The sequence below is a fragment of the Amycolatopsis ponsaeliensis genome, from assembly GCF_030182635.1.
Classification (GTDB): domain Bacteria; phylum Actinomycetota; class Actinomycetes; order Mycobacteriales; family Pseudonocardiaceae; genus Amycolatopsis; species Amycolatopsis ponsaeliensis.
Genome location: NZ_JAPZLD010000002.1, coordinates 223,351 through 335,379, shown reverse-complemented (window position 1 = coordinate 335,379; position 112,029 = coordinate 223,351). Strand labels below are relative to the sequence as shown.

Below are 112,029 nucleotides of genomic sequence, written 5' to 3'. Positions count from 1 at the left end.
GCGATCGCACCGCAGGTGCGGCACACGACGTGGTGGTGGTTGTCCCCGACCCGGGACTCGTACCGGGCGGTGGCGCCGGCGGGCTGGATGCGCCGCACCAGGCCGGTGTCGGTGAGCGCCCGCAGGACGTCGTAGATCGTCTGGTGCGACACCGTCGGGTGCTCGGCCCGCACCAGCGCGATCACCGTCTCGGTGTCGACGTGCGGGTGGTCGTGCAGCGCGGTGAGCACGGCCAGCCTCGGCCGCGTCACCCGCAACGAGACCGCCCGCAGCTGCGCCTCGAAGTCGGTCATCACGACGGTCACCCTAGGGGGCTTCTCTGGAATGAGTCAAGTTACGACACGCCGAACGCGCAAGATCGAGTCACGCGCAGTCACGAATTCGACGACCTCCGTCACCGGGATGGCGCACTGTACCGCGAGCCCGTCGAGGGTGCACAACGGCGCCGGGGGCCGTGGGGGAATGGGGCAGACCCCGCTGTGCCGAGGGGCAACGCGCGCGCATTGCCCGAGGGGGTCGTCGTACTTTCGAGGAAGAAGATCACTTCCCATTCCATGAAAGGATTTCACAATGGCGCGGAATTGGACCAGAACTGTTCTGACGATGACGGCCGCGGCTTCGGCGGTGAGCCTGCTCGGCGCCGTTCCGGCGTCCGCGGCGGCGACGACCCGGCATTGCGTGCTGAATTCGGTGACCGGTGTGCAGCACTGTTCTTCGGGCACGCAGCGCTCGGCGGCCGTCGAGCAGGAAGCCGGTCAGGTCGTGCAGGGCACCTTCTTCGACGGTCCCGACTACACGGGGAACTCGCTGACGATCACCGGACCCGAACTGTGCAAGAAGGACGGCTGGGTCAACTGGCAGTTCGACCTCGGCGACGACTGGAAGAACAAGATCAGTTCCGTGCAGCCGTGGGGTGACTGCTGGGTCTGGCTCTACCCGGAGCCGAACCTCGGCGGCGATCGCGACGGCCCGTTCAAGGAGAACACCGGCAACGTCGGGTCCTTCATGAACGACCGCACCCAGTCCATCGGTTTCAGCTGAGCGAAGGAGTGACCACCATGACCAGCAAGCGCACCGCGTGGACGGCGGCGGGCCTTGGCCTGCTGACCGCCGCCGGCCTCGTCCTCACGGCGCCCGGCGCGTCGGCCGACGGCCAGCCCACCGCCCGGGAACTGCTCGACAAGTGCGACAACGGCACGGACTCGTGCGTGTTCCACCCGGCCGGCCCGCCGGAGGAGCACACCGGGGCCGGGCACCAGGTCGGCGAAGCGGCTTTCAACTGCACCGGCGACCTGCAGCGCAGCACGGTGAACTGGTCCGACACGACGGGCGAGTCGAACAGCTTCGGCGTTTCCCTTTCCGCGGAATACGGATTCTCGGAAGTGTTCAAGGTTTCGATCGAGACGTCCTACCAGCACACGTGGGAGTCGTCGCACACCGAAGGGCAGGCGACCAACGTCGACGTCCGGCCCGGGGAAAAGGGCTGGGTGGAACGCGCGCCGAAGATGCAGAAGGTGCACGGCACCTACGAAATGCATTTCCCGGACAAGTTCTACGACCACTACATCTGGTACCAGGACTTCGACGCGGACGGCCCGGTGCCCGGCTCGACCGGGGACATCACGCAGCACACCGCGCCGATGACCGACCAGGAGCGCTCAGAGCACTGCGGCTGAGCTCCGAGGCCGCCGCCGGGCGAGGGGTCCGGCGGCGGCTCCGCTCACACCGGGGAATCATTCCCGGCCGCCGGACGCTGGGAGGGGTGTGAAGAAGATTGGCTTCCTCTCGTTCGGCCACTGGTCGGCGAGCCCGCACTCCGAGACCCGGTCCGCCGCGGACTTCCTGCACCAGTCGATCGACCTGGCGGTCGCGGCCGAGGAGCTGGGCGTCGACGGCGCGTACTTCCGCGTGCACCACTTCGCGCGGCAGGCGGCGAGCCCGTTCCCGCTGCTCTCGGCGATCGGGGCGCGCACGTCGAAGATCGAGATCGGCACGGGCGTGATCGACATGCGCTACGAGAACCCGCTGTACATGGTCGAGGACGCGGGCGCCGCCGACCTCATCTCCGGCGGCCGGCTCCAGCTCGGCATCAGCCGGGGATCCCCCGAGCAGGTGATCGAGGGCTGGCGCTACTTCGGGTACGCCCCGGCCGACGGCGAGACCGACGCCGACATGGCCCGGCAGCACACCGAGGTCTTCCTCAAGCTGCTCGACGGCGAGGGCTTCGCCCAGCCGAACCCGCGGCCGATGTTCTCGAACCCGCCGGGGCTGCTGCGGCTCGAGCCGCACTCCGCGGGACTGCGCGACCGCATCTGGTGGGGTTCGAGCTCCAACGCGACGGCCGTCTGGGCCGCGAAGCTCGGCATGAACCTGCAGAGCTCCACGCTCAAGGACGACGAGACGGGCGAGCCGCTGCACGTCCAGCAGCGCAAGCAGATCGAGGCCTACCGGGAGGCGTGGCAGGAGGCCGGGCACACCCGCGAGCCGCGCGTGTCGGTCAGCCGCAGCATCTTCGCCCTGACGAACGACCAGGACCGCGCGTACTTCGGCGGCGACCGCAACTCCCGCGACCAGGTCGGCATGATCGACGAGAACACCCGCGCGATCTTCGGGCGCTCGTACGCCGCCGAGCCGGACGAGCTGGTGCGGGAGCTCAAGGAGGACGAGGCGGTCCAGGCCGCGGACACGCTCTTGCTGACCATTCCGAACCAGCTGGGCGTCGACTACAACGCGCACGGGCTGGAGAGCATCCTCACCCACGTGGCCCCGGAGCTCGGCTGGCGCTGAACCGGACGCCGGCCTGGTGGTGGCGGCCACCGGGCCGGACCGGTCAGCTGTGGGAGACGGTCAGGCCGTAGAACCCGACCCGCGCGCCCTTGGTCGTGCTGTCCGACGAGGACTGGTTGTACGAGCCCGCCTTGAAGTACTGCTTGTACGCCTTGAACGACGACGGGATCGAGTAGTGCGTGGTGCTGCCGTTGACCGTCAGGTCGATGGTGTTGCCGCCCGAGATGCCGATCGTGTAGGTCCAGGTCTTGCCGATCGACACGTGCCCGACCGTGTGCGGCGTCTGGCCGCCGTCGGGGGAGTTCTCCGTGCCCAGGACGATGTCGCCGTTCGAGTGGTAGTACAGCTCCAGCAACGGTTTCGTCGACGAGCCGCCCGTGCCGAGGTGGACCTGGCCCACGCAGACGTTCGACGTCGCCGACACCACCCGCAGCGTCGCGCTCAGCTTGTGCGACCCGCTCAGCGACCAGTTCGCGGCCGAGCCGTCGCGGTTCATCTCGCGCAGCTCGGACCGCGCGTAGTTCGAGTTCGGGGTGGTGACGCCCTTTTCCGGCGCCCAGAAGGTCATCGCGCCGTCGCGGGTGTCGGTGTAGAAGTAGCTGTCCTGGAAGCCGTTTGCGCCCTTCAGCCGGGACGAAGAGATCGTGGTCGGCGACCCGGGGGAGCCGACCGGCTCCTGCAGCTGCCAGATCCCCAGGTCGAAGTTGCCACCCGGGGCCACGGTCGGGTCGGCCGCCAGCGCGGGGAGGGCGGTGGCGGCGGCGAGGGCCGGGACCGCCAGCAGGACGAGCAGGGAACGCACGCGCATCGAGGTGTCCTTTCGCGAAATAAATGGTCTGGACAACCCGGCGGCGTGAAGGAACGTTAAGACGGCATTGGCATGATGTCAAGGATTGACAGCGGCTACCGCGTGTGCGGCCACTTCGCCACTCATGTCGGACAAAAACCAACCATCGTCGTCAAATGGTCAGGAAGCGACTTTCGTAGCTAACCGCGACCACGGCCGGTCTGGTCTGCTCCCGGGTACCACCTTCCAGGTCCCTGAAGGGAGATGTTCATGCAGGTAGACGGACGTTCCGTGGTCCGGCGGGCCGCGACGGTCCTCGCCGCGGCCGCCACGGCCGGAGCCCTCGCGGTCGTCGCCGCACCCGGTGCGTCGGCCGGTGATCCGCGGATCGTGGGCGGCACGCCGACCACGATCGACGAGTTCCCGGCCACCGTGATCTTCAACGTCAACGGCGCGCAGCACTGCGCCGGCACCCTGGTCGCGAAGAACAAGGTGCTGACCGCCGCGCACTGCACCGACGGCGTCGAGGCGTCGCAGATGGAGATCATCGGCGGCCAGACGAAGTTCTCCGACACCTCCGGCACGAAGGCCGGCGTGAGCGACGTCTGGCAGAACCCGGACTTCGACATGAGCGGGATGCAGCACGACAACTCCGTGCTGACGCTCGACAAGGACCTGCCGTACGAGCCGGCGACGCTGGTGCAGTCGGCCGGCGACGCCGCCTACCAGGCCGGCAAGGACGTCACGGTGGTCGGCTGGGGCACGACGTCCGAGGGCGGCGACGTCTCCGACACGCTGCTCAAGGTGTCGGTCCCGGTGGTGGACAACGACACCTGCGCGGAGAAGTACAGCACCGGCGGCGCGAAGTACGACAAGGCGTCGATGTTCTGCGCGGGCGTGCCCGAAGGCGGCAAGGACTCCTGCCAGGGCGACTCGGGTGGCCCGGCCTACGTCGACGGCAAGCTCGCCGGCATCGTCTCGTGGGGCGAAGGCTGTGCCCGCAAGGACTTCCCGGGCGTGTACACCAACGTCGGCAACGACTACTCGGTGATCAGCTCGCACCTGGGCTGAGCCCGGACCGGGCGGTGGTGGCTCAGGCGGGACAGCTGAAGTCGTGGTGGGGTGTCTTCAGCGTCAGCAGGTAGCCGTCCACCGCCGCCCGGGTGCACGCGGTGCGCCGGTAAGCGCCGTGCCCCGAGCCCTCGTAAGTCAGCAGCGTCGTGTTCGCCGGCGCCTGGCGGTGGGCGTTCACCGCCCAGGCGTACGGCGTCGCGGGGTCGTAGCGGCTGCTGAGCACCAGGATCCGCGGTGCTCGCGAGAGGTCCAGCCGATGCGGCGGGTTCGCCGGCGGGCCGGCGACGCCGAGGCACGCCGTTGCTTCGTCGTGGCCGATCGTGCTGCCACGCATGATCGGCGACCGGCGCAGCTCTTCGGCGTACAGTGCCGAATACTGCGTGAAAGTGCGCATGCGCAGGTCGAAGTCCTGGCAGACGACGGCCAGGCGGATCGACGGGTAGTTGGGCATGAACTCGGCCCGCACCGGGGAAAGGCCCGCCGCGGTGTCGGCGATCACCCGGCCCACGTCGTCCCAGTCCGGGACGCGCATGTCGTTGTACACCTGGTCGCGCAGCCAGTTGTGCGGGAACGGCATCGCGTCGGCGGCGGCCTGCGCCCGGCGCCAGGTCGCCAGGACGTCCCGGCCGTGCAGCGCGCAGGTCTCCGTCCGGTCGCACCACGCGGTGAACTGCCCGAACAGCTCGTCCACGGCGGCAGCCCGGTCGCCGACGAAGTGCGCGAGATCGACGCTGTGGTCGATGACGCCGTCCAGCACCATCGCGCGGACGTGGTCGCCGTACCGCTCGGCGTACTGCTGGCCGAGCAGCGTGCCGTAGGAAGCGCCGTGGAAGCTGATCTTGTCCTCGTCCAGCGCGCGGCGGACGGCGTCCAGGTCCCGGGCGTTGGCCGCGGTGTCGGCGTGGTCGAAGACCGGCAGGTTCCGGGCGCGGCAGTCCGTGACCACCTGCCGGTTGTACGCGCGCAGGGCCTCGAACTGCGCCCGACCGGCAGGCTCGTTGTCGGGCGCACCGGGCGGGATTTCGCAGTCGATGTAGCCGCTGTGGCCGGTCCCGCGCAGGTCGAAGCCCACGATGTCGAACCGGTCCCGGAGCTCCGGGCCGAAGTAACCGGGGGACAGCGCGATCTCCGCGCCGGACGAGCCGGGGCCGCCGGCGTCGGCCAGCAGCACGCCGAGGCGGTGGGCGGAGTCGGTGGCGCGGTGCCGGGCGACCGCGAGGCCGATCGAAGGCCCCCACGGCCGGTCCCAGTCGAGCGGCACCCGGAGCGTGCCGCATTCGCCGTCGGGAACGCCGGGGTTGTCCGGGTCGTCCGGACACGTCGTCCAGGCGATCGGGGACGGCGACCAGGCCGCGTCCGCGAGGGCGGGGGTCGCGCCGGTCACCAGGAAAGCGCTTGCCAGGACAGCTCCGAACGCCCGCACAGCGCCCCCTCCGCAGTCGGTCCGGAGTCGACCGTAGGACGCCCGGGGCCGGACCACAAGCGTTCGCGGGAAGGAAAAACCAACCGTTCGGCGGGCCGCGATCGTGCTTATGCTGACGGCCCTCGTCCTCTCGCGAAAGGGTCCCCGCCATGGAACAGCCCGAGAGCCACCCCGAGAACCACGCAGTCGCTTCGCCGTCCGCCGACGGCGTCAACCGGCGGAGCCTGCTCGCCGGAGTCGGCGGTCTCCTCGCCGCCGGGGGAGTCGCCACGGCGCTCGCCCCGCCGGCCGCCGCGGACGCCGCCGTCCAGCCGGAGCGCAACCCGCGGGTCGAAGACCTCCTCCGGCGGATGACCCTCGCCGAAAAACTGGGCCAGCTGCAGCTGGTCGGCACCGAAGACCTCGCGCGGACGTCGCTGGCGACCGGGCAGCTCGGCGGGGTGTTCTCCGTGGTGGGGGCCGCGAAGCTGAACGCCCTGCAGAAAATCGCCGTCGAGCAGACGCGGTTGCGGATCCCGCTGATCTTCGGCCTCGACGTGATCCACGGCTACACCACGAACTTCCCGATCCCGCTGGCCCAGGGGTCGAGCTTCGACCCGGGCGTGCCGGCCGCCGACGCGACGGTTTCGGCGAAGGAAGCCCGGCGCAGCGGTATCCACTGGACCTACGCGCCGATGATGGACGTCACCCACGAGCCGCGCTGGGGGCGCATCGCCGAGGGCTCGGGTGAAGATCCTTACCTGGCGTCGCAAATGGCCGTGGCCAAGGTCCGCGGCTACCAGGGCGGCGACTACTCGTCCCCGGACCGGCTCGCCGCGTGCGCCAAGCACTTCGTCGCCTACGGCGGCGCGGAAGGGGGCCGCGACTACAACACCGTCGACGTCTCGCTGCAGCGCCTGCACAACCTGTACCTGCCGCCGTTCAAGGCCGCCGTCGAGGCCGGCGTGGCGACCGTGATGGCCAGCTTCAACACCATCAGCGGCGTCCCCGCGCACGGCAACGGCTACGTCGTGCACGACGTCCTCAAGGGCGCCTACGGCTTCCGCGGGTTCGTCGTCAGCGACTACACCGGCATCGAAGAGCTGATCAACCACGGGCTCGCCGGCGACGGCGCGGACGCGGCGGCCGCCGCGCTGCCGGCCGGGGTGGACATGGAGATGGTCAGCACCAACTACGTCAAGTTCGGGGAGCAACTGCTCGCCCAGCGCCGGATCACCCGCGACCAGATCGACGACGCCGTCCGCCGCATCCTGCTGGTCAAGGTCAAGCTGGGCCTGTTCGAACGCCCGTACGTCGACGAGGCCGGCGAGGTGAAGGCGCCGTCCCCGGCCGCGCTCGCCGCGTCGCGGCAGGCCGCCGGGCGGTGCATGGTGCTGCTCAAGAACGACGGGCCGGTGCTGCCGCTGGCCAAGTCGGTCGGCAAGGTGGCCGTCGTCGGCCCGCTCGGCACGGCGACCTACGACCTCAACGGCACCTGGTCGGGCCTGGGCACCGGCGCGGGCACGACCCCGCCGGTAACGGTGGTCGACGGCATCAAGGCCGCGGCGCCCGGGGCCGCGGTGACCTACACCGCGGGCTGCACGGTCGACGGGACCGACACCAGCGGGTTCGCCGCCGCGCAGCAGGCCGCCCGCGCGGCCGACGTCACGGTCGTCGTGGTCGGCGAAACCGCCGCGATGAGCGGCGAAGCGGCCGCCCGCAGCAATATCGACCTCCCCGGCGTGCAGCAGCAGCTCGTCGCCGCGATCAAGGAGACCGGCAAGCCGTTCGTGGTGGTGCTGGTCAACGGCCGGCCGCTGACGATCCCGTACCTGCACGACAACGCGCCCGCGATCCTCGAGGCGTGGGCACCGGGAGTGCAGGGCGGGCACGCGGTCGCGGACGTCCTGTTCGGCACGGTCAACCCGGGCGGCAAGCTGCCGGTGAGCTTCCCGCGCGCGGTCGGCCAGGTCCCGATCTACTACAACCACGAGAACACCGGCCGGCCCGCCGATCCGAACAACAAGTACACGTCGAAGTACCTCGACCTGGAGACCGGGCCGCTGTATGAGTTCGGCTTCGGCCTGTCGTACACGACGTTCCGGGTCGACAGCCTGCGGCTTTCGGACACCCGGATGTCGATGCGCGGCGGCCGGATCCAGGTGAGCGCCCGGGTCACGAACACGGGCGGCCGCGCGGGCGACGAGGTCGTCCAGCTGTACCTGCGTGACCCGGTCGCGACGATCGTGCAGCCCGTCCGGCGGCTGCGCGGGTTCCAGCGGGTGACCCTGGACGCGGGTGCTTCGAAGACGGTGTCGTTCACCCTGACCCCGGACGACGTCGGCTTCTACGACAACGCCGCCAAGTTCCGCGTCGAGCCGGGCAAGATCGAGGTCTACGTGGGCACCAGCTCGGCGGCCACGCTGACCGCGAGCTTCACCGTCGGCTGAGCGCCGTTCCCGCGCGTTTCACCGTCTCGGTGATCGGTGCCGTCTCCACGGAGGTGAGGCCGGGCAGCCCCGCGACCGGGCCCGTCAGGTACCGGTGCAGGGCCGCGTTGTTCGGGCAGTTGACCGCGGCGTAGAGGTTCGCCGGGCCGGTGGTCGAGGCCGCGAACGACACCTCTGGGTGCGCGGCCAGCGCCCGGCCGGCCTCGTCCTGCGCGGCGGGGCCGACGCCGAGCCAGAGCATCGCGAGCTTGGTGCGGCCGAGGACGCGCGGGTCGTGGTCGAGGTCGAAGTAGAGCACGCCGTGGCGGCGCAGCTCCGTCAGCCGCCGCTGGGCCGTCGACACCGAGCACCCGGCCGCCCGGGCCAGCTCCGGGTAGCCGGCCCGCCCGTCCCGGGCGAGCACCGCTGCCAAGGCGTGGTCCGTCGCGGTGAGCGTCGCGGTGCCGGTGGCCGCGTGCGGACCGGGCCGCAGGGCCGCGACCTGGTCGTCGTCCAGCGGCCCGGTCTTGGTCACGATGCTGAGCTCGCCGCCGTAGTAGGTGTGGAGGAGGCAGTGCGCGCTGATCTCCTGCACCCGCGGCGTGTTCGGCAGTGCCTGGAGCAGCGTCGGCCCGGTGACGGCGCCGCTGCGGGCGACGCACATGATTTCCGTGCCGCCCGAAGCGATGTGCACCCAGGAGGTCTCGCTGTGGCGGGCCAGCGCCCGCGCGATCGTCCCGGTGCGGTCCGGGGCGCACCGGATCCGCAGGAGCCACTCCTCCTCGCCGACGGCCTCGGGCCGGAGCTGCCCGGTCACCCGCAGGCCGGCCGCCACGCGCAGCCGGCCGTAGCGGCGGTGGACGGTCTGGGCGGAGACACCCAGGACGTCGGCGACGCGCTGGACCGGGGCCCGGCCGTCGACCTGCAGTGCGTGGAGGATCTTCCGGTCCAGGGCATCGAACTCGGCAGAATCGGTCATGAAGTCCTCCTGTCCGGAGGATCTTCCCATCTCGGCGCGGTAGGTGGAGCCGTGGTGCGGCCGGGCCCGAGAGTGGGGGCCATGACGCAATCGCTGATCATCCGAGGTGCGCGGGTCCTCACGATGGACCCCGGCCTCGGCGACCTGGACCGCGCGGACATCCTCGTCACGGACGGCCGGATCGCGGAAGTCGGGAGGGACCTGACGGCCGCCGAGGCGGAGATCGACGCTTCGGGGTGCATCGCGATCCCGGGCTTCGTCGACACGCACCGGCACATGTGGCAGGCCGGCCTGCGCGGCAGCGCGCCGCACCACACGCTGGCCGAGTACTTCACGACCGTCCTCGAACGCGTCGGCCCGCTGCTGACGCCCGAGGACCTCTACCTCGGGAACCTGCTTTCCGCTTACGCGGCGCTGGACGCGGGCATCACGACGGTGCAGGACGTCTCCAACATCCAGGACAGCCCGGCCGCGTCCGACGCGCTCGTCCAGGCGCTGAAGGACAGCGGCATCCGCGCGGTCTTCGCCTACGGCAACAGCTTTCCCCGTGCCAAAAGCCACGGCGCCGCCCTCGACGCCGACGTGCGCCGGGTCCGCGAAGAGCTGCTGCCCGGCGACGACGGTCCGGTCACCCTCGCGCTCGTCACCGAGCCAGGCGACGAAGACGCCGAGCGCCACAACGCCCGGCTCGCGGACGAGCTGTGCGTCCGGACGGCCCGCCACGTCGTCCAGCGCCACCACGGCGAAGGGCCCGTCTCCCGGCTGCGTGCCCTCGGCGTCCTGAGGCCCGGCACCGTGTTCATCCACGGCACCGGCCTGGACGGGGACGAACTGGGCTTGATCGCCGACAGTGGCGGGTCGCTTTCGGTCGCCCCGGCGGTCGAGCTGGTGATGGGGCACGGGCACCCGCCGTTCGCCGCCGCCGCCCGGGCCGGGGTGCCGGTGAGCCTCAGCACGGACGTCGAGGTCACCGTGGCGGCGGACATGTTCACGCAGCTGCGTGCCGCGTACCAGGTGTCCCGCTACGACGGGCTGTCCGGGGCGACCGTGCACGCGATGCTGGCCCACGCCACTCGCGACGGAGCGCGGGCGCTGGGTCTGGAGACCGGTGTCCTCGCCCCGGGCCGCCCGGCGGACCTCGTGCTGCTGCGCGCCGACCGCGTCGGGGTCGCGCCGGTGTACGACCCGTACAGCACGGTGACCCAGCAGATGGATCGTGCGCACGTCGACACCGTGCTCGTCGCGGGCCGGGTGGTGAAGCGCCACGGGCGGCTGCTCGCCGACGTCGACGCTCACCTGGTGGCCGCGGATCGCCTGCGGGACCGGCTGCTCAGCCGGGGTTGACGCCGAGGACGCAGGCCACCGGCGGATCGAGGTCGAGGGTCTCCACCCGCAAGCCGGTGAACCCCGCCTTCGTGAGCAGGTCCCGGAGTTCGCCCGCTGCCCTGGTCGTGGTGTCCCGGTTCGCGCCGGGGCACCGCGGCTGGGACGCGAGCGCGATGCGGCCGCCCGGGCGCAGCAGGCTCCGGAGCTCGCGCAGCCGCTGTGGGGGATCGGGCCAGAAGCCCGACGAGTTCACGGCGAGGACGGCGTCGAGCGGTTCGCCGAACGACGGCAGCCGGTCCACCGAGGCGTGGATCAGCTCGATCCGGTCCGCCGCGGCCCGGGTGCGCCGGCTCGCGCGCTCGACCATGACCGCGGAGTGGTCGACGCCGTAGACGCGGCCGTGGGTGGCGCGGGCGGCCAGCTCGCCGATCGCGACCCCGGGGCCGAAGCCGACTTCGAGCACCCGCTCGGCCGGCCGGATGTCCAGGAGGGACACCACCCAGACGTTGCGCTGCCGGTTGGAGCCCCGGTGCGCCATCACCCACCCGGCCACGCGCCCGCCGAGGCCGTGCGGGTGGTGGAACTGCCCGATCATGCGCTGCTTGAGCGCGGTCATCGCCATGCCGCGAGTCAACGGCTTCAAGTACGCTCGAAGTCAAATGTCCGAGGACCTGCTGACGATCGGCGAGCTGGCCCACCGCACCGGTGTGGCCACTTCCGCGCTGCGGTACTGGGAGGAGCTGGGCCTGCTCCCGGCGCCCGAGCGGGTCGCGGGCCAGCGGCGTTACCCGCCTTCGGCCGTCGAGCTGGTCGGCGAGATCCTGATCTTCCGGGACGTCGGGTTCACCCTGCGCGAACTGAAGACCCTCATGGACCTGCGCACGTCGGCGGCGCCGGGCTGGCGCGAGCTGCACGAACGCAAGCTCGCGGAACTCGACCGCCGGATCGCCCGGGCCCAGGCCGCGCGCACGGCGATCGCGCACGGCCTGGCGTGTGAGCGTGAGGACGTCCACGACTGCCCGAACTTCCGCCGCGGAGTCGCGGCGCGCCTGGCGGGGGCCTCCTTGGAAGAGGCCCACTCGCACTGACGCTCAGCGGACCGTGGCCGGGGTGCCGGTGCCCAGGGCGCGGGCGAACGTCTCCGGGATCCGGACGTCGTCCCGGCTCAGGTCGTGGACGCTGCGGTGGCCGAGGGCCAGCAGCGTCGAGTCGATGCCGTTGCGCAGGACGTCGAGGACGTTCTCGACGCCTGCCTGGCCGTTGGCGGCGAGGCCCCAGAGGTACGCGCGTCCGATGAGGACGGCCCGGGCGCCGAGGGCGAGCGCCTTGACGACGTCGCTGCCGCGCCGGATGCCGCCGTCGAGCAGGACTTCCACCTGGTCGCCGACGGCGTCGGCGATCGCCGGGAGCGCCCGGATCGTGGCCGGCGTCCCGTCGAGGTTGTTGCCGCCGTGGTTCGACACGGAGATCGCGCTGACGCCCGCGTCGACCGCGCGCCGGGCCTCGTCGACGCGGATGACGCCCTTGAGCAGGAACGGCCCGTCCCACTGCGAGCGCAGCCAGGCCACGTCGTCCCACGACGGCGGGGGCGTCTGCATCCACTGACCGTACGCGCCGAAGAACGTCGGGACCGGCGAGCCGGGTTCGGCCATGTTCGGCACGCTGAGGTCGGGCAGGCGGCGGGTGCGCGCGTAGTCCAGCAGCCACCGCGGGCGGGCCAGGCCTTCGGGCGCGAAGCGCAACAGCTCGCGGAAAGTGAGTTTCTCGGGGATGTGCGGGCTGCCCCAGTCGCGACTGTGGGAGAAGGACCAGTCGAGCGTGAGGATGATCCCGGCGGCGCCGGCTCGCCGGGCGCGGTCGAGCCGGCCGAGGATGTCGTCGCGGCTGCCGGTCCAGTAGACCTGGAAGAACGTGTCCGGGTTGGCGGCGACGACCTCTTCGATCGGCTTGCTGGCGAAGGAACTCAGGCCGATCGCGGTGCCGCGCGCGGCGGCGGCGCGGGCGACGGCGACCTCGCCGTCCGGGTGCACCGCCTGAACGCCGGTGGGGGAGATGACCACCGGCAGCGCGATTTCCCGGCCGAGCACGGAGGTGGCGAGCGCGCGTTCGCCGGACTGCCCGGCGGTGCGCGGCGCGAACGTCAGCTCGTCGAACGCGTCGAGGTTGTCCTTGAGCGTCAAGCCTTTCTCGGACCCGGCGATCAGGGCCGAGTAGACGGACGCGGGCAGGCGCTTCTTCGCGCGCCGCTGGGCTTCGGCGATGGATTCGAACCAGGTGTCGCTCATCGTTTTTCCTTACGGTCGACGCGCAGCGGGCGCCAGGCGATTTCGGGCAGCGCCGGAGCGGGGGTCCGGTGGGTCAGGCACCCGGCCCAGACGCCGGCGCCGTAGGCGATGTCGTCGGCGAGAGCACCGGCGGTGTAGCGGACGGGGTCCAGGTCGGGCCGGTCGGCGAGCCACCGGGTCAGCGGCGGGCCGAGCAGCAGCGACGCGACGGCGGCGCGCCGTCCCCACCCGCGTCCGGCGAGGAGCGCGGCGAGGACCGGCGCGGCGAACTGCGTCCCGTAGCGGCCGGTGCCGAGCCAGGTCTGGTGGACGGCGGTCCCCATCGCGCGGACCACACCCTCGGTGGGAATGTCGTGGGATCGCAACGTCTTCAGCATGCTCAGGACGGCGCCGCCGAAGCCGGCGGACGCGAGCAGCGGCCGCCGCGCGAGCAGCGCGGCGACGGTCAGGGCCGGCCACGGGTGCAGCACGAGCGGCGCGAGGTTCCCGGGGTGGCGTTTCGCGAGCGGGGCGGCGGAGGTGCCGTACCGCGCGCGGCGGCCGAGGAGCTCGCGCCAGGTCGCGGGTTCCTGGTGGCCGACGTGGACATCGGGGGCGTACCGGACGCGGCGGCCGGCGGCGTGCAGCCGCCAGACGAGATCGACGTCCTCACCGACTCGCAGGCCGGGATCGAACCCGCCGATCTCCGTCAAGGCCGACCTTCGCGCGACCAGGGCGGCGGTCGGGACGTACGACATCCGGGTGCGGGGAGCGACGAGCGCGGGCCGGTCCCCGAGGTCGAGACTGCCGGTCGCTCGGGTGTACCGCCCGGCGGCGGTGTCGGAGGCGAGGGCGCGGACGCGGGGCGCGATGGCGCCGAGCAGGGGGTCGGCGAAGTGGGCGGCGAGGTGGTCGGCCCAGCTTCCGGTGGCGACGCAGTCACTGTCCACAAAGGCCACGAGTTCGGTGGAGACGTGGTCGAGAGCGGTGTTCCGCGCGGCCCCGGGCCCGCGGTTGACATCGTGGCGCACGAGTTTCGCCCCGTGCGCGGCAGCGACGGCGGCGATGGCGGCGGGGTCTTCCGACCCGTCGTCGACTACGAGCACGGGGTGGGTGCCCTCGAGCGAGGCCAGGCAGCGGGCGAGCGGGTCGGGCCGGTCGAGAACCGGGATGACGACGGTGAGGTCGGCGGGCGCGGCCGGTTCGGGCGGAACGGGATGGGCGAAGCCGGCGTCGGTGAGCCGGCGGGCGAGAGTGCCGGTGGCTGCGTCGTTGACGGGGCTGTGGGCGAGTTTTCGCCAGGCTCGTTGGCCGGCCGCGGTGAGGCGGAGGACGCGGGCCGGTGAGCCGCCGAACCAGAGGTCATCGCGGAGTTGCTTGGTGTCGGGGTCGAGGACGATCCGGAAACCGGCGGGCAGGGGAGTGGGTGCCGGGGTCATGGGGTCGGCCCTCCGACGAGGGAAGCGGCGCCGCTCGGCCGCCGGGTGCCTGGGTCGGGCTCGGCGCAGGATTCGGTTCGGGCGGCGGTGCTGAGCGCCAGGCCGCAGTTCGGGGGCCAGGGGCCTGGATCGGCTGCGGTGGCGCTGTTCGGCAGGTTGCTGTGCAGCGGGCGGGTGCTTGGGTCGTGCCTGGTCCGGAGGTTGCCGGGAGCGGCGGCGTTGGGCGGCAGGCCGCCGCCCGGGGACCGGGTGCCTGGATCGGGTGCGGTTGGGACAGTGGCTGTGTTGGGTGGCCGGCCGGCGCTCGGGGGCCGGGTGCCCGGGCGGGGCCCGGCTGTGGCGGCGCCGTTCGGCAGGCCGCCGTGCAGAGGGCGGGTACTTGGGTCGTGCCTGCTCCAGAAATTGCCGGGCCCAGCGGCGCCAGCCGGCAAGTCACGCACGGGAGTCACAGGGCCAGCCCTCCGTCCACCGGCACCACCGCGCCGGTCGTCGCTCCGCTGCCGGGCTCCGCCAGGAACGCCAACACCCGCGCGATCTCGGCCGGCTCCAGCAACCTCCCCACCGGTTGCTGCGCGGCGAAATCCTCTGCCCCAGACAACCCGTACAACCGCGCGCTCTCGGCGAGGATCGGAGTGTCGGTCGAGCCCGGGCTGACCGCGTTGGCCGTCACACCCGTCCCGCCCAGCTCCGCGCCCAGCGCGCGGACCAGGCCCGCCACCCCCGCCTTCGCCGCGCAGTACGCCGCGAGCATCGGCAACCCCCGCGTCGCCGCGGCTGAGGCGACCGCCAGGAACCGGCCCGTCCTCGGCTCCGGGCGCCGCAGCAACGCCGGGATCGCCGCCCTGGCCAGGTTGATCACCCCGCGCAAGTCCACGTCGAGCACCGCGTCCTCCTGGTCCGGCGGGACCGCCCACAACGGCACGCCCCCGGCGATCACCCCCGCGGCCGCGACCGCCACGTCGAGGCCGCCCCACCGCCGCTCGGCCTCCGCCACCGCGGCCGCCAGCGCCGCCGGATCGCGGACGTCGGCGACGAACGGCTCCGCGCCCGTCCGCGAGGCGACCGCCGCCAGCTCCGCCTTGCTCCCCAGCGCATACGGCAGCGCGGGGTCGTCCTCGGCGACGTCGACCGCGAGCACGGCGTAACCCTGCCCGGCCAGGTGCCGCACGGTCGCCGCCCCGATCCCGCGCGCCGCGCCGGTGACGAGCGCGGTCCTCATCGCCAACCGTCCACATGGGATACCAGCTGAGCGGTCAGCTCGTCCAGCAACGCATTCCCCTCCATTGAAGTCGCAGCGGTCGGGTCGCCGAGCACGCCGGTGCGGCTCACCGCGCGCACTCCGCCCTCCCGCAACAGCGGCAACACCTCGCCGAGCGGACGCCGATCGCCCGCCGCCGCCTGGTCCATCCGCACGACGGAGGGCCGCAAAGCCAGCTGCAGTGCGGTTTCCGGGCGCCCCGCGTGCGGATCGCCGTCCCAGCGAGGCTGGAACACCGACACGTCGCGCGACTCCGCCCGCAGCCGCGCGACGGCCCGGGCGACCGGCGCCGCGTTGCCACCGTGCGCGGAGACGAACAGCAGCCGCGCGAACGTCTCCGCCGCGGACCGGCCCAGCTCCAGCAGGAGCAGCTCGGTCGCGGCCTGGCCGATCGAGAGCGTCCCGGCGAACCCGGCGTGCTCGCCGCTGGACCCGAAGGCCACGGCGGGCGCCACCAGGACGTCCGGGCGCTTGTCCGAGAGCCGGTCGCACAGCGCGAGCGCGATGTCGGTGTCGGTCGACAGCGGCAGGTGCGGGCCGTGCTGCTCGGTCGCGCCGACCGGCACGGCGAGGATCGCGCCGGCCGCCGCGCGCTCGGCGACATCCGGCCAGGACAGGTCCGCGAGCCGCACGGTCAGCGCCTGAACCCGGCGAGGGGGTTCTCGTCGCAGGCCCGGTCCGGCGGACGGCGCATCCCGATGGTGACCGGGACCGGCCGCCGCCGGTGGGAGTGGTCGAGCGACGGCTTCGGGACGCTCGTGACGCCCGCGAGAGCCAGTTCGCCGTGGCCGCGCACGCATTCCGGGTCCGGGCCGTCGAGCGGCAACCCGGTGAAGAACTTCGCGGCCATGCATCCGCCGCGGCACGCGTCGAACGCCGAGCACGACTCGCACGCGCCACCACTCTGCGGCGAACGCAGCGAGGTGAACAGCTCGGACTCCCGCCAGACACTGGTGAACCCGCCCCGAGAACGGACATTGCCGGCGAGGAAGGTCTCGTGGATGGCGAACGGGCACGCGTAGACGTCGCCGACCGGGTCGACCAGGCACACGACGCGCCCGGCGCCGCACAGGTTCAACCCCGGCAGGTCGCCCTCGCCGTAGCCCGCGAGGTGGAAGAACGAGTCCCCGGTCAGCACGTTCTCGCCGCGGGCGACCAGCCAGTCGTACAGCTCGCGCTGCTGGGCGGCGGTCGGGTGCAGCTCGTCCCAGGTGTCGGCGCCGCGGCCGGACGGGCGCAGCCGCGTGATCCGCAGCTGGGCGCCGTAGCGGTCGGCGATGGCCTTGAAGTCGTCGAGCTGGCTCACGTTGTGGCGGGTCATCACCACGGAGATCTTGAAGTTCTCGAAGCCGGCGTCGGCGAGGTTGCGCATCGCGCGGATCGCGGTGTCGTACGAGCCGGGGCCGCGGACGTGGTCGTTGACCTCGGCGGTGGCGCCGTCGAGGGAGATCTGGACGTCGACGTAGTCGCTGGCGGCCAGGCGGCGCGCCACCTCGGGCGTGATCTTGACGCCGTTGGTGGAGAACTTGACCCCGACGTGGTGCTCGGTCGCGTAGTCGACGAGCTCCCAGAAGTCCGGGCGGACGGTGGGTTCGCCGCCGCCGATGTTGACGTAGAAGACCTGCATGCGTTCGAACTCGTCGATCAGCGCCTTGCATTCCGCTGTGGACAGTTCGCGCGGGTCACGCCGTCCCGAGGAGGAAAGGCAGTGCACGCAGGAAAGGTTGCAGGCGTAGGTCAGTTCCCAGGTGAGGCAGATGGGGGCGTCGAGCCCGTACTGGAATTCGTCCACAAGGGACATCAGAGACTCCTCGGCTGGATCATGCGCGACGCGGCGAGGGCGGCCAGTGCCGCGCGGTACCTCGGCAGCTCCCCGGCTCCGACGCCCGCTTCGGCGCAGGCCGTCCGCGCGTCGGGCTGCTCGGCGAGCCCGCGGACGACGGTCAGGAGCGTCGGGCTCTTCAGGAAGGAGAGCCGGCGGGTCCCGAAGTGGTACAGCAGGGCGCCGAACCGCTCGGGCCGGATCGAGACCCGGTCGTCGAGGCGCCACGCGCCGTCCAGGTCGAAGCCCGCCGGCGAGTCCTCAGTAGACACCGCACATGCCGTCGATCGAGACCTCTTCGACCAGCAGTTCCTCGGTGAGGACCTCGTCGGTCTCGGCGGGTTCGGCGGTGGTCGCGTTCTCGGTCATCCTGGCTCCTTCGGCAGTGATGATTTTCGGCACTCAGTGACGAATAGAGGGGAGAGTAGTGTCACCCCGTGTCAATAATCAAGGCTCTCGAGGGAACGGCACCCGGATGACCGATGACGTGCTCGCCCGGCCCGCGACCCGCCGGGGCCGCCCGCCGGGCACCAGCGCCCGGGAGCTCGAGGTCGCGGCGCTGCGGCTGTTCAGCGAACAGGGCTTCCACGAAACGACGGTCGACCAGATCGCCGCGGCGGCCGGCGTCAGCAGGCGGACGTTCTTCCGCTACTACGACGCCAAGGCCGACGTCCTCTGGAACGAGTTCGACACCGAGGTCGAGACGATCCGGTCCCTGCTCGCCGGGTCGCCCGCGGACCTGCCGGTGTTCGACGCCGTCCGCCGTGCGGTGCTCGAGGCCAACCACTACCGCGCGGACGACGTGCCGGAGCTGCGCCGGCGGATGACGCTGCTGAGCACGGTGCCGGACCTGGCCGCCAGCGCCGCGGTCCACTACGACGCGTGGGAGCGCGTGGTGAGCGCGTTCGTCGCCCGCCGGTCCGGGCAGCCGGAGGAGTCGCTCTACCCGCTGGTGGTGGGGCGCGCGGTGCTGGCGGCCTGCCGCGCGGCTTACGACCGGTGGTCCGCGCGGGCGGACGCCGACTTGACGGTGTACCTGGACGCGGCGCTGCGGGCGCTCGCGGCCGGGCTCACCGACGACGTGCTGGGGACGGAGCCCGACCCGGTGGCCGACTGAGGGTGGTCACCAGTCGCTCGCGGCGAGGACCTCGGGGAAGCCTTCGGTGAGCATCCGGCGGCGGACGCGGTGCAGCAGCCGGGCCATGAAGAACCCGCCCGGGCCGCGGAATCCCGTGTGGCGGTAGGTGAGGCGGGTGCCGGTCGCCGTCTCGGCGAGGTGGTACGTCACGGTGCTGGGCGGGTCGGTTTCCTGGTTGCGCCAGCTGAAGCTCAGGAGTTCGGGGGCGTCGGCCGCGAGGATTTCGCAGCGGACGATGCCGTCCCAGCCCGGGACCGGCCGCCCGACGAACCGGAACCGGGTGCCGACTTCCGGCGTGAAGCCTTCGGGTCTGCCGCCGCGGCCGGTCGACGTCCAGCGCGGGACCAGTGCCGGGTCGGTGAGGGCGCGCCAGACGCGGGGGCGGGGCTGCGGGTACTCGCGGACGATCTCGAACTCGCTCATGGGTCACTCCCGTTCGTTACAGTCACTGTAAACAGTACTCCCACTGTACGATGTAGTGGTGCTGAAACCCGAGACGCTGCGGGAGCGCCGGAAGCGCGAACTGCGGCAGCAGCTGTCCAACACGGCGACCGTGATGTTCCTGGAGCGCGGGTTCGACGCGGTCCGCGTCGCCGACGTCGCGCGCGCGTGCGGGGTCACGGAAAAGACGGTCTTCAACCACTTCGGCAGCAAGGAAGCGCTGCTGGCCGACCGCTGGGACGCCCACGTGGACGAGCTGAGTGCGCGCCTGGCCGACACCGCACCCCTGGAAGCGGCGCTCGGGGTGCTCGATCACGAGCTGGACTTCATGCTGACCTCGGCGCGCCGGCACGGCTGGGCGGAGGTCCGCCGGTTCGGCGAGCTGATCCGCGCGACCCCGGCCCTGGTGGCCCACCACCGCGCGGCCCGCGACCGGCTGACGGAGGCGGCGGTCGAGGCGCTGGCCACCCGAGCCGGGACGACGCCGGACGACCCGGTAGTCCGCATCACGGCGGCGGCGGTCACGGGGTTGTGGAACGTGTACGCGCTCAGCCTCCAGCGTCACCAGTCGAAGGGCGCGGCCCGAGCGGCCCGGGAGGTCCGCGCGGACTTGGCCCGGGCGGCGGAGGCACTGGGGAACGGCCTCTGACCGGCAGCCGAGGACCACGCCGCCAGGGGGGCGTGGCGCCGGACCCCGGCCCCGGAGAGGTGTACCCGTTGCGCTCCGAGGTGGCGAAGCTATACCGTGAGCAAACTAGAACAGGTTATAGTTTGTGGCGGGCTGGGACCGAGGAGCGGACATGGCGAAGAAGGCGCCGCGCGGCGACGAAGCCGACTACGTCGTCGTCGGGTCGGGGAGCTCGGGGGCGGCGATCGCGGGCCGGCTGGCGCAGGCCGGGGCCAGCGTGATCGTCCTCGAGGCCGGGAAGAGCGACGAGCAGCTGCTGATCAAGAAGCCCGGGCTGGTGGGCCCGATGCACGCCGTGCCGCAGCTCAAGAACCTCAACGACTGGGGTTACTACGGCGTACCGCAGAAACACGTTCTCGATCGCCGGATGCCGGTGCCGCGCGGCAAGGTCGTCGGCGGCTCCAGCTCCATCAACGGCATGGTCTACGTCCGCGGCAACCGCGCCAACTTCGACTCCTGGGCCGCCGAGGGCAACACCGGCTGGGACGCCGACAGCGTCAACGCCGCCTACAAGCGCATGGAGGACTTCGAGGACGGCGAGAACGCCTTCCGGGGCGCGGGCGGCCCGATCCGGGTCACCCGCACCAAGATCCCGCAGGAAGGCTCGCTGCAGTTCATCGACGCCACGTCCGACGCGCTCGGCTGCAAGATCCTCGACGACTACAACGCCGAGTCCCAAGAGGGCGTCAGCCGGATGCAGCAGAACGCCGCCGACGGCCTGCGCTACAGCGCCTCGCGCGGCTACATCCACCACCTCGCGCCGCCGACGCTCGAGCTCCAGTCCGGCGTGCTGGCGAAGAAGATCCTCTTCGAGAACGGCCGCGCGGTCGGGGTCGAGGTCGTCGACGGTGGCCGCGAGCGCACCATCCGCGCCGGCAAGGAGGTCATCCTCTCCGCCGGGTTCGTCGGCTCCGCGCAGCTGCTCATGCTGTCCGGGATCGGCCACGCCGAGCACCTCAAGGAACACGGCATCGACGTTCTCGCCGACCTGCCCGTCGGCGACAACATGCACGACCACATGTTCCACGCCCTGACGTTCCACGTGTCCACCAGCAAGAACAAGGGTTCGGCACCGTACTTCGCCCGCGGCCTGGCCCGTGAGCTGCTGAAGCCCGGCACGACGTTCCTCGCCAACTCCGTCTTCGAGGCGGTCGCGTTCCTCCGGACCTCGCAGGCCGACGCCGCTCCCGACCTCCAGCTGCACCTCCTGCCGTGGGCGTACGTCTCGCCCAACCAGGACGCGCCGATCCGCCACGACGTCGACAAGCGCCCGGCGCTCACCGTGCTGTCGACGCTGATCTACCCGAAGAGCCGCGGCACGCTCCGGCTCGCCTCGGCCGATCCCACGGCCGCGCCGCTCATCGACTTCCAGTACCTGTCCGACCCGGCGGACCTCGAAGTGCTCGCCGAGGGCTCGGAGATGGTGCGCGAGATCTTCGCGTCGAAGGCGTTCAAGGGCGCGGTCAAGGAAGAGATCCACCCGGGCACGAACCTGCGCGGCCAGGAGCTGCGCGACGCGATCCTCAACCGCGCGACGTCGGTCTACCACGGCGTCGGCACCTGCCGGATGGGCGTCGACGAGCTCGCCGTCGTCGGTCCCGACCTCAAGGTGCGCGGCGTCGAGGGCCTGCGGGTCTGCGACGCCTCGATCATGCCGTCGATCACCGGCGGCAACACCAACGCGCCCGCCATCATGATCGGCGAACTGGGCGCGCGGCTCGTCCTCGGAAAGTGAGCGGACCATGACCGTGACCCCGCTCGAGCTCACCCGACCGGCGTCGGTGACCGACGCGTTCTTGCAGCGGCTGGTCGCCCGTGTGCCCGGCTCGTCCGGCGAGACCTGGAAGCTCACCGAGGTCTACACCGGCGAAGTGCTCGTCGAGCTGCCGCAGTCGACACCGGCTGACATCGAGCGGGCGTTCGCCGTCGCCCGCGAGGCGCAGCGGACCTGGGCGGCCACGCCGGTCAAGCAGCGGCTGGCGGTGTTCAAGCGGGCGCACGCGCTCTTCGTCGGCCGCGCCCGGGCCGTGACCGACCTCATCCAGGTCGAGAGCGGCAAGAACCGGCGGATGGCGATCGAAGAGACCTGCGATCCCGCCATGGTGATGAGCCACTACCTGCGGCGGGCGGCCAAGCTCCTGGCACCGACCAAGCGCGGCGGGCCGGTGCCGATGCTGACGTCGTCGACCGAGGTCCGGCAGCCCAAGGGGGTCGTCGGCATCATCGCGCCGTGGAACTTCCCGTTCGCCACCGGCATTTCCGACGCGATCCCGGCGCTGATGGCCGGTAACGCCGTCGTCCTGAAACCGGACAACAAGACGGCGCTTTCGCCGCTCTACGGCATCGAAATGCTCGAGGAGGCAGGCCTGCCGAAAGGCCTGTTCCAGGTCGTCTGCGGCGAGGGCCCCGACGTCGGCCCGACGCTCATCGACCAGGCCGATTACGTGATGTTCACCGGCTCCACGGCCACCGGCCGGGTGATCGGCGAGCGGGCCGGGCGCAACCTCATCGGCTGCTGCCTGGAGCTCGGCGGCAAGAACCCGATGATCGTGCTCGACGACGCCGACATCGCCGAAGCCGTCCAGGGCGCGATCTTCGGCGCGTTCGGCAACACCGGCCAGATCTGCATGCACATCGAGCGGATCTACCTGCCGGAGTCGCGTTACGACGAGTTCAAGGACGCGTTCGTGGCGGCCACGACCGCGCTGGACGTCCGCGCGGCCTACGACTTCGGGCCCGACATGGGCTCGCTCGTCTCGCCCGACCACATGCGCCGCGTCAAGGAGCACGTCGACGACGCCGTCGCGAAGGGCGCGACCGTGCTCTGCGGCGGCAAACCGCGTCCCGACCTCGGGCCGGCGTTCTTCGAGCCGACGATCCTCGAAGGCGTCACGAAGGACATGGTCTGCGGCGTCACCGAAACCTTCGGGCCGGTGATCGCGCTGCACAAGTACCGCACGATCGACGAAGCCGTCGAGCTGGCCAACGACACCGACTACGGCCTCAACGCCTCGGTCTGGGGCCGCGACATCGGCGCCGCGCGTGCGGTGGCCGCGCGCCTGGAGTCCGGCAACGTCAACATCAACGACATCCTGGCGACCGCCTTCGCCGCCAAGGGGACGCCGTCCGGAGGCGTGAAGAGCTCCGGGGTCGGCGCCCGCCACGGCGACCAGGGCCTGCTCAAGTACACCGACGGGCAGAACCTGGCCGTGCTGAAGAAGCAGGTCATGGGCCCGCGGCCCGGACAGGGCTACGAGAAGTACGTCGAAAGCATGCTGTCCGGGCTGAAGCTCATGCGGAAGCTGCGGATCCGGTAGCGCTCAGTTGAGCTTCCGGGTGTCGGCGGGCAGGCCGCCGCCCGCGTAGACGTCTTCGGCGAGCTTGGCCAGCGCGGTCAGGGCGACGTTCTGGCTCCACGGGCCGTAGGACACACGCGAGACGCCGAGCTCCTCCGCGCGCTTGAGGGGGATCGAGCCGGGGATGCCGATGAGGTTGACCTTGCGCTCGCCCAGCTCCTCGACCAGCCGCGCGACCTGGGCCTCGTCGAGCTTGCCGGGCACGAAGAAGTTGGACGCGCCCGCGTCGAGGTAGGCGCGGCCGCGGGTGATCGCCTCGGCCAGCGCGGTCTCGGGGTCGGTCTTGAGGAAGGCGTCGGTGCGGGCGTTGAGCACGAAGTCGACGCCGGCCTTCTGCGCGGCCTCGACGGCGGCTTCGACCGCCTTCACGGCGTCACCCAGGGGCTTCATCTGGTCTTCGAGGTTCGCGCCGACGGCCCCGGCCTCGATCGCCCGGGCGATGGTGCCGCCGGGGTCGCCGTAGCCGGCTTCGAGGTCGGCGGTGACGGGCAGGTCGCCCGCGGTCCGCACGATCAGCGCGACCTCGGCGATCATCTCGTCGCGCGGGATCTTCTCGCCGTCCGGGTAGCCGCGCGAGGCGGCGATGCCGTGGCTCGGGGTGGCGAGGGCCTGCGTGCCGGGCGTCTCGGCGACGACCTTGGCGGTGATGGCGTCCCAGACGTTGACGACGAGCAGCAGCTCGGGCGCGGCGTGCAGCTCCTGGAGCCGGGTGGCCTTTTCGGCGGTGGAGGTCATGCCGCCCAATCTAGGGCCGGTGGCCCTCCCGCGCCGCCGCGGACCGGCCCGTCCCGCCACGTGGTGCGGCGGGGACGGACCGGCGCGGGCTCAGCGGCTGCCGCGGAGGGTGGCGCGGCCGGCGTAGCGGGCTTCGGCGCCGAGCTCCTCTTCGATGCGGATGAGCTGGTTGTACTTGGCGGTGCGGTCGGAGCGCGACAGCGAACCCGTCTTGATCTGGCCGCAGCCGGTGGCGACGGCGAGGTCGGCGATCGTCGTGTCCTCGGTTTCGCCGGAACGGTGGGACATCACGACCGAGTAGCCCGCCTTGTGCGCGGTGTCGACCGTGAGCAGCGTTTCGGTGAGCGTGCCGATCTGGTTGACCTTGACCAGGATCGAGTTCGCGATCCCGCGGTCGATGCCGTCCTGCAGCAGCTTGACGTTGGTGCAGAAGACGTCGTCGCCGACGAGCTGCACGCGGTCGCCGATGCCGTCGGTGAGCTGCTTCCAGCCGTCGTAGTCGTCCTGCGCGAGCCCGTCCTCGATGGAGACGATCGGGAACCGCGTGGTCAGCTCGGCGAGGTAGGCGACGTGCTCCTCGACGCTGCGCTTGCGGCCTTCGCCGCGGTAGTCGTAGACGCCGTCGGCGTAGAACTCCGACGCGGCCGGGTCGAGCAGCAGCGCGATGTCCTCGCCGGGGGTGTAGCCGCTTTCCTCGATGGCGCGGACGACGAACTCGAGCGCTTCGTCGGCCGACGCGAGGTTGGGCGCGAAGCCGCCTTCGTCGCCGACGTTGGTGCTGTGCCCGGCTTTCCGCAGCGACGCGCGCAGGGTGTGGAACACCTCCGAGCCCATCCGTACGGCCTCGGCGAAGGTCTCCGCGCCGACCGGGCCGATCATGAACTCCTGGAAGTCGATCGGGTTGTCGGCGTGCGCGCCGCCGTTGACGATGTTCATCATCGGCATCGGCAGCTGGTGAGCGAAGACGCCGCCGACGTAGCGGTACAGCGGCAGCGTGTTCGCCGCGGCGGCGGCCTTCGCGACGGCCAGGGAGATCCCGAGCGTCGCGTTGGCGCCGACCCGGGCCTTGTTCGCCGTCCCGTCCGCGGCGATCAGGGCGGCGTCGACCTCGGCCTGGGCTTCGGCGTTCAGCCCGAGGACCGCCTCGGCGAGTTCGGTGTTGACGGCGGTGACGGCCTTGCGGACGCCCTTGCCGTGGTAGCGCGCCTGGTCGCCGTCGCGGAGCTCGACGGCCTCCCGCGTGCCGGTGGAGGCGCCCGACGGGACGGCGGCCCGGCCCAGCGAGCCGTCCGCCAGCACGACGTCCACCTCGACGGTCGGGTTGCCCCGGCTGTCGAGGACCTCACGGCCGTGAACACGGGCGATTGCCGTCATTTCAGCTCCTTGAAGATCGTTCCCCAGGGGGCGCCGGCGGCGCTGCCGTGCGCGGGTCCGGGACGGAGGCTAGCAGAGAGTGTCTGAATCGATAAGGGCCATTTACGTCGGCCGACCTCGACCGCTGTCGGCCGTCCACAAGGGATGACCGAGGCAGCCGGCCGGCGGGCGTACCCGGACGGTCGGCTCGCGTACCCAGACGGTCGGCTCGCGTACCTGGAGGGTCGGTTCGCGTGAACCGGCACGTGACTCGCGTGATCAGCGGCCGATCTCGCGTGATTGGAGACGTAACTCGCGTGATTGGGCGCGCGTCTCGCGTGATTGGCGGGGCATCAGGAGCCGAGCGTGGGGAGGAAGGCGGGTGCCCGGCGCGCCGGGGCGGCGTGCTCGAACGCCGCGGCGAAGGCGAGGACGCGGGCGTCGGCCCAGCGGCCGGCGAAGAACGACACGCCGATCGGCAGCGGGCCCGCGAACCCGGCCGGGACCGACACGTTCGGGTAGCCCGCGACGGCCGCCGGTGTCGACGAACCGAGCACGAACGCGTCACCGGCGGCGTAGTCCGTCTTCCACGCCGGGCTGTTGGTGGGCGCGACGATGGCGTCCAGGTGCAGCCGCGAGAGCGTCTCGTCGATCGACCGCTGCGCCAGCGACGTGGCCGTCGCCCGCTGCTGCCGGTAGGTCGGGTCGCTCGGGGACGGCGCGACCGCGGCCTGCTCGAACAGCTCCTGGCCGAACTTCGACAGCTCCACGGGATCACGCCGGTCGAACGCGATCAGCTCGTCGAGCGTGGCGGGGTGGCCGGGCCGGTGCGTGAGGTACGCGTTGAGGTCGCGCTTGAACTCGGTGAGCAGCGCCGGGGACTCCGCGGCCCCGATCTGGTCCTGGTACGGCAGGTCGACGTCCACGACCGTGGCCCCGCGGGCGGTCAGCGTCCGGACCGCGTCCCCGACCACCCGGTCGACGTCCGCGTCCAGCCCGGCCAGCCGCCACACGCCGATCCGGGCTCCGCGCAGCGCACCCGGGTGCAGGAGGGCCGCGTAGTCGCGCGGCTGACCGGCGGGGATGGCCGCGGTCGCGGGGTCGGCCGGGTCGCGGCCCTGCAGCACGGACAGCGTGACGGCCGCGTCGACGACGTGGCGTGCCATCGGCCCGGCGGTGTCCTGCTGCGCGGAGATCGGCACGACGCCGGTCCGGCTGACGAGCCCGAGCGTCGGCTTCTCGCCGACGACGTCGTTGGCGCCCGCCGGGCACACGATCGAGCCGTCGGTCTCGGTGCCGATCGCGACCTGGGCGAGCGTGGCCGCGACGGCGGCGCCGGAGCCCGACGACGAGCCGCAGGGGTTGCGGTCGAGCACGTAGGGGTTGTTCGTCTGGCCACCGATCCCGGACCAGCCCGACGTCGCGTGCGTCGACCGGAAGTTGGCCCACTCGGACAGGTTGGTCTTGCCGAGGATGACCGCGCCGCCGCTCTGCAGCCGGTCGACCAGGGCCGCGTCGGCGGCCGGGCGGCTGCGCGGCAGGCCCCGCGAGCCCGCGGTCGCCGGCTGCGCGTGCGTGTCGATGTTGTCCTTGAGCAGCACCGGGATGCCGTCGAGCTGCCCGAGCGTGTGGTGCGCGCGGCGGCGGGCGTCGCTGGCGGCGGCGGCCCGGAGCGCACCGGGGTCGAGCGCGACCACCGAGTGGACCTTGCCGTCGACGGCGTCGATGCGGCGCAGGTAGGCCGTGGTCAGCCGGACGGCGGTGAGTCCGCCGTGGTCCATCCGCTGCTGGAGCTCGGGGATGGTGGCCGCGTCGAGGTCGAACCCCAACCCTGACTCGGTGGCGGCGGAGGCGGGGACCGGAGCCACGAGGGAACCGGCGAGGACGACGAGCACGGCGGCCGAGCGCAGACGATTCACGGCGTCCATCGGACTCCTGAACGCGCCGGTGGTCAACCCCCTATCGGTCGGGTGCCGCCTCTGTCCACAAGGGACTCGATACCGGGCGGGAGGCTCGCGCGGTCGGCCACGAACCCGACGATCGCGGTGCGCAGCGCCCGGACGGCCCGGGTGGGTTCGACCTCCTTGCGGTAGGCCAGCTGCACGATCCGGGTCATGCCCGCTTCCGGCGCGAACCGCGTCATCAGGAAGCGCTCTCCCGCCACGGTGCTCGGCACCACCGCGGATCCGACCCCCGCGCGCACCAGCTCCAGCACGGCGTCCATCTCGCCGCCCTCGATCGCGAACGACGGTTCGAACCCGGCCGTGCGGCAGGCGTTGACCGTCGCTTCCCGGACGTCGTAGCCGCGGCGGAACATCACCAGCGGGACGTCGGCGAGCTCGCGGACGTCGAGCCGGTCGCCTGCCCGCGGCACCGGCGCGTCCGCGGGGGAGATCACGACCAGCTCTTCCAGCAGCAGCGGCGTCGCCGCCAGGTGGAGGTCGCCTGCCATCCGGGCCCCGGCCAGCAGGGCCAGGTCCAGCGCGCCTTCGGCCAGCCGCTGCCGCAGGTCGCCCGACCCGCTTTCGTGCAGCTCCAGCTGGATGCCCGGGTAGCGGCGGCGGAACGCCGAGAGCATCGCGGGCAGCAGGCCGGTGCACAGGCTGGGCGGCGCGCCGAGCCGCACGCGGCCGCGGTCGAGCTCGTCCAGCTCCCGGATCGCGAGCCGCGCGGATTCGGTCTCCGCCAGGATCCGCCGCGCGATCGGCAGCAGGACCTCGCCGGCTTCGGTGAGCGAGACGTTGCCGCGGATCCGGTGGAACAGCGGCGCGCCGAGGTCGTGTTCGAGCGTGCGGATCTGCTGGGACAGCGAGGGTTGCGCGACCCGCATCTCTTCGGCGGCGCGGGTGAAGTGCCGGTGCTCCGCGACGGCGACGAAGTAGGCGAGCTGGTGCAGCTGCATGACACCACGATAGCCGGTGCCTATCGAGTGCAGAGTCATGATGTCTTTGACCTCTGGTGAAGCCGCTTCTACCGTCGATCGGGTGGTAACTGACCTCGAGCGCCGTTCGAACGTCCGCCGGTTCTGGGACTCGACGATCGGCAAGAAGATCGTGATGGCGGTGAGCGGCGCGCTGCTGCTCGCGTTCGTGTTCGCGCACATGGTCGGCAACCTCAAGACGTTCCTCGGCGCCGACGACCTCAACCACTACGCGCACTGGCTGCGCACCATCGGCGAGCCGGTCCTGCACTACGCCTGGTTCCTCTGGATCCAGCGCGTCGTCCTGCTGCTCGCGCTCGTCCTGCACGTCACGGCGGCGGTCCAGCTGGTCCGGCGCGACCTGCGGGCGCGGCCGGTGGGCTACGTCCACCGGCGGCCGGTGCGCGCGACCTTCGCGGTGCGCACGATGCGCTGGGGCGGCGCGACGCTCGCGGTGTTCGTCGTCTGGCACATCCTCGACTTCACCGTGGGCTCGGTGAACCGGGACTTCGTGCCGGGCGACCCGTACCACAACCTCGTCGCGGACTTCCAGGTCTGGTGGGTGAACGTGATCTACCTCGTCGCGCTCGCGATGCTCGGCCTGCACATCCACCACGGCTTCGCCAGCGCCGCCCGCACGCTGGGCGTCACCAGCGCGCGGCGGGAACGGGCGATCAAGATCCTCGGCAGCACGACGGCGGTCGTGATCGCGGGCGGCTACGCGCTCGTCCCGGTCGCGATCATGACGGGACTGGTGGACTGATGTCCGACTACGTGACCGGCGACCCGATCGCCGACACCAAGGCACCCGCGGTGCCCCTGGAAAACCGCTGGGACGAACGGAAGTTCGCCGCGAAGCTGGTGAACCCGGCGAACCGGCGCAAGCACCGCGTGATCGTGGTGGGCACCGGGCTGGCCGGCGGGTCGGCCGGGGCGACGCTGGCCGAACAGGGCTACCACGTGGTGCAGTTCTGCTTCCAGGACTCACCACGACGGGCGCACTCGGTCGCGGCGCAGGGCGGGATCAACGCGGCGAAGAACTACCGCAACGACGGCGACTCGGTCTACCGCCTCTTCTACGACACCGTGAAAGGCGGCGACTTCCGGTCACGGGAGTCCAATGTGTACCGGCTGGCCCAGGTCTCGGCGCAGATCATCGACCAGGCCGTGGCGCAGGGGGTGCCGTTCGCGCGGGAGTACGGCGGCCTGCTCGACACACGGTCGTTCGGCGGCGTGCAGGTCCAGCGGACGTTCTACGCGCGCGGCCAGACCGGCCAGCAGCTGCTGATCGGCGCCTACCAGGCGCTGTCGCGGCAGATCGACGCCGGCAACGTCGAGCTGCACCCGCGGACCGAGATGCTCGACCTGGTCGTCGTCGACGGCCGGGCACGCGGCATCGTCGCGCGGGACCTGGTGACCGGCGAGATCGAGACGCACCTCGCGGACGCCGTCGTCCTCGCGACCGGCGGCTACGGGAACGTCTTCTACCTGTCCACCAACGCCAAGGGCTCCAACGCCACCGCGATCTGGCGGGCGCACAAACGTGGCGCGTACTTCGCGAACCCGTGCTTCACGCAGATCCACCCGACGTGCATCCCGCGGTCGGGGGAGCACCAGTCGAAGCTGACGCTGATGAGCGAGTCGCTGCGCAACGACGGCCGGATCTGGGTGCCGAAATCCCAGGGCGACACGCGGCCGCCGGAGGAGATCCCCGAGGACGAGCGCGACTACTACCTCGAGCGGCTGTACCCGAGCTTCGGCAACCTGGTGCCGCGCGACATCGCCTCGCGCGCGGCGAAGAACGTGTGCGACGCGGGCCTCGGCGTCGGGCCCGGCGGCCTGGGCGTCTACCTGGACTTCGCCGACGCGATCGAGCGGATGGGCCGCCCGGCGATCGAAGCCCGCTACGGCAACCTCTTCGACATGTACCAGCGCATCACCGCGGAGGACCCCTACCGGACGCCGATGCGGATCTACCCGGCCATCCACTACACGATGGGCGGGCTGTGGGTGGACTACGACCTGCAGAGCACGATCCCCGGGCTGTTCGTCATCGGGGAGGCCAACTTCTCCGACCACGGCGCCAACCGGCTCGGCGCGTCGGCGCTGATGCAGGGGCTCGCCGACGGCTACTTCGTGCTGCCGGCGACGCTCAACGACTACCTCGGCGGGACCCGGCTGGACGAGGTCCCGCCGGGCCACGACGAAGTCACGCGGGTGGAAGCCGAGGTGCGCGACCGGATCTCGCGGCTGCTTTCGGTACAGGGGACGCGGTCGGTCGACTCGTTCCACCGCGAGCTCGGCCTGCTGATGTGGGACCACTGCGGGATGTCCCGCAGCCGCGAAGGCCTGCGCAAGGCCCTGGACCGGATCCCGGGGCTGCGCGCGGAGTTCTGGCGGGACGTCCGCATCCCCGGCGACGCGAGCTCATTGAACCAGGAGCTGGAGAAGGCCAACCGGGTGGCGGACTTCCTGGAGCTGGCCGAGCTGCTGCTGATCGACGCGCTCGCGCGGGAGGAGTCCTGCGGCGGGCACTTCCGCGAAGAACACCAGACCGCCGACGGCGAGGCACTGCGCGACGACGAGCACTTCTCGTACGTCGCAGCGTGGGAGTACGGCGAGAAACCCGTGCTGCACCGCGAAGACCTCGCCTTCGAGCACGTGCACCCGACCCAGCGGAGCTACACATGAAACTCACCGTCCGCGTCTGGCGGCAGGCCGGCCCGGCCACCGAGGGCCGGCTGGTGTCCTACCCGGTCGACGACCTCAGCCCGGACATGTCCTTCCTCGAGATGCTCGACGTGCTCAACCAGGAGCTGATCGCGAACGGCGAAGAACCGGTGGCCTTCGACCACGACTGCCGCGAGGGCATCTGCGGCTCGTGCGGCGTCGTGATCAACGGGCAGGCACACGGCCCGGAGCGCACGACGTCCTGCCAGCTGCACCTGCGGTCGTTCGAAGACGGCGACGTCGTCGACGTGGAACCGTGGCGCGCCCGGGGTTTCCCGGTGATCAAGGACCTGGTGGTGGACCGCTCGGCGCTGGACCGGATCGTCCAGGCGGGCGGGTACGTCAGCGCGCCGACGGGCAGCGCCCCGGACGCCCACGCGACCCCGGTCCCCAAGCCGGACGCGGACCTGGCGTTCGACAACGCGACGTGCATCGGCTGCGGCGCCTGCGTCGCGGCGTGCCCCAACGGCTCGGCGATGCTGTTCACCGCGGCGAAGGTGACGCACCTGAGCCTGCTGCCGCAGGGGCAGCCGGAACGGGCCCAGCGGGTGCTGGACATGGTGGACACGATGGACGCGGAGGGGTTCGGCGGGTGCACGAACACCGGTGAGTGCGTGGCGTCGTGCCCGAAGGGGATTCCGTTCGCGAGCATCGCGAGCCTCAACCGGGAGTTCCGGAAGGCGAGCCGCTCGGGTCGTGGCTGAGCGGCCCGCCGTCCGGGGGTTCAGCGTTTGAGGGTGAAGGTGAAGTCGCCGGAGAGCTTGCCGCTCAGCCGGACGGCCGAGACGAGGTTCCCCTCCGTGATCAGCCGCTCCACCTCGGCCCGCGAAAGGCCGAACCCTTCGGCGACCAGCCGTGCCGGCCGGATCGGGATCCGGGCGGCGAAGCGGACCGAAACGTCGACCACCTCGCGGTCCAGGTGGTCCGATCCGCCGGTGTCGAGACGCCACGCACCGTCCCAGTCGAGGGCGATGCGGTTGCGGCGCCGCAGCACCGGGTCCTGGAGCAGTTCGGCGGCCAGGCCGGGATCGTTGCGGTGCAGCCGGTCCAGCAGCTCGGGTCGGACGGAGCGCACGTTCACGCGCTCCAGGACCGTGAGCTTCACGGTGTCCCCGCATGTGGTACAGAGCGCGAGGAGCCAGGCGTCGATGAGCTTGTGGTTGGCGTTGACGCGAAATTTTCCGTTGGCCCGGAACCGCCCGGCCGCGCACACGTGGCAGCGGCGCAGGACGATCGGCAGGCAGGTGGGTACGACGACCCAGGTGACGAGCACAGGAGTACACCGGTTTCCGTGAGAAGTCCGCAGCAGGAAGCGGCGCGGCGCACAGGCGCGACGCGCGACGATTCAGCACTCGGGGTGTCTCACGCGATGTACAACGGCAGTCCTTCGGCCGGGCGACGGGGCTCGGAGGACGATAAGGGCAGTTGGCGGTGCCCTTCCACCGATTTTTCGCGCGCCCGCCGGGTCAGCGTCCAGTTGCCGCTGACCCGGCTCGGCGTCATTTCTTGAGCTTGGCGTACACGATGACGTTGTCGAGGTAGTTCCGGTTCGCCGCGTCGTACCGGCCGCCGCAGGTGATCAGGCGCAGTTCGGCGTCGGAAGTGTTGCCGTACACGGCTTCCGTCGGGAAGGAACTCTTCGCGATCTGGTCGACCTTCGTCACTTCGAACGTCAGCTTCCCGCCGTCGGTGCGGTCGACGTGCACGGGGTCGCCCGGCTTCAGCTCGTGCAACCGCCAGAAGATGCCCTTGCGGTGGTCGCCGTCGATGTGGCCGAGGATCACCGCGGGCCCGATCTCGCCGGGGGTCGGGCCGTACTCGTACCAGCCGGCCTGCAGTGGCTGGTCGACCGGCGGCACCTCGACGGTGCGGTCCGGGTTGAGCCCGAGCGACACCAGCGTCGACTTCGCGTCGATCGCGGGGACGTCGAGCGCGGTCGGCAGGGACCGGCTCAGCCCGGCGGAGACGGGAGCCGGTGGTGGGGCGGCGGGGGTCGCCGTCGCGCCGCAGCCGGCGAGCAGCAGGGCGGAGACGGCGACGAGGAGGGCGCGGCGCAGCACCGGCTCAGCCTTCGGTGGCGAGGCTGCCGTCGCCGGTCTGCGGAGCACCGGCGGGGACGACGACGACCTGCCCGGGCCCGGTCGGCCGCGGCGGCGCCTCGGGCGCGCGTTCCTTCGACGGGCCGCAGGTGACGGAGGCGAGCTTGACGTCCCCGCTGCCGAGGGCGCCGGTGGCCTTGCCGCCGAGCAGCTTGACGTGCAGGGCGGTGACTTCGAGGGAGCCGTCGTAGCGCTGGGTCTGCTCGTTGACGATCACCTCGGCGACGCCGGGGATGCCGAGCTTCTGGTTGGGCGAGGTGGCGGCGGGGAGGGTGCCGAGCCGGCCGAGGTTGACGCCGGCGAGGTCGCTGCTGCCGGTGACGTGCCCGTCGGCCGACCCGCAGCGCGCGCTGATCAGCCGGATCGACGGAACGCGCCCGGCGGCCGCGGCGAGCAGCGGCAGCGTCACCTCGGCGACGCTCGCCTTGGCGGCCACGGAACCGGCGCCGCCGACGACGGAGCTGCTGATGGCCTTGGCGGTGACGAGCCCCCTGAGCGGGACGTCCGCGACGCTCGATTCGGCGGGGCCGGTGCTGCTCGACTTGGCCAGCTGCCCGGTGTCGACGGTGATCCCCGTGCTGCCGGTGAGGACTCCGGGCAGCAGGGAGACACTCGCCGACGCGCCGAAGGCGGACCCGCTGACGGCGTCGCCGGCGGCGGCGACACCGGCGGAGCCGGCGAGCACGGCGACGGTCACCCCGGCGAGGCTCCCGGCTCGGAGCAGGGTCGTGCGCATGAAGAAAGTCCTTTCGCCGGAACGGAAAACGGGGAGAAGCCGCGACGGGACGTGACCCGGCGGCAAGGGAAAGCCCGGCCACGCTATCAAAATCGCTACCCGGGGCAAGAATTCCTTGCGGCGACGGGGATTCCGGTGGTGCGCTGAACGTGATCTTCGAGTGCGGGGACGACACTAAGCGGTCACTCGAGGGCTCGGGTTTTCCGAATGTGTGGACGCGGAGTAGTGCGCACTGCGGCATTCGAGGCGGTTCAGCCCCGGATCAGACACGGACGAGTGATTACCTGGACGGGCGGCGGCGAACACGCAGAGTCATGTGACCACCACGGCCGTTTGGATCGCCGCCGGGCGTCAAGCCCGGTAGGGGCCCCCGGCTCCCGAGGTCCGGGCTCACCCGCGGCGGCGGACCGCTCTGCCCGGGCAGCGGCGTCACGGTCGTGGGCCACCGCCACGCCATCGACCCGGAGCCGCCGTCCGGGCCGCTCGGGTCGCGGCGGCCGCCGCGGTAGCGGATCTGGCCGTCGGCGATCAGGAAGGCGTACCCGGAGCCCACGCCCCGACGAGCCCGTCACCGGATCGAGCGACGGCTGTCCTGGAGGAACTCCAGGTTTACGATCGCGATCATGCGATTCGCCATCAAGACCTCGCCCCAGAACACCGAGTGGGCGGACATGCTCGCCGTGTGGCAGGCCGCCGACGAGATCGAGCTCTTCGAGTCCGGGTGGACCTTCGACCACTTCTATCCCATCTTCTCCGATTCGACCGGGCCGTGCCTCGAAGGCTGGGTCACGCTCACCGCGCTCGCGCAGGCCACCAAGCGGCTGCGGCTGGGCACGCTCGTCAGCGGGATCCACTACCGCCACCCGGCGCTGCTCGCGAACATGGCCGCGACCCTCGACATCGTTTCGGGCGGCCGCCTCGAGATCGGCATCGGCGCCGGCTGGAACGAAGAGGAGTCCGGCGCGTACGGCATGGAGCTCGGCACGGTCAAGGAACGCAGCGACCGCTTCGAGGAAGGCTGCGAGGTGCTCGTCGGCCTGCTGACCCGGGAGACCACGACGTTCCAGGGTCAGTACTACCAGCTGACCGACGCGCGCAACGAGCCGAAGGGCGCGCAGAAGCCGCACCCGCCGATCTGCATCGGCGGCAGCGGCGAGAAGCGCACCCTGCGCACGGCCGCAAAGTACGCCCAGCACTGGAACTTCGTCGGCGGCACGCCCGAGGAGTTCGCCCACAAGCGCGACGTCCTGCACCGCCACTGCGCGGACATCGGCCGCGACCCGGCCGAGATCACGCTGTCCTCGCACGTCCGCCTCGACCCGGACGGCGACTACGCCAAGGTCGCGGCCGAAGCGGAGGCGCTCGGCGAAGCGGGTCTCGACCTCGCGATCGTCTACCTGCCGCCGCCGCACACCCCGGCCGTGCTGGAGCCGCTGGCGAAAGCGCTCGAGCCACTGCGCTGAAAATACTGCGCTGACGCGGTTCTCACCCGGGCGTGCGGAGTGGATCACCCGGCCGAGTTGCCGCGAATTGCGCGACCCCGGACCCGGTGGGAGCGTCGGGAAACCGACTGATTTCCCGCCACGGATCCAGGAGTCGCGCATGACCACCACCGAAATGCCCGCCGTGCACGAATGCACCGTCAGCGGTTGTTCCTACAACCACGACGGCTGCCACGCCTTCGCCATCACCGTCGGCGGGGACAACGGTTCCGCGGACTGCGGCACCTTCGTCCCGTTGAACACGAAGGGCGGCCTCGACCGCGTCGTGGCCCAGGTGGGCGCCTGCTCGCGGGCCGACTGCCGGCACAACTCCTCGCTGGAGTGCACGGCTTCGGGCGTCCGGGTCGGCCCGGGCGAGGGCGGGCACTCCGCCAACTGCCTCACCTTCACGAAGTAGCGCCCGGCGAACGCGGCGCCGGTCGGCTCTCGACCGGCGCCGCGGTGCGCCGCCGCACCAGGTGCAACCCGACGGCGGCCACGGCGCCCACCGCCGTGATGACTCCGGTCGCCACCGGACTCAGGGACTTCGACAGGCTCGGTGCCGTGCTCGGCCCGATGAGCCAGACCGCCAGCGGGACGACGTAGGCCGCCGTCATCAGGCCGCTCCACCAGCGGGCCGCGCGGGACCGCAGCGTGCGGGCCAGCACGATCGCGACCGGGATGCCGGCGAGCAGCGCGAACTGGCCGAGCACCATGACCGGGAACGCCCACGCCGCGACGAGCACGGCCTTCGACGGGCGAGTGGGTGTGGACATCGCTTTCTCCTTCGAGGTCGGGATCAGCAGTGGCGGGCTTCGGCGGCCGTCTTGAGGTCGGCCAGCCACAGGTCGAGACCGGGCGCGAGGTACTTGATGGCCGTGGCGGGATCGGCCTCGATCTGGGCGCCCGTCCAGCTCTCCTCGGTGCGGACGACGACACCGCCCCGGACCGGCGTGAACGTCCAGACGTGGACGCCCCGGTCGATGCGCAGGCCCTCGCCGATCGCCGGGCCGGACCAGCGGATGCACCGCTCGGGCTGGACCTGGCCGACGGTGGACGTGATGACGAGCGTCGTGGCGGGGGAGGACGGCGTCGCCGGGGCCGGGGTCGTCCAGCGGAACCGCGAGCCCGGGTGCAGGGGGCCCGGGTCCAGCCGCTTCGCGCTGGTGACCGCGGCCTGCCAGGCCGGCCACCCCTCGATGCCGGTCTGCACCTTCCAGACGGTGTCCACGGGCGCCTTGACGAACGTCTCGGTGCGGTGGTGCAGCTGAGCGGCCGGATCGATGCCCTGGCCGCGGCAGGTCAGCGGGTTCGCGGTGGCCGCTTCCGCAGGGGCGGCGGCGAAGAGGGCCGCGGCGGCCAGCGGGACGGCGAGCAGGGCGCGGGTGGTCTTGACCATGGCGGTTCTCCTTGGTTTGTTAGTGGCTCTCGCTGTAGTTAGAAGCTATAACGCATGGCTGCTTAGTGTCAATAAGAAAAGTGATAGCCTCTAACTCGACTGGAAGGGGCCGCTCATGACGGACGCGGGGCCGAGCTCACGCGAGCGCTACCGGGCGCAGGTGCGCGCGGAGATCAAGCAGCACGCGTGGGAGCAGATCGCCGAGGCGGGCGTACCGGCCTTGTCGCTCAACGCCATCGCCAAGAAGCTCGGGATGAGCGGGCCGGCCCTCTACCGGTACTTCGCGAACCGGGACGACCTGGTGACGGCGCTCATCCGCGACGCGTACCGGAGCATCGCCGACACCGTCCGCGCGGCCCACGACGGCGGGGCGGACCTGGCCGCGCTGGCACGCGTCGTCCGGGACTGGGCCCGGCAGGACCCCCAGCGGTACTTCCTGATCTACGGCACGCCCGTCCCCGGCTACCACGCCCCCGACGACACCACCGCGATCTCGCACGAGGTGATGGCGGTGCTCATCGAAGCCTGCGGCGCGCAGCCGGCGGAAGCGGCGGCGACACCGTTCGACACCCATCTGGAAGACCACCGCGAGTGGGCCGGCGACCACCCGGCCCCGGCCGCGGTGCTGCACCGCGCGCTGGCGTTCTGGACCCGCCTGCACGGCGTGCTCTCGCTCGAGCTGGCCGGTCACTTCGCCGGCATGCGGTTCGACCCCGGCCTGTTGATCGACGAGGAAGTCGCCGCCGTCAGGGGATGAAGCAGCTCAGTGACGGGAGCTCGGCCGCCGAGCTGTCCGACAGTTCGACGAGCCACACGAGCAGGTGGACCACGACGCCGACGACGTCCGCCGGCTGCCCGCGGGTGGCCAGCTCCACCTGGATGTCGCGGCCGGCCTTGTCCTCGCCGAGGGCCGCCAGCAGGGCACGCAGCGCGGCCCGGGGTCCGGGCGGCAGCCGATCCACCGCGACCGCCCGGGCCCGGTCGTCGGCCACGGCGATGGTGAAGATCGTCTCGGACTCGGCCGGGCGGCGGGCCCGGACCACGGCGGCGCACCGGCCGACCAGGTCCCCGACGATCTCGGCGGGGGCGTGCGGTGAACCGGCGCCGGTGAGCGTGCCCAGCGCGTCGGCCACTGCGTCGTAGTCCCCGGCCAGCGCGGCCTCGACGAGGTCGGTGGTGAACTGCCGGACCCGGTTCTCGGTCATCCGGTCGAGGTACCCGGCCGGCGGTGGATTAACCGGTCAGCGCGGTTCCGGCAGCGCGAAGAGGGTGTGCTGGGCGGGGTCTTCCGGCTCGCCGCCGAGACGCAGGCACTTGCGGCACGTCACCGGCAGGTCGACCGGGGTGATCTCGCCCGCCGCGCCGAGCCCGGACCACCCCTGGTGGCAGGCGGGCGCGGGCAGGGTCAGCTCGTCGAGCCAGGGCACCCACGCCACCCGGTGGGCGACGCCGGACCGGCCGATCCGCAGCCGCATCCCGGTGAAGAGGCGGTGCTGCGCGGCCGCGAACCGTTCGGGATCGACGCGGGTGACCGGGAACAGCGGGATCGGTTGGCTCACCCGTCCAGTATGCGGGGCCCGGGAGCGTGTGCGCGGTGGCCGGCCGGTCGGGGGGCGTGCCGCCCGGCCACCGCGTCGACCAAAGAGAGGAAACGTCGTCGCGGCTATGACGGCCGGGCGGCCGGTTCACCGATTCGGGTGACGCCGGCTCAGCCGGCGGCCAGCCAGTCGAGGTTGATCGAACCGGTGTCACCCGCTGCGTACGACAGCGTGACCACCGGGTCCCGGCCGGCGAGCGGGACGTCGGCGAAGGTCACCGTGCCCCAGGCGTCCCAGCTGTCGGAGACCTTCGGGAAGCTCACCTGCCGCAGCGCGCGCCCGTCCACCGACAGTGTCATGGTGCGGGCGTCGCTGTTGGCGTTGGCGTAGCGCACGGTGAGTGCGGCCGTCGCCGGGCCGCTCGACGTGCGGTGCAGCGTGAACGACGACGCCGCGCCCTGCGCCCAGAGCCCGTCGAGGAACGCGCGGCCGGAGTAGCCGGTGTGGTTCACGTTCGTCTTCACGCCACCGGTGTTGACCGCGTCCTCGGCTTCGAGGTGGCTCGGGGCCGGACAGCCGTCGACGGTGCCCGCGGTGTCGGCGCACCGGTCGGCCGCGTCGGGCACGTGGTCGCCGTCGCGGTCGCCGGCGGCCGCACCGGTGAGCGTGATCGCGACGGTGTGGCTCCCGCTCAGCGTGGCCGGAACGGTGTTGCCCGGCGCGGGGCGGCCGTCGATCGTGAACGAGCTGACCCGGGTGCCCGCGCCGCGCAGTGAGATCGTGAGATTCGCATTGCGGTAGCTCAGGTTCCGGAGGGTGACGTCACCCCAGCCCGCGGGCAGGCCGGGCGCGAACACGAGGCCACGGTCGGTGAACGTCAGCCCGAACAGGCCGGTGTGCATCATGTCGAGGAACGCGGTGGCCGACCACGTCTGGTCGGGTTCGGAGCCCCAGTGGAACTTCACGGTGTCGCCGAGCCGCTGGTAGCCGCCGTCCACGACGCCGGTGTGGCCGTTGTAGATCTCCCAGAACCCGCTGTTGCCGTCCGCCAGCTTGGCCAGGCGGGCGGTCTCGGAGGCGAAGGCACTCTGGTTGCCTTGCCCGGCCAGCGCTTTGGCCCACAACCCCTGGACGAGCGGCCAGACGATCGCGTTGTGCCGGCCCGGCTGAGCGTCCGAATAGCGGTCCCAGTTCGGGAAGGTGTCGGGCATGCCCCACGGCATTTCCTGCGCGTGCGCGACGATCGAGCGGGCCTGGGCCGGGTTCGCGATGCCGAAGAGCAGCGCGAACGCCAGCCCGGTGCCTTCCTGGTAGGCGCCGCGGGTGCCGTCGGCGAGGAGCTGGTAGTCGTAGAGGCCGGTCTTCGCGTTCCAGAAGTACTGGTTGATCGCCGCTTTGAGCGCGTTCGCCTTGGCGCGGTAGCCGGCGACCTCCGCGCCGGGACGGCCGAGTTTCTCCGCCAAGTTCGCGGCGTTGACGTAGGCGGAGTAGTAGACCTCGTTGGTGCTCAGGTACATCCCGCTCGCGACACCCGGCCACGGCGAGCTGCCCGTGCTGACCGATTCGGTGGCGTCGGCGGGCGGCGCGGGGTAGCCGGCGATGCCGTCGTTGAAGAACGACGGGCCGGTGAACAGCCCGTACTTCGCGGTGAAGCCGGCCGTGGTGGCGTGTTCGCGGATGGTCAGCGTGTCCGCCGTCGTGCGGTAGGCGTTTTCGAGGAACCCGCCATCGCCGGTGACCAGGTAGTGGTGCCACGCGGCGGTCGCCCAGACGACCTGGTCCCACTGCTGGTCGTCCTGCTGCACGCGCAGGGCGCCACCGGCGTCCTGGTCGACGACCGCCCACAGCGTGTTCTTCGCCAGGGCGGGGGAGAGGAGGCTGGTCGCGTTCCAGCTGTTGATCGAGGCGTCGCGCGTCCACGGCTGGGCGTAGCCGCCGCCCGCGCGGACGAGGCCGGTGGCCGGGTCGAGCAGGCCGCTCTTGTCGTACTTCGGGTCGTAGCCGATCGTGTTGGTGCGCAACAGGTTGTCGAGCGCTTCGCGATAGGCCGTGCCGAACAGGGCTTGGCTGTCGGGGTTCGCGAACTCGAGCTGTGGAGGGGGCGGGCTCGCCGACGCCAAACCGGTGGACGACGGGGCGGCGATGACGCCGCACGCGACCGCCGCGGCGAAGAGTGTCGAACGGATCCGTTTCCTCATGCGCGTACCTCTTTCTGCGCCCGGGGGGACCGGGGACAGTCCACCACGGAACGCGAGTTCTTCCCGGGGAACACGGGAATCCTGTCCGTTTCTGTCCGGCGAACCGGGCCGCCGTCACGGTCCGGTAAAGACCGTTGTGCCTGGTAGCACCGTGTGATCGGGTGTCGGGACCCGTGATCGAATCCGGTGAGGAGGGTCGGTGACGTTCTTCCTCTCGCGGCTCTTCGCGCGCTGGACACCGAACCGGGGCCGGCTCCTGCCGGTCGCGGTGGTGGTGGTCGTGTTCGCGACGAGCTGGCCGCTGATGGCGCTCGCCGAACCGGCCGGCAGCGAGCTCGTCCGGCCCGGCAACTACTGGTGGTACTTCGTCGTCACGACGACCACGGTCGGCTACGGCGACTTCTCGCCCGAGACGATCGCCGGGCACCTCGTGGGCGCGTACGTCATCGCCGGTGGCCTCGCGACGCTCACGACGGTGTTCACGAAGCTCGCTTCGGCGCTGGAACAGGCGAAGGGACGGCGGATGCAGGGGACGGAGGCGGTGCGGGCGACCGGGCACACGGTGCTGATCGGGTACGCGGCCGGGCGGACCGAGCGGATCGTGGCCCAGCTGCTCGCCGACGGCGTGACGGCGCTGGTGCTCTGCGCGGAGGTGCCGGTGCACCCGATGCCGGGGCAGCCGGTGGAGTTCGTCCGCGGCGAGCCGACGGCCGCCGACGTGCTGGACCGGGCGGGCGTGCCGCGCGCGGCCGCCGTCCTGGTGGACGTGGCCGACGACAACGAGGCGCTGGCCGTCGCGGTCACGGTGGACCATGCCAGCCCGGCGTCGCACGTCGTGGTCACGCTGCGCGACCTCGAGCGGGCGGAGCTGCTGCGGTACGTGGACCCGCGGATCCGCTGCGTGCAGTGGCACACGCCGCGGATGGTGACCGAGGAGCTGACGTCGCCGGGGATCGCCGAGGTGTACGCCGAGCTGATGACGGCCGGGGGAGCGGACACGTTCTCGGTGACGCTCCCGGAGTCCCTCGGCCGGCTCCCGGCGTCCCGCTGCCGGATGGCGCTCGGCCGCGCGTACGGCGCGACGGTGCTGGCGGCGCGCACGGGGGAGGAACTGGTGGTGAACCCGGGCTGGGACGCGGAGCTGGCGGCGGGGGCGGTGCTGTACTACGTGGGCCCCCGGCGGCTCACGGGCGGCGAAGTCGAGACGGCTTTGCGAGACCCGGAGCTGTGATTCACGTGCTTTGTCCGGATTTCTGGGCGTTGATGGTGGCCGGTTCGGGCTGGGAGTTGCATACTTCGACCATGGCGCGAGGGAAAGTGGAGGTCGCGCGGTGAGTCCCCGGGAGGGGCCGCCCCGCCCGAAGTTCGGCAGGATCGACCCGTACTGCCTGATGGCGGTACTGCCGGTGCTGCTCGTGGCCGGCATCATCGGGTCGCTGGTCAACGTGGCGCTGGGGCTGGGCTGCGCGGTGTTCGCGGGGTTGATCGTGCTGTTCGACTCGTGGGCGAACCGCCCATCCCGGGCGCGCGAGCCGGAGCCCGAGCCGGAGAGGCAGGAGCGAGCACCCCGCCCGGCAGCGGCCCGCCCCCCGGCTCGTCGGGGCCCGCCTCCTCCGCGGCCGCAGGTCCCGCGCGGGCAGGCACCCCAGCCACAGCGGACGCAGGTACAGCGCGCACAGCCGCCGCGCGGGCAGCCACCACGGGCGCGGCAGGCTCCGCGTGAGGCGCCTTATCGCTGAGCGAGGGTTCGCACACCGCGGGTAGCCGGCGCGGCTTTGCCGCGGTCTGGGGCTTCCGCTGCCGCTGAAGTGGCCGCTGGCATCCGGATCGCGGGTCGCCGGGATCACCGGCGCTGTCCGGCGCGCCGCACCGGAGTGGTCTGGGGCTTCCCGCTTCGGCTGATGGGGACAGCTGGTCGCGGGTCACCGGCGCGCCGCTGTGCAGCGGCTCCCCGCTGCCGCCGGCATCTGATCGCAAGTCGCGCCGCCGCACGTCGGCCCACCACTCGTTGCGGCTTCTCCGCGGGTGTTCCGCGGAGAAGCGCGCGGACCCGCAGCGCATCCCTACGGCCGCGGTGTGCACGCGCCTTGCCGCGGTTTCCTCGCCGCACCCCGAAATTTGCGCCCAGCGCCACCGGTCCAGGCTCAGTCCGAAGTGGACTCCTCTCAAACCGCCCCCATGTCCAGCGAAAGCCAATGCTCGGGCCGCAAGAACACCACAACGTGCTCCCCGATCTGCGTCCGCTCGAACTCCAGGTACCCGTCCACCTTCTCCTCCGGCAAATACCGCGCCGCCATCTCCCTTGCCCGCTCCGGCGAGTCCGGTTCCGTCCTCGTCACCGGCCCCTCCACCGACACATACCGGACCGTCGGGGCCGTTCGCTGGGCCATCAAGCTGAACCGCCCCGCCGCGTCGATCGCCTTCTTCTTGCGGGAACCCGGTGACGTGCGCACCCACAGCTCGCCGCCCGGGGTGTACTGGTACCAAAGGGGGATCGTCAGTGGTGCGCGGTCCGGCCGCTCCGCCACCGACAACGCGCCGATGTGGGGTTCCGCCAGGAATTGCTCGCGTTCCGCTACCGAAAGTGCCATGCGCCGGACGCTACCTCGCACCACCGACAAGATCGGCCGGCCCGATACCGCGCGGGTATCGTGTGGAAGTGGACCTGCGCTCCCTCAAGTACTTCGTGGCCGTCGCCGACGAGCGGCACGTCGGCCGGGCGGCGAACCGTCTGCACATGACGCAGCCGCCGCTCAGCCGGGCGATCCGGCAGCTCGAGGACGAGCTCGGCGCGGCGCTCTTCGACCGCACCCCCAAGGGCGTCACCCTCACCCCCGCCGGCGCGGCGCTCTACGACGAAGCGGACGCACTGCTGAAGCAGGCCGACCGGATCCGCGGCCGGGTGACCGCCGCGGCGGGCGCGGCGAGCCTCACCGTCGGCACCCTGGCCGACGCGGCCGAGCACGTCGGCGGCCGGCTGGTCCCGTTGTTCCGGGAGCGGCACCCGCACGTCGACGTCCGCGTCCACGAAGCCGGCTTGGGCGATCCGACGGCCGGTCTGCGCGCCGGGCTCGTCGACGTCGCGCTGACGCGAACTCCCTTCGACAGCAGGGGAATCGGCTCGCAGGTGCTGCGCTCGGTGCCGGTCGGGGTCGTGGTGCGCGACGACGACCCGCTCGCCGGCCGCCCTTCGGTGGCGGCCGCGGCGCTGACTGGCCGACAGTGGGTCCGGCTGCCCGACGGGACCGATCCCGGCTGGAGCGCCTACTGGACCGGCGGCGCGCCCGACGACGCGGCGCCGGAACTGCGGACCGTCCAGGAATGCCTGCAGGCGGTGCTGTGGAACGGAACCACCGCGCTCGCCCCGCTCGACCAGCCCCTGCCGGCCGGGCTGGCCGTCGTCCCGCTGGCCGACCGGCCGCCGAGCGACCTCGTCGTGGCGTGGCCCCGGGCCGCCCGGAGCCCGCTGGTCCGCAGCTTCGTCCAGGTGGCCTGGGCCGCCTACCGGGATTGACCGGCGCTCAGGAGCCGGGGTGCTCGGCCATGTACTGGGCGTACCAGACCGGCCATTCTTCGTCGTACTTCCCGGTCTCCTTCTCGTGCTCGCCGTGCGCGGCGGCGGCCTCGCGCAGTGCCCGCTCCAGTTCCTGCGCCGAGCCGTACGTCACGCCGTCGACGCGCCCGGGGAACCGGGTCGTGATCTCCTGCAGCAGCCACGTGTTGCCGTCCGGGTCGCTGAACGACGCGAACGACGAGTACGTGCCGTGATCGGGGTGCACGCCCGGGGCGAACGCGCCGGTCTCGTCGCGGTGGAAGACGTCGCTGACGTCGACGCCGTGGCCGGCGAGCTCTCTACGGGCCGCCTCGATGTCCTCGACGACGAGGTAGGTGCTGCGGACCGAGCCGGGGGCGGCGTCGGTGAGGCCGGTGCCGAAGTGGACCGACGTCGGCGACCCCGGCGGGGTCAGCTGCACGATCCGCGAGGCGCCGAAGTCGATGTCGGCGTCCTCGCGCCAGCCGAGGGCCTGGTAGAAGTGCTTGGTCCGGTCGACGTCGGTGACGGGCAGGACCACGACTTCGAGCTTCATGTCCATGATCGGAATTCCTCCCGGTGCGGCGGCAAGCGGGATTCGGTGCCGCTCGCGACCACTCTGCCGCGTCACGGGCCCGTTCGCGCCAGGGGAGACACCCGGTCGGGGCCCCGGTGCGGACCGCACCGGGGCGCCGAGGTCACTGGCAGGCTTCGCAATCCGGGTCGTCGATGCGGCAGGCCGCGCCGTCGGTGAGTTCGAAGTCGAAGTCGTCGAGCGCGGGCACCACCGGGGTGGTGGACGCTTCCGGCGTGGTGGTGGCGGACATGGCCCTCCCTAGGGATTCGTACGGTTCCTACCCCTCTGTAGCGCCCAAGATCCACCGGCATTCCGTGACGCGGGGCACACCCGGTCTGGTAGCTTCCCGGCATGCGCCTCGCCTTCGTCCGGACGCTCGCGATCTTCGCATCCCTCCTCGTGTTTTCCCTGGTCAGCCCGCCTGCGAACGCGTCACCGCGGCCCGGGTGCGAGTGCTCGACACCGTCGATCGACCGGCTGCAGCAGTGGCTCGCCAGCGGTGAGGGCACCACCGTCCCGCCCACCGGGAACCTTCTAGTCCCCGAAGGCCGCGGTTACACGGCGAAGGTGGAGTTCCTCAACGCCGAGTGGCACGTGGTCGTCGTGTGGCTCGGCAACCGGTTCGAGGCGCAGGCCGATCTCTCGCACTCGGCCGGCTTCTGGCTGACCTACAGCGCGACCGACGACCTGTACGTCCAGTTGCGCCCGGCCTCCCACTGGAGCGGCGGCGACAAGTGGCTCACGCCGGTGCCCTCGACCCGCGGGAAGCTCGTCACGAAGTTCTTCAGCTTCAAGCCCCGGGCCTGGACGTCGCTGCCGGAACTGGGCACGCCGTCGTACTCGTTCGCGTCGGCGTTGGCCGAGGCCCGCGGCTTGGTCTTCGTCGGCAAGACGCCCAACCGGCTCGAGTTCCGCGGCCTGCCCATCGACGGCTACCGGCCGCCCTGCCTTCAGCCGTGGGCGGAGATGGCTTCCCCGGCCGTCGGGTAGGTCGGGAAGAAGTCCGCCAGCCCGGTCAGCGCGAGGGTGCGCGTGAGCCGGGCCGGCACGGCTACCAGCGCGACCTTCGCCTCGGCCGCCTCGGCGGCGTTGCGTGCGGCGATGAGCGCCGAAATCCCGCTGGAGTCGCAAAAAGTCACGCCCGCCAGGTCGACCACCAGCAGCTGCCCGGACGTCAGCGTGAGCTCCCCGATGCGGACGCGGAGCCGCGGCGCGGTGGCCACGTCGAGCTCGCCGCGGACGGTCAGGACCAGGCCGTTGTCCGCCGGATCGGTCGAAGTCGAGAACGCGTTCGTCATGGCTGGTCGCCTCCGGGCTGGGAGATGCCGGACGCCGGCAGGGCAGTGACCGCGGAGCCGTTCGCCGGCTCCGGGCGGTCCGGGTAGTGCGAGTCCAGCGCCTCGGGCGGCTCGTCGTCGTTCCCGGTGCGCGTGCTCACCGGGCTCATCCTGCCACCCGCGAACCGGCGGCGTGGGCCGCACCGCGGGTTGTTTGAGGTCCGCCGGAAATGGGTAAGCCACTCAGGTTCTGGAGGAGTGTGAGGACCATCCCGACGCGCGAGCTCGGCACGGGCACGGACCAGCCGGCGCAAGTCCGGGACTGGGCCCAGGATCTGCTGACCGGCCTGGATCCGGAGCGCCTGGCCGACGCGGTCCTGGTGCTCGACGAACTGGTGTCGAACGCGCTGTGCCACGGCGCCGCCCCGATCCGGGTGCGGCTCGTCCGGGCGGCGGGGCACCTGAGGTTCGAGGTCACCGACGCGAGCCCCCGCCCGGCCCGCCCGCGGCCGCCGGACCTCGACGGCGGGCGGGGACTGATGCTGGTCGACGCGTGCAGCCGGCGGTGGGGCCAGTGGCGGCACGGCACCGGCAAGACCGTCTGGGCCGAAATTCCCCTGGGCTGAACCCGTTCCGGTGACTCGCGAAATGCCCCGGCCGCGGCGCGGGGTTAGGGTCCCGCGATGGGTTTGAGCATTCGCAACCAGCTCGCCGGGACGGTCTCCGCCGTCACGCCGGGCGAGGTGATGGCCACCGTCAAGGCACGCCTGTCCGGCGGGCAGGAGATCACCGCCGCGGTCACCCGCGAAGCCGTCGAGGACCTCGGCCTCGCCGAGGGGACGGCCGTGCGCGCACTGGTCAAGTCGACCGAAGTGTCGCTGGCGACCGGGCCGGTGACCGGCATCAGCATCCGCAACCAGCTGCCCGGCCGGGTGACCGGCGTCGCGACGGGTGGTGCGATGGCGACGGTCAAGGTCGCCGTCGACGGCGGCGAGCTCACGGCGTCGATCACCCGGGAAGCGGCCGTCGAGCTGGGACTCGAAGCGGGCACCCCGGTCGTCGCGCTGATCAAGTCGACCGAGATCTCTCTCGCGACCGCCTGACGCCCGAAACCGCCGCTTCTGCGGGTCCCTGGCGGTGAAAGTGCCGTATTTGCGACCGAGCTGTGCCTGATCGGTGGATGTGCGCCGCTCCGGGCCCGTCTTAGCGTGGAGTGATGGAGCCCTACACCCCGCCCCCGGCCGGGCGGCTGCTCGTCACGGGGACGGGGTGCGCTTCGCGCTTGATCGACGTCGGCGAGCTGCGGGCCCGCGCGCAGGTCCGGCTCGACGTCGAGTACGTGACCCGCCGCAAGCGGGAGCGCCACGAAGTGCACGGCGTGCACCTCTACGACGTCCTCGCCGAAGGGCCGCTGCCCCTGGACCCGCGGCACAAGATGTCCGGGCTGACCGTCGTCGTGGTCGCCGTGGCCGAGGACGGCTTCCGGGTCGTGCTGTCCCTGGCGGAGATCGACCCCGAATTCGGCCACTGCGCGGCGCTGCTGGCGACCCGGTACAACGGCGAACTCCTGCCGCGCCCGACGCTCGTGATGCCGAGTGACCTGCGCGCCAGCCGTTATGTGCGCGGGCTGGCCGAGCTCTGCCTGCTCAGCGTGGGCGACCCGGTGAAGGCCAGCAGCGCCTCGGCGGTCCGGGGCGGGTCCTCCATGATCGGCGAATGACCGACGCCGGGCAGCGGCACGACCTGCGCGCCCGGCACGGCGCGGTAGGCCGCGAGGGCACTCGACGGCCGCCACCGCCGGTCGTCCTCGCCGAAGAGCACCAGCGCCGGCGTGCCCAGCGCCGTCAGCCGGTCCGGGATCGGTTGCCGTGCAAGGTAATCGACGGACCCCTGCTGGGCCGCGGTGAAGGCGGCGAACGTCATCCCGCGCACGTCGGCCACGAGTGACGCGGGCGCCTCGTATCCCGGACGGCTGAAGGCCGAGCTCATGGCCTCGCGGATCTGGTCGTCGGTCAGCCGGTCCCACTGGGCGGCCTCGAACGCGACTTGCGGGCCGATGTAGGTGTCCAGGCTCGGCCCGGTGTCGACCAGCACGAGCGCGCTCACCAGTCCGGGCCGTTCCTCGGCGAGGGCGGTGGCGACGAGGCCGCCGGTGGAGTGGCCGACGACCACGACGTGCCCGACGCCGAGCCGATCGAGCGCCGCGCCGGCCCGGCGGGCCTGGTCGGGGACGCCGTACCCGGCGTCGTCCGGTTCGGCCGAGCGCCCGTGCCCGGGCAGGTCGATCCGGACCACGCGGTGGGTGCCGGTCAGCAGGGGGAGCAGCGCGTCCCACGAGTGGATCGAGGACGCGGTCCCGTGGATCAGGAGCAGGACCGGGGCGTCGCGGGGGCCGTCGTCGGTCAGGTGGAGGTTCGTCATGCGCCGACCCTGGCCGGGCGGGGAGGCCGGTGGCTTGGACGAATGTTCCGCGTAGCTTGGGAACCATGGGGCCGGACGAGGAAACGCTCTGGGACATCGCGCTCCCGGCGTCGCCCGGCCGGCTGCCCGGGGTCACGATGGCCGGGTTCGCCGACCGCGGCCGCACCCCGGCCGGCCTCCGGCTGATCCCGCCCCCGGCCGTGACGCTCGCGCTGGTGTTCGGCCCCGGCACCGTCGTCCTGTCCGACGCGGCCGGGCGGGGCAGCGTCGTCGCCGGGCTCGGGTTCGGCACCACCCGGATTCTGCAGGCGGCGGACTTCTCCTGTGTGCAGGTGCGCCTGCCGCCGGTGGTCGCGGGCGCGGTCCTCGGCATCCGCCCGGCCGAGCTGGGTGGCGCCTTCGTTGCTCTGGACGACCTGTGGGGCCGGGACGCGGCCCGGCTCGGGGAGCGGCTGAGCGAGGCTTCGTCGTGGGAGGAGCGGTTCGCGGTGACGGACGCGGTGCTCGCCCGCCGCGCCGAAGCTGGACCGGCAGCCGACCCGGAGGTCGCTTGGGCGTGGGGACGGATGGTCCGCACCCGCGGCCGGGTCCGCGTCGAGCGGCTCGCCGACGAGGTGGGCTGGAGCCGCAAGCGCCTGTGGTCCCGGTTCCAGGCGCAGATCGGCCTGCCGCCCAAGCGCGCGGCGCGGCTGGTCCGCTTCGACCACGCGGTCCACCGGCTGGTGGCGGGCCAGGAGGCTGCCTTCGTCGCCGCCGATGCCGGTTACGCCGACCAGTCCCACCTGCACCGCGAGGTCCGGGCGTTCACGGGGATCACGCCGGCGGCGGTGGCGGGCGAGCCGTTCCTGACCATCGACGACGTCGCGTGGCCGTCGCGGTAATCGCTGTCCGTCACTGCTGTCCGGTTACTGTGCGCGGGGCGATTTGTCCGGTACCTATCTTTTGTCCTGTACGACGAAAGTCGGTACCCGCCGACCCGGGGGCGGATCACCCTCGAGCGCACCGGAACACCCATCGCGACCGGCGTGGCCATCCTTCACGCCGGTTTCCCCGTGAAAGCGAGTACCGGCATGCGCACAAGACACCTGCTCGCCCGCTCCGCCACCACCCTGGTGGCCGCCGCCGCGGTCGCCGGCTTCCTGACGAGCCCGGCGACCGCTGTCACCATCGACGGCTACTCACCCGACGTGCAACGCGACGCGGTCGCGTCCCTCGCGGCGGACGCCGGGATCGGCGAATCCGCCGCCGTCGCGTTCCTGCGGACGCAGGCCGCCGGCGTCGAGACCCTGCACCAGGTCACCGCCGAACTCGGTTCGCGGACCGTCGACGGCTACCTCGACGCGGCCGCGAAGCCCGTGGTGAACGTGCTCGACCAGGCGGCCGCCGACCGGGTCCGGCTCACGGGGGCGCAGGCCCGGCTGGTCAAGCACTCGAGCGCGGCACTGGCCGGCGCGCAGGACGCCCTGCAGGCGATGCCGGCGGTCGCCCACACGTCGATCGGGCTCGACCCGAAGACCAACCAGGTCGTGCTGACCGTGGCGGACGCGGCGCGCGGCACCGACGCCCTGCTGAAGGCCGCTTCCGCACTCGGCGACCGCGTCCGGGTGGAGCGCGTCGCGGGCGAGATGCACGCCGCGATCTACAACGGCGAAGCCATCACCGGCGGCGGCACCCGCTGTTCGGCCGGCTTCAACACCAACCGCGGCGGCGTCAACTACATCGTCGACGCCGGTCACTGCACGCGCGCGGTGTCGACGTGGAACGTCGGCCCGTCGCAGGGTTCGAGCTTCCCGGGCAACGACTACGGGCTGATCCGCAACAACACCGGCAGCGCGCCGGGCGCGGTCACCCTGTGGAACGGCTCCACGCAGCGGATCAGCTCCGCCGGCACCGCGACGGTCGGCCAGCGGATCAGCAAGAGCGGCAGCACGACGCACCTGACGTCGGGCTCGGTCACGCGGACGAACGTGACCGTGAACTACGCCGAAGGTTCGGTGTCCCAGCTGATCCAGACGAACGCGCTGGTCAACCCGGGCGATTCGGGCGGCTGCCTGTTCGCCGGCAGCGTCGGCCTGGGCATCACGTCCGGCAAGGGCACCGGGACGTCGTTCTTCCAGCCGGTCGGCGAGGCACTGAGCGCGTACGGCGTCAGCCTCAACTAGTCGCGGCGGCTGCGGCCGAAGGCCATCCGGTAGATCACCAGGATGATCAGCGCGCCGAGAACTGCGAGACCCCAGGTGCGCAGGTCGAAGAAGGTGCCGAGGTCGGTGTGGAACAGGGTCTTGCCGACCCACCCGCCGACGAAAGCGCCGCCGACGCCGAGCAGGATCGTGATGATGCAGCCACCGGGGTCCTTGCCCGGCATGAGGGCCTTCGCGATCACGCCCGCGATGAGCCCGAGCACGATCCAGCTGATGACGCCCACGGGTGCCTCCGTCCGCCTGTCTTCCTTGACGGCACAGGATGGCAGGCGGACGGCACCACGGCACGGTGAGCCACGCCGACGTGACGGGCGTCTCAGGCAGCCGGCGAGCGGGGCTACGGATGCGTGCTGGCCGCGCTTTCCCAGCGCGCCATCCGGATCCGGCTCGGGCACTCCGCGTGCTCGCGCTGGGCCGCGGTTCCAGGTACGGCTCTCACCGGCTGGTGACGAGGGGCAGCCGGGTGAGGCGTCCGCGGCCGCCTCACCGGTCACGCCGTGAAGCCGCCGTCCACCGGGAGGACCACTCCGCTCAAGTGGCTTGCCCGGTCGCTCAGCAGGAACGCCGCCGTCGAGCCGACTTCCGCTCCCGTGCCCACCTTCCGCAACGGCGTTGCCGCGATGCGGGCCTCCACGCCGCCCGGGATGGTGCGGCGGAGCTCGGCCAGCATCGGCGTTTCCGTCGGCCCGGGGGCGATCACGTTGACGCGGATGCCCAGCGGCCCGAAGTCGTGGGCCGCCGTGCGGGTCAGGCCGATCACCGCGTGCTTCGTCGCCTGGTACGCGCCCATTCCCGAACTCCCGCGCACGCCGCCGATGCTGCTCACGTTCACGATCGAGCCCGAACCCTGGCGCTCCATCACCGCGACCTCCGCGCGCAGGCACAGCCACGTGCCCTTGACGTTCACCGCCATGATCCGGTCGAAGTCCTCTTCGGACACCGAGTCGAGACGTCCGCCGCCGCCCATGGCCGCGTTGTTGAACGCTCCGTCCAGGCGGCCGAACCGCGAGACCGTCGCCGAGACGAACTCGTCCACATCGGACGCCGATGCGACATCGCCCGTGGTGTACGCGACGTCGTAGTCGCCGAGTTCGGCGGCGAGCTTGGCCAGCGGCTCTTCGTGCCGGGCCACGAGCATCACCGAAGCACCGTCCGAAGCGAACACCCGCGCGGCGTCCGCGCCGATGCCCGAACTGGCTCCGACGACCAGGACCACTTTTCCGGTCAGCAGGCTCATGCTTCTCCTCCTCGCAGCGCGAGCATCGCGCGGGCGTCGGCCGGGGTGGCGATGGGCTTGCCGAGATCCTCCACCACCGCCCGGATCTTCCGGACCTGCTGGGCGTTGCTCTCCGCGAGCTTCCCCTTGCCGATCCACAGGCTGTCTTCCAGACCGACCCGCACGTGCCCGCCGAGCCACGCGCTGTGCGTGCCGAAGCCCAGCTGGTCACGGCCGGCGGCGAACGCCGAGAACGCGTAGTCGTCGCCGAAGAGCTTGTCCGCGATCCGGACCATGTGCTCCAGGTTCGCGTGGTCGGCGCCGATCCCGCCGAGGACGCCGAACACACCCTGGATCAGCAACGGCGGTTTCGCCAACCCGAGTTCGACGAAGTACGCCAATGAGTACAGGTGCCCGATGTCGTAGCACTCGTACTCGAACCGCGTCCCGGACTCACCGAGCGTCCGCAGCGTGTGCTCGATCTTGTCGAAGGTGTTCACGAACGGCTTCGAGTAGGTGTTGAGCACGTACGGCTTTTCCCAGTCGTGCTTCCACTCCGTCACCTTGTCGGCGATGCCCGAGTAGACGAAGTTCATCGACCCCATGTTCATCGACGCGAGTTCCGGCCGCAGCCGGTAGGCGGCCGCGAGCCGTTCGTCCATCGTCATCGAGGACGCGCCGCCGGTGGTGATGTTGATGACGGCGTCGGTCTCCGCGGTGATCCGCCCGACGATCTTCTCGAAGACGTCCGGATCGGGCGTCGGCCGCCCGTCCGGCTCGCGGGCGTGCAGGTGCACGATGGCCGACCCGGCTTCGATGGCCGCCAGGGCCGCGTCGGCGACCTCGTCGGCGGACAGCGGCAGGTACGGGCTCTGCGACGGGATGTTCACCGAGCCCGTGATGGCGGTGGTGATGATGACCTTTTCGGCCGTGCGCATCAGTCCTCCTGTAGTGCGAGCGCCCGGTAGGCGTCCAGCTTTGCGTCGTCCAGCGGCCCGACCAGGCTCAAGGCCACCTGCGTCGCACCCGCGTCGTACTGCGCCCGCACCGCCTCGCGCACCTGGTCGGGCGTGCCGCAGGCGACGAGCGCGTCGAGCAGCCGGTCGGACCCCGGTGGCGCGAGGTCCGCTTCGGTGAAGCCGAGCCGGGTCAGCTTCGCGATCTGGTGGGGGAGCGTCAGGTAGTAGGCGAGACGACGACGCGCGACCTCCCGCGCCTCCGCCCGTGAGCGACCCACCACCGCCCACTGGACGACCGACAGGAACAGGTCCGGTCCGATCGTCTCCCGGGCCCAGCGGGTGTGCTCCGGCGTGACGAGGAACGTGATCAGCCCGTCGGCACGCTCGGCCGCGAGCCGCGTGATCCCCGCCGAGTAAGCACCGAGCACGCGCGGTACTCCGTGCGCCACCTTGTCGACGCCGTCGAGGTACTCGCGCAGGAAGGGGAGCGGTCCGACCCCGCGTTCACGGACCGCTCCGCTCACCCCGAGCCCCAGCACGTAGCGCCCGGGATACCCGGCGGCGAGATCCCGGGCCGCGGAGCCGGCGGACTTCGGCACGCGCTCGAGCGCCCGCGCGACGCCGTTGCCGACGATCAAGCGGGACGTCGACCCGAGCACCAACGCCGCCGTCGTGAACGCCTCCCGCCCGGCGACCTCGGGGATCCAGACCATCCGGTGCCCGTACTCCTCGAGCGCCCGCACGAACCGCACCACGCCGTCGTGGTCCAAGTCGTCCAGCTCGGCGATCGACAGCGCGGTGCGCGGCAGGGACAGGGTCATGCGGTCGCGTCCCGGAACGCCCGGACCAGGCCGCGGGCGGCCTCGGCCAGCATCGTCGTGTCGTTGCTGAGCAGGACGAAGTCGCAGCCGTCGCGCACGGCCCGCGCGGCCTTCTCCGGCACGCCGCCGAACGCCAGCCCGCAGCGCTTCCCGGCGTCGTGCGCGGCCGCGATGGCCGACGCGATCAGGTCGAGCACGTCCGGCGACGCCGGCGTCGACCCCATCGACATCGACAGGTCCGCGGCACCGACGAACACCGCGTCCACGCTGTCCAGGGCGAGCATTTCGGGTGCGGCCTTGATCGCCTCGACGCTTTCCAGCTGCGGGATGCACAGCACGTCGTCGTTGCCGGCCGCCAGGTACTCGGCGTTCGGCTTCAGGCCCCACGCCCCGGCCCGGCTGGTGCCGCCGGCGCCGCGGACGCCGTGGGGCGGGAACCGGCACGCCCGCCCGATGGCCACCGCCTCCTCGACCGTGTCGACGTGCGGGACGAGGATGCCCATCGCGCCCGCGTCGAGGATCTTCTGGATCGTCGACGGCGTCTTGTCCGGCACCCGCACGATCGGCGTCATGCCCAAAGCTGCGGCCGTGTTGATGAGCCGGTACGCCGTCTGCAGGTCGAGCGGCGCGTGCTCGAGGTCGACGACCACGAAGTCGAACCCGGCGAACGCCATGATCTCGGCCGGCTCACCGGACGCGATCTTCAGCCAGGTGCCGACGGGAGTGGCCGCGCGGCTGAACAACCCGCCACCGGTGCGCCCGCTCACGGCATCGGGTAGTCGTCGGCGTTCAGGACCCAACCAGGTTTCTCCGAGAAGTCCACGCGGGGCGGGCTGAAGATGTCGATCAGCTGGTTCACGCCCGGGTCGCTCGCCTCGGAGGTGTGCACGGTCGGCGGCGGGATGACCGTCACCGACGGGCTGCCGATCCGCACGTGCTCGTCCTCGCGCCAAGTGGTGCTGTCGGGCAGCCACGGCGTGCGGATGTGGTGGACGTACTCGCCCTGAACGGCCAGCGAAAGCTGCTCGAAGTCGTCGTGGTGGTGCGGGGAGAGCTTGTGCGGGTCGCGCGGCCCGTCCTGCAGCGGCAGGAAGTTCACCATGAACGAGCGGGTGCGGAAGATCCGCCCGAACCGCTTCGGGTCGGCCGGCACCTCGGACAGCGGGTAGAAGCGGACGAGCGATTCGGCGGGTTCCGGCCAGCGCTCCAGCAGCGTGACGCGCGGGTGGTCCTGGGCGTACGCGTCGGCGTTGGCGACGCGCTCCCGCCAGGCCGGTTCGGTCGCCTCGACCAGCCGGACCAGCGGGCCGTCGCCGTGGACGCTGATCCGCGACGCGCCCGGCGGGACGACCACGAGCCCGGGTTCGGCGATGCGGATGGCGCCGTCGCCGGTCAGCACCGTGAAGGCGGGGGAGGTGTCGGTGACGACGATCGCCAGCTCGCCGTCCAGGGTGCCGTTGTCGAGGTCGTCGCCGTCGCGGGCGTCGGTGTGGATGAGGATGACGTTCTGCGCGCGCACCACCGGGGTCGCGTGCAGGTCGAGGTACTGCGCGGCGGTGATCGCGGCGCCGCTGTCGGGCCGGGCCGCGGTGGCCAGCGCCGAGCGGGGATCGTCCTTTTCGTACACAGCGGGTCCTTTCAGGCGTCGAGGTTCAGCAGGTAGGCCGGGTTGTCCCGGACCATCCGCCGCAGGTCCTTCTCCGGCAGGCCGAGGTCGAGCAGCGCCTCGCCGACGCGCAGCCACGCGTCGACCGGCTTCGGGTTGGCCTTCTGGCCGAAGTCCGACGCCAGCACGGTGTGCTCCGGGCCGAGCGCTTCGATCCAGGTCAGCAGCTGTTTCGGGTCCCACTTCTGGGTGCCTTCGGGGTCGTACATGCCGACCTCGTGCTCGATGAACGCGCCGAGCTCGATCAGCTCGCGGCACACGGCCGGGTCGGCGCCGATGACGAAGTCGGGGTGGCTGACGACCATCCGCTTCATGCCGCGCTCGTGCGCCTCCTGGAACAGCGTCCGGATGTACTCCGGGTACATGTGCCCGCCGTTGAGGACGGCCTGCTGCTCCTTGATCTCGTCGAGGATCTCGATCGCCTCGGGCTTGAGCGCGCCTTCGCCGTCGACGATGTCGATGCGCTCGAGCGTCAGCGGGACGGTGGTGGTCGGGAAGGCGCCGTCCTCGGGGTGGCAGTCGATGTGCCGGCCGGAGGAGATGGTCGGGAACCAGACGACCTTGCCGCCCATCCGCAGGGTCATGCGCACGGCGTGGACGTTGAGCCCGCCGACCGTGCTGTTGAGCGCGATGCCGCCGAAGGCCTGGGCCTTGACGTCGGCGAGGCGGCCCTTCATCGCGAGGACGTCCATCTGGGTGTTGTGGTGGTGCGACTTCGCGACCATGGCGCGCATCCCGATGCGCGCGCCGTCCTGCGCGGCCTCGACGTGGTCGAAGCGGCGGGGGAACGGGCTGGGGCCGGAGTGGACGTGCATGTCGACCAAGCCGTCCAGGACGGAGGCGATGGCGGGACGCGAGCTCATGAGCGGCCTTTCGGTTCACATTATGAAGTCAAAGTTCACTATAAGACCGGCTGTCAACCCTGTGACCGCTCTTGTGTATCGACGGACGCATATTTAGAGTGTCTGACGTTCACTTGGTGAACATTCAGTTCGGAGCAACGGAGGACGCTGATGTCCACACCGCCCAGCGCCGCAGCGGCGGCCGCCCGTCCCGGCACCCACCACGGCCCGGACGCGACCAAGGTGCGCGCCGCGATCCGCGGCGGGACGCTCGCCTACTTCGTCGACCAGTTCGACATCTACCTGCCGATCGTCGTGCTGGCCCCGGCGACGGCGTACTTCCAGGCGGCCAACCTCAGCGCGAGCACGACGGCGCTGCTGGCGTCCCTGGTGTTCGCGTCCACCCTGATCGGCCGCCCGCTCGGCGCGATCATCTTCGGCCACTTCGCCGACACGGTCGGGCGCAAGCGCACGACGCTCGTCGCGGTCGGCGGCTTCGGCATCATCACGCTGCTGACCGCGTGCCTGCCCGGGCACGAGACGATCGGGACGTGGTCGGTCGGCATCCTCATCGCGCTGAGGTTCGTGGACGGCATCTTCCTCGGCGGCGAGTACACGACGGCGGTGCCGTTGGCGATGGAGTGGAGCCCCAAGCACAAACGTGGCCTCTACGCGTCGATCATCACGTCGACCTCGCCGGCGGCGTACGCGGTGATCGCCGCGATCACGCTGCTGATGCTGCAGCTGCTGCCGTCCGTCGGCCTGCACAGCGCGTACGTGCAGTGGGGCTGGCGGATCCCGTTCTTCGTCGGCGCGCTGCTGGCGGCCGTGTTGTTCCGCTACTACCAGAAGCAGGTGCACGAGCCGCCGGCCGAGCTGACCGGCGAGAAGCACAAGCTGCCGTTCGTCCGGCTGGTGAAGAAGTACCCGCGGGCGCTGGGCCAGGTGTTCATCCTGATGACCGGCACGTGGCTCGCGACCAACATGGAAGCCGCCGTGACGCCCGCGCAGCTGAAGTCGCACCTCTTGCTCTCCAGCAAAGAGGTCACCATGACCATGCTCGTCATCAACGCGGCCGCCGCGCTGTCCTACCCGCTGTTCGGGGTGCTGTCCCAGCGGATCGGCCGGCGGCGGTTCTACATCGGCTACGGCCTGTCGATGGTCGTGATCGGCGCGGGTTCCTACACGCTGCTGATGGCCTCGAACGGCGGCTTCGGCGCCGCGCTCGGCTTCGGCGTGCTCATCGGGGTGTTCACCGTCGGCACGTTCGGCCCGATCGCGGCGTACCTGACCGAGCGGTTCCCGGCGAGCATCCGGTCGACCGGGTACGGCGTCGGCTACAGCCTCGCGCTGATCGCCCCGGCGTTCTACCAGTTCTACCTGCAGCGGTTCGACGGGGTGATGCCCGCGCACCTCGCCCCGGGCGTCCTGCTCGTCCTCGCCGGCCTGCTGATCAGCCTCGGCGGCTTCCTCGGCCCGGAGACCAAGGACGTCGACATGTCCGACGACAGCACGATTCCGGCGCTGTCCTGAATGGACGTGGGCGGGCTGGTCGCCGCCAACCCGGTGTGGGTCGGCTCGTCCGAGCTGACCATGACGCTGGACGGCATCACCGCGTGCGTCGACGCGGGCGCCGGGGCGGTGGTGGCCAAGTCGGTGAACGAAAGCGCCGCCGCCCGGCGCCAGCTGGACATCGCCGACTACGCCTTCGTCGCCGGTGACCGGCAGGTGCGGCCACCGGGCCAGGCGTACCTGGGTGACGGCCTGCTGAACCGGTCCGGGCTCGCCCAGGTGGACCTGGACGACTGGCTCGGGATCCTGGCCGCGGGCGTGGCCCACGGCGCGTCGCGGGGCTGCCCGGTGGTCGGCAGCATCACCCTCGGCGACCCGGCCGCGGCCGCGCGGATCGGGTGCGCGCTGGCGTCGGTGGTCCCGGCGGTCGAGCTCAACATCGGTGCGCCACACGGACGTGAAGCCCGCGCGGTGCGGCAGCTGACCGAAGTGGACGGTGTGGCTTCCGCCGTGCGGACCGTGCGGGACGCCGTCGGCGTTCCGCTGTTCGTGAAGCTGCCGGGCCAGGCGTCGGACGTCGTCGCGCTGGCCCGGGCCGCCCGCTCGGCCGGTGCGGACGCCGTCGGCCTGGTCGGCCGGTACCCGGGTTTCCTGCCGGATCTCGACGGCGGCGCCGTGCTCGGATCATGGGGTGCGTGGAGCTCACCGGGGTGCCTCCCGATGAGCCTTTACTGGGTGAGCAAGGCTTTCACGGCACTGGACGTGCCCATCGTCGGCACCAACGGCGCCCGCACCGCGACGGACGTGCTGCGGTTCCTCGCCTCCGGGGCACGGGCTGTCGAGGTCGTCACGGCGTTGTGGATCGGCGGGCCCGCGGTGCTGCGGGAGCTGGTCGACGGCGTCTCCGGGGTCGGCGACGACTTCGTCGGCAGCGCGCTGGCCGGGACGCGCGAGTACGCGGACGTCCCGGCCTTGCCGTCGCCCGCGTGGCTGCCCTACACCGCCCGCTGGACGTCGTCGGGCCGGTAGTGCCCGCCCAGCTCGTGGGTGAGCTCGCGCGCGGTGTCGACCACGACGCGCAGCTCGGGCGTGTCGTCGCCCATCGACAGCGTGTTGTCCGGGCCCACGATCGCGATCGTGGCGCAGATGCCGTACTCGTCGAACACCGGCGCGGCCACCGCGACGATGCCGGGCGTGCTCATGGCCGAGCAGTGACCGGCGGCACGCACCCGCTCGACGTCGGCGCGCAGCTCGTCGCGGGCGGTGCCGGAGAGGGTGCCGATCAGGCGTTCCATCGACAGCTGGTCGGCGTGGTAGGCGAGGAAGACCTTGCTCTGCGCGGTGTCCAGCGGCAGGTGGCTGCCGACCCGCACGGACACGATGACGATCGTCGAGGCGTTCTCCTCGACCCGCGAGACCACCGGGCCGGTGAGGCCCCAGAGGCTGAGCACGACGCTGGTCTGCGTGGCGCGCGAGAGCGCCTGCATGTGCCGCGGCGCGAGGTTGACGACGCGGCGGTGCCCGATCGCGAACGCGCCGAGCTGCAGCAGGAGCCCGCCGGGCACGTAACCGCCGTCGGCACTGCGTTCCAGGAGGCCGGCCGCGACGAGCGACGTGCAGTACCGGTACGCCGTCGTGCGGTTGAGGCCGAGCCGCTCGGCGACCTGGGCGGCGGTGACGTCGGGGGTCGCCGGGTCGAACAGCGAGAGGATCTGGCTGACCCGGCTCACCGCCTGGATGTCCGCCTGGTCGGCGCGGGCGTCCGGAGACCGCGTCGGTTTGGTCACGGGGAGCCTCCGCCGGAAGTCTGGAATCACTGTTCACTTCGTGAACACGGACTTCAGGCTACCGGACCGGACGCGCCTCCTTGACCCATCGGATCAATCTCCTCCGAAAGTCGCGTCGGTGGCTAACTCACGACATCCTTTGTCATCTGGTCAGGTCTAGACATCCGATGGATGGCCCACCTAGTCTGGCGATCGTCCACCCCGTCTCGCCGCCGCCGGGCTCGTGGCCGCGGTCCGTCACGAGGAGAGTCATGACGTTTCGCGGTCTGGTCCTCGCTGCCGCCGTCGTTTCCAGCATGGTGGTGGCGCTCCCGGCCGCCGCGGACGACGGGTGTGGCGGGCCGGTCAAGCCGGCCACCATCATGACCGTCAGCGCCTGCGACAGCCCGGACCGCGTCGTCGCGAAGGCCGCGGCCGTCGTCCCGCGGAAGGGGCAGCTGGCCTGGCAGCAGCGGCCGGTCACGGCGTTCACGCACTTCGGGATGAACACCTTCACCGACCGAGAATGGGGGTCCGGCGCCGAGAAGGAGTCCACCTTCGCGCCGCCGTCCGTCGACACCGCCCAGTGGATGCGGTCCCTCAAGGCCGCCGGGGTCACGCAGGTGATGCTCACCGCCAAGCACCACGACGGCTTCGTTCTTTACCCGACGCGCTACACCAACCACTCCGTGGTCGCGAGCCCGTGGTGGCTGACCCCCGGGTGCACCGACCCGGCCCGCGACGCGTCGGAAGCGGCACGCGCTCAGGACCCGTCCGCCTACTGGCAGACGCGGAACACCCGCTGCGCCAACCCGCGCGGCGACGTCCTGCGCGACTACATCGACTCCGCGCGTGCCGCGGGACTCAAGGTCGGCGTCTACCTGTCACCCGCCGACGGCGCGGAGCTGCCCAAGACGTTCTTCGCCGACGAAGTGCGGCGCATCGAAGCGAAGGTCGCCGCGGGACAGCCGCTGAGCATCGAAGAACAGGCCACCTACGACGACCGCGCGAGTGCGCCGCAGGGGCAGGGGCGCTACGGGACGAACAGCCCGGTCACCCGCCGGACCATCCCGACGCTCGTCCCGCACGACGACCGCGCCGCCGCGCTCGCTCTCGGCAAGCTGCCGAAGTTCGCCGTCGACGAGGACGACTACAACGCTTACTACCTGAACCAGATCTACGAGCTGTTCACCCAGTACGGCCCGATCGACGAGCTGTGGCTGGACGGCGCGAACCCCTGGCGCGACCACGGGATCAGTGAGACCTACGACTTCACGACGTGGTTCAAGATGATCCACGCGCTGTCCCCGGACACGGTCACCTTCGCCGGGCCCGCGGGGGTGCGCTGGGTCGGCAACGAGGCCGGGCAGGCGCGCGAGACCGAGTGGAGCACGCTCCCCACCACCGGGGACCCTCGGACCGCGCACAACGAAGAGCTGTTCCTCGGCGGCGCGACCGCCGAGGACCTCGGGTCCCGCCAGAAGCTGGCCGACCCGTCGGTGCGGTACCTGCAGTGGGCGCCCGCGGAATCCGACGTCTCGATCCGGCCGGGCTGGTTCTTCCACCCCGATGAGCAACCCAAGTCCGCCGCCCAGCTCGTCGACGTCTACCGGCGGACGGTCGGGCGGAACTCGTCGCTGCTGCTCAACGTGCCACCCGGCCCGGACGGCCGGATCGCGCCCGCCGACACCGCCGCGCTGGCCGGGTTCGGCCAGGCGATCGCCCGGACGGAGAGCCGGAACCTGGCCGTCGGCGCTCCCGGCGCCGTGACGGACTCGTCGGTCACCACGGCGGAACCCCTGGACCGCCCGCTCGACGTCCGGCTGCCTCGGCCGGTCACGTTCGACCAGATCCGGCTCGGCGAGGACATCACGCGCGGCCAGCACGTGGAAGGCGCGTACGTGCAGGCCGAGGTCGGCGGTGTCTGGCAGACCCTCGCCACGGTGACGACCATCGGCTACAGCCGGCTCGTCACCCTGCCCGCGCCGGTGACCGCCGCGCACCTGCGCGTCGTCGTCACGCAGTCCCGCGCCACGCCGTACTTGGCCACCTTCGCGTTGTACCGCACCGCCGCCTGAAAGGGAGTCATGACCCGCCGCCGATCCTTGTTCGCCGCCGTCGTCACGGTGGCCGCCACCCTCACCACCGCCGGACCCGCCGCCGCGAGCGGCGCGTTGCCCGTCGTTTCGCCCACCCCGCAGCAGATCACCCGGACGTCCGCGGATGTGTCGCTGCCGTCGTCGGTCGCGCTCGTCACCGACGCCACCACCGACCCGGCGGCGAAGGACCTGCTGACCTCGCTGTTGCGCGACCACGGTGTCCGGACCGGCGGTCACGGGCTCCTCGTCCGGCTCGGCGGGACCGGGAAGGACACGCCGTCGCAGGCTGAGGGGTACGCGCTGAGCGTGTCCCGGGCCGGGATCACGATCGCCGGTCGCGACGGCGCCGGGCAGTACTACGGCGTGCAGACGCTGCGGCAGCTGTTCGTCCACTCGGGACACGGCTGGGCGGTGAGCGGCGCGTCCGTGCGCGACTGGCCGAACATGGCACTGCGCGGGTCGATCGAGGGCTTCTACGGTCCACCGTGGACGACCGCGGACCGGCTGCGGCAGCTCGCGTTCCTCGGCGAGGTCAAGGCGAACACGTACATCTACAGCGCGAAGGACGACACGTACCTGCGCGCTCGCTGGCGTGATCCCTACCCGGCGGACGAGCTGGCCACGCTCGGGCAGCTCGTCCGGTCCGCCGCGGCTCACCACGTCGAGTTCACCTACGCGCTCTCGCCCGGCGTCTCGGTCTGCTTCTCTTCGCCGGCCGACATCGCGGCGGTCGAGGCGAAGTTCCAGGCGGTCTACGACCTCGGCGTCCGGTCGTTCTCGATGCCGTTCGACGACATCTCGTACACGAAGTGGAACTGCGACGCCGACCAGGCGGCCTTCGGGGCGCCCGGCCAGGCGGCCGGCACGGCGCAGGTCTCGCTGCTCAACGCGATCACCGAGAAGTTCGTGAAGACCCACGACGGCGTCCGTCCTCTGCAGACGGTGCCGACCGAATACAGCGACCTGAAGGACTCGCCGTACAAGACCGAGCTGCGCGAGCACCTCGACCCGTCGGTGGTGGTGCAGTGGACCGGGACCGACGTCGTCCCGCCGAGCGTGACCACCGACGAAGCCGCGCAGGTCTCGGCGGTGTACGGGCGGAAGGTGTTCCTCTGGGACAACTACCCGGTGAACGACTACGAGCAGTCGGCCGGGCGGCTGCTGCTCGCGCCCTACGCGCAGCGGGAGGCCGGGCTTTCGCGGTACCTCAACGGGATCGTCGCCAACCCGATGAACCAGGAGGCGGCGAGCGAGGTCGCCGAGTTCGGTGCCGCCGACTTCGCCTGGAACGACGCGGGCTACGCGCCTTCGCGGTCGTGGTCGCAGGCGCTGGCCCGGTTGGCGGGTGGTGACGCGCGGGCGTCGGCCGCTTTGACGGTGTTCGCGGACCTCGAGCACCTCGCGCCGACGTTCGGCCCGACGCCGTGGCAGCCGCAGGCACCGGTGCTGGCCGCCCGGGCTGCCGAGTTCTGGCAGGGGGGCCACCATGCTCTGCCTGACCTGCGCGCGTACGCGGTCCGGATCCGCGACGCGGCGGGCGTGATCCGCGGCGGCCGGGTGCAGAGCGCGTTCGTCGCCGAGGCCGGGCCGTGGCTGGACGCGATGGCGCTGTGGGGTGACGCGCTGGTGACCCGGATCGACGCGCTCGCGGCGTCTTCCCGGGGCGACCAGGCTCTCGCTTCGCGGCTCACCGCTCGTGCGGACGGCCTCGTCACGCGGGCGCAGGCGGTCAAGACCGGCAACACGAACCGGTGGGGTGTGCGGCAGGCGCTCGTCGGCGACGGCGTCCTCGACACCTTGCTCGTCCAGCTCAGGGAGCAGGCATGAATTCGGTGAGCAGGCGGAGCTTCCTCGGCGGAGCTGCGGCGATCACGGCGGGCGCGGTGCTGGCCGGCCCGGCGGGAGCGGCGGGCCGCCGGGGCCTTTCGGTTTCCGGCGACCGGTTCCTGCTGGACGGGAAGCCGTTCCAGATCGTCTCGGGCGCGATCCACTACTTCCGCATCCACCCGGACCAGTGGCGCGACCGCCTCTTGCGGTTGAAGGCCCTGGGGCTCAACACGATCGAGACGTACGTGGCGTGGAACTTCCACCAGCCCGCACGTGGCCGCGCCGACTTCAGCGGCTGGCGCGACCTGCCGGCGTTCGTCCGGCTGGCGGGTGACCTGGGGTTCCAGGTGATCGTCCGGCCGAGCCCGTACATCTGCGCGGAGTGGGAGTTCGGCGGTCTCCCGGCGTGGCTGCTGGCCGACCGGAACCTGGAGCTGCGCTGCGCGGAACCGGCGTACCTGAAGGCCGTGGACGAGTGGTACGACCAGCTGATCCCGCGTTTGGTGCCCCTCGAAGCCCAGCACGGCGGCCCGATCGTGGCGGTCCAGATCGAGAACGAATACGGCAGCTACGGAAACGACACGAGCTACCTGGCCCACCTGCGCGACGGCCTGCGCAGCCGGGGCATGACGAGCTTGCTGTTCGCGGCCGATGGCGCGTCTGAGTTCTTCATGCGCTTCGGCTCGTTGCCGGGAACACTGGAGGTCGGCACGGGCGACGGCGACCCGGCGCCGAGCGTGGCGGCGTTGAAGAAGTTCCAGCCCGGCGCACCGGTGATGATGGCCGAGTACTGGGACGGCTGGTTCGACCACTGGGGCGAGCAGCACAACACCCGCGACCCGGCGCAGATGGCGTCCTATGTGGACTCACTGCTGGCGACGGGCGCGTCAGTGAACTTGTACATGGCGTGCGGCGGAACGAACTTCGGTTTCACTGCGGGCGCGAACACGTCGGGCACGACGTACCAGCCGACGGTGACGAGCTACGACTACGACTCCCCGGTCGGCGAGGCGGGCGACCTGGGCGCGAAGTTCACTTCTGTTCGCGCGGTGCTGACGAAGTACACGGGCGTGCCCGCGGGTCCGATCCCTGGTCGTTCCGCGCGCCTGCCGGCGCAGACGGTGACGCCGTCCGGTGCGGTGTCGCTGCTGGACTCGTTGCCGGTGCTGTCTTCGCCGGTTCGTTCCGCCCAGCCGGTACCGATGGAGCGCGTGGGTCAGTCAACGGGCTTGATCCACTATCGGACGACGGTCCAGGGGCCGCATTCGGGACCGCTGAGCATCCACGGGTTGGCCGACCGAGCATTGGTGTTCGTGGACGGCGCGTACTTGGGTGTGCTGGACCGCAACCAGCCGTCGGGGACTTTGAACTTGTCGTTGACTGCGGCGTCGACGAGGCTCGACATCCTGGTCGACGCGATGGGCCGGGTGAACTACGGCCCGTACCTGGCCGACCGCAAGGGCATCGACGGCTGGGTGGCGATGAGCACGCAGCAGAAGCTGTTCGGCTGGGAGATCCGTCCGCTGCCGTTGGAGGACTTGTCCCGGTTGCGTTTCTCGGCGGGCGCAGTGTCCGGGCCGGCTTTCCACCGGGCGACGGTCTCGGTGGGGGATCCTGAGGATGGGTTTGTCGCTTTGCCTGGGTGGGAGAAGGGGGTTGTTTGGCTGAACGGGTTCAATTTGGGGCGGTACTGGAAGGTGGGGCCTCAGCGGACTTTGTATGCGCCGAAGCCGTTGTGGCGTCGGGGGGTGAACGAGATCGTGGTCCTGGAGTTGCATCAGCCGGGAGCGGTGATCGAGGTTCGTCCGGAGGCGGATTTGGGTTAGGTCCGGGTCGGTTGGAGTGGCCTGGCTGGAGTTGTCGGCTGCTGGCCGCCTCGTCGGAGGGCGGGCGTTCTGCCTGGTCGGGGGCGTGGGTGTAGGCCCGTAGCCGGTTGGCTGCGGGCCTTTCCCTGTGTTCATGCTGCGAATGGCAGTGGTTGGTGGAGGTTGTTGCGTCTGGGTTTTCGGCGTTTGTCGAGGAATGTCGGTGGGAGGAATTCGGGTAGGCCGTCGGCGGCGATCCTTACCTGCCAACCGGAGCGATGCAGCAGCCGGTGGTGGTGAGCGCACATCAGCACCAGGTTGCCCAGCTCGGTCGGGCCGCCATCGGCCCAATGCCGGACGTGGTGACCCTGACAATGCCGGGGTGGGCGGTGGCAGCCGGGGAAGGCACAGCCTCGGTCGCGGAGGTAGAGGGCTCGGCGGAGTGGGGTGGAGATCAGCCGTCGTTGGTGGCCGAGGTCGAGGGGTTCGCTGTTGGTGCCGAGGACTGCGGGGATGAGCATGCAGTCGCAGGCGTGGATTCGGGCTTCGGCTGCGGAGATGGTGCCGAGGTCGCCGAGGGTGGCTCGGCCGGTGCCGGGCTTGGGGGCGGTGCCGGTGCTGCCGAGGGCGGCTTGATCGGCAGCGGGCTTGGGCATGGTCCCGGTGTCGCCGAGCGTGGCCCGGCCGCCCGCGGCCTTGGCTAGGGTCCAGGATTCGCCGAACGTTGCCGGGCCGGCAGCAGGCTTGGGTGTGGTGCCGGTACTGCCGGGGATGGCTGGACCAGCTCCGGCCTTGGGTGCGGTGCCGGTGTTGCCGAGGGGCGCCGTGCCGGTGTCGACCTTGGGGATGGTGGCGCCGGGGATTGTTGTGGCGAGGCCGGACTTCAGGTCCGCCAGTGACACCGCGATCATCACGTGGGCTCGTTCGCCGGCCTGCATCGGCAAGTCTGGGGAGTTGAACGCCAGGTCGATCGCGTCGGAGAACGCATCCCCGTAGCGTTCCAACGGCGAACGCAAGTCCGGGCATTCGTCGGTGGTGCGGCGTTGCGCCAGGGAGTCCAACAGGGCGCTGGCTCGGGCGCCGGTCTCGTCGTCGAACCGGCCGTTCAGTTCCCAGAACCCGGTTCTTTTGCGGCGCAACGACAACTCGCGGCTGGGCATCGCCGGTTCGGTCTCGTCGGGTTCGGTGCCGTCGGGGTCCAGGTGGGCCACGATGCGTGCCCCGAGAGCGGCGACCTGCTTGTGGCCGGCCTCGGAGGCGAACGTGAGCAGGTGCTGCTCGGCCTCGTCGCGGTGCTCGGGTGGGATCTGGGTCATTACTCCGACGATCGTGTCGATCATCGGGGTACTTAGCCGGCCATCCGACGCCGCAAGACCGGTGGCGGGAGCGACCGCGGGGATGGGGGTGCCGTCGAGGGTGTGGCTGGGGGTGAGGGCGCGGGCTCGTTTGATGATGGTCTCGGCGGCGGACTTCGGTACGTCGGCGAGGTGCTCGAAGAGCCGTGCGACAGAACGGTATCCGAAGAGTTCCATCACACCGCGGGACTCGATTTCCACGAGCAGAGAGCCGATCTCGGCATCCAAGGAGCGCATGGAAGTGAGCAGGGTGGAGATGCGGTCGGCCAGGGCCACCGCATCTGCTTTCCACACCGCTTCGCTGTCCACACAACAAGATTACCGGCAGTCGTACGCATGTTCATCACACGATCAGGTGGAAGCGGCGGCGCGGCAGGGGCACCGTTGCGTGGGGAATCGGCGCTCCCGCACCGAACGCCAAGCAAGGACACGAAGCGCCGATTTCCCACGCCCCGGCGAAGCCGCATCTTTAGAACTCGGTCATCCCCACATGCACAAACGCAAGCAGTGCAGCAGGCCCGACGAGAACGCAAATCCCAAGCCCACCGAAGAGAGGCTCATCACGACGGACCATCTGGACGAGCAACCCGACAGCAAAGCCAACGGTGACAACAAGAAGAGACAGCACAACAGCAGACATGAAAGAGAGTCCTCCGGGCAGCAGCGAGCACGACACCGAGAACCGGCGCCGAGAAGAGAAAGATCAGCTCACAGCGGACGGAGGCGCACGACTGCACCGCACAAGAGGAGGAGCGCCAACGGAAGAAGACTCACCGGGCGACGAGAGAAGAGACCACGACGAACCAACAGAAGGTCCGACCGGAGAGGGACCGACGGCCCAAGGGATCGAAGCGGGCACTCGAGGCACCGCATGCCGGCCCGTGACGAGAACCTGCGACTGCGCAGCCACCACAGTCGGACCGTCGAGAGAGGCAGCGACAGAGACAGGCGCGACGACCGGCGCCCCGGAAAGGAACAGCAGGACAGCAAGCAGCAACCCGAGACGGTGTGTCCGCCTCGGGTCGCGCTGCTGTGCAAAAGGTCCGAAGAGTCCGATACGGCTCAGGCTACCTCAGCCACCGCCGTAGGTCGCCTGGGTGACCGCGAAGACGTTGCGGCTCCCCGCGCCCTCCTGCAACGACCACAGGAGATCCGCGGCGGTGTCGTCCTCCCAGTAGGAGAGGCTTTCGCCGCTGCTCACCCACGAGAACGTCGACGGACCGGCGGATGGCGTCCAGTAGTACAGCTGCTTGTTGCCGGACGAGTTGAACCACCAGCGCCCGTTGTGCGACGCCACTCCGTTGAGCTTGTACCAGGGCAGCTGCAGCGCCTGGCTCGCCGTCGTCGTGGCGGCGAACGTGCCCGAAGAAGCGAACGGGTACCGGATCGCCCGCGGTGCGCGGTTCGGGTAGTCCGTGCAGCCGGACGGGCACGTGTACTCCGTCATCACGATCGACTTGCTCACGCGGTCGAGCGAGATCGACGACCACGCCAGGTTCGTCCCCGACGTCGTCTTCGAGGTGATCGAACCCACCTGCGGCAGGACGTACGCGTAGTTGTGCGCGTAGTACGTCGTGCCGGTCTGGTGCCCGATCTGGTCGGCCGTACCACCCGTGTTCGTCTTCAGGATCTTCCGCATGTCGAAGACCCGCATGCCCTTGCCGGTGTCGGCGACGTACAGGTAGTCGCCGTACCAGGAAACGCCGCCGGCGTGGATCGGGATGTCCTTGAAGTCCGGTGCCGCCGCCGTGCCGGTCGGCTCGACCAGCAGGACCTTGCGGTACTGGTTCGGGTAGGTGGCGTCCCAGTCGACCAGCGTGATCCGGCTGCGGGTCTGGCCGCCGTCGCAGCCGTCCTTCGTGTACCAGCTGACCACGACGAGCTGGTGCCCGTCGTAGTTGCCGCCGTTGGCCGTGCCGACCGCGTCCCGGCTGGTCGTGATGCCCTGCGGGTAGTTCGTGCAGTCGGAGTTGTCGTCGCTGTCGAACCGGAACCCGGTCGACAGCCCGGCCACGGAGAACGACGACGGCAGCGCCGTGCGGTCGTGGTTCGCGTTGTCCATGACCGTGTGGACGGCCGCGGTGCCGAGTGTGGACACCAGCGCGGAGTTGACGGCGTCGAACTGGTTGTAGTTCGCCGCCAGGGTGTATTGCGAGGCGGGCAAGGTCGTCGGCCCGGCCGCGGCGAGCGCCGTCGGCGGAGCGGCGACCAGGCCGGCGAGGATGCCCGCCGCGAGGGCGGCTTTGCCTAATCTGTGGCGCAGTGACATGAGACCCCCAGTAGTCCGATCAATGCCCGGGACACACTAGGACCGGGCGGGGTGAATGGGCAACAGCTTCGGGGCGAACAGGGGAAGATCTTTTCCGCCGGGTCTCACATTGAGACCTGGGGGGGTCCGGCGGTGTGCTGTGATCACAGCCATGGAGTCCGAACCCGAACCCGACGAGCACCGGGTGTGCTTCGAGCGCGCCGTGGTGCCCGCCGGGTGGCTGATCGATTTCGAGAAGGTCCGCGAGGTGGCTACCAGCTCGACGGGACGTAGGCCCAGCCGAGGTAGTCGGAGCGCTGCGCGTACGTGCTCGTCTGGTACACCGACGGGCCCGTGCTGATCGCGACCCCGCCGCCGAGCGCGAGCATGATGTGCCCGTTGCTGGTCGTGCTGGTGAAGAACACCGCGGTGCCGGCCGGGGCGACCGAGCCCGTGTGGATGCGGCCGTTGGCCTTCTGCCACTGGTAGTGCGTGGTGGCCGAAGCGAACCGGCCGCTGGTGCCGAAGGCGCGTTCGACGAACAGCTCGCACTGGTTGTTCCAGTCCGTGTGGCCCAGGCGGGCCTTGGCGAACGCGATCGCGCTGTCGGCCCGCGAGTCCGCCGGATAGGCCGAGCCGCCCGCCTTGAGGCCGTCGGTGTCGCAGTGGGGGACACCGTTGACGAACCCGTCGGTCCCGGTCTTGACCACGGCGTCCGGCACCCAGAGGTTGTCGGTGGTGAAGTCCCAGATCTCGTCGGACGCGGTGGCCTGGCAGACGACCGGCACCGACGCGCCGGTCAGGTACTTGTTCGCGACGCTGCCTGCGGCGTCCGCCGCGTCACCCTTCTTCGCGCGCCCGTTGATGTCCGCCTTCGCCGGGTACGCGTGCGGCGTCGTGCACTGCGGCGCGACCATCGACGTCGAGCCGGTCTTGACGTAGGCGTCGGGCACCCACAGACCGTCGGTGGTCAGGTCCCAGATGCTGCTGCCGCCGTACGCCGGGCCGGTGTCCTGGCACGCCAGCGTCACCGAGGTGCCCGCCGGGTACATGTTCGCGATGCGCTGCTTGCCGACCGCGACGTCCGGGTCCTTGACGGTGCGACCGTCCACTGTGGTCGTGACCGGGTAGGCCGACGCGGCCTGGGCCGCGGGTGCGGCCAGCCCGGTGATCGCGACGGCCAGGCCGATCGTGGCCACCGCCGCCTTGAGTGTGGTTCTCACTTGTCCTCCAGAACGATTCCGTGCGGCGAATGGTCGGCGGGCCCCGTACAAGAGCCGTACAAGCGGGCCGGGCGGCCTAGTACTTTCCGCCTATCCCGGAGTCCCCGAAGATCGGATGCGAGGGCACGCGCGATCGGCGAATCTCGGAGGCGAGAGACCGAACGTGAGGAGAGACCCATGCACCCGGCCGCCCTGATCCAAGGCCACGAACAGACCTGGTCGTGGCTCGTGCTCGGCCTGACCGGCGCGATCCTGCTGGCCTTCGTCGTGCTGTTCCTGGTCGCGCTGATCAGCATCCTCGGCTCGCGGCTCAGCGGCGGCATGAAGCTCGTCTGGGTGATCTTCGCCTTCTGCGCGCCGTTCCTGGGCAGCCTGCTGTGGTTCGTGTTCGGCCGTCGTGACGCCTCCGTGCCGGTGCGCCGGTGATCGTCGCGGAAGGCCTCGCGAAGACCTACCGCGGCGGCGCCGGCGTCGAAGACCTGTCCTTCACCGTGCGGCCCGGCGTGGTGACCGGCTTCCTGGGACCCAACGGCGCCGGCAAGTCGACGACCATCCGGCTGATGCTCGGCCTGACCCGCGGCCGCGGCCGCACGACCTTCGGCGGCCGGACCTACGCGGAGGTCCCGGGTCCACTGCGGACGGTCGGGGTGCTGGCCGACGCCGCCGCGGTGCACCCCGCGCGCCCGGCCGCCGCGCACCTGCGGATGGTCGCCGCGGGCGGGGGCCTGCCGGCGCGGCGCGTGCGCGAGGTGCTCGCGACCGTCGGCCTCGAGTCCGTCGGCACGAGGCCCGCCGGGCGGTTCAGCCTCGGCATGAAGCAGCGGCTCGGCCTGGCCACGGCGCTGCTCGGCGACCCGGAGTACCTGATCCTCGACGAGCCGGCGACCGGGCTCGACCCCGAAGGCGTGCGGTGGATCCGCGACCTCCTGCGGCGGCTGGCGGGGGAGGGCCGCACGGTCCTCGCGTCTTCGCACCTGCTGGCCGAGATGGCGCTGCTCGCCGAGGACCTGATCGTCATCGGCGCCGGGCGGCTCGTCTCGGCCGGGCCCCTGGACGAGTTCGTCCGGCGGCACGCCCGCGCCGACGTCGTGGTCCGCGTCGACCGGCCCAGCGTGTTGCTGGTCGCCTTGGCCCGCGACGGCCTGCGCGTGCGCCAGGAAGCCGCCGACCTGGTCGTCGACACCGCCGACACCGAACGGGTGGCGGCGGTCGCCGGCCGCGCCGACGTCGGCGTGCGGGAGCTGTTCGTGCGTCAGAGCGGGCTGGAAGACGCCTTCCTCGCCGCGACCGCGGCCGCCGTCCGGCACCGGGGGGAGCTGCCGTGAAGAACGCGCTGGCCTACGAATGGCTGCGTGCCCGGTCGCTGCGCTCGACGTGGCTGCTCCTGGCCGCCGCCGGGACGCTGCAGTTCGTGTCGGGCCTGTACTGGGGTCTCAAGCGCGACCTCGGCGACCTCGACGCGTTCACCTCGGCGTTCGGCCTCGTCGACCGGCTGGGGGCGCTGCTGGTCGCCGCGATCGGCGTCGCCGCGTTCGGGCTCGACCACCAGCACGGCACCCTTGCGACCACGCGGCTCGTGCTGCGCTCGCCGGTCCGGATCGTCGCGGCCCGGGCGCTGGTCACCGCCGGGCTCGGGCTGCTGGGCGGCGTCCTGATGGTGGTGCTGACCGCCGCCGGAGTGCTCACCGGCGGGGGTGCCCTGCCGGCCGGCGCGGGGGCGGCAGGCAAGGCGGCCGGCGGGGTGCTCGTGCTGACCGTCCTGTCCGGACTCGCCGGGGTGGCGCTCGGCGGGCTGCTGCGGCACACCGGGCTCGCCGTCGGGGTGTTCGCGGTGTGGACGTTCGTCGCGGAGACGACCCTCTCCGCGCTCACCGGCGTGCCGGTGAGCGAGCTGCCCTTCAGCGGCACGGCCCTGTTCGCCCCGCCGGGGACCGCGGTGTTCGCCGCGCTGGTCGTGCTCGCCCTCGGCGCGGCCACGTTCACCCTGGCTCGCCGTGACGGCTGATCCGGCGCGCCCTAACCTGAACCCGATGAAGCGCTGGCTGAGCTGGTGGGACGGCCGGGTCGTCCTGCTCGCGCTCGACGTCGCGGTGGCCGCGGCCGTGATCGTGGTGACCCTGACCGGCGGTGACCCGCGAGACCCGCACCCGGCGCTCTACGTCCCGGCGGTGCTCGTCTCGGGGCTCGCCCTGCTGGCGCGGCGCCGGTGGCCGTTCCTCGTGCTGCTGGTCGCGGTCGCGTGCATGCCGGCCGGGGTGACGCTGCTGCCGCTGATGGTGGCGCAGTACTCGGTCGCGGCCCGGCACGGCGTCAGCTGGGTGACCGGGATTGCCGTGGTCGTCGCCGGGATCGCCGGCAAGGTCCTGCCGGTGCTGAGCGCTCCGGAGAGCTTCACCCAGGTCGTGATCGTGCTGGTGTCTTTCGTCTTCGGCCCGGTGCTGGCCGGGCTGTGGATGCACCAGCGCGCCGCGCTGCTGGGCGTGCTGCGGGACCGCGCCGAGGAGGCCGAGCGCACCCGGACGCTGCTGGCCGACCAGGCCGTCTTCGCCGAACGGCGGCGGATCGCACGCGAGATGCACGATGTCGTCGCCCACCGGGTGACGGCGGTCGCGCTGCAGGCCGGGGCGCTGTCGCTGCGGGCGCCGGACGAGCAGACCGAGCAGGCCGCCGAGACGATCCGGGCCACCAGCGCGGTCGCCCTGGACGAGCTGCGCGGCATCCTGCGGGTGCTGCGCGACGACGCCCCGGACCCGGATCCGGGCGTGCTCGCGTCCCTGGAAGACCTCGTGGCGCAGGTCGCGGCGACCGGGGCGCGGGTCGAGCTGACACTGCCGGACCCGCTGCCCGCGGTGCCCGACCAGGTCGGCCGGGCCGCCTACCGCGTGGTGCAGGAGTCGCTGACCAACGCGGGCAAGCACGCGCCGCACGCGGCGGTCGACGTCCGGCTGGCAGTCACCGGCGACCGGCTGGCGGTCGAGGTGACGAACCGGCTGACCCCGCACGGCAGCGCCGTCCCGGGATCCGGCTACGGCCTGGTGGGCATGCGCGAACGCGTCGAGCTGGCCGGGGGCGACCTGCGCACCGGCCCGACCGGCGACGGGCGGTTCCAGGTGCTGGCGGGGTTTCCGGTAGGGGAGGGACTGTGACGGTCAAGGTCGTGCTGCTGGAGGACGAGGAGCTGGTCCGCAGCGGCATCCGGATGATCCTCGAGTCGGCCGACGACGTCGAGGTGGTCGCCGAGGACACGAACGGCGTGCGGGCGGTCGAGCTGACCGACCGGTTCCGGCCGGACGTGGTGCTGACCGACGTCCAGATGCCGAAGGTGGACGGCATCGAGGTGGTCAAGCGGCTGGCCGGGCACCCGGCGGCGCCGGCGGTGGTGGTGCTGACGACGTTCGACGTGGACGAGTACGTGTACGCGGCCCTGCGCCACGGCGCGGCGGGCTTCCTGCTGAAGGACACGCCGCCGCGCGAGCTGGTCAACGCGGTCCGGGTGGCGGCCCGCGGCGAGGCGATGCTGTCCCCGAAGATCACGAAGCGGCTGCTGGCGGACTTCGCTTCCGGGGGCGGGAGTTCGCGCGCGCGGCTCCGGCTGGCCTCGCTGACGCCGCGCGAGCACGACGTGGCCGTCCACATCGGACGCGGGCTGAGCAACGCCGAGATCGCGAAGGCGCTGGTGGTGAGCGAGTCGACGGTGAAGGTCCACATCGGACACATCATGGCCAAGCTGGAGGCGGCGAACCGCACCCAGGTGGCGATCCTCGTCCACGACGCCGGCCTGAGCTGACCCGCCGCCGGAACGTCTTGAATGAGTCATTCAGGACGCCCGAAGACCTGAATGACTCATTCAAGACCTTTGGTCCGGTGTTGCGGCCCGGCGCTCGAGGATCTTCAACGACTGCTCGCACCAGCGGAGGTTCTCCCGCTCGAACGACAGCCCGCGCATCAGCGTCAAGTACGGCCCCACCCGCTCGGCTTCCGCCAGGTAGTCGTCCTCGAAGCGGCCGTCCAGCAGGCCCGCCCGCAGGCGCTCGTAGCGGGCGATCTTCGTATCCGCCCGGGTCATGCGCTCCTTCAGCGCCTGGCGGACCGCCGTCTCGTCGCCGGCGTCGAGGGCCTGGACCTGGACCAGCAGCTCGTCGCGGATCACGCCCGGGCGGGGCGGGCGCGCGGTGAAGTCGTGGAGGGCCCGCTCGCCCGCCTCCGTCAGCGAAAACAGGCGCTTGTCCGGCCGCTTCTCCTGGTGGACCAGCCGGGCGCGGACCAGGCCGTCCGCGGCCAGCCGGTCCAGTTCGCGGTAGAGCTGCTGGGGGGTCGCCGCCCAGAAGTTCGCCACCGACGCGTCGAACCCCTTCGCCAGGTCGTAGCCGGACGCTTCACCCTCCAGCAGCGCCGCCAGCAGCGCGTTGCGCAGTGACATAGTCAACTAGTTGAGTGCTTCGCGCTGGATCTGGTCGAACTGGGCCGCCATCGCTTCCGACAGCGCCTGCGCGGCCGAGAGCGGCCGGACCATCACCGTGAACTCGTCGATCAGGCCGTCGTCGTCGAAGTGCAGGAAGTCGCAGCCCTCGACGCGCGCGTCCCCGATCCGGGCCTCGAAGACGAGCGCGTGGTCGCGGCCTTCGCCGCCGCTCAGCTCGCGCACGTAGCGGAAGTCCTCGAACACCCGCAGCACGCCGCGCAGGATCGCGGCCGTGATCGCCTTGCCCGGGTACGGCCGGAACGCCACCGGGCTCCGGAACACCACGTTCTCCGCGAGCGTCGCGGCCATGGCGTCGGGATCACGGGCCTCGACGGCCTTGCGGAAGCTGGTCATGCCTCACCTCACCTAGTCAACAAGTTGAGTAGCAGCGTACCCCGTCCGTGACCGCTCGGCGACCCACAGCCTCACCACAGCTCCGGCACAGCCGCGGCCGCCACCTTGGGTCAAGGCCGGATCAGGCGACCGTCAACCGGCCTTTACTCCCGAACCTGACCGCGAAGGGACACGCATGGACCACGACCATGAAGGACAACGCGTCAGCAGGCGCCGGCTGCTCACCGGGGTGAGCTCGGTCGGCTTGGGCGCGCTCGTCACGGCGTGCGCGGGCAAGAGCCCGGTCACGACGTCCACCGGGGAGACCGTCGCGCTGCAGGCGGTGACCGACGCGGACCTCACCGCGCTGTTCGCCGGCGCGCGGACCTGCACGCTCACCGCGTCCACCACCCAGGGCCCGTACTACTTCGACGCCGACAAGATCCGCAGCGACGTCCGCGAGGACAAGCAGGGCGCGAAGCTGCGGCTGGCCCTGCAGGTGCAGGACAGCGAGACGTGCAAGCCGATCCCGCACGCGGTCGTCGAGATCTGGCACTGCGACGCGGGCGGCCTGTACTCCGGCGCGGAAGCCGCGTCCGGCGGCGGTGGTGGCACGCCGCCCACCGGTCCGCCGCCCACGGGGACCCCGCCCACCGGCGGCCCGCCGCCCGGCGGCGACACCGACCTCGACCCGACCGACGACAAGCGGTACCTGCGCGGCGCCCAGGTCACCAACCAGCGCGGGACCGTCGAGTTCACCACGATCTGGCCGGGCTGGTACCGCGGCCGCACGATCCACGTCCACGTGATGGTGCACGTGGGCAACGAAAAGACCCTCACCACGCAGCTGATGTTCGACGAAACCCTGAACTCCGAGGTGATGGCGACCCAGCCCTACGCGCAGCGCACCGGCCGGGACACCTTCAACGACGGCGACTCGATCTACCGGCCGAGCATGCTGCTGAAGGTCACGAAGGCCCGTGACGGGTACGTCGGCTGCATCGTGCTCAACGCCGACCCGGACCACGACGGCGTCTAGCGCGGGGCCGCACGGGTGGCGCGGGGCCACCCGTGCGGTGCGGTCACGACCGGGTCAGCCAGTCGGCGAGCTTGGTCTCCGCGAGCGTCGCCCCCGGCCCGGGCAGGAGCTCTTCCGGTCCCGGCACCGCGCCGAAGTACGGCGCCTTCGGATCGGTGACGACCTCGCGCGGGTCTTCGCGCGCGGTCAGCACCGTGCGCACCCACTCGTCGAGACCGAAGACCTCCGGGCCGGCGATCTCGGTGAGGCCGCCGACCGGCTGCCCGGCCGCGGTCCGGGCGACGGCGGCGGACACCTCGGCCGCCGCCATCGGCTGCACGCCGGCGCCCGGCAGCCGCACGACGCCGTCGGTGGTCGACGTGTCGGCGATCCCGCCGGCGAACTCGAAGAACTGCGTCGCCCGCACGATCGAGAACGGCAGGCCCGACTCGGTGATCAGCTTCTCCTGCGCGACCTTGGCGCGGAAGTACCCGACGTCCGGCTGCCGGTCCGTGCCCACCACCGACAGCGCGACGTAGTGCCCGACGCCCGCTTCCTTCGCCGCCGCCACGAGGTTCCCGGTCGAGGTGCGGAAGAAGTGCATGACGTCGTCGTCGGCGAACGACGGCGAGTTCGAGACGTCGATCAGGACGTCCGCGCCCAGCAGCACCTCCTTCAACCCTTCGCCGGTCAGGGTGTTCACCCCGGTGCTGGGGGCGGCGGCGACCGCCTCGTGGCCGTGCCCGGCCAGCCGCGTGACCACGTTCGTGCCGATCAGGCCGGTTCCGCCGATGACGACGACCTTCATGGGACTTCCCTCCTTTTGGCGCGCCCGGAATGGCCGCGCACCCACTACGACAAGACGGCCGGTGGATTCGTGACAAAGCCCCGCCGGCGGTACGCTCCGGCCCGTATCCGCCGCCCCGAAGGGATCCGCACCGCATGCCGGACCTCGACGACGCGACCGCCGTCTTCGCCGACGTGCGGCCACGCCTCTTCGGCATCGCCTACCGCATGCTGGGCAGCGCCGCCGACGCGGAGGACCTGCTCCAGGAGGTCTGGCTGCGGTGGCAGGCCAGCGACCGGGCCGCCGTCCGCACTCCGGCGGCCTACCTCGCGACGACGACCACGCGGCTGGCGATCAACGCGACGAAAACCGCCTACGCACGCCACGAGACCTACGTCGGCCCGTGGCTGCCGGAGCCCGTGGACACCGCGGCCGATCCGCAGCTGGGGGCCGAGCGGGGCGCCGCGCTGGAACTCGCCGTGCTGCTCCTGCTGGAGAAGCTGACGCCGACCGAGCGCGCGGCCTACGTGCTGCGCGAGGCCTTCGACTACCCGTACGCCCAGATCGCCGAAATCGTGCAGACGACAGAGGTCGCGGCCCGGCAGCTCGTCAGCCGCGCGCGCAAGCACCTCGCCGCGGAACGGCGGACACCGGCCGCGCCACCCGAGCAGCGGCGGCTCCTGACCGCGTTCGTGACCGCGGCCCAGGAAGGCGACTTGTCGACACTGGAGGAGCTGTTCGCGGCCGACGTGATCAGCTACTCCGACGGCGGCGGCCTGGCCCGCGCGTCGCGCATCCCGGTGCGCGGCGCGACGACGGTGGCCAAGTACGTCCGCGCGTTCCACGACCGCTTCTGGGTGGGCGTCACGACCACTCCGGCATTCGTCAACGGCGCGCACGCGATGCTGCTGACCCGCGACGGCGAGGTGTTCACGGTCCTGACGGTGACCGCCTCGGCCGAGGGCATCGACCAGGTGCTCTGGATGATGAACCCCGGCAAGCTCAAGGCGGTCGCCGCCGTATAACGCCCTACACGCTCGCGCTCTTGGGCTCGTACTGGGCCCGGAGCGCCTTCTTGTCCGGCTTCCCCAGCCCCGTCATCGGCAACGACGCCGCGACGATCACCTGCTTCGGCACGTGCACCGGGCCCTTCCGCTCCCGCACCGCCGCCTGGATCTCACCCGTCAACTGCTCGATCGCGGCGTCGTCGGCGGCCGCGTCGGAGCGCAGGACCACCACCGCCGTCACCGCTTCGCCCCACTTTTCGTCCGGGGTGCCGATGACGCCCACCTGCGCGATCGCCGGGTGCTCGGCCACCACGTCCTCGACCTCGCGGGGGAACACGTTGAACCCGCCCGTGACGATCATGTCCTTGACGCGGTCGACGATGAACCAGAAGCCGTCCTCGTCCTCGCGGGCGACGTCGCCGGTGTGGAGCCAGCCGTCGCGGAACGTCTCCGCCGTCACCTCCGGCAGGTTCCAGTACCCGGCCGCCAGCAGTGGGCCTGCCACGCAGATCTCGCCGGGTTCGCCCGGGGCGACCGGATTGCCGTCGGCGTCGAGCAACGCCGTGCGCAGGAACGCCGAGGGCCGCCCGCACGAGGAGAGCCGCGCGTCGTCGTGGTCGCCCTTGGCGAGGTAGCTGATCGCCATCGGGGCCTCGGACTGGCCGTAGTACTGCGCGAAGATCGGCCCGAACCGGTCGATCGCCTCCTTCAGGCGCACCGGGTTGATCGACGCGGCGCCGTAGTAGACCGTCTGCAGCGACGACAGGTCGCGCGTGCGCGAGTCGGGGTGGTCCATCAGGGCGTAGAGCATGGTCGGCACCAGCATGGTGGCCGTGATCCGCTCCTCCTCGATGATCCGCAGGACGTCGGCGGGGTCGAACTTCGGCACGACGACCAGGGAGCCGCCCTTCAGCAGCGTCGGGGCGAAGAACGCCGCGCCGGCGTGGGAAAGCGGCGTGCAGATGAGGAACTTCGGCGCCTCGGGCCACTCCCATTCGGCGAGCTGGATCTGCGTCATCGTCGCCATCGCCTGCGCGGTGCCCATGACGCCCTTGGGCTTGCCGGTCGTCCCGCCGGTGTAGGTGATCGAGACGACCTGGTCCGGCGGGAGGACGGCGGGCTTCAGCGGGCCCGGCTCGAACTTCGCGGCGGTCGCGGTCAGATCCGTGCCGACGTGGGCCAGTTTCTCGGGCACCGGCCCGATGGTCAGCACCTGGGTGAGCCCCGGCACCTTCTCGAGCAGGCCGAGCGCGCGGTCGACGAACGCCGGGACCGGGTCGATGATCAGCGTGGTGATCGCGGCGTCGCCGAGGATGTAGGCGTGGTCGTCGAGCGAGCCCAGCGGGTGCAGGGCCGAGCGCCGCGACCCCTGCAGCTGGCCGGCCGCGATGATCAGCAGGACCTCGGGGCGGTTCAGCGACAGCAAAGCCACCGCCGCGCCCGTGCCGGCCCCGAGCTCCTCGAAGGCCTGGGCGTACTGGCTGACCTGCTCGGCGGTCCCGCCCCCGGTCATCGTGGTCTCGCCCAGCACCATCACCGGCGCGTCCCGGTGGCGCTTCAGGGCGGAGACGACCAGATGCCCGAGGTGGTTCGGATACCGCATCGCCTGCTCGTCCATCCCGGTCCCTTCCACGGCGTCAGACTAGAACACGTTACTGTTTTCGGCACTATACCCGCACAGGGCAAGGGGTGTCCGGCTCGCATTTCGGTGGAACAGGTTTCATCACCGGAAACCGCCCCTTAGCCCGCCCGACGGGCGCCGCTGGGCTGAGCGGAGCCACTTCCTTGTGCCCCCGCCGCCGGGGCCGCTACGTTCGGTGATCGGCAGCCGATGGCAGGGGACACGTGGCGACGAGGTCGGTGCGCATCCAGGTGCTGGGTTCGGTGCGGGCGTGGCGCGACGGCGTGGAGCTCGAGCTCGGACCACCCGGCCGCCGCGCGGTGCTCGGGTTGCTCGCGCTCGCCGGCGGTGACGCCGTCGCCCGGCGCGAACTGGTGGACACGCTCTGGGGCGACCGGCCGCCGCCCAGCGCGGTGAACGTCGTCCAGACGCACGTGAAGCACCTGCGCCGGCTGCTCGAACCCGAGCGGGCGCCGCGCTCCGGCAGCGGGGTGCTGCCGCACATCGGCGGTGGGTACGCGGTGCGGCGTGACGCCGTCGACGTCGACCTGTGGCGGTTCCGCGGGCTCATCGCCGAGGCGAACGACGCCCACCACGAAGCCGACATCGCCCGCGTCGCGGCGTCACTCGGCGAAGCGCTGCAGCTGTGGCGCGGGCGTCCCTTGGCCGATGTCCCTTCGCTGGCCGCGCACCCGAAGGTCGTGTCCCTCGTCGCGGAGCACCGGGAAGCGTTTTCCCGCTACGCCGACGCGATGATCGCCGTCGGCGCGGCGGCCGAGGTCCTGCCCCGGATCGCCGAGGCCGCCGCCGAGCAGCCCCTCGACGAATCTGCGCAGGCCCTGCTGATCCGCGCCCACCACGCCCTCGGCCAGCGGGGCGAGGCGTTCCGGCTCTACCGGCGGACGCGGGGCCGGCTCGTCGAAGAGCTCGGCATCGATCCGGGGCCGGAGCTCCTGGCCGCCCACGCCGCGTTGCTGCACGACGACGGGGTCCCGGCCGCGGAGCCGGTCGGACCTCGGCCGGCACAGCGGATCCCGAAGCAGCTGCCCGCCGAGCCCGGCGGGTTCACCGGCCGCACCGCGGAGCTGTCCTTTTTGGACAAGGTGCCGGCGGCGGGAGTGGCGATCGCCGCGATCTCCGGCACCGCGGGCGTGGGCAAGACGGCGCTGGCCGTGCGGTGGGCCCACCGCGTGCGCGACCGGTTCCCCGACGGGCAGCTCTACGCGAACCTGCGCGGGCACGCGCCCGGCGCCCCCGCGCCGCCGGTCGAAATCCTCGCCCAGTTCCTCGCCGCGCTGGGCATCCCGCCCGAACGCGTGCCCGCCGACGCGGAAACCGCCGCGGCCCTGTACCGGACCCTGACGACCGACCGGAAGATCCTGGTGCTGCTGGACAACGCCGCCGGCCCGGAGCACGTCCGGCCGCTGCTGCCCGCCGGGCCCGGGTGCCTGGTGGTGGTGACCGGCCGCGACCGGATGACGGGCCTGGTCGCCGTGCACGGCGCGCGCCGGCTCACGCTCGACGTGCTGAACCCCGAAGACGCCGTCGAGCTGCTGGGCGGCGTCCTCGGGCCCGAGCGGGTGCGCGAGGAGCCGGAAGCGGCCGTCGAGTTCGCGAAGCTGTGCGTCCACCTCCCGCTCGCGCTGCGGATCGCCGCGGCCAACCTGGCCGACCGGCCCGGCCACGGCATCGAGGACTATGTCGCGGAGTTGCGGGAAGGCAACCTCCTCGCGGCGCTCGCGGTGCAGGGCGACGAGCAGACGGCCGTGCGGACCGCGTTCGCCCTGTCGCACGCCGCGCTGCCCGCCGACGCGCAGCGGGTGTTCCGGTTGCTGAGCCTGGTCCCCGGCACCGACGCGGGCACCGAGGCCGTCGCCGCGCTCGCCGGCATCGAGCCGGCGCAGGCGGGCGTGCTGCTGGAAAAGCTCGCCGGCGCGCACCTCGTCGAGCAGCACCTCCCGGGCCGCTACCGCTTCCACGATCTCCTCCGCCGCTACGCCGCGGAACAGGCCGAGCCGGACCGCGACGGCGCGCTGGGCCGGCTGTACGACTGGTACCTGGGCGCGGTGGACGGCGCGGCCCGCCTGCTCTATCCGCACATGCTGCGGCTGCCCGTCCCCGATGCGGGAAGCCGGTTCGCCGGGCTCGGGGAGGCGTCCGCCTGGCTGGACGCCGAACGCGGCAACCTCGTCGCGGCCGTCCGGCACGCGGCCGGCGCCGGGCCGCGGCCGATGGCGTGGCTGCTCGCGGACGCGCTCCGGGGCTACTTCTGGATGTGCATGCGCCGCGTCGAATGGGCGGCCGCCGCGGAAGCGGGGCTGGCCGCCGCCGAAGCGGACGGGGACGCGCGGGCGCGGGCCGTCTCCCGGCTCAGCCTCGCCGATCTGCAGTTCCGCCAGGGCCGCTACCGGCCGGCCGTGCGGCACTACACCGCCGCGCTGCTGCTGGCCCGGCGGGCGGGCTGGGCCGAGGCGCAGGCCGCGGTGCTCGGCAACCTCGGGTGCGTCTACTGGCAGTCCGGGCGGCTCGCCGCGGCCGCGTCCCGGTTCGAGCGCGGGCTGGCGCTGAGCCGCCGGATCGGCCAGGTCGCGGGGGAGGCCGTCGCGTGCGCCAACCTGGGGCTCGTCCACTGGGAGATGGGCCGGCTGGCGGAGGCGGCCGACCACTACGCCCAGGCGCTGCGCCGGTTCCGCCGGATCGGCTCCCGCTACGGCGAAGCGATCAACCTCGCCAACCTCGGGCAGACGCAGCGGGCCCGCGGGCAGCCGGCCGAGGCGGCCGAGCTGCTCGGCCGGTCGCTGCGCCTGCAGCGCGAGGCGGGAAACCGTGGCGGCGAAGCCGAAACGCGCAGCCGGCTGGCCGTGGCACACGGCGACCTGGGCCGTCGCGACGAAGCGATCGAGGGCGCCCGCGCGGGCCTGGCCCTGGCCCGCGAAGCCGGCGACCCGCGGACCGAGGCGGAGGCGCTGGCCGCCCTCGGAGCCGTCCTGCACCGCACCGGCGACCGGGCGGACGCGATCCGCCGCTACGGCCAGGCCCTCGACCTGATCCGCGAAACCGGCGACCGCTACCCGGAGGCCGACGCCCTGATCGGCCTGGCCGCGGCCGCCGCCGACCCCGCCCCGGCCCGCCAAGCGCTCGCGCTGGCCGAGCGGGCGGGCTACCGGGCCCTGCGGGGCCAGGCCTTGACGGTGCTGGCCGGAATCCTGCTGTCCCAAGGCGATCGCGCGGCCGCCACCGAACACGCCCGCCGCGCGCTGGCGGTCCACCGCGAGACGGGCCACGGAACGGCGGAAGCGCTCGCGGTGCTGGAGCGGTGTCTTGAATGAGTCATTCAGGACCTCCGAAGACCTGAATGACTCATTCAAGACGTGGGGTCAGGGGTGGATTCCGGTGGCGTCCACGGTGTAGGTCCCGTCCGGGTGGAGGGTGACGATCGCCCACGGGGTCACGCCCTTCGCCCCGATGTCTCCCGGGCAGAAGAACTCACTCAGGTTGAACGCCGTGCGGGCCCGGCCGTCCGGGGACTTGGTCACCGACTCCTCGACGCTGCCCACCCAGCTGCAGACCGGGGCGATCACCTGGTGCGTGATCACCGGGTCGACCGAGACGATTTCCGCTCCTTCCGCGCACCACGACACCTGATACGTGTAGCTCCAGACGTCTTCGAGGGCGAGTTCGATCGGTTCGATGCTCCAGCAGGTCTTCTCCGCGGCGCCGGCCGCGGCGCCGGTGACGAACGGGATGGCGGTGAGCAGTCCCGCGGTGGCGGCCGTGAGCGCTCCCAGTCTGCGTCCGATGGTCATCTCGTACCCCCTGTTTCCGGGCTGTGGTCCCACTGTTCTGGCTCGGGAGGGCGCCCGCAAGACGCCGTTCCGCCCAGTCCAGCCGACGTCCAACGGCTGTCCAGTTCGCCCGAATAGCTTCGGTTCGCCCACGGAAGCTCCAGGAGGGGAAGCACCCATGAAGGCACGGCTCAAGAGGGGGATCGCCGCCGCGGCCGCGGTCCTGTCGGCCGCGACCGGCGTCTCGGTCGCCACGGCGGGCGACAGCGTGGCGCAGGCGGCGGGGCTGCAGACGTTCGGCATCACCGCCGACGGCACGCTGATGGCCATGTTCACCACCGACCGCCCGCAGGTGCTCAACTGGGTCCGGGTGGTCACCGGCCTCAGCGGTGACACGTCGCTGCTCGGGATCGACATCCGCGTGCAGAACAACACGATGTACGGCGTCGGCAACTTCGGCGGCATCTACACCATCACCACGCCGCCGGTGACGGCCGACGTCGTGGTCAAGAAGGTCTCGCAGCTCACCGTCCCCTTGTACGGCACCAACTTCGGCGTCGACTTCAACCCGGCCGCCGACCGGCTGCGGGTGGTCAGCGACAACGGCCAGAACCTGCGGCACAACCTCAACGACGGCACGACGACCGAGGACACCACCCTCACCACCCCGCCGCTGACCGGCCCGGCCCGCGGCGTCACGGCGTCGGCGTACACGAACAACGACCTGAACCCCGACACCGCGACGACGCTGTTCGGCGTCAACACGACGACGGACCAGCTGGTCATCCAGTCGCCGGCCAACAACGGCACGCTGGCCCCGACGGGGGCGCTCGGCGTGGACGCGACCCCGAACGCGGGGCTCGACATCTACAGCGACCTGGTCAACGGCAAGACGGTCTCGGCGACGGCGTTCGCGACGATCGTCCCGGCCGGTGGTTCGGCGACGCTGTACAGCGTGAACCTGCTGACCGGCGCGACGAGCGCGGTGGGGCAGCTCCCGCTGGCCATCACCGACCTCGCCGTTTCCCTCGACACCGACTGAAACCCCGGCCGCGAGCCCACCTTCCGCGGGGTGGGCTCGCGGTGGCTTCACGGGATCGGGGCCGCCTGGGCGCGGGCGACGGCTTCGTCGTGGTCGGCGGGCAGCAGGTACCCGGCCCGCAGCGCCCGGTCCGCCGCGGCGGTGAACTTCGCGACGTAGGTGGCGTGGTCCGGGTAGAGCTGCCGGATCCGGCCCGCCGGCAACGGTGTCGTCGTGCCCAGGAGCAGGCACGCGCCCGCGACGTTGCCGCCGCTGTTGTTCGGCGCGTACGCGGCCACCGGCGCGTCGAGGTCGGGCAGCCGGACGCCGCCGAGGGCGTTCTGGTCGGCGTCGCGCCGGACGAACAGGCCCAGCAGCAGGGAGATCGGCGTCGCGGCCGGTGGGGCCGCGCCACCACGGGCCCACCGGTCCAGGTAGGAGAAGGCCGCGTTCTCCGCGTACCGGAACGTCATGCTGTTCACCGGCTTGTCGCACGTCGTGGGCGCGCCGCCGTTGATCGACCCGTCACGGGCGTTGGCCGCGTTGTAGAGATCCAGCCCGTACTGGTCGGCGTGCGCCGTGCCCGCGACTTCCCACGTCCGCACGCGGGCGGTGTCCTGCCGGACCGAAGCCGACGCGACGACGTCCGTCTCGGACTGCAGGACGAACACCGGAACGGCCAGATCGGTGCGGATGCGGGCGGACAACGGCCCGATGACACCCTCGCCGATCGGAGCGGCCAGGGCGGCCCGGCCGTGGATCATGAGGCCGTCGTAGACCCCGCGCACCGGTTGAACAGCGTTCGCATACGTGGTCAGCCGCAGCGCGGACTGCGAGTGCCCGGTGCCGAGCACGACCGCCGGCGTCCGGCCGCCCAGCAGCTCCGGGTGCGTCCGGACCGCCTGTGCTGCCTGCGAAAACACGTCGTAGGACAGCGCGTCGGAGGCGAGGTCCACGGTGGGGTACCGGCCGGGGTCGAGGCTCTTCAGCTTGTCGGCTCCGGCTTTCTGCGTCGTCACGCCGACGTAGGCGTACCCCTCCCGCAGGAAGTGTTCGTACGACTGGGAGAAGTCGACCGGGATGTCGACGCCGAAGCTGACGTTCAGCCACTCGACCACGACCGTGCCGGTGAACCGCGCCGGATCGCCCGGCCGCACCACGACCATCCGTGTGGTGTAGGGGTTTCCGGTGGTGGCGACGTGCGTCGCCCAGCGGCCGTCGTCGGTCCACAGGCCGTCCTGGGCGTACGTATCGGCCTGGCCGGACAGAAGATACTCCTGCTCGACGTACCCGCGGCCGGCGAGGTCGAGCACGCCTTGGGCGCCGCTCACCGGCCGGCCCTTGCCGGCGTTCGCGGGGACTGCCGTCACGGTCGGGGCCGGGGCCGCTTCGGCCGCCGCGGGGACCACCACGGCCGGGAAAAGCAAGGTCAGCAGCAGGCAGACGACTCTGCGCATGGGGGAGACCCTCCTGGAGGCGGACGCTGACCGTCCACATCGGACACGGGTGCGGTGGCCACCGCCCTTCGTCTCTACCCGCCCGGTCACGCCGCGGCAACGACCGGCCGCGGGGCCGGGACGAAACCGGGCCGGAGTGCTCAGTCACCTGACAAGACACGGGTCCGGGATACTCACCACGGAAGAAAAAGGGCTTTCCGCGCCGAAACCTTGCGCCCGGCCTCTCGTTGGACGACTATCGCGTGACGTTCTGCACGTGCAAGCGCACGGGCAAAGGGGGAGGTGCGGGTGACCGAGGTGGCACCGGCGGTGGCCGGGACGACGGACGTCCCGAGCGACGCGGTCTTGATCCAAGCGGTGCGCGGTGGGGACGTTGCCGCGTACAGCCAGCTCTACGACCGGCACCTGGTCGCGGCCCGCCGGGTGGCGGCCGCGATCGCGGCGGACGCGGCGGAGCGGGACGACCTCATCGCCGAAGGATTCACCCGCGTACTACGGATTCTGCGTTCGGGCGAAGGTCCGGACGAGGAATTCCGGCCTTATCTGCTGACGACCATCCGGAACACGATGATCAGCTGGCGCCGGCGCGACGCGGCGGTCTCGCTGGTCGCCGAGGTGCCGGACATCCTGCCGAGCGAAGGCAGCGACGAGCCGGTGGACAACCGGATGCACGGCACCGTCGCCGCGGGCGCGTTCGCGAGCCTGCCCGAGCGGTGGCGGGCGGTGCTGTGGCGGACCGAGATCGAGGGCGATTCGCCGGCCAAGATCGCCGAGGACTTCGGGATGACGCCGAACGGCGTAGCCGCGCTGGCCTACCGCGCGCGGGAAGGGCTGCGGCAGGCGTACCTCGACCAGCACGTCCCGGAGGCCCGGCGGCGCAACTGCCGGGTCGTCTCCGGCCAGCTGGCCCGCTGGGTGCGCGACGGCGTCGGGGACCACAAGGCGCACCGGATCACGACGCACCTGGACCGCTGCCCGGACTGCCGGAAGCTGGCCGTCGGTCTCCGGGAGCTCAACGAGGAACTGCCTGCCGCGGTCGCGCCGCTCATCCTGGGCATCCCGGTCGTGACGCACTGGCTGACCACCACCGGGTCCCTCGCCTCGTCCGGGGCCGCGAGCACCGGCGCTTCCGTGCTTTCGTGGGCCACCGCGGCGAAGGTGGCCGTCGCGAGCGCGGCACTGGTCACGACGGTGACGATCGGCGCGAGCACCTCCGACGTGGCACCGCCGCCCCCGGCGACCGGCGCCGACGGCTCGACGACACAGCCGGTGGACACGCGGCCCGCGGGGGACGTCCCGGCCGGCGGCGACCAGCAGCCCACCTCCGGGGCGCAGCTCACGTCCGTCCCGGCCGGTGCGCCCGGCGAGACCGCGGCCGCGGGAGAGTCCGCGGCCGCGGACGACACCGGGACGTCCGTGAACGACAACCAAGCGGCGAAAGAGTCGAAGCAAGCCTCGAAGCAGGCCGCGAAGGAGTCGAAGCAAGCGGCGAAAGAGTCCAAGCAGGCCGCGAAAGAGTCGAAGAAGGCCGAAAAGACGAAGCAGCCCACGGGCTGACCCGGCCCCGCCGCGGGGCCGGGTCACCCCGGTCAGCAGGGCTGCAGCAACCAGCAGAGCCGGTACTTCGCCTGGTAGGTCGCGGAAGCCGCCGGCGCGACGATGTTCTGCGTCCGCGCCCCGCCGTGCGCCCAGCTCGTGAAGGCGTACTTCAAGTTGAGCGGCGGCAGGTTCTGCGGGCTGTCCGCGCTGATCGAATTGGTCGAACCGGCGATCACCGTCCGCGAGAACGGCGTGCGCTGCTGCGTCCCGCCGACCGTGAGCAGTGCCTGGTCCGGGCTCGAGGTGAAGGTCAGCGTCACCGTCTTCGGTTGCAGGTCCACGGTTTTCGAGCCGGTCCGGCCGGTCGAGTCCGTCGCCGTCAAGGTGAGCTGCAGGTATGACGGGTACTCGTGGTCCGGCGCGACGAACGTGCCCGACGCGACGCCCGGGAAGTCCTGGACGGTGTGCGTGTGGCAGGTGCCGTTGGCCGCGCAGTGCCGGATCGCGAGCCGCCACGACAGCGCCGAGGGCGGCAGGTCGCCGTCCTGGGCGTCGATCGCCCGGCCGGAGAACGCCACGGTCTGGCCCACCGCCCAGGTCAGCGACGCGGCGGGAGCGTCGATGACCGGCACCGGGTCGAGCCCGGCGGGCGTCCCGGCCGTCACCCGGACCGTCGTGGTGGCCGTCGCGCCGTGGGAGTCCGTCACCCGCAGGCCGGCGTCGACCGCCGCGGCCGTGGTGTACGTCCAGGTCGGGTCCGGGGCCGCCGAGTCGTCGTACGCGCCGTCGGCGTCGAGGTCCCAGGCGTAGGAGAGCACGTCGCCGGCGTCCGGGTCGGTGGACCCGGTGCCGTCGAACCGGACGGTCAGCGGGGCGGGCCCGCTCGACGGCGTCGCCGTGGCCGAAGCGACGGGCGGGCGGTTGGTGCCGCCCGGGTAGCTCACGCGACGCAGTTCTCCGGCGCCCAACGCGACGTAGAAGAGGTCGCCGCCGGGGCCGGTCAGCACCTGCACGGGCGTGTTCGCGCCGGTGACGAACGGGACCAGCCGGCTCGGGCTCGGCTGGCCGTTCGCCGTCTGCATCGCCCAGATGCACCCGCGTGAGGAGTCGGCGAAGAACAGCGCGCCGGCGTACGCGGCGGGGTAGTTGCTGCCCGACTCGAAAGCGATTCCGCTGATCGACGAGCCGCCGGTGGGACACGGGTCGGTCGCGACGACCTTGGCGTTGTGGTTGTAGGCGTAGAACGGCGCGGTCTGCCCGCCTGCGGTGTACAGCGATTCGCAGCGGTCGAGGTTGGCGCCGTCGTAACCGGCTTGCCGGGCGGTGCCTTCGAAGCAGGGCCAGCCGAAGTTCTCCGCCACCGCGTCCCCGGCGTTCGCGACGCGGTTGATCTCCTCCCAGGTGTTCCAGCCGACGTCGCCGGCCCACAGCTCGCCGGTCCCGGGCCGGAACCCGAACCGGAACTGGTTGCGCGCGCCGTAGGCGATCACGCGCCGGGCGTTGGCGTCGGAACTGCTCGCGAAGGGGTTGCCGGGCAGGCCTTCGCCGGTGTCGGGGTCGAGGCGCAGGAGCGTGCCGTTGAGCAGCACCGGCTGTCCGGCCGCGCGCCGCGGCGACTGCGACCGCAGCGCGCCGCCTTCGGCGTTCGGCGGGGCGAGGTCGGTGCCGGCCGGGGAAGGCGGGTCGGCGCAGGGGTTTCCGACCTGGCCGTAGTCGGCGAAGTTGAAGCTGGCGCCGTCGCCGCCGCCCGCGTAGAGGGCGCCGTCCGGGCCGAAGGCCAGCGCGCCCACCGAGTGGCTGGGGAACTGCTGGCACCAGCCGGTCACCAGGGGTTTTTCGCTGACGGCGGTGCCGGCCGGGCCCATGGTCAGCTGGGAGATCCGGCCGGTGACGACGCAGCCCTGGTCGGTCGCGCCGGGCGGCGTCGGGCAGGTGTCGCCCCACTTCGGTGCGGTGCCGCCAGGGAGGGCGTCGAGGGTGTAGGAGACGTAGACGTAGGGCCGGGTGGGGAACGCGGGGTCGACGGCCAGGCCGAGCAGGCCGCGGTCCCAGAAGTCCTGGGTCGGGGTCCGCAGGTCGGCGAACACGGTCGCGGTGGGGTCGGCGAGGGAGTCGAAGACCTTGACCAGGCCGCTCTTCTCGGCGACGAACACCCGGCCGTCGGGGGCGAACGCCGCGGCGGTCGGCGAGCTCAGGCCACCGATCGCGACGGTGTCGGCGAACCCGGCAGGCACGGCCGCGGCGACCGCGACGGCCAGTGCGCCGGCGAGCGGCAAGACGACGGCCAAGGCCAAGGCTCGTCTCGATCTTCGGGGGAACAGGGGACGGCGGAAAGGCATCACACGAACTCCTGGTGCGCGGGGACCGGGACCGTCCCGTATGGCGCCGGAAGTCCGATAGTTGTTACATCGAGGCGGAAAATGCACACGAACCGCTCAGTCGCGGTCGAGCCACTCCGCGGCGGAACGAGACCCGCGGCGGGCCCCGGTGACGGCGGTGGACCGAACGTCGTGAACGACTCGTTCATGACGCCGGACTCCGGGGTTCCGGCGAGGTCGCCGGACCTGGCTCTCCCGGAGCCGGTCGACGGGGCGTGGTGCCTCGCGCAAACGTCTTGAATGAGTCATTCAAGACCTCTCACGCCCTGAATGACTCATTCAAGACAACTGCCGCCGCGGGCCGCCGACCCGCGCTGCTCAGTCGCGGTCGAGCCACTCCGCGAGCAGCGCGCGCTCGGCGACGGTGAGTTTCGACAGGTCCGGAGAGGTGTCGGTCGGGGTCGGCGCGTCGGTGAGGATCCGGGCCAGCACGGCCTCGAACATCGCCTCGGCAAGCCCCGGGTCGCGGTCCTCCGGGCGCCGGGCCAGCAGGGTGAGCACGGCGCCGGTGCCGGCCGCGTGGACCAGTTCGGCCGCCAGGCGTTCGGGGACGCGCAGCCGGCCGGCCTCCGCGATGCGGTGCACCCGGGCACGCAGGACCACCAGCCCCGCCTCGGCCACCGGGGACGTCCGGCCCGGTGTCACGAGCAGGCCGAACAGGGCCGCGTTGGCCACCCCGAAACCGATGTGCGCGTCCCAGCCGGCGCGGAGGTCCGCGACGGGGTCGCCGTCCCGCGCGGCCGCCTTCCCGGTGACGTAGGTGGTGAAGACGTGCTCGGCGACGGCGTCGAGCAGCGCGTCCTTGTCCTCGAAGAACCGGTAGAGCGCCGGCGCCTGCAGGCCGGCGGCCTGGGCGACCGCGCGGATCGTGAGCGCGGCCGCGCCTTCGTCGTCGAGGAGCCGCGCGGCGGTCTCGAGGATGTGCGCTCGCGTCTCGCTCCGGCTCTTCACCATGGTTCCGATGATAACGCACTCTTGCTAGCGATGGTGCTAACGTGGTTAATATCGACGTTAGCAAATCGAGAGAGGGTTCATCATGATCGTGATCACCGGAGGGACCGGCAAGCTCGGCTCCCAGGTCGTCGAGCAGCTGCTTCGGCGCGTCCCGGCCGAGGAGATCGGCGTCAGCGTCCGCGAACCCGGCCGGGCGACGGCACTGGCCGAACGCGGCGTCCGCGTGCGCCGCGGCGACTTCGCCGACCCGGACTCGCTCGCCGACGCGTTCGAAGGGGCGACGCAGGTCCTCGTCGTCTCGACGGACGCCACCGGCGAGACGGCGCTGCGGCACCACATCGCGGCGATCGATGCCGCGCGGGACGCCGGCGCCAAGCGCGTGCTCTACACGAGCCACGAGGCCGCGGCCGACGACTCGCTCTTCGCGCCGATGCCCGACCATGCCGCGACCGAGCGTCACCTGGCGACGGCCGGCACCGCGTTCACCGCGCTGCGCAACGGTTTCTACGCCGCCACGGTCCCGTTGCTGCTCGGCCGGGCGCGGGAGACCGGCGAGCTGGTCGCGCCGGCCGACGGGCCCGTGTCGTGGACCGCGCACGCCGATCTCGCCGAAGCCGCGGCGGTCATCCTCGCCGCCGAGGGCCGGTTCGACGGGCCGACGCCACCCCTGACCGCCCCGGTCGCGCTCGATCTCGAGGACGTCGCCGGCCTGCTCGGTGAGTTCACCGGACGCACGATCCGCCGGGTGGTCGCCGACGACGACGAGTGGGTGGCGGGCCTGACCGGGCACGGCGTCCCGGCGGACCGGGCGGCGATGCTGCTCGGCATGTTCCGCGCCGCCCGCCGGGGCGAGCTCGCCGCCACCGGCCCTGACCTCGAAGAACTGCTCGGACGACCGGCGACGCCACTGCGGGCGATCCTCGGCTGATCACTATGAACGGGGTGTATAAACTCTAGCTATACACACCGTGTACAGTCCGCTGCATGTCGATCGGACACACCCTGCTCGGGCTGCTGGAGAACGGCCCCCGGCACGGCTACGACCTCAAACGCGCCTACGACGACCGGTTCGGGCACGACCGCCGCGTCCACTACGGCCAGGTCTATTCGACGCTCGCCCGGCTGCTCAAGCAGGGACTCGTCGAGGCCGACGGCATCGAGGCCGGCGGCGGCCCGGAGCGGAAGCGCTACGCGATCACCGAGGCCGGGGTCGCCGACGTCGGCACCTGGCTGGCGACCCCGGAGAAGCCGGAGGCCTACCTCCAGAACACGCTCTACACCAAGGTCGTGCTCGCCCTGCTCTCCGGCCGCCCGGCCGCCGACGTCCTCGACGTCCAGCGCTCGGCCCACCTCGACGCCATGCGCGAGCTGACCCGCCGCAAGACCCGGGGCGACCTCGTCGACCAGCTGGTCTGCGACCACGCGCTGTTCCACCTGGAGGCCGACCTCCGCTGGCTGGAGCTGACCGCGGCCCGGCTCGACCAGCTGGCGAAGGAGATCGCGTGAGCACGCCGGGGGCCGTCCTGCTGGAAGCCGCCGAGGTCCGGAAGGCGTACGGGCCCACCAACGCGCTGACGTCGGCGAGCCTGCGGGTGCGCGCGGGGGAGGTCGTGGCCCTGATGGGCCCGTCGGGGGCGGGAAAGTCGACGCTGCTGCACTGCCTGGCCGGGATCGTCCGGCCGGACGGCGGCGCCGTCCGCTACCGCGGTGCCGACCTCGCCCTGCTGACCGACCGCGCGCGTTCGGCGTTGCGCCGCACGGACTTCGGCTTCGTCTTCCAGTTCGGCAGGCTGGTCCCGGAGCTCACCTGCCAGGAGAACGTCGCCCTGCCGCTGCGGCTGAACGGCGAACGCGGCCGGGTGGCGGCGCGGCGGGCCCGCGAAATGCTGGCGGAGCTCGGTCTCGCCGACGTGGCGGGCAAGCGGCCGGGCGAGGTCTCGGGCGGGCAGGGCCAGCGGGTGGCCGTGGCCCGCGCGCTCGTGACCGGCCCGCGCGTCGTCTTCGCCGACGAGCCGACCGGCGCCCTGGACTCGCTCAGCGGCGAGCAGGTGATGCAGCTGCTGACGACCATCGCCCGGGAGCGGGACGCGGCGGTGGTCCTGGTGACGCACGAACCCCGCGTCGCGGCCTACTCCGACCGCGAGGTCGTCGTGCGCGACGGGCGGACGCGGGAGCTCGAGGTGACCCGGTGATCCGGCGCTGGGCCGGCGACCTCGCGCTCGGGATGCGCCTGGCGCTGGGCGGCGGCGGGGCGCGGACCGCCTTGGTGCGGCTCGCGCTGACGGCGGCCGGTGTCGGGCTCGGCGTCGCCGTGCTGCTCACCGCGACGTCGGTGCCGCACCTGCTCGGAGCGCGGGACGACCGGGCGAGCTCGCGCGTCCTCGCGCCGGGAGCGCTCGCCGCGGACGTCGACCCGGTCTACGCGGTCACCCGGAACGACGAGTTCCGCGGCCGCGGCCTGCAGGGCTACCTCGTGCAGGCCACCGGAACGCGCTTGCCGGCCGCGCCGGGCGTCGACCGGCTCCCGAGGCCGGGGGAGATGGTGCTTTCCCCGGCGCTGGCGGAGTTGCTCGGCTCACCCGACGGCGAGCTGTTGCGCCGGCGGCTCGACCAGCGGGTGATCGGCACCATCGGCGACGCCGGGCTGACCGGCCCGAACGAGCTGTTCTTCTACGTCGGATCCGACACCGTCACGCGGCAGCCGGACGCCACCCTGGTGAGCCGGTTCGGGTACGAATCCTCCCACCGCCCGCTGTCCTCGCTCGAGCTGCTGCTCGTCGTGGTCGGCGCGACGACCTGCCTCGTGCCGGTGTTCGTCTTCGTCGTCACCAGCACCCGGCTCGCGGCGGCGGCCCGGGACCGGCGGCTCGCCGCGCTGCGCCTGGTCGGCGCGGACCGCGGCCAGGTGCACCGGATCGCGGCCGGCGAGGCACTGCTCGGGGCGTTCGCCGGCCTGCTCGTCGGGCTGGCGCTGTTCCAGCTCATCCGCGTGCTCGTCCCGCGGATCACCGTGGACGCCTTCCGCGGCGGCCTCTTCGGCACCGACGTCGTCCCCGACTGGCGGCTCGGCGTCCCGGCCCTGCTGGCGCTGCCGCTGCTGGCGTGCGCGGCGGCCGTGTTCGCGCTGCGGCTGGTCGTCATCGAGCCCCTCGGCGTCGAGCGGCGGGGAACGCGGACCCGGCGGAAGCTGGCGTGGCGCCTGTTCCCCGCCGTCGTTGGCGGCGCACTGCTGCTCACCGGTCTGGGCGGCGACGGCGCCGACAACCCCTCCGTGATCGTCGGCGTGGTCTTCGTCCTCACGGCCGTACCGCTGGTGCTGCCGTGGGTGGTGGAGCGGGTCGCGGGCCTGCTCGGGGGCGGTTCGCCGGCCTGGCTGCTGGCCGTCCGCCGGCTCCAGCTCGACAGCGCGACGGCGGCGCGCCTGGTCAGCGGGGTCGCCGTGGTGCTGGCCGGATCCATTGCGCTGCAAGGGGTCTACGCCCGCGTCGAGAGCGAACGCCCCGCGCCGCGGGAGATCCGGGTGCTCGCGAGCTACTACGCCACGAGCGTCCCCGACGGCGAGGCGTTCACCGCCGCCCTCCGTGCGCTGCCCGGGCTGGGTGCCGTGCCGGTGCGGACCAGCGCCATGATCGAGACCGCGTCGGGCGAGCGCGCCTCGGTCGTCGTCGAGGACTGCCCGGGGCTGCGGGCCCGCGCCGGGGTCACGGACTGCCGCGACGGCGACGTCTACGCCGCGACGACCTACCGCGGCTACGTGCCCGAGCCGGGGGACCGCCTGTGGTTCTCCGAGCTCCGCCGGATCGCCCGCGCCGCCGTTCCCCAGTGGACGGTGCCCGCCGTGCACCGCGTGCCCATGTCCGGGGAGGGCGCGCCGGAGCTGGTCGTCACCCCGGCCGCGCTGGCGACGGCGTCGGGTGTCGGGCTGACCGTGAACGCGACGTTGCCCGACGCCGGCCCGGACCTGGTGGAGCGCGTCCGGAACGTGGTGGGCTGGAACGGATCCGTGTACTCGCTCGGCACCGGGCGGGACAGCACGTCCGCGCTGATCACCCGGGTGCTGTCGGTCGGTTCCGTGTTGGTGCTGCTGTTCGTCGCGGGCAGCCTGCTGGTCGCCGCGTGGGAGCAGCTGCGGGAGCGGCGGCGCAGCCTCGCCGCGCTGGCGGCGAACGGCGTCGGACGCGGTGTGCTCGCCCGGTCACTCGTGTGGCAGCTGGCGATCCCGGTGGCCGTGGCGGTCCTCGTCGCGGTGCCGGCCGGGCTCGTCCTCGACTGGCTGGTGCTCACGTTCGTGGTGCACCGTCCGATGACGGCGGACGTGCCGTCGATCGCGCTCCTGACGGCGACCGCGGTCGCCGCGGTACTGTTCGTCACCGCGTTGACACTGCCCGCATTGTGGCGGACGACGAACCTGGAGAATTTGCGGGAAGAATGACCCTGGGCGGCGGCGGGTCCGGTTGTTTCCGGGCCCGCCGCCGTGCGTGGAGTCTTTTCGGCGAGCCGATTCCGCCCGAAAAGGCGCCCTTTTCGCCGTTGTGGCGTTATCCTCTTTGCGCGATCGTGAATACGCCGATATCCGCCGCCCCACGATTTCGAGGCAAGCCGATGCGCACCATGTATGACGCCGTCACCGCGCGGAACATCCTGAAGAAGGATGGCCGGCCGGTGCTCGTGGCCGGGTACATCGACCGGATCAAGCTCGCGCCGTGGACCGCCGCCGACTGGGCGCTCTTCCCGGGCGCCCTCAAGGTGCGGATCGTCAAGAAGGCGTCGACCGACGACGGGCACGTCCTGGACGTCGAGCCGGGCGACGCCGCGCCGGAGGAGGCGCCGGGCTGGGCGAAGCGGCGGCGTGCGTCGGGGTTCGCGTACCCGGTCATCTACTGCAACCGGTCGACCTGGCCGAAGGTGAAGGCGGCGTTCAAGGCCCAGCGCGTCGAGCCGCCGCTGTACTGGATCGCCACGGCCACCGGCAAGCGCGAGATCCCCGAAGGCGCGATCGCCGCGCAGTACCTGCTGGACGTCGCGCCCGGCATCGACATCTCCGTCGTGGCCGACTTCTGGCCCGGCGTGGATTCGCCGGGATCCGGAAAACTGACCGCCGAACCGGAAGTGGAACTCATGGAACGCATCACCGTCACCCCGCCCAACGCCGGGCAGAACACGGTCCGGCTCAACCTGTCCGGCAGCGCCGGCGCCGCCCTCGTCGTCCGCCCGCGGATCAACGGCCAAGGCGTGTCGAAGCCGATGTGGGTCGGCAACATCTTCGCGTGGGGCTCGGACAAGGCGGGCGTCGGCAACAACCCCAAGACCAACCCGAACTACGACGACCGGCTGACGTCCCACCGTCGTTTCGCCCTGCCGGGCGCGGTGTGGGCCGACCTCGAGTACAGCGCCGCGGAGCCGTTCGAGATCGACGTCGTCGGCTGAGCTCAGGCCTCCGCCGTGAGGTGGTTGCGGAGGAAGGCGATGCCGGCGTCGGTGACGTGCTGGAGCTTGCGCTCGCCGTAGAAGTGGCCCGCGCCCTCGATGCGGACGAGGTCGGCGTCCGCGCCGGCCCGCCAGTAGGCCGCGACCAGTGCTTCGCTGTGGGCGATCGGGATCCCGGCGTCGTCGGTGCCGTGGGCCAGCAGGAGCGGGGCCGCGGTCGCCGACGCGTGGAGCAGCGGGCTCGCGGTCGGGCCGGGGAGCCAGTCGTGCGGGTCGTGGCCGCTGCTGTGCAACGGGGAACCCGCGGGCGGCGGCGGGATGCGCGTGAAGTCCGCCGGCGCGCTCCAGGCGATCGCGGCGCCGACCCGGCTCGGCGGGCCGGTGATCCCGAGGTCGCCTTCGAACTCGGGATCGTCCGCCGTGACGGCGAGCATCGCGGCCAGGTAGCCACCGGCCGAGTGTCCCCACGCCGCGACGCGGTCCGCGTCGAGCTCCAGCTCCCCGGCGTGGTGGCGGACCCAGCGCACGGCGGCCTTGACGTCGTGGACCTGCGCGGGGAAGGGGGCTTCCCGCCCGTGCCGGTACTGCGCCCGCGCGACGGCGAACCCGGCCGCCAGCAACCGATCCGTCACGCGGTCGCCGAGCAGGCTGTGCTTGTGCGACCCCGCCGCGGGCGCCCCGCCGTAGAGGTAGACGACGACCGGATGGCCACCGCCGGGAGCCTGTCCGGCCGGAACGACGAGGTCGAGCAGCAGCGGCCGGTAGCCGGCGAGGGTCGCGACGAGTGCGTCCCGATAGGACACTCGCGTCCCGGCCCGTTCGGCCCGGGGCAGGGTCAGCGGAGCACGGGAAGTGAGCACGCGACCACTATCGGGGCATTCCGGGCAGTCCGGCCAGCCGTACCAGGATGCGGGAGCCGGGGCCGAGCCGACTCTCCGGCGTCTCCTCGTGACCGTCCTGGTGCTCTCCGTGTCGTGTTGACAGGCCCCGCTCACCGGTGTCAGTATCTGGATTAATCCGATTGGAAACGTTTCCAACCCCGCCTTCCGCAGCTGGAAACGTTTCCAAGAACGCACAACGAGGTAGCCGATGACGTCAACACGGGCCACGCTGCTCCAGGTCGCCGAGCGCGCCGGGGTATCACTGGCCTCGACCTCGCGGGCGCTGCACGGCTCCGGTGCCAGCCCGGCCATGGTCGAACGCGTGCGGGCCGCCGCGGCCGAGCTCGGGTACAGCGCCGATGCCATCGGGCGGTCGCTGCGGCTGAAGAAGACCTTCCAGGTCGCCTTCGCCGTCGCCGACATCGGGAACCCCGTCTACGTCGAGATGATGCGGGCCATCCACGAAGTCCTCGCCCCGCACGGCTACCGGGTCGTCGTGATGAGCACGGGGGACACCGCGACGTCGACCACCGAGCTCGTGCGCAGCCTCAACAGCGGCTTCGTCGACGGCATGATCGTCAGCCCGCTGCGCACCGACGACCGGCTGATCCGCGAGATCCAGCAGGCCCCCGTCCCGGTCGTGGTGATCGGGCGGGCGCTGGACGACCGGGGCATCAGCTCGGTCTCCACCGACTCCGCGGGCGGGATCGGCGCGGCCGTCCGCCACCTCCACGCTCTCGGCCGCCGAAACGTCGGGTTCCTCAACGGCCCGCTCGACACCACGCCCGGCACCGCGCGCCAGCGGGGGTTCGACGCCGTGGCCGGGGAAATCGCCGCCGAGCGCATCGACCAGGAGGTCGCCGGGGACTTCACCGTCACCGCCGGGCTCGAGGCCGCCCGGCGGCTGCTCGCCCGCGGCAAGCTCGACGCGCTCGTCGCGGCGAACGACCTGCTCGCCATCGGCGCCATCCGGGCCGTGCGGGAACTCGGCCTTTCCGTGCCCGAAGACGTCGCGATCACCGGCATGGACGACACCGAGATCGGCCGGGTCTTCCAGCCCAGCCTCACCAGTGTCTCCCTCGGCTCGACCGAACGCGGGCGCGCGGCGGCCCGGATCATGCTCCAGCTCACCGACGATCCCGACCACGCGGCGCAGCAGGTCGCCGTCGGCCCGGAGCTGATGGTGCGCGAATCGACCGGGGGTGCGCGATGACCGCGACGCTGACCCGCCCGGCGCCCACCACCGGGAAGAAGAAGCCGGCCCTGGCCCGCAGCCGTCGGCGCGAGGCGATCGGGCTGGTGCTGCCGTCGCTGATCCCGATCCTCGTGCTGAGCGTCGCGCCGCTGGTCGTCGGGATCTTCCTGGCCTTCACCGACGCGCGCCTCGTGCGCCACCCCGACTACGGGTTCGCCGGCGTCGACAACTTCACGAAGCTCGTCGGCAACGACCTGTTCTGGGACTCGCTGCGGATCGGCATGATCTGGACCGTCGGCGTCACGCTGCTCCAGCTGGCCGCCGCGATGGGCCTGGCACTGCTGCTCAACTCCGGGCTCAGACTGCAGGGCCTGACGCGAGTGCTCGCGCTCGTGCCGTGGGCGATGCCGCCGGTCGTCGTGGCGATCATGTGGCAGATGATCTACTCGGCCAACGGCGGCCCGCTCAACGCCTTCCTCGGCAGCGTCGGCCTGCCCGACGACATCAACTGGCTCGGCGACTTCTCGGTCGCGCTGCCCGCGGTGATCGTCGTCGGCGTCTGGGTCGGCATGCCGCAGACGACGGTGACGCTCCTGGCCGGCCTGCAGCAGATCCCCGCCGAGCTGCAGGAAGCCGCCGCGATGGACGGCGCGGGCGCGTGGCGGCGGTTCACCGCGGTGACCTGGCCGAGCCTGCGCCCGATCGTCACGTCGATCACGTCGCTGAACTTCATCTGGAACTTCAACTCGTTCTCGCTGGTCTACGTTCTCACCGCGGGCGGCCCGGGTGGCAAGACGATGGTCCCGGTGCTGTTCATCTACCTCGAGGCCTTCAAGAACCGCGAGATCGGCTACGCCGCCGCGATGGGCCTGGTGCTCGTCGTCGTGGTCGTGCTGATCCTCGCCGTCTACCTGCGGTCGCAGTTCCGCGACGACCGCGCCGTGAAGGGGCGCTGATGAGGACTCTGGTACGCCCGGCGCAATACGTCGCCCTCGCGCTCTACATCCTGTTCCTCGGCTTCCCGTTGCTGTGGCTGATTTCGGCGTCGGTGAAGTCGTCGGGCGAGCTCAATTCCCTGACGGTCAGCCTGCTGCCGAGCGAATGGCATTGGGACAACTACACCGAAGCCCTGGAAAAGCAGGGACTGGTCCGGTCCGCCGCCAACAGCCTGATCGTCGCGCTCGCTTCGACCGCGCTGTCGGTCGTCATCGCCGTGCCCGCGTCCTACGTGCTCGCGCGGCTCAAGGGCAAGGTGCGCGCGGCCGGTGTCGGCTGGATCCTGGTGAGCCAGGTGTTCCCGGTCGTGCTCATCATCCTGCCGCTGTACCTCATCCTGCGGACGCTCGGCCTGGCCGACAACCTCGCCGGCCTGACGCTGGTGCACACGACGTACATGCTGCCGTTCGCGCTCTGGATGCTGCAGGGGTACGTCGCCGCGATCCCGGTGGAACTGGAGGAGGCCGGGGCGGTCGACGGCGCGAGCCGGCTGACCGTGCTGCGCACGATCGTCTTCCCACTGCTCGCCCCGGGTGTCGCCGCGACGGCGATGTTCAGCTTCGTCTCGTCGTGGAACGAGTTCTTCTTCGCACTGGTCCTCCTGCAGTCGCCGGAGAACTACACGCTGCCCATCACGCTCAACATGTTCGTCGGCGGCGAGGGCAAGGTCGCCCTCGGCCCGCTCGCCGCCGGCGCCGTGCTCGCCGCCATCCCCAGCATCGTCTTCTTCAGCATCCTGCGCAGGAAGCTCACCAGCGGCCTGATGGCGGGGGCGGTGAAGGGATGAACCCCACCAAGAATCACTCGAAAGGTCGGTCGATGAAGACACGACGCATGATTGCCGCCACCCTTCTGTCGGTCGTCGGCCTGCTGCTCACCGCGTGCGGGGGCGGCGGGAGCGGGGACGGCGGAGACGGGCCGGTCACCCTCACCTTCCAGTCCCTGTCCGACCAGCCCGCAGCCATCGCCGCGACGCAGAAGATCGTCGGCGACTGGAACAAGGCCCACCCGGACGTGCAGGTCAAGATCGTCCAGGCCGGCTGGGACGGCGTCTACGACAAGCTGATCACCCAGTTCAACGCGGGCACGGCACCGGACATCGTGCACTACGAGGCGGCCGGCATCGCGCCCTTCGCCACCGACGGCTACCTCGCGGACCTGACGCAGTACCTGCCGGAGCAGAAGCGCGCGGACATCCCGAAGGGCGTCCTGGACTCGGTGACGGTCGACGGCAAGGTGATCGCCGCGCCGACCGAGCTGCAGTCCTATGTGGTCTTCGCGAACAAGACCCAGCTGCAGCAGGCGGGTGTCACGATCCCGACCGGTGCCACGATGACCTGGGACCAGCTGCGCGACATCGCCAAGGCGACGACGAAGGACGGCAAGTTCGGCCTCGGCTGGGGCCTGTCGAGCCCGACGGCGGCGTTCGTCGCGCTGGCTCCCGGCTTCGGCGGCAAGTACTTCGAGGGCACCGGTGACAAGGCGAACCTGAGCGTCGGCCAGGGCGAGCAGGCCCTGCCGCAGCTCGTCGACGCGATGGCCCACCAGGACCACTCGATCCTGCCGGTCACGCTGACGCAGTCGGGCACCAAGGCGCTCGCGCCGTTCTACGCGGGCCAGATCGCGATGACGGTCCAGGGTTCCTACCAGGCGGCCAACATCGCGAAGGACGCGCCGAAGGGCTTCGACTGGGTCGTGCTCCCGCCGCTGGCCGGTTCGGCCGGGCCCGCGCAGGCCGCGAACCCGCAGACGCTGTCGGTGAACAAGGACTCCGGCCACGTCAAGGAAGCCGCGGAGTTCGTCGACTTCTTCACCAGTACCGACAACCTCGCCGCCATCAACGAGGCCGACGCGCTGATCCCGCCGACGACGTCCGCGCGGCAGGCGCTCACGACCAAGCTCGGCGCGAAGAACGGCTGGAACGCGATCCTCGCCTCCGGCCAGTACCTCACCTCGGCGCCCTACCTGTTCGCCGGCAAGTACGCGCAGTGGAAGGACACCGTCGCGACCCCGGCGTACCAGCAGTTCCTCGGACAGAAGATCGACGCCGCCGGCCTCGCGAAGCAGCTCGAGGACGGCTGGAAGAGCGTCAGCAAGTGACAGGAGCGGATTCTTGACCTGGCTGGAAGACCGGGCCGTCGCGGTGATCACCGGCGCGGCCGTCGGGGACGCCCTCGGCGGCGCCACCGAAGGGTGGACACCCGAACAGATCGAAGAGCGCCACGGCGGCCGGGTGACCGGCGTCGTCGGGCCGTGGTACCCGGACTGGCGGACGGCGCGCCCCATCGCGCCGTACCACAAGGGCGACGGGCACATCACCGACGACACCCTCATGACGCGGGCGCTCGTCGAGGTGTACGCGAAGCGCCGCGCGCACCTCGACGCGTACGCGATGGCCGAGGACCTGGTGCCGCTCATGATCGGCGAGCCGCGCTGGGTGCCGGAGCTGGAGTCGACCGCGTTGCTGCTGCAGCGGGTCTTCCTGGCCGAGAAGTGGATCGTCGCGAGACTCCACTATGGACACGTCGACCCGCGCGAAGCGGGTGTGGGCAACGTGGTCAACTGCGGCGCGGCGATGTACGTCGCCCCGGTGGGCGTCGTCAACGCGGGTGACCCGCGGGCGGCGTACGCCGAGGCGATCGACCTCACCGGCGCGCACCAGTCGAGCTACGGCCGTGAGGCGGCGGGGGTGCTGGCCGCGATGGTGGCGGCCGCCGTCGCCCCGGGCGCGTCGCTCGACGACGTCGTCGCGGCGGCTCTGGAAGTGGCTCACGACGGGACCGCGGCGGCGCTGCGGGCCGTCGTCGCGGAGTTCGGTGGCCGGACCGTCCCCCCGGCCACCGACGACGAAGAGCGGGCGCTGGCCGCGCTCGTCCGGGAGACGGTCGCGCCGTTCGACTCGGTCGGGCCGCACTACCGGGAGATGTCCCTCGATGCGAGGCGGCCTTCGCGGACGAAGTCCATCGAGGAGCTGCCTGCCGCGTTGGCGTTCGTGCTGGCGCACCAGGGCGGTTTCCGCGGGGCGGTGCTCGCGTCCGTGAACTACGGCCGGGACGCCGACTCGATCGCCGTGATGGCGGCGGCGATCTGCGCGGGCCTCGGCGGGACGGCGGTCGTGCCGGCCGCGTGGGTCGACGAGATCGGCGACGCCAGCCGGATGGACCTGCGCGAGACCGGGCACCTGCTGGCCTCGGCGGCCGCGGACATCCTGAAGGCCGACCGGGAGCGGGCCGCGGCCCGCGTGGCCTTCCTCGGGGAGCCGACGTGAGGCTGACCTGGGCCCAACCCGAGGACCTGCTCCCGCACGAGCTGGTGCAGTCCCTGGCCGAGGGCAAGGACGTCACCGCGGTCCGGGACCGGTGGGTCGCGGCGGGTGGGGATCCGACGCCGGTCGTGAGCGGTGCGGGTCCCGCGATGCCTTCGCTGCGGCCGCTGGCCCGGGAGCTGCTGGACGAGCTCGACTCGCCTGTGGCCGAACCTTCCTGGGACTCGCTGGACTTGCCTGCGCCGCCGTCGCTGCCTCGCGGATCCCGTGGGCGTGAGCTGAGCGCGTGGACCGGCCGGGCCGCGGGGTGCCTGCTCGGCAAGCCCGTCGAGAAGATCCCGCGGGAGGGCATCGAGGCGATCCTCCGGGCGACCGGCCGCTGGCCCCTCGCCGGGTGGTTCACCGCGGTGGGGCTGCCTGCCGACGTGGCCGCAAGATGGCCGTGGAACCGTCGGTCCGCGCCGACGTCCCTGGAAGAGAACATCGACGGGATGCCCGAGGACGACGACCTCAACTACCCGATGCTCGCGCTGTCCTTGCTGGAGACCCACGGCCGGGACTTCACGACGTCGGACGTCGCGCAGCTGTGGCTGGACAACCTGCCGGCCGGGCGAGTGTTCACGGCGGAACGCGCGGCGTACCGGAACCTCCTGGACGCGCGCCCCGACACCGCGACCTACCGGAACCCGTTCCGCGAGTGGATCGGTGCGCTGATCCGCGCGGACGTGTTCGGCTGGGTGTCCCCGGGCGACGTGCGTTCGGCGGCTCGGCTGGCGTGGACGGACGCCCGGCTCAGCCACACGCGCAACGGCGTGTACGGCGCGATGTGGGCGGCGGCGCTCGCCTCGGCGGCGATGGTGTGCGACACGGTGGACGAAGTCCTGGACGCGGCGTCGGCGGTGGTCCCTTTGTCGAGCGACCTCGCGGCGGCGATCCGCTTCGGCCGTTCAGCGGCGTCGGAAGGCGATGTCCGAAGTGGACTCGACCGGCTGCATGCGGCGTACGGGCACCTGCACTGGGTGCACGTGCTCAACAACGCGGCGGTGATCGCGTACGCGCTCGCTGCGGGTGGCGGGGAGTTCGGGCCGAGTGTGGCGATCGCGGTGACGGCGGGCTGGGACACGGACTCGGCGGCCGCGACGGTCGGGGGAGTGGTCGGCGCGGTGAGCGGAGTGGACGAGTACTGGAGCAAGCCCCTGGACGGCCGGATCGCGACCTCGTTGCCGGGCGGAGAGCGGCGGATCGAGGACCTCGCGGCCCGCACGGCGGCGCTGGCGGAGGTGGGGGCATGACCGGCAGCGAGGGTCCGCCGGATGGCGGCGCGGCCGGCGGGCCGGGCATCGGCGATGGGGAAGACCGGGGCTCGCTCGGCGTCCCTGCGCCCGACAGCCCGAACCCCACCGCCCGCGTGACCGGGCGGGTGGTCGTCGTGGGCTCGGCCAATGTCGACCTCGCCGTCGATGTTCCCCGGCCGCCGAAAGCCGGCGAAACCGTCCTCGGGGGACGGCTCCGGCGCAGTCCCGGTGGCAAAGGCGCGAACCAGGCCGTCGCCGCCGCCCTCGCCGGAGGCGCCGACACCACCTTCGTCGGGGCCCTCGGCGAAGACGAAGCCGCCGACCTTCTCCTCGTCTCCCTCGGTGGCGCCGGGGTCCGGACCGACCTCGTCGACCGGGCCGACGCGCCCACTGGGACCGCCTTCATCACCGTCGCCCCCGACGGCGAGAACGCCATCGTCGTCGCGCCCGGCGCGAACGAGCACGTGAAGGTCGTTGCCGCCCAGGCCGAACGGATCGCCGAAGCCGACGTTGTCCTGGCCCAGCTGGAAATCCCCCTCGACGTCGTGGCGGCCGCCGCCGCGGTCAGGAAACCCGGAGCGCGGATGATCCTCAACGCCGCGCCCTCGCGGGAGCTGCCCGACTCGCTGTGGGACGCGCTCGACCTGCTCGTCGTCAACGAACACGAGGCCGCCGACCTCGCCGGCGAGCCCGAGAAGCTGCTCAAGCGCGTACCCGCCGTCGTGGTCACCCTCGGCGGCGAAGGCTGTGTCGTCCTGCGAAGGGACCACGAGCCCGTGCGGATCCCCGGCATCCCGGTCGACGTCGTCGACACCACCGGCGCCGGCGACACCTTCTGCGGCGTGCTTGCCGCGGCGCTGGCCCGCGGCGAAGACCTCCCCGACGCCGCGAAACGAGCGGTAGCCGCCGGCGCGTTCGCCGTCACCCGGCCCGGCGCCCAGGCCGCCGTCCCCACCGAAGACGAGGTCGCAGGAATGACGTCATGACGTTCGACCCGCTCGTCCCGCGGCCGATCGACCGCCCCACCGAGGTGCGCGGACCGCTGGCCGACCTCGACGACGCGAAGATCTTCGCCGCCCCCGCGGACCCGGCCGACCGGCCCGCGTGGCGCGCGAAACTCCGTGAATGGCGCGAGGACGCGCGAAGCCGGCACGGCTACACCGGCAAAGACTACGAGCGTCCGGGCGCGGCCTGGGCGCAGACCTGCCACACGGTCGCCCAGGTGTGGCTCTGGGACGAGCTGCTCTACTCCTTCGCCGAGCACCGCTTCACCCCCGAGCGCTTCCTCGCCGACGCGCAAGAGCGCTTCGGTGGCCTCGACGCCGTCGTCCTCTGGCACGCCTACCCGGTGATCGGCCTCGACGACCGCAACCAGTGGGACTTCTACCGCGACGTCCCCGGGCTCACCGACCTGATCGACACCCTGCACGGCAACGGCCTGCACGTCTTCGTCGACTACAACCCCTGGGACGTCGGCACCCGCCGCGGCGACGACGACCTCACCGAACTCGCGGCACTGGTCGCCGACCTGAAAGCCGACGGCGTCTTCCTCGACACGCTCAAGAAGGCCGAGCCGGACTTCGTCGACCGGCTCGAAGCCGCCCGGCCCGGCATCGTCCTCGAAGGCGAGTCCAAGCTGCCGGTCGAGCGGATCGAGGACCACGCGGCGTCGTGGGCCCAGTTCTTCGCCGACTCGCCCGTCCCGGGCGTCCTGCGCGCCCACTGGTACGAGCGCCGCCACATGCAGCACCACGTCCGCCGCTGGCACCGCGACCACAGCGAAGAACTGCAGTCGGCGTGGCTCAACGGCGTCGGCGTCATGGTCTGGGAGGTCGTCTTCGGCGTGTGGGTCGGCTGGTCGCCCCGCGACGCCGCGACGGTCCGCCGGATGGTCACCCTCCAACGTGCGGCACAAGATCTGCTGCTCGGCGGCGAGTGGACACCCCTCGCCGAGCTGCCACCCGAGGCCGAGGCGGCCGGCGTCTACGCGTCGAAATGGGAACTCGACGGCAGGACACTGTGGACCCTCGTCAACCGCGGCGACACCGGCTACCACGGCCCGCTGCCCGGCACCGACCTCCTGGGCGGCGTACCGGCGCGGGGGATCGGCGCCGCGGTGGAAGGGTGGCTGCCGGACCTTCCGGAGCTGCCGCATGACCCGGACCGACGCTTCCCGCACCGGCTCGCGAAGAGGATAAGTCCACAAAGGACCACCGGAAAGCCCGATGCGGACGCCGTCATCGTCCCGGCCGGGCCGTACGTCCTGACTGTGCGGTACCGCGCCCGCGAGACCGGCCTGTACCAGGGAGCGCCCTATGTGGACGAATGGAAGCCGCTTCCGCCGCGCCTGCACGACGCACGCACGGTGCAGCGCGACGGCGAACTGACCACGGCCGTCGCGGTAGCGGCCACGGAAGTGACCAACGCGCAGTACGCGGAGTTCCTGGCCGCCACCGGCCACGAGCCGAAACCGAAGCACCTGGGCGCGCCCGGCGAACCCGTCACCTACGTCGACCTCGACGACGCCCGCGCGTACTGCGCCTGGCGTGGCGGCCGCCTGCCGACCGAGGACGAATGGCAGCTGGCCGGCGAAAGGCTCGAGCGGGGCACTCCGGCCGTGTGGAACTGGACCGAGAGCGAACACTCCGACGGACGGACGCGATTCGTGATGCTCAAGGGCGGCAGCGACTACGCGGCCGAAGGCTCCGAATGGTACGTCGAAGGCGGCCGGAAGGACCCCGAATACACCGTGAAGCTCCTGCTGCCCGGCCTGGGTCTCGCCCGCAGCGCGACCATCGGCTTCCGCTGCGCGTGGGAGGTGACGGCGTGACCGTCTCCCGCGACCGGTCGACCGGGGCGCTGGCCGGGCTGCGCGTCGTCGACGCGTCCACGCTCTTCGCCGGCCCGATGGCCGCCATGCACCTCGGGGACATGGGCGCCGAGGTGATCAAGATCGAGCACCCGCGCAAACCCGACCCCTCGCGCACCCACGGCGCCGCGAAGGACGGCGTCAACCTGTGGTGGAAGACCCTGGGCCGCAACAAGCGCACGATCACCGCCGACCTCGGCAGCGAAGGCGGCCGCGAGGTGTTCCTCGCGCTGGCCACCACAGCGGACGTCGTCATCGAGAACTTCCGCCCCGGCACGCTCGAACGCTGGAACCTCGGGTACGACGAGCTGGCGAGCTGGAACCCGAAGCTCGTGCTGGCCCGCGTCACCGGCTTCGGGCAGCTCGGTCCGTACCGGAGCCGGCCGGGCTTCGGCACGCTCGCCGAGGCGATGAGCGGGTTCGCGGCGACCACCGGCGAACCGGACGGGCCACCGACGCTCCCGCCGTTCGGGCTCGCCGACGGCGTCGCGTCCCTGGCCACGGCGTACGCGATCATGGTCGCCCTTTCCGCACGCGCGAACACCGGGCGCGGACAGGTCGTCGACACCGCGATCATCGAGCCGATGCTGGCCATGCTCGGCCCGCAGATCACGCGCTGGGACCAGCTGCGCACCGTCCAGCCGCGCACCGGCAACCGGTCGACGAACAACGCGCCGCGCAACACGTATCGCACGGCCGACGGCCAGTGGGTCGCGGTGTCCACCTCGGCTCAGTCGATCGCCGAGCGCGTGGTCCGCATGGTCGGCCGGCCCGACCTGGCCGCCGAGCCGTGGTTCGCGACCGGCGCCGATCGGGCCCGCCACGCCGACGAGCTCGACGAAGCAGTCGGCAAGTGGATCGGGCAGCGCACGCGGGACGAGGTCGTCACCGCGTTCGAAGCAGCACAGGCCGCCGTCGCGCCCATCTACGACGCCGCCGACATCGTCGAGGACCCGCAGTTCCGCGCGCTCGGCACGATCCACGAGATCGACGACGCCGACCTCGGCCCGATGCTCATGCAGGGCCCGCTGTTCCGGCTCTCCGGCCACGACTGCGTCATCGGCTTCACCGGCCGCCCGCACGGCGCCGACACCGACGCCGTGCTGGAGGAGCTGGGGTTCTCGCCCGAGCGGGTGGCCGAGCTGCGTGAGCGGGGTGCGGTGTGAGCCCGCCGCTGACGTTCCTCTACGCCCCGGCCGACCGGCCCGACCGGGTGCGGAAGGCCCTGGAGTCCGAGGCGGACGTCGTGCTCGTCGACCTCGAGGACGCGGTCGCCCCGGCGCGCAAGGACGAAGCCCGCTCGAACGCGGTGCGGCTCCTCGCCGCGGTGACCAGGCCGGTGCAGGTGCGCGTCAACCACCCGAGCACGCCCTGGCACGACGCCGACCTCGCCGCGCTGGCCCGGCTGCCGCTCCCGGTGGGCGCGCGGCTGCCGAAGGTCGAAGCGCGGGCGGAGATCCTGGCCGTCGAGGCCGCGCTGCCGGGCCGGGCGCTGCACCCGCTGATCGAGTCGGCGCTCGGGGTGGAACGGGCCCTCGACATCGCGACGGCGTCGCCGCGGATCGCGTCGATCGGGCTCGGCGAGGCCGACCTGCGCTCGGACCTCGGCGTCGCCGACGACGCCGGGCTGACGTGGGCACGCAGCCGCGTGATCGTCGCGGCCCGGGCAGCCCGGCTCGCGCCACCCGCGATGTCGGCGTACGCGAACGTCCGCGACCTCGACGGGCTGGCGGCGTCGTGTCGCGCGGGCCGTGCGCTCGGCTTCCGCGGCCGGACGGCGATCCACCCGGTCCAGCTCGAGACGATCCGGACGGCGTTCCTGCCGACGTCGCAGGAGGTGTCCCGGGCGCGCGAGGTCATCGCCCGGGTCGCCGACGCGACGGCCGCCGGCGTCGGCGCGATCGCGTTGCCCGACGGGACGTTCCTCGACGTGGCCATGGTCGAGCAGGCACGGACGGTGCTTTCCCTGGCCGACTGACGTCTGCGGCCGGCCGAACGCCTTGAATGAGTCATTCAGGTCTTCGGAGGTCCTGAATGACTCATTCAAGACATCGCCGGTACAAGGGCCGTACAACCGGGTGTACGGATTTTGGATCCGCCTCTGGCGCAATGGCGTCCATGCGAACTCCGAAAGTGCTCCTCCTCGCGCTGGCCGTGGTGGCCGGCGCACTGGCGCTGCCCGGGACGGCCAGCGCCGCCTACAGCGATCCGCTGACGACCACGACCAAGCAGAACCTGGTCTGGCACGCGACCCCGGCCGCCGCGCTGACCGCGCTGGACAACGCGCTGCCGAACGTCAGCCTCAACACCGTCGTCAACGACACCAGCTACGCGATGACCGGCTGCACCAGCGCGGAGAAGGCCGCGCTGCCCAAGGCGCCGGCCGCCACGAAGTCGTTGTGCTGGGACTCCGAACGGGCCGGCAGCACGACCTGGGTCCCGCAGGGCATCACGACCTCCGGGGACGCCGACGACGACGGCCTGTGGGGTGCGGACAAGATCATCCTGTCCGGCTGGCACGGCACCGACGCGCTCGGCCGCTACAACGACGCGCGGATCCAGGCGGTCAACTACGACAACCCCGCCTCCTCGGCCCACCGGATGATGTACCTGGCCGTGCCCAACAGCACCGGCAGCAGCTTCTCCGCGGCGACCGCCCACATGGGCGGGATGGCCTGGTACGGCGACAAGATCTACGTCACCGCCGTCGGGAACACCTCGACCGCGATCCGGGTGTTCAGCACCAAGCACATCCTGCAGCTGACCGACACGACGTCGAACGCGATCGGCAAGACGTCGGGCGGATATGCGGCCTACACGTACAAGTACGCGATGATGCAGGTCGGCTACTACACCTACGCGGGCGGCACCTGCAGCATGGCGTCCGACACCGGCGTGCCGTGCTTCTCGTCGCTCTCGCTGGACCGCAGCACGAGCCCGGCCAGCATCGTGACGACCGAGTACTTCTCCGACCAGAGCCTGCACGGCCGGCTCTACCGCTTCCCGATGGGCACGGACTACCTGCTGACCGGGACCGCGACGGAGGCGTTCCGCAGCTACGTCGGCAACATGCAGGGCGTCCTGTCCCACGACGGCAAGTGGTACGTGGCCCACAGCTCGGCGACGATCAACGGCCAGCTCTGGGCCCAGACGACGACGGCGAGCACCTCGGCGACGTGCGGCTCGACGTCCGCCTGCTGGGCGGTGCACCCGGAGGCGCTGACCTACGACTGGTCGACGGGCCTGGTCTGGTCCCAGTCGGAGTGGTCGACCGCCGACTGCCAGGCGCAGAACCAGACCTGTGGCCGGTCGGTGTTCGCGGTGCCGCTGTCCTCCTTGGGTTAACCGGCGAGCAGGGCCGCTCCGAGCGCCGTGGTCAGGTAGAGGACCTGGCGCCCGGAGCGTTCCCGTTCGACCAGCCCGTTTTCGCGCAGGACGTTCAGGTGCTGCGACACCGCACTGGGCGTCACGCCGAGGGCGCGGGCCAGGTCGGTCGTGGTGGCGGGGGAGCGCAGCGCCTCGAGAAGCCCGGCCCGCGCGCGGCCCAGCAGCCGGACGGTGCCGGCCGCCGGGGGCCGGGTGCCCGCCGTCCACAGGACACCGCGCCCGCGGGCCGGGTAGCGGACCGTCGTCTGCGTGGACGTGTTGCCCTTGACCAGGACGTGCGGGCAGCCGAGCACGACCGGGATGAGGACGAGGCCGCCGGGACCCCGGTTCACCTGGCGGTCGCCGGTCAGCAGCAGCTTTCCGGCGCGCCAGCGCAGGTCCGGGTGCAGGCCGGCGAACAGCCGGTCGGCGCCGCCCGCGGCCAGCATCCGCGCGCGGTGGGCGACGTCGGCGTCGAGGACGGCCCGGATCCTCGGCCAGTGCGGGGCGAGCAGCCGGTCGTGCGCCCGCAGCAGCTCTCCGGCGATCGCTTTCAGCCCGGCCGCCGGGCGCGCGGCGAGCTCGGCGACGGTCCCGCGGAGGTCCGTGCCGAACACCCGCCCGAGGCTGGCCCGGACCTGACGCGCGGTCGTCCGCCGCAGCGCGGCCAGATCGTCCTCGATGGACGGACCCGCGCCGCGGGGCGCGGGGACCAGGAACTCCGGCCAGCTGGGCCGGTCGCTCACGATCAGCGGCCACGTCCACGGCAGGTCCAGCGGCGCGCGGGCGAGCTCGTCCTCCGCCCAGCGCAGCCACGGCAGGGCGCTCGCCTGCCGCTCACGGCCGCCCAGCTGCTGCAGGCACGCGACCGTCTCCGACAGCGGGGAGATCGCGAAGCGGGTCGCCGCGAGCTCCGCGACGCCGAGTTCGAGGATCATGGCCATGGTTCCGAGTATGTAGCGCGGAGCTAAATGCTGTCCGCGAAGCCGCGGCGGGCCAAAAGATCGGGTCATGATCGGACCGGACTTCCGGCGGCTCCTGTGGGCGACCGGCATCGACAACCTCGGCACCGGCGCGTTCACCGCGGCGGTGCCCCTGCTGACCGTCACGCTCACCCACGACCCGAGGCTCGTTTCCCTCGTCTCGGCCGCGGCGTACCTGCCCTGGTTGCTGTTGTCCCTGCCCGCCGGCGCGCTGGCCGACCGCCACGACCGCGCCGGCCTGATGTGGCGCGCGCAGGCGGCGCAAGCCGTGCTGGTCGCCATCACCGCCGTCCTGGCCGCCTGTGGGGCGATCGGGATCCCGGTCCTCGCCGTCACGGCGTTCGGGCTCGGGGCGGGCGAAGTCGTCTTCAGCACCGCGGCCCAGGCGATCCTGCCGGACCTGGTCGCGAAGCCGCTGCTGCCCCGGGCCAACGGCCGTCAGCAGGCGATCACGACGGTCACCGAGCAGTTCGCCGGCCCGCCGCTGGGCAGCCTGCTGTTCGGCGTCGCGGCGGCGCTCCCGTTCGGGCTCGACGCCGTGTCGTTCGCGGCGTCCGCCGTCCTGGTGGCGAGGCTGCCCCGGCGAGCCGGCGCCGCCCGGACGCGCTCGGCGATCCGGGAAGGCCTGGCGTGGCTGCTGCGGCACCGGCTGCTGCGCACGCTCGCGATCCTGGTGGGTGTCAACACTTTCTGCGGTCAGCTGGCCGCCGCGACGCTCGTCCTGCTCGCCACCGAGGTGGTGCACCTCGACGCGCGCGGCTACGGCCTGCTGCTCGCCGGCGCCGCGCTCGGGAGCGTGCTCGGCGGCCTGGTCAACGCGCGCGTCCTGGCCCGGATCGGGGCCCGGCCGGCGTTGCTGACGGCGCTGGCGGCGAACGTCGCCGCGTTCGCCGGCATCGGCCTGAGCCGTGACGCCGTGATGCTCGGCGCGTTCCTCGCCGTGAACGGCTTCGTGACGACGTTGTGGAACATCGTCAGCGTCGGCCTTCGGCAGGAGCTGGTGCCGTCCGCGTTGCTCGGCCGGGTCTCCAGCGCGTACCGGCTGCTCAGCTGGGGCTTGATCCCGGTCGGCACCCTGGCCGGCGGCCTGGTGGCGCACGGGCTGGGGTTGCGGGCGCCGTACCTCGTCGCGGCCGCCGTGCGCGGGCTCGCCCTGGTTGCTGCGCTACCCGTGCTGATCAGTCCGTTGTGGACCGGTCAGCGCCGCGTGTAGATGAAGCCGAGCTGGTCTACCTCGTCACCCGCGCGGCCGTGGAAGCCCGCGATCTGCCAGCCGTCCGGGGCCGTCGCGGTCGTGCAGTCCGCGGTCGTCGTCCCGCCGGCGAGCGTGCCGCCGCGGTTGGTCGTGATGCGGGCGGAGAAGATCCGGGTGTGGCCGTTGTAGCTGCCCTGGCACAGCTCGGCGGAGACCGCGTACTCGCCGTCGGCCAGCCGGTAGGTCCGGGTGGTGCCGCCGGTTCCGCCGTGACCGGACGTCGTGCCGTCCGCCGAGGTCGAACCGATCCGGTCGACGCGGCTGCCCGCGCTGAGCGTGAACGCCGACGCCCGCATGGCCGGTGGGATCCGCTCCAGGTCGGTGAACGGCGTGCCGTGCGGGCCGCCGAACCGGTCGCTCAGCCGGAACGCCGGGTTGTCCGACCAGCCGAACCGCACGGTCACCGGAT

Annotated in this window: 111 protein-coding genes (2 of these 111 cut by a window edge); 58 read left to right on the top strand and 53 right to left on the bottom strand. The window is 71.9% G+C overall.

Annotated elements, in window-relative coordinates; all coding sequences use genetic code 11:
- Positions 1–293: the 5' portion of a Fur family transcriptional regulator gene (locus QQ657_RS04480; RefSeq protein ID WP_284740751.1), read on the bottom strand. Its footprint begins 136 nt before the window's first position; only the first 293 of its 429 coding nucleotides appear in the window; its start codon is at positions 291–293; its stop codon lies off the left edge, out of view.
- Between the two features lie 310 nt (positions 294–603).
- Between QQ657_RS04480 and QQ657_RS04475 the strand changes: the two genes are divergently transcribed.
- The 3 genes from QQ657_RS04475 (at position 604) to QQ657_RS04465 (ending at position 2,787) form a co-directional block, all read left to right on the top strand.
- Complete coding sequence (locus QQ657_RS04475; protein WP_284740750.1) at positions 604–1,041, top strand: hypothetical protein; 438 nt, start codon at positions 604–606, stop codon at positions 1,039–1,041.
- 17 nt (positions 1,042–1,058) lie between these two features.
- Positions 1,059–1,676, top strand: a complete 618-nt coding sequence (locus QQ657_RS04470; RefSeq protein WP_284740749.1) for a hypothetical protein — start codon at positions 1,059–1,061, stop codon at positions 1,674–1,676.
- 88 nt (positions 1,677–1,764) lie between these two features.
- Entirely contained in the window at positions 1,765–2,787 is a 1,023-nt protein-coding gene (locus QQ657_RS04465) for an LLM class flavin-dependent oxidoreductase (protein ID WP_284740748.1), read from the top strand.
- 43 nt (positions 2,788–2,830) lie between these two features.
- On the opposite strand, the gene QQ657_RS04460 is transcribed toward QQ657_RS04465, so the two are convergent.
- Entirely contained in the window at positions 2,831–3,595 is a 765-nt protein-coding gene (locus QQ657_RS04460) for a polysaccharide lyase family 7 protein (RefSeq protein WP_284740747.1), read from the bottom strand.
- A gap of 249 nt (positions 3,596–3,844) precedes the next feature.
- On the opposite strand from QQ657_RS04460, the gene QQ657_RS04455 reads away from it, so the two are divergent.
- Positions 3,845–4,645, top strand: coding sequence for a S1 family peptidase (locus QQ657_RS04455; protein ID WP_284740746.1), 801 nt, complete (start codon positions 3,845–3,847; stop codon positions 4,643–4,645).
- A 22-nt stretch (positions 4,646–4,667) separates the two neighbouring features.
- On the opposite strand, the gene QQ657_RS04450 is transcribed toward QQ657_RS04455, so the two are convergent.
- Entirely contained in the window at positions 4,668–6,071 is a 1,404-nt protein-coding gene (locus QQ657_RS04450) for an alpha/beta hydrolase (RefSeq protein ID WP_284740745.1), read from the bottom strand.
- A 149-nt stretch (positions 6,072–6,220) separates the two neighbouring features.
- Here QQ657_RS04450 and QQ657_RS04445 point away from each other — a divergent pair, with 149 nt between their 5' ends.
- A complete protein-coding gene (locus QQ657_RS04445) occupies positions 6,221–8,500 on the top strand; it encodes a glycoside hydrolase family 3 N-terminal domain-containing protein (RefSeq protein ID WP_284740744.1) in 2,280 nt (759 codons plus the stop codon).
- On the opposite strand, the gene QQ657_RS04440 is transcribed toward QQ657_RS04445, so the two are convergent.
- Positions 8,487–9,458, bottom strand: coding sequence for an Lrp/AsnC family transcriptional regulator (locus tag QQ657_RS04440; RefSeq protein WP_284740743.1), 972 nt, complete (start codon positions 9,456–9,458; stop codon positions 8,487–8,489). The two genes, QQ657_RS04445 and QQ657_RS04440, sit on opposite strands and share 14 nt — an antisense overlap.
- Positions 9,459–9,539: 81 nt before the next feature.
- On the opposite strand from QQ657_RS04440, the gene QQ657_RS04435 reads away from it, so the two are divergent.
- Positions 9,540–10,802, top strand: a complete 1,263-nt coding sequence (locus QQ657_RS04435; protein WP_284740742.1) for an amidohydrolase family protein — start codon at positions 9,540–9,542, stop codon at positions 10,800–10,802.
- Here the strand turns inward: QQ657_RS04435 and QQ657_RS04430 are convergent.
- Positions 10,789–11,406 (bottom strand): class I SAM-dependent methyltransferase, encoded by a 618-nt coding sequence (locus tag QQ657_RS04430; RefSeq protein ID WP_284740741.1) that lies wholly within the window; start codon positions 11,404–11,406, stop codon positions 10,789–10,791. The two genes, QQ657_RS04435 and QQ657_RS04430, sit on opposite strands and share 14 nt — an antisense overlap.
- A 37-nt stretch (positions 11,407–11,443) precedes the next feature.
- On the opposite strand from QQ657_RS04430, the gene QQ657_RS04425 reads away from it, so the two are divergent.
- Positions 11,444–11,872: a helix-turn-helix domain-containing protein gene (locus QQ657_RS04425; protein WP_284740740.1), complete on the top strand. Its 429-nt coding sequence runs from the start codon at positions 11,444–11,446 to the stop codon at positions 11,870–11,872.
- Positions 11,873–11,875: 3 nt separating this feature from the next.
- Here QQ657_RS04425 and mftD read toward each other — a convergent pair whose 3' ends face one another.
- The 7 genes from mftD to mftA form a co-directional block, all read right to left on the bottom strand.
- The gene (gene mftD / locus QQ657_RS04420) at positions 11,876–13,069 is read right to left on the bottom strand and encodes a pre-mycofactocin synthase MftD (protein ID WP_284740739.1); all 1,194 of its coding nucleotides are present in this window, start codon (positions 13,067–13,069) and stop codon (positions 11,876–11,878) included.
- On the bottom strand, positions 13,066–14,487 hold the full coding sequence (gene mftF, locus QQ657_RS04415) for a mycofactocin biosynthesis glycosyltransferase MftF (protein ID WP_284740738.1): 1,422 nt from the start codon (positions 14,485–14,487) through the stop codon (positions 13,066–13,068). Before mftF ends, mftD begins: the two co-directional genes overlap by 4 nt.
- Positions 14,488–14,932: 445 nt before the next feature.
- A complete protein-coding gene (locus tag QQ657_RS04410) occupies positions 14,933–15,706 on the bottom strand; it encodes a mycofactocin-coupled SDR family oxidoreductase (RefSeq protein ID WP_284740737.1) in 774 nt (257 codons plus the stop codon).
- Positions 15,703–16,377 (bottom strand): mycofactocin biosynthesis peptidyl-dipeptidase MftE, encoded by a 675-nt coding sequence (mftE, locus tag QQ657_RS04405; protein WP_284740736.1) that lies wholly within the window; start codon positions 16,375–16,377, stop codon positions 15,703–15,705. Before mftE ends, QQ657_RS04410 begins: the two co-directional genes overlap by 4 nt.
- Positions 16,378–16,379: 2 nt before the next feature.
- Positions 16,380–17,546 (bottom strand): mycofactocin radical SAM maturase, encoded by a 1,167-nt coding sequence (mftC, locus tag QQ657_RS04400; protein ID WP_284740735.1) that lies wholly within the window; start codon positions 17,544–17,546, stop codon positions 16,380–16,382.
- The gene (gene mftB / locus QQ657_RS04395) at positions 17,546–17,839 is read right to left on the bottom strand and encodes a mycofactocin biosynthesis chaperone MftB (protein WP_284740734.1); all 294 of its coding nucleotides are present in this window, start codon (positions 17,837–17,839) and stop codon (positions 17,546–17,548) included. The genes mftC and mftB overlap by 1 nt, the downstream gene beginning before the upstream one ends.
- Positions 17,829–17,936 (bottom strand): mycofactocin precursor MftA, encoded by a 108-nt coding sequence (gene mftA, locus QQ657_RS04390; RefSeq protein ID WP_284740733.1) that lies wholly within the window; start codon positions 17,934–17,936, stop codon positions 17,829–17,831. The genes mftB and mftA overlap by 11 nt, the downstream gene beginning before the upstream one ends.
- 106 nt (positions 17,937–18,042) lie before the next feature.
- On the opposite strand from mftA, the gene mftR reads away from it, so the two are divergent.
- A complete protein-coding gene (gene mftR / locus QQ657_RS04385) occupies positions 18,043–18,684 on the top strand; it encodes a mycofactocin system transcriptional regulator MftR (protein WP_284740732.1) in 642 nt (213 codons plus the stop codon).
- A 6-nt stretch (positions 18,685–18,690) separates the two neighbouring features.
- On the opposite strand, the gene QQ657_RS04380 is transcribed toward mftR, so the two are convergent.
- Complete coding sequence (locus QQ657_RS04380) at positions 18,691–19,128, bottom strand: SRPBCC family protein (protein ID WP_284740731.1); 438 nt, start codon at positions 19,126–19,128, stop codon at positions 18,691–18,693.
- Between the two features lie 58 nt (positions 19,129–19,186).
- Between QQ657_RS04380 and QQ657_RS04375 the strand changes: the two genes are divergently transcribed.
- The 3 genes from QQ657_RS04375 to QQ657_RS04365 all read left to right on the top strand — a co-directional run bounded on the left by QQ657_RS04375 (position 19,187) and on the right by QQ657_RS04365 (position 23,151).
- Positions 19,187–19,795 (top strand): TetR/AcrR family transcriptional regulator, encoded by a 609-nt coding sequence (locus tag QQ657_RS04375; protein ID WP_284740730.1) that lies wholly within the window; start codon positions 19,187–19,189, stop codon positions 19,793–19,795.
- A gap of 151 nt (positions 19,796–19,946) precedes the next feature.
- The gene (locus QQ657_RS04370; RefSeq protein ID WP_284740729.1) at positions 19,947–21,569 is read left to right on the top strand and encodes a GMC family oxidoreductase; all 1,623 of its coding nucleotides are present in this window, start codon (positions 19,947–19,949) and stop codon (positions 21,567–21,569) included.
- 7 nt (positions 21,570–21,576) lie between these two features.
- Positions 21,577–23,151, top strand: coding sequence for a succinic semialdehyde dehydrogenase (locus QQ657_RS04365; RefSeq protein ID WP_284740728.1), 1,575 nt, complete (start codon positions 21,577–21,579; stop codon positions 23,149–23,151).
- Positions 23,152–23,154: 3 nt separating this feature from the next.
- On the opposite strand, the gene QQ657_RS04360 is transcribed toward QQ657_RS04365, so the two are convergent.
- From QQ657_RS04360 to QQ657_RS04345, 4 genes are all read right to left on the bottom strand, one after another.
- Positions 23,155–23,925: an isocitrate lyase/PEP mutase family protein gene (locus QQ657_RS04360; protein ID WP_284740727.1), complete on the bottom strand. Its 771-nt coding sequence runs from the start codon at positions 23,923–23,925 to the stop codon at positions 23,155–23,157.
- Between the two features lie 90 nt (positions 23,926–24,015).
- Positions 24,016–25,299, bottom strand: coding sequence for a phosphopyruvate hydratase (gene eno / locus QQ657_RS04355; RefSeq protein ID WP_284740726.1), 1,284 nt, complete (start codon positions 25,297–25,299; stop codon positions 24,016–24,018).
- Between the two features lie 332 nt (positions 25,300–25,631).
- Positions 25,632–27,206, bottom strand: a complete 1,575-nt coding sequence (locus QQ657_RS04350) for an amidase (RefSeq protein WP_284740725.1) — start codon at positions 27,204–27,206, stop codon at positions 25,632–25,634.
- A gap of 23 nt (positions 27,207–27,229) precedes the next feature.
- A complete protein-coding gene (locus tag QQ657_RS04345) occupies positions 27,230–28,180 on the bottom strand; it encodes a LysR family transcriptional regulator (protein WP_284740724.1) in 951 nt (316 codons plus the stop codon).
- Positions 28,181–28,262: 82 nt separating this feature from the next.
- On the opposite strand from QQ657_RS04345, the gene QQ657_RS04340 reads away from it, so the two are divergent.
- From QQ657_RS04340 to QQ657_RS04330, 3 genes are read left to right on the top strand one after another with little or no spacing between them, the layout of a single operon-like run.
- Positions 28,263–28,961: a succinate dehydrogenase cytochrome b subunit gene (locus tag QQ657_RS04340; RefSeq protein ID WP_434056716.1), complete on the top strand. Its 699-nt coding sequence runs from the start codon at positions 28,263–28,265 to the stop codon at positions 28,959–28,961.
- Positions 28,961–30,889, top strand: a complete 1,929-nt coding sequence (locus QQ657_RS04335; protein ID WP_284740723.1) for a fumarate reductase/succinate dehydrogenase flavoprotein subunit — start codon at positions 28,961–28,963, stop codon at positions 30,887–30,889. Before QQ657_RS04340 ends, QQ657_RS04335 begins: the two co-directional genes overlap by 1 nt.
- Positions 30,886–31,632, top strand: a complete 747-nt coding sequence (locus tag QQ657_RS04330) for a succinate dehydrogenase/fumarate reductase iron-sulfur subunit (protein WP_284740722.1) — start codon at positions 30,886–30,888, stop codon at positions 31,630–31,632. Before QQ657_RS04335 ends, QQ657_RS04330 begins: the two co-directional genes overlap by 4 nt.
- A gap of 20 nt (positions 31,633–31,652) precedes the next feature.
- Here QQ657_RS04330 and QQ657_RS04325 read toward each other — a convergent pair whose 3' ends face one another.
- The 3 genes from QQ657_RS04325 to QQ657_RS04315 form a co-directional block, all read right to left on the bottom strand.
- Positions 31,653–32,201, bottom strand: a complete 549-nt coding sequence (locus QQ657_RS04325; protein WP_284740721.1) for a DUF1062 domain-containing protein — start codon at positions 32,199–32,201, stop codon at positions 31,653–31,655.
- Between the two features lie 226 nt (positions 32,202–32,427).
- Positions 32,428–32,988 carry a class F sortase gene (locus QQ657_RS04320; protein WP_284740720.1) on the bottom strand — a complete coding sequence of 187 codons (561 nt, stop codon included), beginning with the start codon at positions 32,986–32,988 and terminating at the stop codon, positions 32,428–32,430.
- 4 nt (positions 32,989–32,992) lie between these two features.
- On the bottom strand, positions 32,993–33,763 hold the full coding sequence (locus QQ657_RS04315) for a choice-of-anchor P family protein (RefSeq protein WP_284740719.1): 771 nt from the start codon (positions 33,761–33,763) through the stop codon (positions 32,993–32,995).
- 623 nt (positions 33,764–34,386) lie between these two features.
- On the opposite strand from QQ657_RS04315, the gene QQ657_RS04310 reads away from it, so the two are divergent.
- Positions 34,387–35,226 (top strand): LLM class F420-dependent oxidoreductase, encoded by an 840-nt coding sequence (locus QQ657_RS04310; protein ID WP_284740718.1) that lies wholly within the window; start codon positions 34,387–34,389, stop codon positions 35,224–35,226.
- A gap of 139 nt (positions 35,227–35,365) precedes the next feature.
- The gene (locus tag QQ657_RS04305) at positions 35,366–35,662 is read left to right on the top strand and encodes a DUF1540 domain-containing protein (RefSeq protein WP_284740717.1); all 297 of its coding nucleotides are present in this window, start codon (positions 35,366–35,368) and stop codon (positions 35,660–35,662) included.
- On the opposite strand, the gene QQ657_RS04300 is transcribed toward QQ657_RS04305, so the two are convergent.
- Positions 35,652–36,020, bottom strand: a complete 369-nt coding sequence (locus QQ657_RS04300) for a hypothetical protein (RefSeq protein WP_284740716.1) — start codon at positions 36,018–36,020, stop codon at positions 35,652–35,654. The genes QQ657_RS04305 and QQ657_RS04300 overlap by 11 nt on opposite strands.
- A gap of 23 nt (positions 36,021–36,043) precedes the next feature.
- A complete protein-coding gene (locus QQ657_RS04295) occupies positions 36,044–36,643 on the bottom strand; it encodes an SRPBCC family protein (RefSeq protein WP_284740715.1) in 600 nt (199 codons plus the stop codon).
- 115 nt (positions 36,644–36,758) lie between these two features.
- Between QQ657_RS04295 and QQ657_RS04290 the strand changes: the two genes are divergently transcribed.
- Complete coding sequence (locus QQ657_RS04290) at positions 36,759–37,400, top strand: TetR/AcrR family transcriptional regulator (protein ID WP_284740714.1); 642 nt, start codon at positions 36,759–36,761, stop codon at positions 37,398–37,400.
- Here QQ657_RS04290 and QQ657_RS04285 read toward each other — a convergent pair.
- From QQ657_RS04285 to QQ657_RS04275, 3 genes are all read right to left on the bottom strand, one after another.
- On the bottom strand, positions 37,390–37,848 hold the full coding sequence (locus QQ657_RS04285) for a hypothetical protein (RefSeq protein ID WP_284740713.1): 459 nt from the start codon (positions 37,846–37,848) through the stop codon (positions 37,390–37,392). The genes QQ657_RS04290 and QQ657_RS04285 overlap by 11 nt on opposite strands.
- Positions 37,849–37,884: 36 nt before the next feature.
- Positions 37,885–38,202, bottom strand: coding sequence for a hypothetical protein (locus QQ657_RS04280; protein ID WP_284740712.1), 318 nt, complete (start codon positions 38,200–38,202; stop codon positions 37,885–37,887).
- 149 nt (positions 38,203–38,351) lie between these two features.
- A complete protein-coding gene (locus QQ657_RS04275) occupies positions 38,352–40,379 on the bottom strand; it encodes a trehalase family glycosidase (protein ID WP_284740711.1) in 2,028 nt (675 codons plus the stop codon).
- Positions 40,380–40,578: 199 nt separating this feature from the next.
- On the opposite strand from QQ657_RS04275, the gene QQ657_RS04270 reads away from it, so the two are divergent.
- Positions 40,579–41,610, top strand: coding sequence for an ion channel (locus QQ657_RS04270; protein ID WP_284740710.1), 1,032 nt, complete (start codon positions 40,579–40,581; stop codon positions 41,608–41,610).
- A 100-nt stretch (positions 41,611–41,710) separates the two neighbouring features.
- Positions 41,711–42,118, top strand: a complete 408-nt coding sequence (locus tag QQ657_RS04265) for a hypothetical protein (protein ID WP_284740709.1) — start codon at positions 41,711–41,713, stop codon at positions 42,116–42,118.
- A 426-nt stretch (positions 42,119–42,544) separates the two neighbouring features.
- Here the strand turns inward: QQ657_RS04265 and QQ657_RS04260 are convergent, their stop codons facing one another.
- The gene (locus QQ657_RS04260; RefSeq protein WP_284740708.1) at positions 42,545–42,970 is read right to left on the bottom strand and encodes a pyridoxamine 5'-phosphate oxidase family protein; all 426 of its coding nucleotides are present in this window, start codon (positions 42,968–42,970) and stop codon (positions 42,545–42,547) included.
- A 68-nt stretch (positions 42,971–43,038) separates the two neighbouring features.
- On the opposite strand from QQ657_RS04260, the gene QQ657_RS04255 reads away from it, so the two are divergent.
- Positions 43,039–43,893 (top strand): LysR family transcriptional regulator, encoded by an 855-nt coding sequence (locus QQ657_RS04255; protein ID WP_284740707.1) that lies wholly within the window; start codon positions 43,039–43,041, stop codon positions 43,891–43,893.
- A 7-nt stretch (positions 43,894–43,900) separates the two neighbouring features.
- On the opposite strand, the gene QQ657_RS04250 is transcribed toward QQ657_RS04255, so the two are convergent.
- Positions 43,901–44,473: a VOC family protein gene (locus tag QQ657_RS04250; RefSeq protein ID WP_284740706.1), complete on the bottom strand. Its 573-nt coding sequence runs from the start codon at positions 44,471–44,473 to the stop codon at positions 43,901–43,903.
- 136 nt (positions 44,474–44,609) lie between these two features.
- A complete protein-coding gene (locus QQ657_RS04245) occupies positions 44,610–44,738 on the bottom strand; it encodes a hypothetical protein (RefSeq protein ID WP_284740705.1) in 129 nt (42 codons plus the stop codon).
- A 101-nt stretch (positions 44,739–44,839) separates the two neighbouring features.
- Between QQ657_RS04245 and QQ657_RS04240 the strand changes: the two genes are divergently transcribed.
- Positions 44,840–45,478 carry a hypothetical protein gene (locus QQ657_RS04240; protein WP_284740704.1) on the top strand — a complete coding sequence of 213 codons (639 nt, stop codon included), beginning with the start codon at positions 44,840–44,842 and terminating at the stop codon, positions 45,476–45,478.
- Here the strand turns inward: QQ657_RS04240 and QQ657_RS04235 are convergent.
- Together QQ657_RS04235 and QQ657_RS04230 are read right to left on the bottom strand one after the other, a co-directional pair.
- On the bottom strand, positions 45,439–45,786 hold the full coding sequence (locus tag QQ657_RS04235) for an STAS domain-containing protein (RefSeq protein ID WP_284740703.1): 348 nt from the start codon (positions 45,784–45,786) through the stop codon (positions 45,439–45,441). The genes QQ657_RS04240 and QQ657_RS04235 overlap by 40 nt on opposite strands.
- Positions 45,783–45,926, bottom strand: a complete 144-nt coding sequence (locus QQ657_RS04230; protein ID WP_284740702.1) for a hypothetical protein — start codon at positions 45,924–45,926, stop codon at positions 45,783–45,785. Before QQ657_RS04230 ends, QQ657_RS04235 begins: the two co-directional genes overlap by 4 nt.
- Positions 45,927–46,025: 99 nt before the next feature.
- On the opposite strand from QQ657_RS04230, the gene QQ657_RS04225 reads away from it, so the two are divergent.
- The 3 genes from QQ657_RS04225 to QQ657_RS04215 all read left to right on the top strand — a co-directional run bounded on the left by QQ657_RS04225 (position 46,026) and on the right by QQ657_RS04215 (position 47,485).
- A complete protein-coding gene (locus tag QQ657_RS04225; RefSeq protein WP_284740701.1) occupies positions 46,026–46,391 on the top strand; it encodes an ATP-binding protein in 366 nt (121 codons plus the stop codon).
- A gap of 57 nt (positions 46,392–46,448) precedes the next feature.
- Entirely contained in the window at positions 46,449–46,868 is a 420-nt protein-coding gene (locus QQ657_RS04220) for a TOBE domain-containing protein (protein ID WP_284740700.1), read from the top strand.
- A gap of 113 nt (positions 46,869–46,981) precedes the next feature.
- Positions 46,982–47,485: a molybdopterin-binding protein gene (locus tag QQ657_RS04215; RefSeq protein ID WP_284740699.1), complete on the top strand. Its 504-nt coding sequence runs from the start codon at positions 46,982–46,984 to the stop codon at positions 47,483–47,485.
- Here the strand turns inward: QQ657_RS04215 and QQ657_RS04210 are convergent.
- On the bottom strand, positions 47,380–48,186 hold the full coding sequence (locus QQ657_RS04210) for an alpha/beta fold hydrolase (protein ID WP_284740698.1): 807 nt from the start codon (positions 48,184–48,186) through the stop codon (positions 47,380–47,382). The genes QQ657_RS04215 and QQ657_RS04210 overlap by 106 nt on opposite strands.
- A gap of 65 nt (positions 48,187–48,251) precedes the next feature.
- Here QQ657_RS04210 and QQ657_RS04205 point away from each other — a divergent pair, with 65 nt between their 5' ends.
- On the top strand, positions 48,252–49,067 hold the full coding sequence (locus tag QQ657_RS04205) for a helix-turn-helix domain-containing protein (RefSeq protein WP_284740697.1): 816 nt from the start codon (positions 48,252–48,254) through the stop codon (positions 49,065–49,067).
- Positions 49,068–49,256: 189 nt separating this feature from the next.
- Positions 49,257–50,348 (top strand): S1 family peptidase, encoded by a 1,092-nt coding sequence (locus tag QQ657_RS04200; protein WP_284740696.1) that lies wholly within the window; start codon positions 49,257–49,259, stop codon positions 50,346–50,348.
- On the opposite strand, the gene QQ657_RS04195 is transcribed toward QQ657_RS04200, so the two are convergent.
- From QQ657_RS04195 to QQ657_RS04165, 7 genes are all read right to left on the bottom strand, one after another.
- A complete protein-coding gene (locus QQ657_RS04195) occupies positions 50,345–50,611 on the bottom strand; it encodes a GlsB/YeaQ/YmgE family stress response membrane protein (RefSeq protein ID WP_284740695.1) in 267 nt (88 codons plus the stop codon). The genes QQ657_RS04200 and QQ657_RS04195 overlap by 4 nt on opposite strands.
- A 266-nt stretch (positions 50,612–50,877) precedes the next feature.
- On the bottom strand, positions 50,878–51,624 hold the full coding sequence (locus tag QQ657_RS04190) for an SDR family NAD(P)-dependent oxidoreductase (protein ID WP_284740694.1): 747 nt from the start codon (positions 51,622–51,624) through the stop codon (positions 50,878–50,880).
- Entirely contained in the window at positions 51,621–52,541 is a 921-nt protein-coding gene (gene kce, locus QQ657_RS04185) for a 3,5-dioxohexanoate:acetyl-CoA acetone transferase (RefSeq protein ID WP_284740693.1), read from the bottom strand. Before kce ends, QQ657_RS04190 begins: the two co-directional genes overlap by 4 nt.
- Complete coding sequence (locus QQ657_RS04180) at positions 52,541–53,383, bottom strand: LLM class flavin-dependent oxidoreductase (protein ID WP_284740692.1); 843 nt, start codon at positions 53,381–53,383, stop codon at positions 52,541–52,543. The genes kce and QQ657_RS04180 overlap by 1 nt, the downstream gene beginning before the upstream one ends.
- Positions 53,380–54,150, bottom strand: coding sequence for an HpcH/HpaI aldolase family protein (locus tag QQ657_RS04175; protein WP_284740691.1), 771 nt, complete (start codon positions 54,148–54,150; stop codon positions 53,380–53,382). The genes QQ657_RS04180 and QQ657_RS04175 overlap by 4 nt, the downstream gene beginning before the upstream one ends.
- Positions 54,147–55,010 carry a cupin domain-containing protein gene (locus QQ657_RS04170; protein ID WP_284740690.1) on the bottom strand — a complete coding sequence of 288 codons (864 nt, stop codon included), beginning with the start codon at positions 55,008–55,010 and terminating at the stop codon, positions 54,147–54,149. The genes QQ657_RS04175 and QQ657_RS04170 overlap by 4 nt, the downstream gene beginning before the upstream one ends.
- 11 nt (positions 55,011–55,021) lie before the next feature.
- A complete protein-coding gene (locus QQ657_RS04165) occupies positions 55,022–55,912 on the bottom strand; it encodes a DUF6282 family protein (RefSeq protein ID WP_284740689.1) in 891 nt (296 codons plus the stop codon).
- 150 nt (positions 55,913–56,062) lie between these two features.
- On the opposite strand from QQ657_RS04165, the gene QQ657_RS04160 reads away from it, so the two are divergent.
- Positions 56,063–57,424 (top strand): MFS transporter, encoded by a 1,362-nt coding sequence (locus QQ657_RS04160; RefSeq protein ID WP_284740688.1) that lies wholly within the window; start codon positions 56,063–56,065, stop codon positions 57,422–57,424.
- Positions 57,425–58,432: a beta/alpha barrel domain-containing protein gene (locus QQ657_RS04155; RefSeq protein WP_284740687.1), complete on the top strand. Its 1,008-nt coding sequence runs from the start codon at positions 57,425–57,427 to the stop codon at positions 58,430–58,432. It abuts the gene before it with no gap.
- On the opposite strand, the gene QQ657_RS04150 is transcribed toward QQ657_RS04155, so the two are convergent.
- Entirely contained in the window at positions 58,399–59,190 is a 792-nt protein-coding gene (locus QQ657_RS04150; protein ID WP_284740686.1) for an IclR family transcriptional regulator, read from the bottom strand. The two genes, QQ657_RS04155 and QQ657_RS04150, sit on opposite strands and share 34 nt — an antisense overlap.
- A 251-nt stretch (positions 59,191–59,441) precedes the next feature.
- Between QQ657_RS04150 and QQ657_RS04145 the strand changes: the two genes are divergently transcribed.
- The 3 genes from QQ657_RS04145 to QQ657_RS04135 are packed head-to-tail and all read left to right on the top strand — an operon-like array spanning position 59,442 to position 64,921.
- Entirely contained in the window at positions 59,442–61,247 is a 1,806-nt protein-coding gene (locus QQ657_RS04145; protein ID WP_284740685.1) for an alpha-L-fucosidase, read from the top strand.
- 9 nt (positions 61,248–61,256) lie between these two features.
- Complete coding sequence (locus QQ657_RS04140; RefSeq protein ID WP_284740684.1) at positions 61,257–63,095, top strand: glycoside hydrolase family 84 protein; 1,839 nt, start codon at positions 61,257–61,259, stop codon at positions 63,093–63,095.
- A complete protein-coding gene (locus QQ657_RS04135) occupies positions 63,092–64,921 on the top strand; it encodes a glycoside hydrolase family 35 protein (protein ID WP_284740683.1) in 1,830 nt (609 codons plus the stop codon). The genes QQ657_RS04140 and QQ657_RS04135 overlap by 4 nt, the downstream gene beginning before the upstream one ends.
- A 131-nt stretch (positions 64,922–65,052) precedes the next feature.
- Here QQ657_RS04135 and QQ657_RS04130 read toward each other — a convergent pair whose 3' ends face one another.
- The 3 genes from QQ657_RS04130 to QQ657_RS04120 form a co-directional block, all read right to left on the bottom strand.
- Entirely contained in the window at positions 65,053–66,564 is a 1,512-nt protein-coding gene (locus QQ657_RS04130; RefSeq protein ID WP_284740682.1) for an HNH endonuclease signature motif containing protein, read from the bottom strand.
- Positions 66,565–67,327: 763 nt separating this feature from the next.
- Complete coding sequence (locus tag QQ657_RS04125; RefSeq protein WP_284740681.1) at positions 67,328–68,524, bottom strand: hypothetical protein; 1,197 nt, start codon at positions 68,522–68,524, stop codon at positions 67,328–67,330.
- Between the two features lie 251 nt (positions 68,525–68,775).
- Positions 68,776–69,726: a hypothetical protein gene (locus QQ657_RS04120; protein WP_284740680.1), complete on the bottom strand. Its 951-nt coding sequence runs from the start codon at positions 69,724–69,726 to the stop codon at positions 68,776–68,778.
- Positions 69,727–69,903: 177 nt separating this feature from the next.
- On the opposite strand from QQ657_RS04120, the gene QQ657_RS04115 reads away from it, so the two are divergent.
- The 5 genes from QQ657_RS04115 to QQ657_RS04095 are packed head-to-tail and all read left to right on the top strand — an operon-like array spanning position 69,904 to position 73,513.
- Positions 69,904–70,152, top strand: coding sequence for a PLD nuclease N-terminal domain-containing protein (locus QQ657_RS04115; RefSeq protein ID WP_284740679.1), 249 nt, complete (start codon positions 69,904–69,906; stop codon positions 70,150–70,152).
- Complete coding sequence (locus QQ657_RS04110) at positions 70,149–71,051, top strand: ABC transporter ATP-binding protein (protein WP_284740678.1); 903 nt, start codon at positions 70,149–70,151, stop codon at positions 71,049–71,051. Before QQ657_RS04115 ends, QQ657_RS04110 begins: the two co-directional genes overlap by 4 nt.
- Positions 71,048–71,731 (top strand): hypothetical protein, encoded by a 684-nt coding sequence (locus QQ657_RS04105; protein ID WP_284740677.1) that lies wholly within the window; start codon positions 71,048–71,050, stop codon positions 71,729–71,731. Before QQ657_RS04110 ends, QQ657_RS04105 begins: the two co-directional genes overlap by 4 nt.
- A 25-nt stretch (positions 71,732–71,756) precedes the next feature.
- Positions 71,757–72,872, top strand: a complete 1,116-nt coding sequence (locus tag QQ657_RS04100) for a sensor histidine kinase (protein ID WP_284740676.1) — start codon at positions 71,757–71,759, stop codon at positions 72,870–72,872.
- Positions 72,869–73,513 (top strand): response regulator, encoded by a 645-nt coding sequence (locus QQ657_RS04095; protein ID WP_284740675.1) that lies wholly within the window; start codon positions 72,869–72,871, stop codon positions 73,511–73,513. Before QQ657_RS04100 ends, QQ657_RS04095 begins: the two co-directional genes overlap by 4 nt.
- A gap of 60 nt (positions 73,514–73,573) precedes the next feature.
- Here QQ657_RS04095 and QQ657_RS04090 read toward each other — a convergent pair whose 3' ends face one another.
- Together QQ657_RS04090 and QQ657_RS04085 are read right to left on the bottom strand one after the other, a co-directional pair.
- Positions 73,574–74,146 carry a PadR family transcriptional regulator gene (locus QQ657_RS04090; RefSeq protein WP_284740674.1) on the bottom strand — a complete coding sequence of 191 codons (573 nt, stop codon included), beginning with the start codon at positions 74,144–74,146 and terminating at the stop codon, positions 73,574–73,576.
- A 6-nt stretch (positions 74,147–74,152) separates the two neighbouring features.
- A complete protein-coding gene (locus tag QQ657_RS04085) occupies positions 74,153–74,542 on the bottom strand; it encodes a nuclear transport factor 2 family protein (RefSeq protein ID WP_284740673.1) in 390 nt (129 codons plus the stop codon).
- Positions 74,543–74,717: 175 nt separating this feature from the next.
- Here QQ657_RS04085 and QQ657_RS04080 point away from each other — a divergent pair, with 175 nt between their 5' ends.
- Positions 74,718–75,560, top strand: a complete 843-nt coding sequence (locus QQ657_RS04080; RefSeq protein ID WP_284740672.1) for a peptidase associated/transthyretin-like domain-containing protein — start codon at positions 74,718–74,720, stop codon at positions 75,558–75,560.
- A 43-nt stretch (positions 75,561–75,603) separates the two neighbouring features.
- Here QQ657_RS04080 and QQ657_RS04075 read toward each other — a convergent pair whose 3' ends face one another.
- On the bottom strand, positions 75,604–76,347 hold the full coding sequence (locus QQ657_RS04075; protein WP_284740671.1) for an SDR family oxidoreductase: 744 nt from the start codon (positions 76,345–76,347) through the stop codon (positions 75,604–75,606).
- Positions 76,348–76,481: 134 nt separating this feature from the next.
- Between QQ657_RS04075 and QQ657_RS04070 the strand changes: the two genes are divergently transcribed.
- The gene (locus QQ657_RS04070; protein ID WP_284740670.1) at positions 76,482–77,351 is read left to right on the top strand and encodes an RNA polymerase sigma-70 factor; all 870 of its coding nucleotides are present in this window, start codon (positions 76,482–76,484) and stop codon (positions 77,349–77,351) included.
- Positions 77,352–77,355: 4 nt separating this feature from the next.
- Here the strand turns inward: QQ657_RS04070 and fadD8 are convergent, their stop codons facing one another.
- Positions 77,356–78,966, bottom strand: coding sequence for a fatty-acid--CoA ligase FadD8 (gene fadD8 / locus QQ657_RS04065; protein WP_284740669.1), 1,611 nt, complete (start codon positions 78,964–78,966; stop codon positions 77,356–77,358).
- Between the two features lie 212 nt (positions 78,967–79,178).
- Between fadD8 and QQ657_RS04060 the strand changes: the two genes are divergently transcribed.
- Positions 79,179–82,283 carry an AfsR/SARP family transcriptional regulator gene (locus QQ657_RS04060; protein WP_284740668.1) on the top strand — a complete coding sequence of 1,035 codons (3,105 nt, stop codon included), beginning with the start codon at positions 79,179–79,181 and terminating at the stop codon, positions 82,281–82,283.
- Between the two features lie 48 nt (positions 82,284–82,331).
- On the opposite strand, the gene QQ657_RS04055 is transcribed toward QQ657_RS04060, so the two are convergent.
- The gene (locus QQ657_RS04055) at positions 82,332–82,760 is read right to left on the bottom strand and encodes a hypothetical protein (protein WP_284740667.1); all 429 of its coding nucleotides are present in this window, start codon (positions 82,758–82,760) and stop codon (positions 82,332–82,334) included.
- A gap of 157 nt (positions 82,761–82,917) precedes the next feature.
- On the opposite strand from QQ657_RS04055, the gene QQ657_RS04050 reads away from it, so the two are divergent.
- Positions 82,918–83,781 (top strand): DUF4394 domain-containing protein, encoded by an 864-nt coding sequence (locus QQ657_RS04050; RefSeq protein WP_284740666.1) that lies wholly within the window; start codon positions 82,918–82,920, stop codon positions 83,779–83,781.
- A gap of 47 nt (positions 83,782–83,828) precedes the next feature.
- On the opposite strand, the gene QQ657_RS04045 is transcribed toward QQ657_RS04050, so the two are convergent.
- A complete protein-coding gene (locus tag QQ657_RS04045; RefSeq protein ID WP_284740665.1) occupies positions 83,829–85,217 on the bottom strand; it encodes an alpha/beta hydrolase domain-containing protein in 1,389 nt (462 codons plus the stop codon).
- A 288-nt stretch (positions 85,218–85,505) separates the two neighbouring features.
- On the opposite strand from QQ657_RS04045, the gene QQ657_RS04040 reads away from it, so the two are divergent.
- Positions 85,506–86,774, top strand: coding sequence for a sigma-70 family RNA polymerase sigma factor (locus QQ657_RS04040; protein ID WP_284740664.1), 1,269 nt, complete (start codon positions 85,506–85,508; stop codon positions 86,772–86,774).
- Positions 86,775–86,806: 32 nt separating this feature from the next.
- Here QQ657_RS04040 and QQ657_RS04035 read toward each other — a convergent pair whose 3' ends face one another.
- Both QQ657_RS04035 and QQ657_RS04030 read right to left on the bottom strand, forming a co-directional pair.
- Positions 86,807–89,095, bottom strand: coding sequence for a PQQ-dependent sugar dehydrogenase (locus tag QQ657_RS04035; RefSeq protein WP_350310634.1), 2,289 nt, complete (start codon positions 89,093–89,095; stop codon positions 86,807–86,809).
- 357 nt (positions 89,096–89,452) lie between these two features.
- Positions 89,453–90,088 (bottom strand): TetR/AcrR family transcriptional regulator, encoded by a 636-nt coding sequence (locus QQ657_RS04030; protein ID WP_284740662.1) that lies wholly within the window; start codon positions 90,086–90,088, stop codon positions 89,453–89,455.
- Between the two features lie 82 nt (positions 90,089–90,170).
- Here QQ657_RS04030 and QQ657_RS04025 point away from each other — a divergent pair, with 82 nt between their 5' ends.
- From QQ657_RS04025 to QQ657_RS04005, 5 genes are all read left to right on the top strand, one after another.
- The gene (locus QQ657_RS04025) at positions 90,171–91,016 is read left to right on the top strand and encodes an NAD(P)H-binding protein (RefSeq protein ID WP_284740661.1); all 846 of its coding nucleotides are present in this window, start codon (positions 90,171–90,173) and stop codon (positions 91,014–91,016) included.
- A gap of 56 nt (positions 91,017–91,072) precedes the next feature.
- The gene (locus QQ657_RS04020) at positions 91,073–91,594 is read left to right on the top strand and encodes a PadR family transcriptional regulator (RefSeq protein WP_284740660.1); all 522 of its coding nucleotides are present in this window, start codon (positions 91,073–91,075) and stop codon (positions 91,592–91,594) included.
- Positions 91,591–92,280: an ABC transporter ATP-binding protein gene (locus QQ657_RS04015; protein WP_284740659.1), complete on the top strand. Its 690-nt coding sequence runs from the start codon at positions 91,591–91,593 to the stop codon at positions 92,278–92,280. Before QQ657_RS04020 ends, QQ657_RS04015 begins: the two co-directional genes overlap by 4 nt.
- Positions 92,277–94,520: an FtsX-like permease family protein gene (locus QQ657_RS04010; protein WP_284740658.1), complete on the top strand. Its 2,244-nt coding sequence runs from the start codon at positions 92,277–92,279 to the stop codon at positions 94,518–94,520. The genes QQ657_RS04015 and QQ657_RS04010 overlap by 4 nt, the downstream gene beginning before the upstream one ends.
- Positions 94,521–94,690: 170 nt before the next feature.
- Positions 94,691–95,515 (top strand): hypothetical protein, encoded by an 825-nt coding sequence (locus QQ657_RS04005; RefSeq protein WP_284740657.1) that lies wholly within the window; start codon positions 94,691–94,693, stop codon positions 95,513–95,515.
- A 2-nt stretch (positions 95,516–95,517) separates the two neighbouring features.
- Here the strand turns inward: QQ657_RS04005 and QQ657_RS04000 are convergent, their stop codons facing one another.
- Positions 95,518–96,375: a prolyl oligopeptidase family serine peptidase gene (locus QQ657_RS04000; RefSeq protein ID WP_284740656.1), complete on the bottom strand. Its 858-nt coding sequence runs from the start codon at positions 96,373–96,375 to the stop codon at positions 95,518–95,520.
- Between the two features lie 229 nt (positions 96,376–96,604).
- On the opposite strand from QQ657_RS04000, the gene QQ657_RS03995 reads away from it, so the two are divergent.
- The 11 genes from QQ657_RS03995 (at position 96,605) to QQ657_RS03945 (ending at position 109,361) form a co-directional block, all read left to right on the top strand.
- Positions 96,605–97,609 carry a LacI family DNA-binding transcriptional regulator gene (locus QQ657_RS03995; protein ID WP_284740655.1) on the top strand — a complete coding sequence of 335 codons (1,005 nt, stop codon included), beginning with the start codon at positions 96,605–96,607 and terminating at the stop codon, positions 97,607–97,609.
- Positions 97,606–98,547 carry a carbohydrate ABC transporter permease gene (locus QQ657_RS03990; RefSeq protein ID WP_284740654.1) on the top strand — a complete coding sequence of 314 codons (942 nt, stop codon included), beginning with the start codon at positions 97,606–97,608 and terminating at the stop codon, positions 98,545–98,547. The genes QQ657_RS03995 and QQ657_RS03990 overlap by 4 nt, the downstream gene beginning before the upstream one ends.
- On the top strand, positions 98,547–99,374 hold the full coding sequence (locus tag QQ657_RS03985) for a carbohydrate ABC transporter permease (RefSeq protein ID WP_284740653.1): 828 nt from the start codon (positions 98,547–98,549) through the stop codon (positions 99,372–99,374). The genes QQ657_RS03990 and QQ657_RS03985 overlap by 1 nt, the downstream gene beginning before the upstream one ends.
- Positions 99,375–99,406: 32 nt before the next feature.
- Positions 99,407–100,687, top strand: a complete 1,281-nt coding sequence (locus QQ657_RS03980; protein ID WP_284740652.1) for an ABC transporter substrate-binding protein — start codon at positions 99,407–99,409, stop codon at positions 100,685–100,687.
- Positions 100,688–100,700: 13 nt separating this feature from the next.
- Positions 100,701–101,855, top strand: coding sequence for an ADP-ribosylglycohydrolase family protein (locus QQ657_RS03975; protein ID WP_284740651.1), 1,155 nt, complete (start codon positions 100,701–100,703; stop codon positions 101,853–101,855).
- Positions 101,852–103,144 carry an ADP-ribosylglycohydrolase family protein gene (locus QQ657_RS03970; RefSeq protein ID WP_284740650.1) on the top strand — a complete coding sequence of 431 codons (1,293 nt, stop codon included), beginning with the start codon at positions 101,852–101,854 and terminating at the stop codon, positions 103,142–103,144. The genes QQ657_RS03975 and QQ657_RS03970 overlap by 4 nt, the downstream gene beginning before the upstream one ends.
- Positions 103,145–103,260: 116 nt before the next feature.
- Positions 103,261–104,133 (top strand): ribokinase, encoded by an 873-nt coding sequence (locus QQ657_RS03965; protein ID WP_284740904.1) that lies wholly within the window; start codon positions 103,261–103,263, stop codon positions 104,131–104,133.
- Entirely contained in the window at positions 104,130–105,977 is a 1,848-nt protein-coding gene (locus tag QQ657_RS03960; RefSeq protein WP_284740649.1) for a formylglycine-generating enzyme family protein, read from the top strand. The genes QQ657_RS03965 and QQ657_RS03960 overlap by 4 nt, the downstream gene beginning before the upstream one ends.
- On the top strand, positions 105,974–107,182 hold the full coding sequence (locus QQ657_RS03955; protein ID WP_284740648.1) for a CaiB/BaiF CoA transferase family protein: 1,209 nt from the start codon (positions 105,974–105,976) through the stop codon (positions 107,180–107,182). The genes QQ657_RS03960 and QQ657_RS03955 overlap by 4 nt, the downstream gene beginning before the upstream one ends.
- Positions 107,179–107,994: an HpcH/HpaI aldolase/citrate lyase family protein gene (locus QQ657_RS03950; RefSeq protein WP_284740647.1), complete on the top strand. Its 816-nt coding sequence runs from the start codon at positions 107,179–107,181 to the stop codon at positions 107,992–107,994. The genes QQ657_RS03955 and QQ657_RS03950 overlap by 4 nt, the downstream gene beginning before the upstream one ends.
- 140 nt (positions 107,995–108,134) lie before the next feature.
- Entirely contained in the window at positions 108,135–109,361 is a 1,227-nt protein-coding gene (locus QQ657_RS03945) for a hypothetical protein (RefSeq protein ID WP_284740646.1), read from the top strand.
- Here the strand turns inward: QQ657_RS03945 and QQ657_RS03940 are convergent.
- Positions 109,358–110,326, bottom strand: a complete 969-nt coding sequence (locus QQ657_RS03940; protein WP_284740645.1) for an ArsR/SmtB family transcription factor — start codon at positions 110,324–110,326, stop codon at positions 109,358–109,360. The genes QQ657_RS03945 and QQ657_RS03940 overlap by 4 nt on opposite strands.
- A 67-nt stretch (positions 110,327–110,393) precedes the next feature.
- On the opposite strand from QQ657_RS03940, the gene QQ657_RS03935 reads away from it, so the two are divergent.
- Positions 110,394–111,578, top strand: a complete 1,185-nt coding sequence (locus tag QQ657_RS03935) for an MFS transporter (protein ID WP_284740644.1) — start codon at positions 110,394–110,396, stop codon at positions 111,576–111,578.
- Here the strand turns inward: QQ657_RS03935 and QQ657_RS03930 are convergent.
- Positions 111,563–112,029, bottom strand: the 3' end of a protein-coding gene (locus QQ657_RS03930) for a jacalin-like lectin (RefSeq protein ID WP_284740903.1). 847 nt of this gene lie beyond the right edge of the window; only the last 467 of its 1,314 coding nucleotides appear in the window; its start codon lies beyond the right edge, outside the window; its stop codon occupies positions 111,563–111,565. The genes QQ657_RS03935 and QQ657_RS03930 overlap by 16 nt on opposite strands.

Coding starts and splice junctions, on each gene's coding strand:
- QQ657_RS04475 (WP_284740750.1), top strand. CDS start 604: ATGACGGCCGCGGCTTCGGCGGTGAGCCTGCTCGGCGCCGTTCCGGCG.
- QQ657_RS04470 (WP_284740749.1), top strand. CDS start 1,059: ATGACCAGCAAGCGCACCGCGTGGACGGCGGCGGGCCTTGGCCTGCTG.
- QQ657_RS04460 (WP_284740747.1), bottom strand. CDS start 3,595: ATGCGCGTGCGTTCCCTGCTCGTCCTGCTGGCGGTCCCGGCCCTCGCC.
- QQ657_RS04455 (WP_284740746.1), top strand. CDS start 3,845: ATGCAGGTAGACGGACGTTCCGTGGTCCGGCGGGCCGCGACGGTCCTC.
- QQ657_RS04445 (WP_284740744.1), top strand. CDS start 6,221: ATGGAACAGCCCGAGAGCCACCCCGAGAACCACGCAGTCGCTTCGCCG.
- QQ657_RS04440 (WP_284740743.1), bottom strand. CDS start 9,458: ATGACCGATTCTGCCGAGTTCGATGCCCTGGACCGGAAGATCCTCCAC.
- QQ657_RS04435 (WP_284740742.1), top strand. CDS start 9,540: ATGACGCAATCGCTGATCATCCGAGGTGCGCGGGTCCTCACGATGGAC.
- QQ657_RS04430 (WP_284740741.1), bottom strand. CDS start 11,406: ATGGCGATGACCGCGCTCAAGCAGCGCATGATCGGGCAGTTCCACCAC.
- QQ657_RS04425 (WP_284740740.1), top strand. CDS start 11,444: ATGTCCGAGGACCTGCTGACGATCGGCGAGCTGGCCCACCGCACCGGT.
- mftD (WP_284740739.1), bottom strand. CDS start 13,069: ATGAGCGACACCTGGTTCGAATCCATCGCCGAAGCCCAGCGGCGCGCG.
- mftF (WP_284740738.1), bottom strand. CDS start 14,487: ATGACCCCGGCACCCACTCCCCTGCCCGCCGGTTTCCGGATCGTCCTC.
- QQ657_RS04410 (WP_284740737.1), bottom strand. CDS start 15,706: ATGAGGACCGCGCTCGTCACCGGCGCGGCGCGCGGGATCGGGGCGGCG.
- mftC (WP_284740735.1), bottom strand. CDS start 17,546: ATGTCCCTTGTGGACGAATTCCAGTACGGGCTCGACGCCCCCATCTGC.
- mftA (WP_284740733.1), bottom strand. CDS start 17,936: ATGACCGAGAACGCGACCACCGCCGAACCCGCCGAGACCGACGAGGTC.
- mftR (WP_284740732.1), top strand. CDS start 18,043: ATGACCGATGACGTGCTCGCCCGGCCCGCGACCCGCCGGGGCCGCCCG.
- QQ657_RS04380 (WP_284740731.1), bottom strand. CDS start 19,128: ATGAGCGAGTTCGAGATCGTCCGCGAGTACCCGCAGCCCCGCCCCCGC.
- QQ657_RS04370 (WP_284740729.1), top strand. CDS start 19,947: ATGGCGAAGAAGGCGCCGCGCGGCGACGAAGCCGACTACGTCGTCGTC.
- QQ657_RS04365 (WP_284740728.1), top strand. CDS start 21,577: ATGACCGTGACCCCGCTCGAGCTCACCCGACCGGCGTCGGTGACCGAC.
- QQ657_RS04360 (WP_284740727.1), bottom strand. CDS start 23,925: ATGACCTCCACCGCCGAAAAGGCCACCCGGCTCCAGGAGCTGCACGCC.
- eno (WP_284740726.1), bottom strand. CDS start 25,299: ATGACGGCAATCGCCCGTGTTCACGGCCGTGAGGTCCTCGACAGCCGG.
- QQ657_RS04350 (WP_284740725.1), bottom strand. CDS start 27,206: ATGGACGCCGTGAATCGTCTGCGCTCGGCCGCCGTGCTCGTCGTCCTC.
- QQ657_RS04345 (WP_284740724.1), bottom strand. CDS start 28,180: ATGCAGCTGCACCAGCTCGCCTACTTCGTCGCCGTCGCGGAGCACCGG.
- QQ657_RS04335 (WP_284740723.1), top strand. CDS start 28,961: ATGTCCGACTACGTGACCGGCGACCCGATCGCCGACACCAAGGCACCC.
- QQ657_RS04330 (WP_284740722.1), top strand. CDS start 30,886: ATGAAACTCACCGTCCGCGTCTGGCGGCAGGCCGGCCCGGCCACCGAG.
- QQ657_RS04315 (WP_284740719.1), bottom strand. CDS start 33,763: ATGCGCACGACCCTGCTCCGAGCCGGGAGCCTCGCCGGGGTGACCGTC.
- QQ657_RS04310 (WP_284740718.1), top strand. CDS start 34,387: ATGCGATTCGCCATCAAGACCTCGCCCCAGAACACCGAGTGGGCGGAC.
- QQ657_RS04305 (WP_284740717.1), top strand. CDS start 35,366: ATGACCACCACCGAAATGCCCGCCGTGCACGAATGCACCGTCAGCGGT.
- QQ657_RS04300 (WP_284740716.1), bottom strand. CDS start 36,020: ATGTCCACACCCACTCGCCCGTCGAAGGCCGTGCTCGTCGCGGCGTGG.
- QQ657_RS04295 (WP_284740715.1), bottom strand. CDS start 36,643: ATGGTCAAGACCACCCGCGCCCTGCTCGCCGTCCCGCTGGCCGCCGCG.
- QQ657_RS04290 (WP_284740714.1), top strand. CDS start 36,759: ATGACGGACGCGGGGCCGAGCTCACGCGAGCGCTACCGGGCGCAGGTG.
- QQ657_RS04285 (WP_284740713.1), bottom strand. CDS start 37,848: ATGACCGAGAACCGGGTCCGGCAGTTCACCACCGACCTCGTCGAGGCC.
- QQ657_RS04275 (WP_284740711.1), bottom strand. CDS start 40,379: ATGAGGAAACGGATCCGTTCGACACTCTTCGCCGCGGCGGTCGCGTGC.
- QQ657_RS04260 (WP_284740708.1), bottom strand. CDS start 42,970: ATGGCACTTTCGGTAGCGGAACGCGAGCAATTCCTGGCGGAACCCCAC.
- QQ657_RS04250 (WP_284740706.1), bottom strand. CDS start 44,473: ATGGACATGAAGCTCGAAGTCGTGGTCCTGCCCGTCACCGACGTCGAC.
- QQ657_RS04245 (WP_284740705.1), bottom strand. CDS start 44,738: ATGTCCGCCACCACCACGCCGGAAGCGTCCACCACCCCGGTGGTGCCC.
- QQ657_RS04240 (WP_284740704.1), top strand. CDS start 44,840: ATGCGCCTCGCCTTCGTCCGGACGCTCGCGATCTTCGCATCCCTCCTC.
- QQ657_RS04235 (WP_284740703.1), bottom strand. CDS start 45,786: ATGACGAACGCGTTCTCGACTTCGACCGATCCGGCGGACAACGGCCTG.
- QQ657_RS04220 (WP_284740700.1), top strand. CDS start 46,449: ATGGGTTTGAGCATTCGCAACCAGCTCGCCGGGACGGTCTCCGCCGTC.
- QQ657_RS04215 (WP_284740699.1), top strand. CDS start 46,982: ATGGAGCCCTACACCCCGCCCCCGGCCGGGCGGCTGCTCGTCACGGGG.
- QQ657_RS04210 (WP_284740698.1), bottom strand. CDS start 48,186: ATGACGAACCTCCACCTGACCGACGACGGCCCCCGCGACGCCCCGGTC.
- QQ657_RS04205 (WP_284740697.1), top strand. CDS start 48,252: ATGGGGCCGGACGAGGAAACGCTCTGGGACATCGCGCTCCCGGCGTCG.
- QQ657_RS04200 (WP_284740696.1), top strand. CDS start 49,257: ATGCGCACAAGACACCTGCTCGCCCGCTCCGCCACCACCCTGGTGGCC.
- QQ657_RS04190 (WP_284740694.1), bottom strand. CDS start 51,624: ATGAGCCTGCTGACCGGAAAAGTGGTCCTGGTCGTCGGAGCCAGTTCG.
- kce (WP_284740693.1), bottom strand. CDS start 52,541: ATGCGCACGGCCGAAAAGGTCATCATCACCACCGCCATCACGGGCTCG.
- QQ657_RS04180 (WP_284740692.1), bottom strand. CDS start 53,383: ATGACCCTGTCCCTGCCGCGCACCGCGCTGTCGATCGCCGAGCTGGAC.
- QQ657_RS04165 (WP_284740689.1), bottom strand. CDS start 55,912: ATGAGCTCGCGTCCCGCCATCGCCTCCGTCCTGGACGGCTTGGTCGAC.
- QQ657_RS04160 (WP_284740688.1), top strand. CDS start 56,063: ATGTCCACACCGCCCAGCGCCGCAGCGGCGGCCGCCCGTCCCGGCACC.
- QQ657_RS04155 (WP_284740687.1), top strand. CDS start 57,425: ATGGACGTGGGCGGGCTGGTCGCCGCCAACCCGGTGTGGGTCGGCTCG.
- QQ657_RS04145 (WP_284740685.1), top strand. CDS start 59,442: ATGACGTTTCGCGGTCTGGTCCTCGCTGCCGCCGTCGTTTCCAGCATG.
- QQ657_RS04140 (WP_284740684.1), top strand. CDS start 61,257: ATGACCCGCCGCCGATCCTTGTTCGCCGCCGTCGTCACGGTGGCCGCC.
- QQ657_RS04135 (WP_284740683.1), top strand. CDS start 63,092: ATGAATTCGGTGAGCAGGCGGAGCTTCCTCGGCGGAGCTGCGGCGATC.
- QQ657_RS04125 (WP_284740681.1), bottom strand. CDS start 68,524: ATGTCACTGCGCCACAGATTAGGCAAAGCCGCCCTCGCGGCGGGCATC.
- QQ657_RS04115 (WP_284740679.1), top strand. CDS start 69,904: ATGCACCCGGCCGCCCTGATCCAAGGCCACGAACAGACCTGGTCGTGG.
- QQ657_RS04100 (WP_284740676.1), top strand. CDS start 71,757: ATGAAGCGCTGGCTGAGCTGGTGGGACGGCCGGGTCGTCCTGCTCGCG.
- QQ657_RS04090 (WP_284740674.1), bottom strand. CDS start 74,146: ATGTCACTGCGCAACGCGCTGCTGGCGGCGCTGCTGGAGGGTGAAGCG.
- QQ657_RS04085 (WP_284740673.1), bottom strand. CDS start 74,542: ATGACCAGCTTCCGCAAGGCCGTCGAGGCCCGTGATCCCGACGCCATG.
- QQ657_RS04080 (WP_284740672.1), top strand. CDS start 74,718: ATGGACCACGACCATGAAGGACAACGCGTCAGCAGGCGCCGGCTGCTC.
- QQ657_RS04075 (WP_284740671.1), bottom strand. CDS start 76,347: ATGAAGGTCGTCGTCATCGGCGGAACCGGCCTGATCGGCACGAACGTG.
- QQ657_RS04070 (WP_284740670.1), top strand. CDS start 76,482: ATGCCGGACCTCGACGACGCGACCGCCGTCTTCGCCGACGTGCGGCCA.
- QQ657_RS04055 (WP_284740667.1), bottom strand. CDS start 82,760: ATGACCATCGGACGCAGACTGGGAGCGCTCACGGCCGCCACCGCGGGA.
- QQ657_RS04050 (WP_284740666.1), top strand. CDS start 82,918: ATGAAGGCACGGCTCAAGAGGGGGATCGCCGCCGCGGCCGCGGTCCTG.
- QQ657_RS04045 (WP_284740665.1), bottom strand. CDS start 85,217: ATGCGCAGAGTCGTCTGCCTGCTGCTGACCTTGCTTTTCCCGGCCGTG.
- QQ657_RS04035 (WP_350310634.1), bottom strand. CDS start 89,095: ATGCCTTTCCGCCGTCCCCTGTTCCCCCGAAGATCGAGACGAGCCTTG.
- QQ657_RS04030 (WP_284740662.1), bottom strand. CDS start 90,088: ATGGTGAAGAGCCGGAGCGAGACGCGAGCGCACATCCTCGAGACCGCC.
- QQ657_RS04025 (WP_284740661.1), top strand. CDS start 90,171: ATGATCGTGATCACCGGAGGGACCGGCAAGCTCGGCTCCCAGGTCGTC.
- QQ657_RS04020 (WP_284740660.1), top strand. CDS start 91,073: ATGTCGATCGGACACACCCTGCTCGGGCTGCTGGAGAACGGCCCCCGG.
- QQ657_RS04005 (WP_284740657.1), top strand. CDS start 94,691: ATGCGCACCATGTATGACGCCGTCACCGCGCGGAACATCCTGAAGAAG.
- QQ657_RS03995 (WP_284740655.1), top strand. CDS start 96,605: ATGACGTCAACACGGGCCACGCTGCTCCAGGTCGCCGAGCGCGCCGGG.
- QQ657_RS03990 (WP_284740654.1), top strand. CDS start 97,606: ATGACCGCGACGCTGACCCGCCCGGCGCCCACCACCGGGAAGAAGAAG.
- QQ657_RS03985 (WP_284740653.1), top strand. CDS start 98,547: ATGAGGACTCTGGTACGCCCGGCGCAATACGTCGCCCTCGCGCTCTAC.
- QQ657_RS03980 (WP_284740652.1), top strand. CDS start 99,407: ATGAAGACACGACGCATGATTGCCGCCACCCTTCTGTCGGTCGTCGGC.
- QQ657_RS03960 (WP_284740649.1), top strand. CDS start 104,130: ATGACGTTCGACCCGCTCGTCCCGCGGCCGATCGACCGCCCCACCGAG.
- QQ657_RS03945 (WP_284740646.1), top strand. CDS start 108,135: ATGCGAACTCCGAAAGTGCTCCTCCTCGCGCTGGCCGTGGTGGCCGGC.
- QQ657_RS03940 (WP_284740645.1), bottom strand. CDS start 110,326: ATGGCCATGATCCTCGAACTCGGCGTCGCGGAGCTCGCGGCGACCCGC.
- QQ657_RS03935 (WP_284740644.1), top strand. CDS start 110,394: ATGATCGGACCGGACTTCCGGCGGCTCCTGTGGGCGACCGGCATCGAC.